Source organism: Sphingomonas sp. OTU376, assembly GCF_038440415.1.
Classification (GTDB): domain Bacteria; phylum Pseudomonadota; class Alphaproteobacteria; order Sphingomonadales; family Sphingomonadaceae; genus Sphingomonas; species Sphingomonas kyeonggiensis_A.
The window spans coordinates 1-94,485 of the sequence record NZ_JASATQ010000012.1; the positions used below are offsets into that span (position 1 = coordinate 1).

The 94,485-nt window shown below is 67.4% G+C and carries 87 protein-coding genes and 1 tRNA gene; 47 read left to right on the forward strand and 41 right to left on the reverse strand.

Features of this window, described 5'->3' with window-relative positions; genetic code table 11:
* Positions 1-122 precede the first annotated feature (122 nt).
* Entirely contained in the window at positions 123-1,424 is a 1,302-nt protein-coding gene (locus tag AAHM44_RS07375; protein ID WP_342249548.1) for a glycosyltransferase family 39 protein, read from the forward strand.
* Between the two features lie 36 nt (positions 1,425-1,460).
* On the opposite strand, the gene AAHM44_RS07380 is transcribed toward AAHM44_RS07375, so the two are convergent.
* The 7 genes from AAHM44_RS07380 to uvrC form a co-directional block, all read right to left on the reverse strand.
* Positions 1,461-2,561, reverse strand: a complete 1,101-nt coding sequence (locus tag AAHM44_RS07380) for a glycosyltransferase (RefSeq protein WP_269576502.1) — start codon at positions 2,559-2,561, stop codon at positions 1,461-1,463.
* On the reverse strand, positions 2,561-3,613 hold the full coding sequence (gene leuB / locus AAHM44_RS07385; RefSeq protein ID WP_269572732.1) for a 3-isopropylmalate dehydrogenase: 1,053 nt from the start codon (positions 3,611-3,613) through the stop codon (positions 2,561-2,563). The genes AAHM44_RS07380 and leuB overlap by 1 nt, the downstream gene beginning before the upstream one ends.
* Positions 3,614-3,660: 47 nt before the next feature.
* Positions 3,661-4,392, reverse strand: a complete 732-nt coding sequence (gene recO, locus AAHM44_RS07390) for a DNA repair protein RecO (RefSeq protein ID WP_269572733.1) — start codon at positions 4,390-4,392, stop codon at positions 3,661-3,663.
* Between the two features lie 119 nt (positions 4,393-4,511).
* On the reverse strand, positions 4,512-5,453 hold the full coding sequence (locus AAHM44_RS07395) for a GNAT family N-acetyltransferase (RefSeq protein ID WP_269576503.1): 942 nt from the start codon (positions 5,451-5,453) through the stop codon (positions 4,512-4,514).
* Between the two features lie 5 nt (positions 5,454-5,458).
* Positions 5,459-6,415 (reverse strand): polysaccharide deacetylase family protein, encoded by a 957-nt coding sequence (locus AAHM44_RS07400; protein WP_342249549.1) that lies wholly within the window; start codon positions 6,413-6,415, stop codon positions 5,459-5,461.
* A 62-nt stretch (positions 6,416-6,477) separates the two neighbouring features.
* Positions 6,478-9,267: a DUF3857 domain-containing protein gene (locus AAHM44_RS07405; RefSeq protein WP_269572735.1), complete on the reverse strand. Its 2,790-nt coding sequence runs from the start codon at positions 9,265-9,267 to the stop codon at positions 6,478-6,480.
* A 104-nt stretch (positions 9,268-9,371) separates the two neighbouring features.
* Complete coding sequence (uvrC, locus tag AAHM44_RS07410) at positions 9,372-11,294, reverse strand: excinuclease ABC subunit UvrC (protein ID WP_269572736.1); 1,923 nt, start codon at positions 11,292-11,294, stop codon at positions 9,372-9,374.
* Between the two features lie 98 nt (positions 11,295-11,392).
* Between uvrC and AAHM44_RS07415 the strand changes: the two genes are divergently transcribed.
* Positions 11,393-12,139, forward strand: a complete 747-nt coding sequence (locus AAHM44_RS07415; RefSeq protein WP_342249550.1) for a class I SAM-dependent methyltransferase — start codon at positions 11,393-11,395, stop codon at positions 12,137-12,139.
* A gap of 173 nt (positions 12,140-12,312) precedes the next feature.
* On the opposite strand, the gene AAHM44_RS07420 is transcribed toward AAHM44_RS07415, so the two are convergent.
* Positions 12,313-12,504 carry a hypothetical protein gene (locus AAHM44_RS07420; protein ID WP_269572738.1) on the reverse strand — a complete coding sequence of 64 codons (192 nt, stop codon included), beginning with the start codon at positions 12,502-12,504 and terminating at the stop codon, positions 12,313-12,315.
* Positions 12,505-12,575: 71 nt separating this feature from the next.
* Here AAHM44_RS07420 and AAHM44_RS07425 point away from each other — a divergent pair, with 71 nt between their 5' ends.
* Entirely contained in the window at positions 12,576-13,031 is a 456-nt protein-coding gene (locus AAHM44_RS07425) for a surface-adhesin E family protein (protein ID WP_342249551.1), read from the forward strand.
* 27 nt (positions 13,032-13,058) lie between these two features.
* On the opposite strand, the gene AAHM44_RS07430 is transcribed toward AAHM44_RS07425, so the two are convergent.
* The 6 genes from AAHM44_RS07430 to AAHM44_RS07455 form a co-directional block, all read right to left on the reverse strand.
* Entirely contained in the window at positions 13,059-14,918 is a 1,860-nt protein-coding gene (locus tag AAHM44_RS07430; protein WP_342249552.1) for a CHASE3 domain-containing protein, read from the reverse strand.
* Between the two features lie 55 nt (positions 14,919-14,973).
* Entirely contained in the window at positions 14,974-15,525 is a 552-nt protein-coding gene (locus AAHM44_RS07435) for a F0F1 ATP synthase subunit B family protein (RefSeq protein WP_184169043.1), read from the reverse strand.
* Complete coding sequence (locus tag AAHM44_RS07440; RefSeq protein ID WP_269572742.1) at positions 15,518-16,012, reverse strand: F0F1 ATP synthase subunit B family protein; 495 nt, start codon at positions 16,010-16,012, stop codon at positions 15,518-15,520. The genes AAHM44_RS07435 and AAHM44_RS07440 overlap by 8 nt, the downstream gene beginning before the upstream one ends.
* 18 nt (positions 16,013-16,030) lie before the next feature.
* Positions 16,031-16,246, reverse strand: coding sequence for a F0F1 ATP synthase subunit C (locus AAHM44_RS07445; protein WP_086130767.1), 216 nt, complete (start codon positions 16,244-16,246; stop codon positions 16,031-16,033).
* 63 nt (positions 16,247-16,309) lie between these two features.
* Positions 16,310-17,083 (reverse strand): F0F1 ATP synthase subunit A, encoded by a 774-nt coding sequence (locus AAHM44_RS07450; protein WP_342249553.1) that lies wholly within the window; start codon positions 17,081-17,083, stop codon positions 16,310-16,312.
* A complete protein-coding gene (locus tag AAHM44_RS07455; RefSeq protein WP_446745967.1) occupies positions 17,080-17,382 on the reverse strand; it encodes an AtpZ/AtpI family protein in 303 nt (100 codons plus the stop codon). Before AAHM44_RS07455 ends, AAHM44_RS07450 begins: the two co-directional genes overlap by 4 nt.
* 174 nt (positions 17,383-17,556) lie before the next feature.
* Here AAHM44_RS07455 and radC point away from each other — a divergent pair, with 174 nt between their 5' ends.
* Both radC and AAHM44_RS07465 read left to right on the forward strand, forming a co-directional pair.
* Positions 17,557-18,237: a RadC family protein gene (gene radC / locus AAHM44_RS07460; protein ID WP_269572743.1), complete on the forward strand. Its 681-nt coding sequence runs from the start codon at positions 17,557-17,559 to the stop codon at positions 18,235-18,237.
* Positions 18,238-18,549: 312 nt separating this feature from the next.
* A complete protein-coding gene (locus tag AAHM44_RS07465) occupies positions 18,550-18,822 on the forward strand; it encodes a hypothetical protein (protein ID WP_342249554.1) in 273 nt (90 codons plus the stop codon).
* 102 nt (positions 18,823-18,924) lie between these two features.
* On the opposite strand, the gene AAHM44_RS07470 is transcribed toward AAHM44_RS07465, so the two are convergent.
* Positions 18,925-19,473 carry a hypothetical protein gene (locus AAHM44_RS07470; protein ID WP_269572744.1) on the reverse strand — a complete coding sequence of 183 codons (549 nt, stop codon included), beginning with the start codon at positions 19,471-19,473 and terminating at the stop codon, positions 18,925-18,927.
* A gap of 244 nt (positions 19,474-19,717) precedes the next feature.
* Here AAHM44_RS07470 and purB point away from each other — a divergent pair, with 244 nt between their 5' ends.
* The 3 genes from purB to AAHM44_RS07485 all read left to right on the forward strand — a co-directional run bounded on the left by purB (position 19,718) and on the right by AAHM44_RS07485 (position 24,863).
* Entirely contained in the window at positions 19,718-21,028 is a 1,311-nt protein-coding gene (gene purB, locus AAHM44_RS07475; RefSeq protein ID WP_184169049.1) for an adenylosuccinate lyase, read from the forward strand.
* A 240-nt stretch (positions 21,029-21,268) separates the two neighbouring features.
* Positions 21,269-23,821 carry an HWE histidine kinase domain-containing protein gene (locus AAHM44_RS07480; RefSeq protein ID WP_342249555.1) on the forward strand — a complete coding sequence of 851 codons (2,553 nt, stop codon included), beginning with the start codon at positions 21,269-21,271 and terminating at the stop codon, positions 23,819-23,821.
* 235 nt (positions 23,822-24,056) lie between these two features.
* Positions 24,057-24,863 (forward strand): hypothetical protein, encoded by an 807-nt coding sequence (locus AAHM44_RS07485; protein ID WP_342249556.1) that lies wholly within the window; start codon positions 24,057-24,059, stop codon positions 24,861-24,863.
* Positions 24,864-24,905: 42 nt separating this feature from the next.
* Here the strand turns inward: AAHM44_RS07485 and AAHM44_RS07490 are convergent, their stop codons facing one another.
* Positions 24,906-25,229 carry a winged helix-turn-helix transcriptional regulator gene (locus AAHM44_RS07490; RefSeq protein WP_269572747.1) on the reverse strand — a complete coding sequence of 108 codons (324 nt, stop codon included), beginning with the start codon at positions 25,227-25,229 and terminating at the stop codon, positions 24,906-24,908.
* Positions 25,230-25,387: 158 nt separating this feature from the next.
* Here AAHM44_RS07490 and AAHM44_RS07495 point away from each other — a divergent pair, with 158 nt between their 5' ends.
* Positions 25,388-25,963: an NADPH-dependent FMN reductase gene (locus AAHM44_RS07495; RefSeq protein WP_342249557.1), complete on the forward strand. Its 576-nt coding sequence runs from the start codon at positions 25,388-25,390 to the stop codon at positions 25,961-25,963.
* Positions 25,964-26,036: 73 nt separating this feature from the next.
* On the opposite strand, the gene AAHM44_RS07500 is transcribed toward AAHM44_RS07495, so the two are convergent.
* On the reverse strand, positions 26,037-26,429 hold the full coding sequence (locus AAHM44_RS07500; protein ID WP_269572749.1) for a glycine zipper 2TM domain-containing protein: 393 nt from the start codon (positions 26,427-26,429) through the stop codon (positions 26,037-26,039).
* 267 nt (positions 26,430-26,696) lie between these two features.
* Here AAHM44_RS07500 and AAHM44_RS07505 point away from each other — a divergent pair, with 267 nt between their 5' ends.
* On the forward strand, positions 26,697-27,560 hold the full coding sequence (locus AAHM44_RS07505) for a hypothetical protein (protein WP_269572750.1): 864 nt from the start codon (positions 26,697-26,699) through the stop codon (positions 27,558-27,560).
* Positions 27,561-27,628: 68 nt separating this feature from the next.
* Here the strand turns inward: AAHM44_RS07505 and dnaJ are convergent, their stop codons facing one another.
* Both dnaJ and dnaK read right to left on the reverse strand, forming a co-directional pair.
* Complete coding sequence (dnaJ, locus tag AAHM44_RS07510) at positions 27,629-28,750, reverse strand: molecular chaperone DnaJ (RefSeq protein WP_269572751.1); 1,122 nt, start codon at positions 28,748-28,750, stop codon at positions 27,629-27,631.
* Positions 28,751-28,822: 72 nt separating this feature from the next.
* Positions 28,823-30,733 carry a molecular chaperone DnaK gene (gene dnaK, locus AAHM44_RS07515; protein ID WP_269572752.1) on the reverse strand — a complete coding sequence of 637 codons (1,911 nt, stop codon included), beginning with the start codon at positions 30,731-30,733 and terminating at the stop codon, positions 28,823-28,825.
* Between the two features lie 161 nt (positions 30,734-30,894).
* Between dnaK and AAHM44_RS07520 the strand changes: the two genes are divergently transcribed.
* The 5 genes from AAHM44_RS07520 (at position 30,895) to AAHM44_RS07540 (ending at position 35,245) form a co-directional block, all read left to right on the forward strand.
* Positions 30,895-31,335 carry a copper chaperone PCu(A)C gene (locus tag AAHM44_RS07520; RefSeq protein WP_342249558.1) on the forward strand — a complete coding sequence of 147 codons (441 nt, stop codon included), beginning with the start codon at positions 30,895-30,897 and terminating at the stop codon, positions 31,333-31,335.
* Between the two features lie 273 nt (positions 31,336-31,608).
* Complete coding sequence (locus AAHM44_RS07525) at positions 31,609-33,336, forward strand: TadE/TadG family type IV pilus assembly protein (protein WP_342249559.1); 1,728 nt, start codon at positions 31,609-31,611, stop codon at positions 33,334-33,336.
* Positions 33,333-33,932: a TadE/TadG family type IV pilus assembly protein gene (locus tag AAHM44_RS07530; RefSeq protein WP_269572755.1), complete on the forward strand. Its 600-nt coding sequence runs from the start codon at positions 33,333-33,335 to the stop codon at positions 33,930-33,932. Before AAHM44_RS07525 ends, AAHM44_RS07530 begins: the two co-directional genes overlap by 4 nt.
* Entirely contained in the window at positions 33,929-34,648 is a 720-nt protein-coding gene (locus AAHM44_RS07535) for a TadE/TadG family type IV pilus assembly protein (RefSeq protein WP_269572756.1), read from the forward strand. Before AAHM44_RS07530 ends, AAHM44_RS07535 begins: the two co-directional genes overlap by 4 nt.
* A 60-nt stretch (positions 34,649-34,708) precedes the next feature.
* Complete coding sequence (locus tag AAHM44_RS07540) at positions 34,709-35,245, forward strand: PH domain-containing protein (RefSeq protein WP_342249560.1); 537 nt, start codon at positions 34,709-34,711, stop codon at positions 35,243-35,245.
* 144 nt (positions 35,246-35,389) lie between these two features.
* Here AAHM44_RS07540 and AAHM44_RS07545 read toward each other — a convergent pair whose 3' ends face one another.
* Both AAHM44_RS07545 and AAHM44_RS07550 read right to left on the reverse strand, forming a co-directional pair.
* Positions 35,390-36,067, reverse strand: a complete 678-nt coding sequence (locus AAHM44_RS07545; protein ID WP_269572758.1) for a CDP-alcohol phosphatidyltransferase family protein — start codon at positions 36,065-36,067, stop codon at positions 35,390-35,392.
* A gap of 81 nt (positions 36,068-36,148) precedes the next feature.
* Positions 36,149-37,723, reverse strand: a complete 1,575-nt coding sequence (locus tag AAHM44_RS07550) for an ABC-F family ATP-binding cassette domain-containing protein (protein ID WP_342249561.1) — start codon at positions 37,721-37,723, stop codon at positions 36,149-36,151.
* A 158-nt stretch (positions 37,724-37,881) separates the two neighbouring features.
* Between AAHM44_RS07550 and AAHM44_RS07555 the strand changes: the two genes are divergently transcribed.
* Positions 37,882-38,520 carry a hypothetical protein gene (locus AAHM44_RS07555; protein ID WP_342249562.1) on the forward strand — a complete coding sequence of 213 codons (639 nt, stop codon included), beginning with the start codon at positions 37,882-37,884 and terminating at the stop codon, positions 38,518-38,520.
* Between the two features lie 31 nt (positions 38,521-38,551).
* Complete coding sequence (locus AAHM44_RS07560; RefSeq protein ID WP_269572761.1) at positions 38,552-39,004, forward strand: vgr related protein; 453 nt, start codon at positions 38,552-38,554, stop codon at positions 39,002-39,004.
* On the opposite strand, the gene AAHM44_RS07565 is transcribed toward AAHM44_RS07560, so the two are convergent.
* On the reverse strand, positions 39,001-40,686 hold the full coding sequence (locus AAHM44_RS07565; protein ID WP_342249563.1) for a hypothetical protein: 1,686 nt from the start codon (positions 40,684-40,686) through the stop codon (positions 39,001-39,003). The genes AAHM44_RS07560 and AAHM44_RS07565 overlap by 4 nt on opposite strands.
* A 203-nt stretch (positions 40,687-40,889) precedes the next feature.
* On the opposite strand from AAHM44_RS07565, the gene uvrA reads away from it, so the two are divergent.
* Positions 40,890-43,844: an excinuclease ABC subunit UvrA gene (gene uvrA / locus AAHM44_RS07570; RefSeq protein WP_342249564.1), complete on the forward strand. Its 2,955-nt coding sequence runs from the start codon at positions 40,890-40,892 to the stop codon at positions 43,842-43,844.
* Between the two features lie 43 nt (positions 43,845-43,887).
* Here uvrA and AAHM44_RS07575 read toward each other — a convergent pair whose 3' ends face one another.
* Together AAHM44_RS07575 and AAHM44_RS07580 are read right to left on the reverse strand one after the other, a co-directional pair.
* Positions 43,888-44,259: a hypothetical protein gene (locus tag AAHM44_RS07575; protein WP_342249565.1), complete on the reverse strand. Its 372-nt coding sequence runs from the start codon at positions 44,257-44,259 to the stop codon at positions 43,888-43,890.
* 246 nt (positions 44,260-44,505) lie between these two features.
* Positions 44,506-45,687: a DUF262 domain-containing protein gene (locus AAHM44_RS07580; protein ID WP_342249566.1), complete on the reverse strand. Its 1,182-nt coding sequence runs from the start codon at positions 45,685-45,687 to the stop codon at positions 44,506-44,508.
* A 204-nt stretch (positions 45,688-45,891) separates the two neighbouring features.
* Here AAHM44_RS07580 and relB point away from each other — a divergent pair, with 204 nt between their 5' ends.
* The 11 genes from relB (at position 45,892) to AAHM44_RS07635 (ending at position 51,125) form a co-directional block, all read left to right on the forward strand.
* On the forward strand, positions 45,892-46,068 hold the full coding sequence (gene relB / locus AAHM44_RS07585) for a type II toxin-antitoxin system RelB family antitoxin (RefSeq protein ID WP_342249567.1): 177 nt from the start codon (positions 45,892-45,894) through the stop codon (positions 46,066-46,068).
* Positions 46,068-46,340 (forward strand): type II toxin-antitoxin system RelE/ParE family toxin, encoded by a 273-nt coding sequence (locus AAHM44_RS07590; RefSeq protein ID WP_269572768.1) that lies wholly within the window; start codon positions 46,068-46,070, stop codon positions 46,338-46,340. Before relB ends, AAHM44_RS07590 begins: the two co-directional genes overlap by 1 nt.
* A gap of 206 nt (positions 46,341-46,546) precedes the next feature.
* Positions 46,547-47,653: a hypothetical protein gene (locus AAHM44_RS07595; RefSeq protein ID WP_342249568.1), complete on the forward strand. Its 1,107-nt coding sequence runs from the start codon at positions 46,547-46,549 to the stop codon at positions 47,651-47,653.
* Positions 47,638-48,084 carry a hypothetical protein gene (locus AAHM44_RS07600; protein WP_342249569.1) on the forward strand — a complete coding sequence of 149 codons (447 nt, stop codon included), beginning with the start codon at positions 47,638-47,640 and terminating at the stop codon, positions 48,082-48,084. Before AAHM44_RS07595 ends, AAHM44_RS07600 begins: the two co-directional genes overlap by 16 nt.
* Before the next feature lie 180 nt (positions 48,085-48,264).
* On the forward strand, positions 48,265-48,477 hold the full coding sequence (locus AAHM44_RS07605; RefSeq protein ID WP_184169071.1) for a cold-shock protein: 213 nt from the start codon (positions 48,265-48,267) through the stop codon (positions 48,475-48,477).
* A 98-nt stretch (positions 48,478-48,575) separates the two neighbouring features.
* The gene (locus AAHM44_RS07610) at positions 48,576-48,785 is read left to right on the forward strand and encodes a hypothetical protein (protein WP_184169072.1); all 210 of its coding nucleotides are present in this window, start codon (positions 48,576-48,578) and stop codon (positions 48,783-48,785) included.
* On the forward strand, positions 48,782-48,937 hold the full coding sequence (locus AAHM44_RS07615; RefSeq protein WP_269572771.1) for a hypothetical protein: 156 nt from the start codon (positions 48,782-48,784) through the stop codon (positions 48,935-48,937). Before AAHM44_RS07610 ends, AAHM44_RS07615 begins: the two co-directional genes overlap by 4 nt.
* Positions 48,938-49,119: 182 nt before the next feature.
* The gene (locus AAHM44_RS07620; protein WP_342249570.1) at positions 49,120-49,653 is read left to right on the forward strand and encodes a DUF3617 domain-containing protein; all 534 of its coding nucleotides are present in this window, start codon (positions 49,120-49,122) and stop codon (positions 49,651-49,653) included.
* A 92-nt stretch (positions 49,654-49,745) separates the two neighbouring features.
* A complete protein-coding gene (locus AAHM44_RS07625) occupies positions 49,746-50,150 on the forward strand; it encodes a hypothetical protein (RefSeq protein ID WP_342249571.1) in 405 nt (134 codons plus the stop codon).
* A 67-nt stretch (positions 50,151-50,217) separates the two neighbouring features.
* The gene (locus AAHM44_RS07630) at positions 50,218-50,622 is read left to right on the forward strand and encodes a glycine zipper 2TM domain-containing protein (protein WP_184169076.1); all 405 of its coding nucleotides are present in this window, start codon (positions 50,218-50,220) and stop codon (positions 50,620-50,622) included.
* A 77-nt stretch (positions 50,623-50,699) separates the two neighbouring features.
* Positions 50,700-51,125 (forward strand): OsmC family protein, encoded by a 426-nt coding sequence (locus tag AAHM44_RS07635; protein WP_184169077.1) that lies wholly within the window; start codon positions 50,700-50,702, stop codon positions 51,123-51,125.
* 1,190 nt (positions 51,126-52,315) lie between these two features.
* Here AAHM44_RS07635 and AAHM44_RS07640 read toward each other — a convergent pair.
* Positions 52,316-52,753, reverse strand: a complete 438-nt coding sequence (locus AAHM44_RS07640) for a cupin domain-containing protein (RefSeq protein ID WP_342249572.1) — start codon at positions 52,751-52,753, stop codon at positions 52,316-52,318.
* A gap of 106 nt (positions 52,754-52,859) precedes the next feature.
* Between AAHM44_RS07640 and AAHM44_RS07645 the strand changes: the two genes are divergently transcribed.
* From AAHM44_RS07645 to AAHM44_RS07665, 5 genes are all read left to right on the forward strand, one after another.
* Positions 52,860-53,219 carry a glycine zipper 2TM domain-containing protein gene (locus AAHM44_RS07645; protein ID WP_269572775.1) on the forward strand — a complete coding sequence of 120 codons (360 nt, stop codon included), beginning with the start codon at positions 52,860-52,862 and terminating at the stop codon, positions 53,217-53,219.
* 102 nt (positions 53,220-53,321) lie between these two features.
* Positions 53,322-54,497: a glycosyltransferase gene (locus tag AAHM44_RS07650; RefSeq protein WP_269572776.1), complete on the forward strand. Its 1,176-nt coding sequence runs from the start codon at positions 53,322-53,324 to the stop codon at positions 54,495-54,497.
* A gap of 62 nt (positions 54,498-54,559) precedes the next feature.
* Positions 54,560-54,718 carry a hypothetical protein gene (locus AAHM44_RS07655; protein ID WP_184169081.1) on the forward strand — a complete coding sequence of 53 codons (159 nt, stop codon included), beginning with the start codon at positions 54,560-54,562 and terminating at the stop codon, positions 54,716-54,718.
* Between the two features lie 77 nt (positions 54,719-54,795).
* Positions 54,796-55,494: a hypothetical protein gene (locus tag AAHM44_RS07660; RefSeq protein ID WP_342249573.1), complete on the forward strand. Its 699-nt coding sequence runs from the start codon at positions 54,796-54,798 to the stop codon at positions 55,492-55,494.
* A 41-nt stretch (positions 55,495-55,535) separates the two neighbouring features.
* Entirely contained in the window at positions 55,536-56,162 is a 627-nt protein-coding gene (locus AAHM44_RS07665) for a TMEM175 family protein (RefSeq protein ID WP_342249574.1), read from the forward strand.
* A 3-nt stretch (positions 56,163-56,165) separates the two neighbouring features.
* Here the strand turns inward: AAHM44_RS07665 and AAHM44_RS07670 are convergent, their stop codons facing one another.
* From AAHM44_RS07670 to yajC, 5 genes are all read right to left on the reverse strand, one after another.
* Positions 56,166-57,284: a DUF3089 domain-containing protein gene (locus AAHM44_RS07670; RefSeq protein ID WP_342249575.1), complete on the reverse strand. Its 1,119-nt coding sequence runs from the start codon at positions 57,282-57,284 to the stop codon at positions 56,166-56,168.
* 62 nt (positions 57,285-57,346) lie between these two features.
* Positions 57,347-57,718: an Mth938-like domain-containing protein gene (locus AAHM44_RS07675; protein ID WP_342249576.1), complete on the reverse strand. Its 372-nt coding sequence runs from the start codon at positions 57,716-57,718 to the stop codon at positions 57,347-57,349.
* A gap of 4 nt (positions 57,719-57,722) precedes the next feature.
* A complete protein-coding gene (secF, locus tag AAHM44_RS07680) occupies positions 57,723-58,673 on the reverse strand; it encodes a protein translocase subunit SecF (RefSeq protein WP_269572781.1) in 951 nt (316 codons plus the stop codon).
* Between the two features lie 14 nt (positions 58,674-58,687).
* The gene (gene secD / locus AAHM44_RS07685) at positions 58,688-60,280 is read right to left on the reverse strand and encodes a protein translocase subunit SecD (protein WP_184169086.1); all 1,593 of its coding nucleotides are present in this window, start codon (positions 60,278-60,280) and stop codon (positions 58,688-58,690) included.
* Entirely contained in the window at positions 60,280-60,621 is a 342-nt protein-coding gene (yajC, locus tag AAHM44_RS07690; RefSeq protein WP_184169087.1) for a preprotein translocase subunit YajC, read from the reverse strand. The genes secD and yajC overlap by 1 nt, the downstream gene beginning before the upstream one ends.
* A 144-nt stretch (positions 60,622-60,765) precedes the next feature.
* Here yajC and AAHM44_RS07695 point away from each other — a divergent pair.
* Positions 60,766-60,842: transfer RNA gene (locus tag AAHM44_RS07695), tRNA-Pro, on the forward strand.
* A 26-nt stretch (positions 60,843-60,868) separates the two neighbouring features.
* Here the strand turns inward: AAHM44_RS07695 and AAHM44_RS07700 are convergent.
* The 5 genes from AAHM44_RS07700 to AAHM44_RS07720 all read right to left on the reverse strand — a co-directional run bounded on the left by AAHM44_RS07700 (position 60,869) and on the right by AAHM44_RS07720 (position 67,893).
* Positions 60,869-62,209, reverse strand: coding sequence for a hypothetical protein (locus AAHM44_RS07700; protein ID WP_269572782.1), 1,341 nt, complete (start codon positions 62,207-62,209; stop codon positions 60,869-60,871).
* Between the two features lie 12 nt (positions 62,210-62,221).
* Positions 62,222-64,405 carry a polysaccharide biosynthesis tyrosine autokinase gene (locus tag AAHM44_RS07705; RefSeq protein ID WP_269572783.1) on the reverse strand — a complete coding sequence of 728 codons (2,184 nt, stop codon included), beginning with the start codon at positions 64,403-64,405 and terminating at the stop codon, positions 62,222-62,224.
* A gap of 1 nt (position 64,406) precedes the next feature.
* A complete protein-coding gene (gene galU / locus AAHM44_RS07710; RefSeq protein WP_269572784.1) occupies positions 64,407-65,264 on the reverse strand; it encodes a UTP--glucose-1-phosphate uridylyltransferase GalU in 858 nt (285 codons plus the stop codon).
* A gap of 344 nt (positions 65,265-65,608) precedes the next feature.
* Complete coding sequence (locus tag AAHM44_RS07715) at positions 65,609-66,544, reverse strand: hypothetical protein (RefSeq protein ID WP_342249577.1); 936 nt, start codon at positions 66,542-66,544, stop codon at positions 65,609-65,611.
* 68 nt (positions 66,545-66,612) lie between these two features.
* Positions 66,613-67,893, reverse strand: coding sequence for an aldehyde dehydrogenase family protein (locus AAHM44_RS07720; RefSeq protein ID WP_342249578.1), 1,281 nt, complete (start codon positions 67,891-67,893; stop codon positions 66,613-66,615).
* 312 nt (positions 67,894-68,205) lie between these two features.
* Between AAHM44_RS07720 and AAHM44_RS07725 the strand changes: the two genes are divergently transcribed.
* From AAHM44_RS07725 to AAHM44_RS07740, 4 genes are all read left to right on the forward strand, one after another.
* Positions 68,206-69,558: a UDP-glucose dehydrogenase family protein gene (locus AAHM44_RS07725; RefSeq protein ID WP_342249579.1), complete on the forward strand. Its 1,353-nt coding sequence runs from the start codon at positions 68,206-68,208 to the stop codon at positions 69,556-69,558.
* Entirely contained in the window at positions 69,555-70,568 is a 1,014-nt protein-coding gene (locus tag AAHM44_RS07730) for an NAD-dependent epimerase/dehydratase family protein (RefSeq protein WP_342249580.1), read from the forward strand. The genes AAHM44_RS07725 and AAHM44_RS07730 overlap by 4 nt, the downstream gene beginning before the upstream one ends.
* Positions 70,569-70,605: 37 nt before the next feature.
* Entirely contained in the window at positions 70,606-71,787 is a 1,182-nt protein-coding gene (locus tag AAHM44_RS07735) for a glycosyltransferase family 4 protein (RefSeq protein WP_342249581.1), read from the forward strand.
* A gap of 520 nt (positions 71,788-72,307) precedes the next feature.
* Positions 72,308-74,494, forward strand: coding sequence for a calcium-binding protein (locus AAHM44_RS07740; protein WP_342249582.1), 2,187 nt, complete (start codon positions 72,308-72,310; stop codon positions 74,492-74,494).
* A 110-nt stretch (positions 74,495-74,604) separates the two neighbouring features.
* Here AAHM44_RS07740 and AAHM44_RS07745 read toward each other — a convergent pair whose 3' ends face one another.
* A complete protein-coding gene (locus tag AAHM44_RS07745) occupies positions 74,605-75,774 on the reverse strand; it encodes an acyltransferase family protein (protein ID WP_342249583.1) in 1,170 nt (389 codons plus the stop codon).
* Positions 75,775-75,972: 198 nt separating this feature from the next.
* Here AAHM44_RS07745 and AAHM44_RS07750 point away from each other — a divergent pair, with 198 nt between their 5' ends.
* From AAHM44_RS07750 to AAHM44_RS07760, 3 genes are read left to right on the forward strand one after another with little or no spacing between them, the layout of a single operon-like run.
* On the forward strand, positions 75,973-77,166 hold the full coding sequence (locus AAHM44_RS07750) for a glycosyltransferase (protein WP_342249584.1): 1,194 nt from the start codon (positions 75,973-75,975) through the stop codon (positions 77,164-77,166).
* On the forward strand, positions 77,163-77,726 hold the full coding sequence (locus tag AAHM44_RS07755) for a polysaccharide biosynthesis/export family protein (protein ID WP_269572793.1): 564 nt from the start codon (positions 77,163-77,165) through the stop codon (positions 77,724-77,726). The genes AAHM44_RS07750 and AAHM44_RS07755 overlap by 4 nt, the downstream gene beginning before the upstream one ends.
* On the forward strand, positions 77,726-78,475 hold the full coding sequence (locus AAHM44_RS07760) for a serine acetyltransferase (RefSeq protein ID WP_342249585.1): 750 nt from the start codon (positions 77,726-77,728) through the stop codon (positions 78,473-78,475). Before AAHM44_RS07755 ends, AAHM44_RS07760 begins: the two co-directional genes overlap by 1 nt.
* Here AAHM44_RS07760 and AAHM44_RS07765 read toward each other — a convergent pair.
* Genes AAHM44_RS07765 through AAHM44_RS07785 form a run of 5 tightly spaced genes read right to left on the reverse strand, consistent with a single transcriptional unit; the run spans position 78,451 to position 87,292 of the window.
* Positions 78,451-83,247 (reverse strand): hypothetical protein, encoded by a 4,797-nt coding sequence (locus AAHM44_RS07765; protein ID WP_342249586.1) that lies wholly within the window; start codon positions 83,245-83,247, stop codon positions 78,451-78,453. The genes AAHM44_RS07760 and AAHM44_RS07765 overlap by 25 nt on opposite strands.
* Before the next feature lie 13 nt (positions 83,248-83,260).
* Positions 83,261-84,559 carry an outer membrane beta-barrel protein gene (locus tag AAHM44_RS07770; protein WP_342249587.1) on the reverse strand — a complete coding sequence of 433 codons (1,299 nt, stop codon included), beginning with the start codon at positions 84,557-84,559 and terminating at the stop codon, positions 83,261-83,263.
* Positions 84,556-85,473 (reverse strand): endonuclease/exonuclease/phosphatase family protein, encoded by a 918-nt coding sequence (locus AAHM44_RS07775; protein WP_342249588.1) that lies wholly within the window; start codon positions 85,471-85,473, stop codon positions 84,556-84,558. The genes AAHM44_RS07770 and AAHM44_RS07775 overlap by 4 nt, the downstream gene beginning before the upstream one ends.
* Positions 85,470-86,423, reverse strand: a complete 954-nt coding sequence (locus AAHM44_RS07780) for a glycosyltransferase family 2 protein (protein ID WP_269572798.1) — start codon at positions 86,421-86,423, stop codon at positions 85,470-85,472. Before AAHM44_RS07780 ends, AAHM44_RS07775 begins: the two co-directional genes overlap by 4 nt.
* The gene (locus AAHM44_RS07785; RefSeq protein WP_342249589.1) at positions 86,423-87,292 is read right to left on the reverse strand and encodes a glycosyltransferase; all 870 of its coding nucleotides are present in this window, start codon (positions 87,290-87,292) and stop codon (positions 86,423-86,425) included. Before AAHM44_RS07785 ends, AAHM44_RS07780 begins: the two co-directional genes overlap by 1 nt.
* Positions 87,293-87,516: 224 nt before the next feature.
* On the opposite strand from AAHM44_RS07785, the gene AAHM44_RS07790 reads away from it, so the two are divergent.
* From AAHM44_RS07790 to AAHM44_RS07810, 5 genes are read left to right on the forward strand one after another with little or no spacing between them, the layout of a single operon-like run.
* Positions 87,517-88,278 carry a glycosyltransferase family 25 protein gene (locus AAHM44_RS07790; RefSeq protein WP_269572800.1) on the forward strand — a complete coding sequence of 254 codons (762 nt, stop codon included), beginning with the start codon at positions 87,517-87,519 and terminating at the stop codon, positions 88,276-88,278.
* The gene (locus tag AAHM44_RS07795) at positions 88,268-89,749 is read left to right on the forward strand and encodes a lipopolysaccharide biosynthesis protein (protein WP_342249590.1); all 1,482 of its coding nucleotides are present in this window, start codon (positions 88,268-88,270) and stop codon (positions 89,747-89,749) included. Before AAHM44_RS07790 ends, AAHM44_RS07795 begins: the two co-directional genes overlap by 11 nt.
* Positions 89,746-90,747 carry a polysaccharide pyruvyl transferase family protein gene (locus tag AAHM44_RS07800; protein WP_269572802.1) on the forward strand — a complete coding sequence of 334 codons (1,002 nt, stop codon included), beginning with the start codon at positions 89,746-89,748 and terminating at the stop codon, positions 90,745-90,747. The genes AAHM44_RS07795 and AAHM44_RS07800 overlap by 4 nt, the downstream gene beginning before the upstream one ends.
* A 25-nt stretch (positions 90,748-90,772) precedes the next feature.
* Complete coding sequence (locus AAHM44_RS07805) at positions 90,773-92,926, forward strand: type I secretion system permease/ATPase (protein ID WP_342249591.1); 2,154 nt, start codon at positions 90,773-90,775, stop codon at positions 92,924-92,926.
* Positions 92,923-94,317 (forward strand): HlyD family type I secretion periplasmic adaptor subunit, encoded by a 1,395-nt coding sequence (locus AAHM44_RS07810; protein ID WP_269572803.1) that lies wholly within the window; start codon positions 92,923-92,925, stop codon positions 94,315-94,317. Before AAHM44_RS07805 ends, AAHM44_RS07810 begins: the two co-directional genes overlap by 4 nt.
* Positions 94,318-94,485: the final 168 nt, after the last annotated feature.

A 94,485-nucleotide genomic window follows, 5' to 3' on the forward strand; every position in this document is an offset into this window, starting at 1 on the left:
CCCCCGGGGCCCGGGCCCTGCCGCCACACAACCCCGGCCCCCGGGCTTGCCCCGGGGAGCGATCAAATACGGGTGCGAAGTTCAGCATGACGGCCACGAAACGGTCGGCTATCCAACGCGCCATGCTCGATCGCCTCAAGGCCCTTGGCACCCGCCCCTGGCTCGTCGCCCCGCTGCTCGCCATCGTCGCCCAGGCGCTGTTCCTGGTCCATCTCGACCAGCCCAGCGTCATCATGTTCGACGAGGTGCATTATCTGCCCGCGGCGCAGGCGCTGCTCGACCTGTCGGGCCCGCGCAATGTCGAGCATCCGATGCTCGGCAAGGAGCTGATCGCGGCCGGGATGGCGCTGCTCGGCGACAATCCGTTCGGCTGGCGCATCGCCTCGACCCTGTTCGGCACAGCGACCGTGCTCGGCGTGTTCGCCTTCCTGTGGCTGCTCGTCGGCAACATGCGCGCGGCGGTGGTCGGCGCGGTGCTGACGATGCTCAACCAGACCGTCTACGTCCAGGCGCGCACCGGCATGCTCGACATCTTCCTGGGCGCCTTCCTGGTCTGGGCGATCGTGATGCTGCTCTGGGCGATGCAGGGCACAGGCAAGGCGGTGTGGTGGCGCTGGATCGCGGGCAGCGCGCTGCTCGGCTGCGTCACCGCGGTCAAATGGGCCGGCGTGCCCTATATCGTGCTTGCCGCCCTCTCCTTCCTCGTCATCCGTGCCCGCGACGCCCGGCTGGCGAGGAAGCCGATCCTCTCGGCGCTTTCGGGCAAGGACCAGCGCCACTGGGCCGGCCTGCCCGCCATCCCGGCGATCCTGGCGATGGGCGTGGTGAGCGTGGTCACCTATTTCCTCACCTTCACCCCGGCCTTCTTCTACACCACCGATCCGCTGACTTCGCTCGGCGCGCTGTTCAGCCAGCAGATCCACATGTGGCAGATGCAGACCCAGATCCTGCCGCACCACACCTATCAGTCGAGCTGGTGGAGCTGGCCGCTGATGCTGCGGCCGATCTGGTATTTCTATGAGTGGGATCGCGGTGCACAGCGCGGCGTGCTGCTGATCGGCAACCCGCTGATCCTGTGGGGCGGGCTGGTCGCGGTCGCCGCCTGCTACTGGGCTTGGTTCAGGGACAGGGCGATCAAGCCGCTGTCGGTCGCGCTGCTATGGACCGGGAGCCTGGCGATCTATGTGGTGATCCCCAAGTCGATCGGCTTCTTCTATTACTACCACCCGAGCAGCATCTTCCTGTGCATGGCGATCCCGATCGCCTTCCAGCATTTCGATCGCGGCCGGAACCGCGGCTGGGAGGAATGGTTCGCCGCGCTGTCGCTGCTGGTGTTCGGCTATTTCTACCCGATTCTCTCGGGCGCGCCGCTGGCCGACAGCCAGGGGTTCACCCACTGGATGTGGCTGGGCAGCTGGCGGTAGGCTGACACTCCCCTCCCTTTCAGGGGGGGAATGAGGTCAGTACCGCCCCCAGACGAAGCGCGACGACAGCGCGAAGTTCCACACCGCCGCCACCGCGATCCCGGCAAGCGCCGCGAAGCGCCAGTCGCCATGCTGGACGTTGTGCAGGAACGCCGCGACGCCGACATTGGCCGCCGCGCCCACGCCGCACACCACACAGAAGCTCGCCCAGCCCGCCAGCAGCGGCCCCGGCCCCTTCAGCCTTTGCTCACGATAGGTGAGCGCGTTGTTGAGGAAGAAGTTGAAGGTCATCGCGATCACGGTCGCCAGGATCGTCGCGCCGACGAACGGCCAGGCCATCCCGCGGAAGAACAGCGCCAGCACCAGGAAATGCACCCCGGCGCCCAGCGCGCCGATGCCGGAGAACATCACGAAGCGCACCGGCACGACGCGCCCGAACATCCGGTCGTACAGCGCGATCAGATATTCCATCGCCACGACGTAATCGAGCTTGGACTCGCCCAATGCCCGGGTGCGGAACACGTACGGCAGCTCCAGGAACTTCAGCGGCCGGTGCGACGCCGTCATGATGTCGAGCAGAATCTTGAAGCCGATCGCCGAGAGCGTCGGCACCAGGTCGCGGACGATGCCGGTGCGGATCATGAAGAAGCCGCTCATCGGGTCCGACAGATCGGCCTTGAGCACTTTGCGCGAGAGCCTGGTCGCGAGCGCCGACTTCGCCACGCGCTCCTCGTCCCATTCGCCGGTGCCGCCGCCATCGACAAAGCGCGAGCCGATCACCACGTCGAGCGCGTCATCGCCTTCCAGTGCGTCGAGCATCTTGGGCAGCAGCGTCTCGTCGTGCTGCAGGTCGCCGTCGATCACCGCCACGAAGGGTGCCGCGGTGGCGCACATCCCCTCGATGCACGCGCTCGACAGCCCGCGCCGGCCGATCCGCTGGATCACCCTTACCCGGGGATCGCGACGACCCAGTTCGCGGGCGGCATCCGCCGTCCCGTCCGGGCTGTTGTCGTCGACGAAGATCGCTTCCCAGTTCCGTCCCGCAAGCGCCGCATCGAGCTTCTCGATCAGCAACGGCACGTTCGCGCGCTCGTTGAAGGTCGGGATGACGACCGCAAGCTCGAGCTGCGCAGGGATCACACGAGCTCCTTGAGCACCGCGTCACCCATCTCGCTGGTCGACATCGACCCGCCCAGATCGGCCGTGCGCGCGCCCTTGGCAAGCGCCTCGCCGACCGCGCGCTCGACCTTGAGCGCCGCTTCCTCATTGCCGAGCGAATGGCGCAGCAGCATCGCCGCCGAGAGGATCGCGCCGCAGGGATTGGCCTTGCCCTGTCCGGCGATGTCGGGTGCCGAGCCGTGGATCGGCTCGTACATGCCATTGTCTCCGCTCCACGCGCGCAGCGAGGCCGAGGGCAGCATGCCGATCGAGCCGGCGCACATGCTCGCCTGGTCGGAAAGGATGTCGCCGAACAGATTGCCGGTGACGATCACGTCGAACGCCGCAGGCGCGCGGACCAGCTGCATGGCGGCATTGTCGACATACATGTGGGTCAGCTGCACGTCGGGATATTCGGTCGACAGCTCGTTGACCACGTCGCGCCACAGCTGCGACGTCTCGAGCACGTTCGCCTTGTCGACCGAGCAGAGCTTCTTCTTGCGGCGCTTGGCCATTTCGAAGCCGACGCGGGCGATCGCCTCCACCTCGATCTCATTGTAGCTCATGATGTCGAAGCCCTGACGCAGGCCCTCGGGCGTCTGCCGGCGGCCCTTCTCGCCGAAATAGACGTCGCCGACCAGTTCGCGGACGATGACCAGGTCGAGGCCCGCCACCACTTCGGGCTTTAGCGGCGAGGCGTCGGCCAGCGCCGGGAACAGCGTCGCGGGGCGGATATTGGCGAACAGGCCCAGCTCGCGGCGGATGCCGAGCAGCGCCGCTTCGGGGCGCAGGCGGCGCTCCAGCGCCTCGAAGCGCGGATCGCCGATCGCGCCGAACAGCACGGCATCGGCCTTCTTGGCGAGGGCGAGGGTTTCCTCGGGGAGCGGCCGTCCGGTGAGCAGATAGGCCGCGCCGCCGACCGGCGCCTCCTCGAAATCGAGGCCCAGGGCCAAGGCTTCCAGAACCCGGCGCGCCTCGCGCGTAACTTCCGGACCGATCCCGTCACCGGGAAGAACAGCAATCAGCGGCAATGCAAGCTCCCACGTCTACGGCGCCCGCTTTGCCGCTGTTGTGGCGCTTAGGCAACAGCGCGCTTCAACCGGTCGACCAGCCTTGCGCGGGCGGCAAGCAGCTCGGCACCCTTTCCGATCAGCACATCGCGCTCGAGGAAATGGCCGGTGAGCTTCAATCCGTCGAGGATATCGTCCCATGCCGCCTCGCCGCCCTCGACCAGGAAGCGCGGCAGGCGGAGCAGCCGGTTCTCATAGCCCTCCGCGCCCAGCCGACTGACCGCGATGCCGCTCTTGGGGCTTACATAGGCGAGGTCGTCGTTGCGGCCGGTGGCGGCGCAATGCTCAAGGTCGAGACCGAAGCCGAGCTCGGCGAGCAGCAGCAGCTCGTAGCGGACCAACGCCACTGCCCAGCCGCGCGCCGCCGGCGCCACCTCGATCGCCGCCAGCACGCCGTCGAGCGCGGAATAGAGCCGCGGATAGGGCAGCCCCTCGGGCAGGGCGAAGGCACTGAGGGCGGTCGCCCATTGGAAGGCGGCGGCCGGCAAGGCCTCGGAGAACATCGCGGCACGGCTATGGAGCAGCTCCACCGTCAGCCCGGGCAGCGCGTCCTCGGTCCGCGAGCGCCATTCGCCATGGACGAGGTTGGCCGGCTGCAGCACCGGCCGCAGCGTCCGGCCATGCCCGCCGCGGACATAGCCCGGCTGCACGCCGTCGGCTTCGGTGAACGCCCGCACAATCGCCCCATGCTCGCCATGCGCGCGAACGGAGAGGATGATGGCTTCGGCGCGGAGATGCATTGCAACGGGATTAGCCCGCCTAACTCCAACCGTCACCCCGGCCTCGAGCCGGGGTCCCGCTGTCGTGCCCTCGGAAAGAAGAAGCGGGATCCCGGCTCAAGGCCGGCATGACCGAGCAATCACCCCCGCCGCACCTTCTTCGCCGCTTTCTCCAGCCCGGCGCGCTTCACCAGCGCCTTCACGCCCGCGACCCCGCGGTTGAACCCGCCCAGCGCGGCCATCGTCACCCGGTTGGCGAGCGAGGGGCGCAGCAGGAACAGGTCGACACAGTCCACGCCGCCGGTGGCGAACTGGCGCTTGTGCTGGCCTTCGCCCTCGGTGAAGTCGAAGCGCGCGAACGCGCCTTCCTCGAACAGGTCGCGCATCGCCTCGAGCTGGAGCACCGCGCCCGGCGACAGGTCGTTGAACGCCGGATCATGCCCGACATAGGCATAGATCACCACGCCGCCCTCGATCACCGGGCAATAGAGATAGGCCGCCGGCTCGCCCGCGATGTAGAGCAGCCAGGCGCGGACCTGCCCCGCCGCGCCCTGCGCCAGCATCGTCGCGATGAACTCGGCGCTGTCGGGCAGGCCCGAGCCGAGCAGACGCTCCTGGTAGGTCCTCAGCGAGATCCGCCGGGCGACGTCATGGAATGCTTCCAGCTCATGCGCCTCGCGGAAGGCACGCACATCCAGCTCGCCGCCGCTCTCGGCCGCGATCTTCTTGGCCTTGCGCTTGATGCCCTGGCGCGCGTTGGACGACAGCCCGTTCCACCACGCATCGAAGCCGATGCCGAACTCGGTGAAGTAGCGCGTGTAGCGCTGGCGGATGAAGGGCAGCATGTCGCCCGACGCCTTGACCAGCCCCGGCACCAGATGCTCGGGCAGCGAGGTAACGACATAGCCATGCGCCTCGCGCGGCAGCTGGGGCAGCACCGGCAACCGGTCCGCCCGGGCCTCGTCGAGCGTCAGCGGCAGGCGCACCAGCGCGCGCTGGATCGTCGCCAGCGTGCGGGCGCCGATCTCGAACTTGAGGCTGGTCGGCTTTGCCTGCGGCATTTCGGCGGTGACTTCGCTCATCGCGTTCACGCGGCACGCTCCTCGACCAGGTTCGACCAGAGCTGCTCGGCCTGGCGCCAGCGCGTGCGGAGCAGGCTCGGCCCGAGGGGTGCGTCGTCCTGGCCCAGCGCCATGCGCGGACGGTCTGCGAAATGTTCGGTCACCAACACCCCCCGGCGGCTGGCCAACATGCGGCACAGCGCCTGAAAGCGCCGTACATGGACAGCGTTAGGCCGCGTCCCGGCGCGATTTGCAAGCTCGAACCCATGGCTGACGATCGTGACTGCCGAATGGCTGCGCACCACGGCATGGTCGAGCGCCGCGCGCATCTCGCCCGCCGAGAGCGCGCAGATCTGGAAATGGCGCAAATGCCCGGCGCGATCCTCGATCAGGGTCACTGGAACCTCGACGATCCCGCGATGCTCGATCGGCGCGATCTGGCACGGACCCAGGTTGATCGCGCTCGGCCAGGGATGCTCGGAGCCGTTATGGCTGCTGTCATAGACGAAGCCGAGCTGCGCCAGCGCGCCCAGCGTGTCGTCGCTCGCCGAATAGCTGCCCGAGCGGAACGCCACCGGCTCCTGCGCGCCCGCCGCGACCAGCATGTCGGACGCGCCTTCGATCAGCTTCACCTGCTCTTCGAAGCTGTAGTCGATCAGCTCGAACGCGCCATAGGTCGCGCCGCCGTCTCCGGCATGCGCCCCGGTCCAGTTGGGATGGAGGTGCAGCTGTACTTCCTGCCCGGCCTCCAGGATCGCGCCGACCACGCGCTTGATCGGGTCGAGGCCATAGACCAGCGCCGGCATAGGATCGACGAAGAAGCAGGCCTTGAGCCCGTGCTTGGCCAGCTGCTCCAGCTGCCAGCCGACCCCCACATTGGCGGGCTCCAGCGAACGCTGGACGATCGTATCGACATCGAGACCGGCGACGTGGTGCCGCCACATGATCTCGGTGTCGATCGTGATGAAGACCCGGGTAGCCATTCCGCCCCTTTAACGCAGGGGCGTGAAGATTTAGCCAACGCCCCACCGCATCCCGGGCCGCATCAGGGCTTGATTCCGTACTTCGCATAATCCTCGTCGATGCGCGGAGAGATCATCCGCGCGGCGGCGAGATCGTCGGCCGCACCGGGCGCGCCGGTCTTCGTCCTGATCACCCCGCGCATGTAGAGGCTCGCCGCCATGCCCGGCGCCTGGTCGAGCGCCGCGTCGAAATCGGCAATCGCATCGTCCATCCGTCCGAGCCGGAAATAGACCAGCCCGCGGCTGTCGAGGATGGCCGCCGAAGAGTCGGCCAGCTCGATCGCCTTGGTGCAGTCCTTGAGCGCGGTGTCGAGCGCGACGTTGAGCGTACCCTTGATCCAGCAGCGCTGGTTGAGCAGCGAAGGATTGCCCGGGGTCGCCTTGATCGCCGCGTCGATCGCCGCAACGGCCTCGGTCGGCTTGCCGGCATCGCCGAGCAGGCTCGACTGCAGCATCAACAGGTCGTTCCTGTCCTTGCCCGCGGTCTTCATCCGCTCGGCGACCAGTGCCAGCGCCTCGTCGGCACCGCCATGATCGGCGCGAAGCCGGGCATAGCCGTCGAGCGCCGCCGCCGAGCCCGGCTCGAGCGCGCGGGCCTTCTTCATGTCCTCCAGCGCCTTGACGTCGTCACCCAGCGCCATCCGCAGCCGGGCGCGCCACAGATAATTGTCGGCGCTCGGGGCCAGCGCGATCACCTTGTCGACATCGACCAGCGCCGCCTTGCGGTCATAGATGCTCTCGAGGAAGGTCGCACGGGCCGAATAGCCTTCCACTTCGTTGGGCTTGTCGGCGATGCGCTTGGCATAGACCGCCAGTACCGGATCGAGCAGCTTGCCTGCCCGCGCCGGCGCGATCGCCTTCCAATAGGGCGGCGTATCCTCGGGCGCGTCGAGCTTGAGCAACCGCAGCTTGGCCGCATCCACCTGCGCGCGCACTGTCGGGATGTCGCCGGACGCGATCTCGCGCACGCCGGTGGTGGCACGATCCTCCACCGTCACCCATTCGCCGGCAAGCTGGACGTTGCGGCTCAGCGCCGCCCCGGCCAGGCTGGCGGGCAGCGTCTGGTCGCCTTCGAGTACGAAGCCGGCGCCGCTTCCGGGCAGGCGGATGCGGGTGCGAACGCGCGTGCTGCCGGGGTCGCCGCTGCTCACCGGGATCGCGGCCCATTCGGGCTTGCTGCGATCGGGGGCGAACTCGACGCTGCTCACCGCGGTATCGAGGCCCAGCCGATAACGGCCATCCTCCTTCGTCCAGCCCGGCGAGGAAATGCCCGACGCGGTGAGGATCGTCGCGCCGCTCGCCTCGTCATAGCGCACATTGCGTTCGCTGACCTGAGCGTTGGCGACATATTGGCCGACCGTGGCATCCGCCATCTCGGCGGCCTTCTCCTTGCCCATCTGCGCGGAGAAGCGGAGCATCATCGCGCTCTGCCCGCGCAACTCGGCGCGCAGCGTGAAGGGCGCGGGCAGGTTTACGCCGGCGCGCCCGTCCAGCTCGACATCGACCGAGGCATCGGGCCGGGCATTGGCGCGCAGCGGCATCTTCTCCAGCCCGGCGCCCGCCACCCGCAGCGGCAGCGCGTTGCGGAACGGCGGCACGTCATCGAGGTCGGCCTGGCGGCTGCCCAGCGCCGTGCCGTCAAGCCACAGCACCTGCCCGCCGATCGTCGCGCGAACGATCACATGGTCGAAGGCGGACGGCGCCGGCATCCGGTTGGGCACATTGTCGCCCAGCGTCGCATTGACCAGCGCGGGCTCGGCCTCGATCCCCAGCGCGCGCAGCAGCGCGGTCAGCAGCAGCGTCTTCGCCTTGCAGTCGCCATAGCGCAGCGTCCAGGTCTGGGCCGGCGTCTGCGGCACATAATTGCCGCCGTCCATGCCGCGATAGAGGTAGCGCACCTGCTCCTGCACCAGCTGCAGCGCCATCGCCGCACGGGTGCGCGGATCGCTCGAAGCGGCCGCGATCTTCGCCACTTCGGCGGCGATCGGGCCGTCGGGCGCGATCGTGCCATCGGTCTTGTAGAGCGGCGCCATCGTCCGCGACACTTCCTCCCAGCCGGCAAAGGTCGTCGCCTCGAACAGCGGCAACGGGCGGAAGCGCAGCGGCGCGTCGCCCGGTACTTCCTCCGGTTCCGGGAACGGCATCAGCACGCCGATCTCGCGAAAGCCGTCATGGCTGATCGGCACGAAGGTGTCGGGCAGATATTGCGACTTGAAGTTCACCTTCATCGCCTCGGGCCAGATCACCCGGAGATGACCATATTTCACCGGCGCGGGCGCGGCGATCAGCGGTGCCATGGTCTGCAGCCGGCCACCCAGCGCGGGGTCTCGACGCACCGTCGAGATCACGACGCGCAGCACATCGCCCACGCGCAGCCCCTCCACCGCCATGGTCGCAGTGAGCAGCCCGTTCATCTGCGCGCGTTCGAGCATCTGCTCGCGGCGCAGCACGGTGAATTTCTGCCCGGCCTTGAGCACATCGATCGTCTCGCCGCCGCGCAGGATCTCCACGCTGTGGACGATCAGGTCGCCGCTGGTCGGCTCCCAGGGGAATTGCAGCGTGCCCGCCTGGGTGAGGACCTCCGGCGACGCGATGTGGAGCATCATGTCGGCATAGGCCCAGACTTCGTCGCCCTGCAGCTTCTGCTGCTGGTCGATGCGCAGGATCATGGGATCGTCGGCGGTCACCGCCTTGATGTCGATCGCCGGGGCCGGCTGCACCCAGGCGGGCGCCGGCTGGTACAGCGGCTGGTCGCTGGCATGGGCAGTGCCCGCCAGCAGGGCGAGCGCGAACGACGACAGAATGGTACGCAAGATGATCCCCCCGAATTTGATGGGAAATCTAGCGCGCCGCCTTGCCGCCACAAGCGAGGATGGGCGGATTATCTGTGCAGAAATGGTGCTTTAGTGTTTCCAGCTCAGCGCGCGTGGAAATAATCATAGACCTGCTGCGCCACGCCGGCGCTGACCCCCGGCGCCTTTTGCAGGTCCTCCAGGCTCGCCGAGCGCACCGCGCGGGCCGTGCCGAAATGCATCAACAGCGCCTTCTTGCGCGCCGGGCCGATGCCCGGAACCTCGTCGAGCGGACTCGCCCCGATCGCCTTGGCGCGCTTCTCGCGGTGCGCGCCGATCGCGAAGCGGTGCACCTCATCGCGCAGCCGCTGGAGATAGAACAGCAAGGGCGAATTGACCGGCAGCATCAGCTCGCGCCCGTCCATCAGGTGGAACACCTCACGGCCCTCGCGCCCGTGATGCGGTCCCTTGGCGACACCGACCAGGCAGACATCCTCGATGCCCAACTCCTCGAGCACCGCCCTGGCGGCATTCAACTGCCCCCGCCCGCCGTCGAGCAGCACCAGGTCCGGCCAGGTGCCGCCCTGTCGGTCCGGATCCTCCTCCACCGCGCGGGCGAAGCGCCGGCTGAGCACTTCGCGCATCATCCCGTAATCGTCGCCGGCCACGGTCTCGGGCCGCTTGATGTTGAACTTGCGATACTGGTTCTTCTGGAAGCCCTCGGGGCCCGCCACCACCATCGCGCCCAGCGCATTGGTGCCCTGGATGTGCGAGTTGTCGTAGACCTCGATCCGCTCGGGCGGCTCGGGCAGCTCGAAGAGGTCTGCCACTTCGGCGAGCAGCTTGGCCTGGGTCGTCCCCTCGGCCAGCCGCCGGTCGAGCGCTTCCACGGCATTGCGCTTTGCCTGGTCGAGCAGGCGGCGGCGCGGCCCGCGCTGCGGCACGCCCAGCGCCACCTTGTGCCCGGCACGTTCCCGCAGGGCTTCGGCGAGCAGCGCCGCTTCCTCCAGGTCGCGATCGACGAAGATCGTCTTCGGTGGCGGCACTTCCTCGTAGAATTGCATCAGGAACGCGGCGAGCACCTCGTCCTCTGAAACCTCGTTGGTGTGCGCCGGGAAGAAGCTGCGATGCCCCCAATTCTGGCCGCCGCGGATGAAGAAGGCCTGGATTCCCATCACGCCGCTCTTGCTGGCGAGCGCGAAGATATCCGCATCGCCCACCCCCTCGGCATTGATCGCCTGGCTGCCCTGAATGAAGGTCAGCGCCTTCAGCCGGTCGCGCAGGATCGCCGCCAGCTCGAAATCGAGCGCTTCCGCCGCGTCCTGCATCTGCGCGCCGAGCTTGGCCTGCACCTTGGTCGACTTGCCCATCAGGAAGTCGCGCGCGTCATCGACCAGCTCCTCATAGGCAGCCGGTTCGATGCGATCGACGCAGGGCGCCGAGCAGCGGCGGATCTGGTAGAGCAGGCACGGCCGGTCGCGCGTGTTGAAGAAGCTGTCGGTGCAGCTCCTGAGCAGGAACAGCTTCTGCAGCGCGTTGAGCGTCTTGCGCACCTGTCCGGCACCCGCGAACGGGCCGAAATAATCGCCCTTCACCTTGCGCGCGCCGCGGTGGAGCTGGATGCGCGGGAAATCGTGGTCGCGCCGCAGCAGGATGAACGGGAACGACTTATCGTCGCGCAGCAGTACGTTGTAGGGCGGGCGGAAGCGCTTGATCAGCTGCGCTTCGAGCAGCAGCGCTTCGGCCTCGTTGTTGGTGGTGACGATCGTCATCGACCGCGTCTGCGCCACCATCCGCTGCAGCCGCTTCGACAGGCGCATGACCTGGGTATAGTTGGTCACCCGGTTCTTGAGCGCCCGCGCCTTGCCGACATAGAGCACATCGCCGCGCGCATCCTGCATCCGATAGACGCCCGGCCGCGCCGGCAGCGTCTTCAGCACGTTGCGGATCGCGGCGACGCCGGCCTCGAGGTCGGGCGCATCGACGCCGCGCACGGCGAAGGTGGCGGTCTCTTCGTTGAATCGGTTGGGCGAATTGGGATCGGACATCGTCGCACGGGATTTAGGGTCCGCCTTCGTCGCAGGCAACTTGAACGGCCACATCAATGTGTCATGCTCGCCTCAAACACATGGAGGAGAGTCGTCCAATGAAACTCGCCCTGTCCGCCGCGCTGCTCGCGCTGGCCGGCCCGATCGCCGCGCACGCCCAGACCGTCCCCGTCCCCATCGCCAAGGGGCTCGCCGATGCCGGCCGCCCGCAGGCCGACAAGGATCGAGACGCCACCCGCCACCCCGGCGAGATCCTTGCCTTCGCCGAAATTGCACCGGGCGAGAAGGTCGCCGACTTCATCATGGGCGGCGGCTACTGGACGCGCATCCTCGCGCCGACGGTGGGCGCCAAGGGCAAGGTCTATGCCTACCAGCCCGCCGAGTTCATCAAGTTCCGCGCGGCCTATGCCGATGAGCAGAAGGCGGCCGTGGAAGGCCGCGCCAATGTCGTGCCGTCGAGCGACAGCCTGCAGAGCTTCGCCTTTCCCGAACCGCTCGACGCGATCGTGACGGTGCAGAACTGGCACGACATGCACCTCAAGGCATGGCCCGCGGGTTCGGCCAAGGCGATCGCGAAGAAGCTCTATGATTCGCTCAAGCCCGGCGGCGTGCTGCTGGTGGTCGACCATGTCGCCAACGCCGATCCGGACTTCGCCGCGCCGCAGACGCTGCACCGCATCGATCCCACCGCCGCCCGCGCCGAGATCGAGAGCGTCGGCTTCAAGTTCGAAGGCGAACTGCCGCTGCTGCGCAACGCCACCGACCCGCATACGGCGAACGTCTTCACCCCGGAGATCCGCGGCAAGACCGACCAGTTCATCTACAAGTTCCGCAAGCCGAAGTGACACGGCGGGCCCCGCGCCCCGTCCCGTTATGTCGGCGGTTTGCTTCGGCAAACCCATCGTCACCCTGAACTTGTTTCAGGGTCCAACTTTCCACTGGCGATATCGTTGGTGGAGGGTTGGATGCTGAAACAAGTTCAGCATGACGGAACGGACGGCCGGCTAATGCCCTGCGCCTACCGCCCCGCCGCATTCTCCAGCGCGTTCGCCCGCGCCTCGATGCGTTTCATCGTTGCCTCGGTCCGCGCGCCGATGTCGTTCGCGCGGCGATGCTCCTGCGCCATGCCGTGCCAGATGACCCCGATCATGAAGACGAGCAGCAGGGCCGTGAGCGCGGTGGCGAGCTGGAGCCAGCGTTGAATGGTCATGCCCCTACCCTAGCGTCCCCGGCCCGGCCCGGCCAGCACGCCTCTTTGCACCGGAATGGAGTCATGGCAGCATGGCGCCACGCAAACTGGGGGAAATCGTCATGCGCATCCTGCTCGCAGCCGCCGCACTTCTGCCGCTCGCTTCGCCCGCTGGTGCCCAGCAATGGTATCATGTCGGCGGCAACGACAACACGCAGAGCTATGTCGATCTGGCCAGCCTGCGCCCGCTTGCCGACAAGATCATCGGCGATGTCGAGAGCGTCTATATCCAGCCGATCGGAGAAGGCATCATCGCCGCCAGGATCCGCACCGAGTTCAATTGCCAGGCCAAGACCTTCCGCACGCTCGAATACAGCTTCTATGCGCCGGGGGGCAAATTCCTCCGCACCGAGCCGTCGGAAACGCTGAACGAGATCAAGACGCCGAAGCCGAATAGCATCAACGAGTCGATCATGGACTTCGCCTGCCTGCGCAAGGGCGGCACCGCAGTGGCCAACCCGTTCACCCACGCGCCGACCCAGTTCTAGGCGCGGGCGGGCACGGGCCCGCCCCGCTCAATCCTCGCGGTCGAGCACCTGTCGCACCTTGGCGGCAAGCTGGCCGATGCTGAACGGCTTGGCGAGGAAGTCGACGTCATGGTCGAGCATCCCGTTATGCACGATCGCGTTGCGGGTATAGCCAGTGGTGTAGAGTACCGGCACCTGCGGCAGCCGCTCGCGCACCCGCCCGGCCAGCGTCGCGCCGGTCATGTCGGGCATCACGATATCGGTGAACAGCAGGTCGATGCTCGGATGATCGTCGAGCATCGCCAGCGCCTGGGTCGGACCCGAGGCGTGGATGACGACATAGCCCAGGTCGCGCAGCGCATCAACCGACATGATCCGCACCTGCTCCTCGTCCTCGACGACCAGGATGATTTCGCCCTTGCCCTGCGGCAGCTCGGCCTCGGGTGCCGGCACCGCGCGGCGGTCTTCCTCGCCGAAATGGCGCGGCAGATAGAGCTTGAGGATCGTGCCATGGCCGATCTCGGAATAGATCTTCACATGGCCGCCGGACTGCTTGACGAAGCCATAGACCTGGCTGAGCCCCAGCCCGGTGCCCTTGCCCACTTCCTTGGTCGAGAAGAACGGATCGAAGGCGCGTTCGATCACCTCCTCGGGCATGCCGCTGCCGCTGTCGGTGACCGAGACCATCACATATTGCCCCGGCACCACCTCGTTGTGGCTGGAGGCATAGGCGTCGTCGAGATGGGTGTTCGCCGTCTCGATCGTCAGGCGGCCGCCCTCGGGCATCGCGTCGCGCGCGTTGACGCAGAGATTGACCAGCGCGTTCTCGAGCTGCCCCGCATCGATGAAGGCCGGCCACAACCCGCCCGCCAGCACCGTCTCGAAGCGGATCGTCTCGCCGATCGTGCGGCGCAGCAGCTCGGACATGCCGGCGACCAGCCGGTTCACGTCGAGCGCGGCCGGGGCCAGCGGCTGGCGACGGGCGAAGGCAAGCAGGCGCGAGGTGAGCTGCGCGGCGCGCTCGGCGCCCTGCAGCGCACTGTCGATCGACTGGGCAGCCTTGGCGGGATCCTTGAGGATCCGCCGCTTGGCCATGTCGAGCGATCCGATCACGATCGCCAGCATGTTGTTGAAGTCGTGCGCGATGCCGCCGGTCAGCTGGCCGATCGACTCCATCTTGCCGAGCTGGCGGAGCTGCGCTTCGGCGGCCTCGCGCTGCTCGGTCTCCGCGAGCAGCTGGCCGTGCGCGGCCTCCGCCGCATCACGGGCCAGCACGGCGGCGTGGGTGCGCCGCATCGCCGTGCGCGTGACGAAGAAGGCCACCACCGCCACGCCGATCGCGGTCAATGCCAGCCACAGCAGCAGCAGGTTGGTCTGCAGCACGGCGTGCCGGTTGCGCTCGGCGAGCAAGGCCGCCTCATGCGCGCGCATCTCGAGGATGAGCGCGCGGATCTGCCGCATCTGGTTGAGCCCGACACCGGTCTTCACCCCGGCGGTGACGCCCGCGGTATCCCCGCGCCGGATCATCTCGATGAACTGGGAAAGCCGGGCAAGCCGTTCGGTGGCGAGCGTGTCGAGCCTGGCCGCACGCTTGGATTCGACCGGACTGTCGGCCACCAGCCGGTGCAGCTCGTCCAGTTCGCTGCGCAGGCCCTGCTGGCCAAGCGTGAACGGCTCGAGATAGGCTTCGTTGCCGGTGATCAGATAGCCGCGCTGGCCGGTCTCGGCCTGCTGCACGACCGAGAGCACGCTGCTCAGCTGCTCTTCCACCTCGAGGGTGTGCGCCACCCAGCGCTGCGACTGTCGTTGCCCCTGTACCAGGAACACCGCGCCGATCAGCGCGGCGGCAAGCAGCGCGAAGGAAATCAGGAGGGCGACAAGCCCGGGATCCCGTTGTGCGCGCGGCAACGCGCTGCCGACAGCGGGAGGAAGGGCCGAACTGGAATCGCGCCCTTCCGGCACCTCAGTTCAGTCGGCCGAGCCCGGCGATGGTCTTGTCGACCAGTGCCTTGTCCGCTTCGGCGCCGTGCTTCTCCGCGATGATCGCGCCGGCAGCCGCGGCGGCGGCATCGGCGGCCTTGGCACGGACTTCGGCGATCGCGGCGCGCTCGGCGGCGGCGATCTTGTCCTCGGCCATCTTGGCGCGGCGCTTGGTCAGTTCCTTGGCGTCCGCCTCGGCCTTCTTGAGCAGCGCGGCGGCTTCCGCCTCGGCATGGGCGACGATCGCGGCGGCATCCGCTTCGCTCGAGGCGTTGCGCGCCTTGGCCGCGGCCAGCTCGGCCTCCGCTTCGGTGCGCAGCGCGGTCGCCTGGTCGAGCTGCTGGCGGATCGAATCGATCTTGGCGTCGAGCATCTTGCCGATCATCGCCGGCACGCGCTTCCACAGAATGATGCCGACCACCACGAGCATCGCGATGGCGACGAAGCCCGGCGCGGTGATGCCGAACGCCGACGGCTCATGATGAAGTTCCACGGTGCCGGTCTCCGCCTTCATGCCATGAGGTTGTTCAGCCATTGGCCAGCGCCGCCTTCACTTGCTTGGTAACCGACGCACGGTCGGCCTTCACGCCCGAGAGCTTGGCGACGATGTCCTGGACGGCGTCCACCGTCTCGGCCTCGATCTCGCCCAGCGCCTGGGTCTTGGTCGCTTCGATGCGCACGGTAGCCTCGGCGATCTTCGCCTCGGACGCGGCATCGCCCTTCTTCACCTCGGCCTCGGACTTGGCGGTCGCCTTGTCCTTGGCCTTGGTCACCGTCGCGAGGGCAGTGGTCCGGGCCGATTCCAGCCCGGACTCATATGCCACGTCGGACGCGTGGGCAGCATCTCGGGCAGCCTCAGCCGCGGCGAGGTCCCCGGCGATGCGGGCGTTGCGGTCTTCGACCGTACGCTCGATCTTCGGAACCATCGCCTTGCCGATCCCGAAATAGATGAGCGCAAACACGATCGCGAGCCAGAAGAGCTGCGACGCGTAGATCTCAGGGATTTGGGATAGCTGCGGCATCTTGGCTGTCCTTGAACCTTAGCCCTTGACGACGAACAGGATCAGGATCGCGACGACGAACGCGATCAGACCCAGAAGCTCGGCACCGGCGAAGCCGATGAACAGGCGGCCCTGCTGGCCGTCAGCTGCGCCCGGATTGCGCAGCGCGCCCTCGAGGAACGAACCGAACACGTTGCCCACGCCGAGCGCGGCCAGGCCGATGCCGATCGCCGCGAGGCCGGCACCGATGTACATTGCACCAACGTCAGTCATTTCTAGCTCCCTACGTAATCCAATAAACCAAACGAACAGCGCGACTTAGTGCAGGTGCACCGCGTCGTGGAGATAAAGCGAGGTCAGCAGCGCGAACACATAGGCCTGGATCGCGCAGACCAGCAGTTCGAGCGCGCTCACGCCGATGATCATCAGCATCGATGCGAACCACACGCCATAGCCGATGCCGCCCGCGTTGAGGCCCTGCACGGCGAAGCTGCCGAACACCTCGAGCAGGATGTGCCCGGCGGTCATCGCGACGAACAGTCGCAGGCCCAGCGAGAACGGACGCACCATGAACGAGATGAACTCGACCGGGATGATGACCGGCATCAGCCACAGCGGCGCGCCGTGCGGCACGAACAGGCCGAAGAACTTGAAGCCATGCTTCCAGAGGCCGACCGCGAGGACGATGCCGAACGAGAAGAAGGCCAGCACCGCGGTCACGGTGATGTGACTGGTCACCGCGAAGGTGTGCAGCCCCGGCACCACCGCCAGCGGCAGGATGCCCACCAGGTTGGCGAACAGGATGAAGAAGAACAGCGAGAAGATGTACGGGGCGAACTTCTTGCCGCCCTTGCCGATGCTGGTGTTCACCATCGAATCGATGAAGCCCACCGCGCCTTCGGCCATCAGCTGCCACTTGCCCGGGATCAGCGAGCGCTTCATGCCGCCCAGCATGAACACGAACAGCAGGCCTGCCACGACGAACATGAACAGGGCCGAGTTGGTGAACGAGAGATCGTAGCCAAGCAGGTCGAACTTGATCAGCTTGCCGACCTCGAACTGCTCCATCGGATTGATTGCGCCGGCGCTCACTCAACGCGCTCCTTCGAGATCTTGTAGATGTTGCGGAAAGCCGCCGCGATCGACAGCACGAGCAGGGTCAGCAGCAGCCACGGGCTGGTACCCAGCCAATGGTCGAGCGCATAGCCCAGGATACCACCGCCGAGCGGCATGCCGATCAGGTCCATCAGCACGCGCGAGCCCTGCTTGTAGCCCTTGGCATCGGCAGGCGCCTTGACGACCTCGCCGGTGCGCGCAGCCTCGGCCGCCTTGGCATCGGCGATGCGGCGGTCCAGGTCGCTCGGAGCACGGTCTTGGGTCAAGGCGGTCAAGGCGTTCCAGATATGAAAAAAGCCGCCGAGAGAGCGGCGACATTGAGCATCGCCGACTGTTTCAGCCGCGTTGCTCGGGCGCTTTAGGAATGCTGGCCGGGCGAGTCAACTCTAACGCCAAATCGGCGAAATCCTCGCCTTGAATAACTGTGGATTTGCAGGAACAAATCGCGGATGCCCGAGGCCCCGGACAATAGCGGTCACCGCGCGCGCCTGCGCCGCCGCCTGTTCGAGGGCGGGCCGGACGCGTTGCTCGATCACGAGCTGATCGAATATCTGCTCGCGCTGGCGATTCCCCGGCAGGATACCAAGCCGCTCGCCAAGGCGCTGCTCCACGAATTCGGCGGCATCGCGGGGTTGTTCACCGCCGATGCCGAGGCGCTGGCGCGGGTAAAGGGCATGGGCGAGACCAGCGTCGCCGCCTTGAAGGCTACCCAGGCCGCCGCGCTCCGCCTGCTGCGCGCCGAAGTCGCCGAGCGGCCGATGCTGTCCAACTGGCAGGCGCTGCTCGACTATCTCCGCGCCGACATGGCGCACCACAGCACCGAGCGTTTCCGGGTGCTCCACCTCAATTCGAAGAACATGCTGATCCGCGACGAGCTGATGAGCGAAGGCACGATCGACGAGGCCGCGGTCTATATTCGCGAAGTGATCCGCCGCGCGATCGACCTGGGCTCGGCCGCGCTGATCCTGGTCCATAACCACCCCTCGGGCGACCCCTCCCCCAGCCGCGCCGACATCGAGATAACCCGCCAGATCGCCACTGCCGCCAAGGGATTGGGAATATCGGTGCACGACCACATCATCATCGGCCGCGACGGGCATGCGTCGCTGCGGGGACAGGGACTGATCTGACGACACGACACGACACGACGCGGCAGCAATTGCCCTCCGGTCGGACCAGTGCCACGAACGCGGCATGCGTGATGAAGCAACCTCGGTTTCCGATGCCCCCGCGATCATCGAGTTCGCAGCCTGGCACACCCCCGTCGAGAACGAACCCCTGGCCCTTGGCCGACTGAATTTCGACCCAGGATCGCCGCTGGTTACCTATCCGGACGAAGGTGCCTTGCACTCCCGCCGACACAATCCGCATCGAACCACGAATTCGAAGCGACCTTCATCTCGATTGAAAGCGAAAGGGTGGTCCGGGTCACGTCCAATGAGGTGATCGCATTCCGCGTCCTCGATGAGAATGGACTTCTCGACCTGTGGCACGCTTCCGCCTCGACACCCCGGCCCGGCCAGACAACCTTCCGCGCCACCGGTCACCCTTGGTCACAGGAAAGCTTTCTGGCGTTTCTCGGCGCAGGAGATTGTCCGCGATTCAGTTATTTCATCGCGACCAGCGACCTGTGCCTCGAACTGGTTTGCTCTGCCGATCCCGCCGTGGAGATCGTCGGGCCTGCCCTTGTCGCGCCGCCCGGCCGATCCGCCTGACCAGCGGCCCACATCATTCCGCCCAAACCAAACGGCCGCCGGAGGCAAGTCCGACGGCCGTTCGGGAGTAAGCGCCATGCGTATGGCGGCGCGACGAAACTCTTAGCCGGGCTGCTTCGGCGTCAGGAACACCGTCAGCTCCTGCTTGTTCACCGACGCGTTCTTGTCGGTGTCCGCGCTGGTGAAGGCCTGGCTCGACCAGCTGGTCGCCTCGGCCGTACCCGGCTGGAAGCTCGGCTCCGAAGCCTTGCGCAGCGAGCCCATCCATTCGGCGAACTCGGCCTGGTTCAGCTTGCCATCGGCATCCTTGTCATAGCTGCCGAAGTCGCGGCCCACCGCCTGGGCGACCTGCTCCTGCGTTGCAGCCGGAGTCGCCTCGGGCTTCGTGGTTTCCGCCACGCCGGTGGCGGGCTGGGCCGGAGCCGCCGCGCCGTTATCCTGGGCGACGCTCTGGGCGGGCTGCGCCGGCTGGGTCGACGGATCGGCCGGAGCCGGATTCGCCTGCGCGGTAGCTGCCTGTTCCGGAGTGCCCGGCGCCTTGTCGTCGGTTACAGGCGGAGTTGCCTGTTCCGGAGCGGGGGCAGTCTGCTGCGGCTGGCTATTATCCTGCGCGGGCGTTTCCTGCGCAAAGGCCGGAACAGCAAACAGCATAGAAGTAGCAAGAAGCATTGGCTTCAACATTTGCAATTCTCCTGTGTTGTTTCGGACGATTATTATAACCATCCATCTTTAGATCTATTGATCCATTCACGGTAACAACAATCTATCTAGGGATGTTGTTCCGGATTTCAGCCGTTGCAGCCTCAGCCTACCCCTGCTAGGTGCCGCCTCGTCGCATTTGATTTGCCCTGTGGCGCGCCTGCAACGGCCGCGCCGGCCCGAGAAAGGAAAATCCATGGTCCCCCGCTATTCGCGCCCCGAGATGACCGCGATCTGGTCCCCCGAAGCGCGCTTCCGCATCTGGTTCGAGATCGAGGCGCACGCGACCGAGGCGCTGGCCGAACTCGGCGTGGTGCCGAAGAGCGCCGCCAAGGCGCTGTGGGACTGGTGGGCGACCAACCCGGCGATCGACGTCGCCGCGATCGACGCGATCGAGGCCGTGACCAAGCATGACGTGATCGCCTTCCTCACCTGGGTGGCCGAGCAGGTCGGCGACGAAGCGCGCTTCATGCACCAGGGCATGACCAGCTCGGACGTGCTCGACACCTGCCTCGCGGTCCAGCTGGCGCGTGCGTCGGACATCCTGCTCGCCGATCTCGACCAGCTGCTCGAAGTGCTCAAGCGCCGCGCCTATGAGCACAAGCTCACCCCGACGATCGGCCGCAGCCACGGCATCCATGCCGAGCCGGTCACCTTCGGCCTCAAGCTCGCCGAGGCCTATGCCGAGTTCAAGCGCAACAAGGAGCGCCTGCTCGCCGCCCGCGCGGACATCGCCACCTGCGCGATCTCGGGCGCGGTCGGCACCTTCGCCAATATCGATCCGCGCGTGGAGCAGCATGTCGCCGACAAGCTCGGCCTGTCGGTCGAGCCGGTCTCGACCCAGGTGATTCCGCGCGATCGCCACGCGATGTTCTTCGCCACGCTCGGCGTGATCGCCTCGTCGATCGAGCGCCTCGCCGTCGAGGTCCGCCACCTCCAGCGTACCGAAGTGCTCGAGGCCGAGGAATATTTCTCGCCCGGCCAGAAGGGCTCGTCGGCGATGCCGCACAAGCGCAACCCGGTGCTCACCGAGAACCTGACCGGCCTCGCCCGCATGGTGCGCAGCGCGACTGTCCCGGCGATGGAGAATGTGGCGCTGTGGCACGAGCGCGACATCTCGCACTCCTCGGTCGAGCGCTATATCGGCCCGGACGCGACGATCACGCTCGACTTCGCCCTCGCCCGCCTCACCGGCGTGATGGACAAGCTGCTCGTCTATCCCGAGCGCATGCTGAAGAACCTCAACAAGATGGGCGGCCTCGTCCATTCGCAGCGCGTGCTGCTCGCGCTCACCCAGGCCGGCGTCAGCCGCGAGGACAGCTATCGCCTCGTCCAGCGCAACGCGATGAAGGTGTGGGAATCGGACGGCCAGCTCTCGCTGCTCGAACTGCTCAAGGCCGATCCCGAAGTCACCGCGGCGCTTTCGGTGCAGGAGCTCGAGGACAAGTTCGACCTCGGCTATCACTACAAGAATGTCGACGTGATCTTCGATCGCGTCTTCGCCTGATCCGGCAATTTGCGTCATCCTGGCCCATTGCCGGGATGACGCGCCTCCCCCGGCATCTGCCCGCCGGATTTCCCCGCGCCCATCTTGATGCAGATCAGCGCGCCGGGCAGTGGCAGCAACTACGGATGGGCATAGACCGTCTCCTGCGCAGCCCGGCAGCGCCGGAGACCGCAATCGCCGCGGCACCTGCGACCTTTGCGGCCTTCGAGCGTTCAGCGGTCAACTGGAGAAGGGCAGAGATTGGCGACGGACAGTAATTTCGAGGTCGATCTCACCAATTGCGATCGTGAACCCATTCATGAGCTGGGCGCCGTCCAGCCCTTCGGATTCCTGCTCGCGCTCTCGGTCGACTGGCTGATCCGCCGCGTCTCCGCCAACGCCGAGCAATATCTCGGCACGCCTGCCGACGACCTGCTCGGCACGTCCGCGGTGCCCTTGCTTGGCGAGCATGCCGTCCACACGCTGCGCAATCGCCTTGCCATGCTCCGCGGCAATGACGCGGTGGAACGCGTCTTCGGACTGAAGATCGCCAGCGGCCGCAGCTTCGATTTCGCGCTCCACATGATCGGCGACACGATCGTCCTCGAAGGCGAGGAAAGCCGCGACGAGGCCACTACCGATGTCGGCTCGGCGATCCGCGCGATGATGGCCCGGCTCGACGAGACCAGCGATTCGGCGAGCTTCTACCGCGAGGGCGCCCGCCAGGTCCGCGCGCTTACCGGCTTCGACCGCGTCATGGTCTATCGCTTCGATCGCGACGGCTCGGGCGTGGTGGTTGCCGAAGCCGCGCGCGCCGGCATCGGCAGCTTCCTCGACCTGCGCTATCCCGCCAGCGACATCCCGCAACAGGCGCGCAAGCTCTATGTCCGCACGCCCTTCCGCATCATCGCGGACGTCAATGCCGAGCCGGTTCCCGTCCTGCCCCGGCTCGACGAGACCGGGGCGCCGATCGACCTGTCGCTCTCGGTGCTGCGCTCGGCCTCGCCGATCCATATCGAATATCTCAAGAACATGGGCGTCGGCGCCTCGCTGTCGATCTCGATCATCGTCGAGGGCCAGCTCTGGGGCCTGTTCGCCTGCCACCATTATTCGGCCCGCTGCCCCAGCTTCGAGCGCCGCTCGATCGCCGAGCTGTTCGGCCAGATGTTCGCGCTCAAGCTCGAAAGCCGCGAGCGCAAGGAGCTGGCCGCGTACGAGATGGCCGCACGCTTCTCCAGCGACCGGCTGCTCGCCGCGGTCGCGGGCGATTCGACGCTGCTCGACAATCCCGAATGGCTGGGCACGACGATGCGCGAGACGGTGCCGTGCGACGGCGTCGCGATCTGGCTCGACGGCAAGGTCGCCTATTCGGGCATGACCCCGCCGGCCGAGGCGTTCAGCGCGATCACCCGCCGGCTCAACGCGATGGCCGCTGGCAAGATCTTCTCGACCGATCGCCTGGCCGACACGCTGCCGACCGCCTCGGACTATGACGATGTCGCCGCCGGCATGCTGGCGATCCCGATCTCGCGCCGCCCGCGCGACTATGTCCTGCTGTTCCGCCAGGAGAAGATCCGCACGGTCAAATGGGCCGGCGATCCGCACAAGCCCGCCCAGCTCGGCCCCAACGGCCCGCGCCTCACCCCGCGCAAGAGCTTCGAACTCTGGTCGCAGGAAGTCCGCGGCCGCTCCGAGCCTTTCAGCAACGCCGAGCTGCGCGTGGCGGAGATGCTGCGCGCCTCGCTGATCGAAGTCGTGCTGCGCCTCAGCGACGATGCCCAGGAGGAGCGCCGTCGCTTTTCCGAGCGGCAGGAGCTGCTGATCGCCGAGCTCAACCACCGGGTCCGCAACATCCTGAGCCTGATCCGCGGGCTGGTTCGCCAGTCGCTCGATCCGGAATCGGACAAGCGCGAAACCATCCACCTGCTCGAAGGCCGGATCGAGAGCCTCGCCCGCGCGCACGACCAGATCACCCAGGACAATTGGTCGGCGGCCCCGCTCTCCCGCCTGATCGAGACCGAAGCCGCCGCCTATCTCGGCGGCAAGGCCGGCCGCGTGTCGATCGAGGGACCGGCGGTGATGCTGCACCCCCAGGCCTTCTCCACGCTTGCCCTCGTCTTCCACGAGCTGATGACCAATTCGGCCAAATATGGCGCGCTTTCCGACAACGGCACCGTCAACGTCGTCTGGCAGCTCGATCGCGAGGGCGATCTGGAGATCGAGTGGTTCGAGCGCGGCGGCCCGGCCGTCCAGCCGCCGAAGCGCCAGGGCTTCGGCACCACGATCATCACCCGCTCCATCCCCTATGACCTGGGCGGCCGGGCGGACGTCTGCTATCCACTCACCGGCCTCGAGGCCAGTTTCTGCGTCCCCGCGCGCCACATCGAGATCGACGGAAACCGCGTGCTCGGCCCCGCGCCCACGCCGCAACCGACTGCCGGCGAGGAGGTCGCCAAGCTGCTCTCCGGCGTGGTGCTGCTGGTCGAGGACAGCCTGATCATCGCGATGGACGCGGAGGATATCCTCACCCGGCTCGGCGCCCGCCGCGTCGTCACCGCCGGCACGCTCGCCCAGGCCCGCGACGAGATCGGCCGCGAGGCGTTCCAGGCCGCGGTGCTCGACGTCAATCTCGGTGCCGAGACCAGCCTGCCCCTCGCCGACGACCTTGCCGCCGCCGGCGTGCCCTTCCTGTTCGCCACCGGCTATGGCGAACAATTGAAGCTCCCGCCCGAGCATGCCGAGGCGCTGGTGACGCAAAAGCCCTACACCCTCGCCAGCATCTCCCGCGCGCTCACCAGCCTGCTTTCAATGTAGGATTTCAACCGATACGACTCGCTGCGTTCGCCAGATCGCAGGGTTGGATCGTATCGATATTCGCATGCGGGTTCCGCAAACCCGCCGTCACCCTGAACTTGTTTCAGGGTCCAATGTGCCTCAGGCGGTATCGCTGGGGGGGAGAGTTGGATGCTGAAACAAGTTCAGCATGACGAACGCGTCTGGATGCGTCCGGCCCTTCTTTCGCGCGAAGACTGAGAAGAAGGATCAGGGCATGCCAATCGGCGCATCGGTGGGGAAGAACGGCGTCAACGACCTGGCCGACGTCCTCGTCGTCCAGCACCTGCTCAACGACTGGCTGGGCTTCACCGGCCAGAAGCTGCTGCCGACCACCGGCGAATGCGGCACGCTCACCATCGCGGCGATCGCCGGCTATCAGGGCAAGGCCCTCGCCATGCCGGCGCCCGACGGGCTGATCTCCCCCGGCGGCAAGACCTGGCTCGCGCTCGCCGCCGGCCAGGGCACCCGCCCGCCGCTCTCGGGCGCGGACTGGTGGAATGCCAACCAGGCCAGATATCCGAACAGCGCCGCGGTCGCCGACCTCGTCCAGCCCTTCCGCGACAACGTCGCCGCCTTCCTCAAGGCGCTGAAGGACGCCGGCGCCACCGTCACCATCTCCTCCACCCGCCGCAACGCGACGCGCGCGCACCTGATGCACTATAGCTGGCGCGTGGCGAACGGTTCGGTCGCGCCGAACAAGGTCCCCGCCTTGCCCGGCCTCGCCATCCGATGGGACCATGGCGACCTGGTCAGGTCGAAAGCCGCCGCGCAGCAGATGGTCAAGCTGTTCCAGATCGCCTTCGAGCCCTCGCTCACCTCACGCCATATCGAGGGCCGCGCGATCGACATGACGATCGGCTGGACCGGCACGCTCAAGATCAGGGACAAGGCCGGCAAGACCCGCGAGATCGGCACGCCCCGTGCAGGCGATACCAATACCGATCTCCACAAGCTCGGCGCCGGCTACGGCCTCATCAAGCTGCTCAGCGACCCGCCGCACTGGAGCGACGACGGACGGTAGCCTTCCCGGATCCTTCCCCTATTTGCTGGGGGAGGGGAGGATTTATTCCCCCTCGCCCGCCGCGTCGAACCGCCGCCGCGCCGCTTCCAGCTCGGGCAAATTCGCGGTCACCCATTGCCCCAGCGCGATCACCGGCACCTGCAGCGAGCGCCCGAGCGGAGTCAGCGTATATTCCACGCGCGGCGGGATCGTCGGGAACACTTCGCGCGTCACCAGCCCGTCGCGTTCCAGCCCGCGCAGGGTGAGCGTCAGCATCCGCTGCGATACCCCGTCGATCCCGCGCTGCAGCTCGCTGAACCTCTTGGTCCCGTCGCTCAGCATCATGATCGTCAGGATGCTCCATTTGTCGCCGATCTTGGCGAGCATCGCGCGGACCGGGATGCAGCTCTCATGCCCGCCGCCCGCATGTGCGCCGCTTACATGGATGTGCCTGGGTTCCAGAAATGTGCCTCCTTGTGGCGATGCGACCACCGCATCATTTGATCCTAGGTTACGATTCGTAACCGGAAAGGGTCTCAATTTCCATGCTCAATCTCGCACTCATCATCGGCAGCACCCGCCCCCAGCGCTTCGCGGACGTTCCCGCCCAGTGGATCGCCGCCGGCGCCGCCGAGCGTAGCGACTTCCACCTCGATATCCTCGACCTGCGCGACCAGAGGCTGCCGCTGTTCGAGGAGCCGGTCGCCCCGGCCTGGACGCAGGGCGTCTATTCCAATCCGCTGGCCGAGGAATGGCGCCAGAAGATCGGGAAATATGACGGGTTCATCATCACCGCCGCCGAATACAACCACGGCCCGACCGCGGTCCTCAAGAACGCGCTCGATTCGGCGACCTTCGAATGGCGCCGCAAGCCGGTGGCGTTCGTCGGCTATGGCGGCGTCGGCGGCGCCCGCGCGATCGAGCAGCTGCGCGGCGTCGCGGTCGAGCTGCACATGGCGCCGATCAAGGCCGAGGTGAATATCGGGATGGAGCCGTTCCTCGGCATCCTCCAGCAGGGCAAGACGCTCGACGACTATCCCCATCTCGCCGCCGCGCGCACCACGGTGTTCGACGAGATCGCCTGGTGGGGCAATGCGCTCAAGGCCGCCCGCGCCGCCTGAGCCCTGCCCACAAAGAGACGGGGCCCGGCGTTTCCACCGGGCCCCTGCCTCCTGCTTGAAGTCCGTCGGGACTTTAGCGGCAGCGACGGCCGCCGCTGTTGTCCTTGTCGATCGCCTGGCCGAGCAGGGCACCGCCCAGCGCGCCGAGCAGGGTACCCGGGGCACGATCGCCGTAGCGGTCGATGCTGCGGCCGACCAGGGCACCGGCGACACCGCCGATCAGCAGGCCGGTGGTACCATCCGAACGGCGGCAATAGTTGCGGCCGTCGCGGCCACGCCAGCTCGGGCCGTTGTAATAGCCGCGGTCGTTATAGCCCCGGTCATAGCCGCGATTGTCGTAGCTGCGCTCGTAGCGGCCGTGATCGCGATAGCCGTCATAGCCACCATAACGCTGCGCGGCAGCCGGGGTGGACAGGGCGGGAAGGGCAACGGCCATGGCCGTAAGGCCCAGAAGCGTCTTGCGCATAATCTCAACTCCTCTTCTGGCCGGTGCCTGAGCACCGGGGATGAGATGGTTCTATGCGAGTCGCGCTGAGGCGATGCTGAACTGGGTTTGCAGCTTACGTTAACGTAACGAGATATGCCCTCACGCCCCGGCAGCATCTTCCCGCGCATTGGTACGATCCGTGTCGTGGCGGCGCTCGCCCTGCCGGCATCCGCCTTGGTCGCGCGCCGCTTGCCGCGGCGGGCTTTCGCTGCCTCGACTGCGCGGTCCTGCTGGGGAGAACGCTCGATGATCGCCAAGTTCGTGCCCGGCATCGCCGGCCTGGTGCTGGCACTGGCCGCGCCGCCCGCCGATGCCCAGGACGATGCCGCCCGCACCGGCCGCTGGGCCGACGGCACGGAATTCCGCTTCCATCGCTATGTCAATTTCTGGCGCCAATCCCCGCCGGGCACCATGCTGGGCGAGACCGATGACGAACGCGCACCGGGCCAGGTGCTGCCGGCCCTGTTGAGCACGGACGGCCGTCCCATCTCCGCCGCCGAGCGCGCGCTGTTCGAGCGCAAGGCACGCGTCGCGCTGGATGCGCTGCTGGCCCAGCCGTCGCTCCGCGATCCGCACGGCTATGCGGTCAGGCCGCGCATCTCGATCGGACGCGACCGGTTCGGCAGGCTCTCCGCCACGCTCAGCATCTTCGCGCCGCGGATCCGGCTGGCCGATCCGCGCACCACCAACGTCGCCGGGCGCTACTTCACCCCGGACGAGGCACCCGAGCTGCGGGTGCGGATCAACCATGGCCAGCAATGGCTCAACGAAATCCCGGTGCGCCGCGGCCGCTACAATGGCGCCCTCACCGGCGAGGCGAAGGGGGAGCCCTTCTTCCATGTCGCCACCAATGGCCGCGATCCGCTCGTCTCGACCTGCTGCGATTACAAGGGCCAGCCCCAGGCCGACTGGAACCCGAATTTCTACGATCCCGCCCGCCCGGGCAGCGAGATCCAGTATGTGTCCGGCATGGTGATCTACGACAACCACCGCCGGGGTGCGCTGTGGGACGGCACCTCCCCGCCCGACGGACCGGTACCGCGCCTGCTCGCCGCGCTGTTCATGACCGACTGGACCGACATCACCCGCCGGATGAACGCCGCGCGATAGGCGCCCAGGAAAAAGCCCCCTCCGCGCGGGGCGAAGGGGGCTGATCTTCCAGCGACTGGAACCGGGCCTCAGCCCAGCGCCGCCTTGAGCTTGGCGAAGAAGCCGGTCGCCTGCGGGCATTCGTCGCCGGTCTCGGTCGAGCGGAATTCCTCGAGCAGTTCGCGCTGCCTGGCAGTCAGCTTGCTCGGCATCTCGACGACGAGCTCGACGACCAGGTCGCCGCGCCCGCGCCCCTGCAGCACCGGCATGCCGGCACCGCGCTGACGCACCTCGCGGCCGCTCTGCGTGCCCGCGGCGATCTTCACGACATGCTTCTCGCCGTCCAGGCCGGGGATGACGATCTCGCCGCCCAGCGCCGCGGTGGTGAAGCTGATCGGCGCATGCGCGAACAGGTTGGTACCCTCGCGGTCGAACAGCCCATGCTTCTTCACATGCAGGAAGATGTAGAGGTCGCCTGCCGGCGCGCCGCGCGCCCCTGCCTCGCCTTCGCCCTGCAGGCGGATCCGCGTGCCTTCGTCCACGCCGGGGGGCACATTGATCTTGAGCGTCTTGGTCTTGTCCGCCCGCCCCTCTCCGCGGCAGTCGCGGCACGGCTCGTCGATGATCTCGCCGGCGCCGTGGCAATGCTGGCAGGCGCGCTCGACCATGAAGAAGCCCTGCTGCGCGCGCACCTTGCCGTGCCCGCCGCAATATTTGCACTGAGTCGCCTTGGTGCCCGGCTTCGCGCCGGTGCCGTCGCAGGTCTCGCAATGGCCGGAGACATCGACGGTGATCTCGGTGGTCGTCCCGTGGAACGCGTCCTCGAGCGTGATCTCCATGTCGTAGCGCAGGTCGGCGCCGCGGCGCTGCTGGCGCGGGCCGCCGCGTCCGCCGCCCATGAACTCGCCGAACACGCTTTCGAAGATGTCGCTGAACGCGCCGAAATCCTGCGGCCCGCCGCCGCCACCGCCGCCCATGCCGTTCTTGAAGGCGGCATGGCCGAAGCGATCATAGGCCGCGCGCTTCTGGGGATCCTTCAGGCAGTCATAGGCTTCGTTGATCGCCTTGAACTTGCCTTCGCTGTCCTTGCAGCCGGCGTTCTTGTCCGGATGATACTTGATCGCGAGCTTGCGATAGGCGGACTTGAGCGTGGCCTCGTCCGCGGTGCGCTCGACTTCGAGCAGCTCGTAGAAATCGACTTCGGTGGTCATTTAAAGCACTGGCCCCCGCCTTCACCCGGCACTCCCGACGCACTGTCGGGAATGCCGGGGAAAGACATGTAGTTACGCCTTGTTGTCGTCCACCTCGGAGAACTCCGCATCGACGACTTCCTCGCCGCCTGCTTCGTTCCCGGCAGCGGCACCGGCCTGGGGCGAAGCCTCGGCCTGCTGCTGCTTCTCGTAGATCGCCTGGCCGAGCTTCATCGCCACCTGGGCGAGGTTCTGGCTCTTGGCCTGCATGTCGTCGGCGTCACCGCCTTCGATCGCTGCCTTGGTCTCGGCCAGCGCGGCCTCGATCTCGGCCTTCAGCCCGCCATCGACCTTGTCGCCATTCTCGGCGAGCTGGCGCTCCGTCGTGTGGACCAGGCTCTCGGCGTTGTTCTTCGCCTCGGCCGCGGCACGGCGCTTCTTGTCCTCTTCGGCGAAGCTCTCGGCGTCGCGGACCATCTGCTCGATGTCGCTGTCCGAAAGACCGCCCGAGGCCTGGATGCGGATCTGCTGCTCCTTGCCGGTCCCCTTGTCCTTGGCCGACACATTGACCAGGCCGTTGGCGTCGATGTCGAAGGTCACTTCGATCTGCGGCACGCCGCGCGGCGCCGGCGGGATGCCGACCAGGTCGAACTGGCCGAGCAGCTTGTTGTCCGCCGCCATTTCGCGCTCGCCCTGGAAGACGCGGATCGTCACGGCCTGCTGACCATCGTCAGCGGTCGAATAGACTTGGCTCTTCTTGGTCGGGATCGTCGTGTTGCGGTCGATCATGCGGGTGAACACGCCACCCAGCGTCTCGATGCCCAGCGACAGCGGCGTCACGTCGAGCAGCAGCACGTCCTTGACGTCGCCCTGGAGGACGCCGGCCTGGATCGCCGCGCCGATGGCGACGACTTCGTCCGGGTTCACGCCGGTGTGCGGCTCCTTGCCGAAGAACTCCTTCACGATCTGGCGGACCTTCGGCATGCGGGTCATGCCGCCGACCAGCACCACTTCGTCGATCGCCGCGCTCTTCACGCCGGCATCGGCCAGCGCCTTGCGGCACGGCTCGAGCGTGCGCTGGATCAGGTCCTCGACGAGGCGCTCCAGCTCGGCGCGGTTGATCGTCTTCACCAGGTGCTTCGGCCCGTTGGCGTCGGCGGTGATGAAGGGCAGGTTCACTTCGGTGGTCTGCGCGCTCGAAAGCTCGATCTTCGCCTTCTCGGCCGCTTCCTTCAGACGCTGGAGAGCCAGCTTGTCCTTGGTCAGGTCGATGCCCTCGGCCTTCTTGAAGTCGTCGGCCAGGAACTGCACCAGCTTGGCGTCGAAGTCCTCGCCGCCCAGGAAGGTGTCGCCGTTGGTCGCCTTCACTTCGAACACGCCGTCGCCGATCTCGAGCACCGAGATGTCGAACGTGCCGCCACCAAGGTCATAGACCGCGATCGTCTTGCCGTCGTTCTTCTCGAGGCCATAGGCGAGCGCGGCCGCCGTCGGCTCGTTGATGATGCGCAGCACTTCCAGGCCCGCGATCTTGCCGGCGTCCTTGGTCGCCTGGCGCTGCGCGTCGTTGAAATATGCCGGAACCGTGATCACCGCCTGGGTGACGTTCTCGCCGAGATAGGCCTCGGCGGTTTCCTTCATCTTCTGCAGGATGAAAGCGCTGATCTGCGACGGGCTGTAGTCCTCGCCGCCGGCCTGCACCCAGGCGTCTCCGTTGGAGCCGCGCACGATGGTGTAGGGCACCAGCTCGGTGTCCTTCTTGGTCACCGGGTCGTCGAAGCGGCGGCCGATCAGGCGCTTCACCGCGAAAACCGTGTTGTCCGGATTGGTCACTGCCTGGCGCTTGGCCGGCTGACCGATCAGGCGCTCGCCATCCTTGGCGAAGGCGACGATCGAAGGCGTGGTACGCGCGCCTTCCACATTCTCGATTACCTTGGGCTTGCCGCCCTCCATCACTGCGACGCAGCTGTTGGTCGTCCCCAGGTCAATACCGATAACTTTAGCCATGGTCCCTCGTTGGCCCCCAGTAAAATTCAAACACTTGGCCCCCAACGCCCCTGCTAGGAGGCAGCGCGGAGAACCGATCACGTTGCCGGATATAGGTGCGCGCACGCTTGCCGCAAGAAGCAGGGCTTTCTAAGGGCTTTCCCGAAATGGGAGTATGGCGGATGCGGCGGTTTTCAGCGATCGTTACGATGGTGGCACTTTCCGCCTGCGCGCCCAAGGGTGAGCTTTCCGCGAGCAATGGCTGGGTTCGCCTGCCCGCCGTCGCCGGCCAGCCGGGTGCCGCCTATTTCACCGTGCGGGGCGGCGCCGCCGCCGACACTCTCCTCGCCGTCTCCTCGCGCGCCGCTTTGAAGGCCGAGCTGCACGAGAGCATGAAGGGCGACCACGGCATGATGGCCATGGAACCGCTCAAGGACGTCGCCGTCCCCGCCGGCGGGAAGCTGGAATTCGCCCCCGGCGGCCGTCACGTCATGCTCTTCTCGATCGGCCCAGCGGTGAAGCCGGGCCAGAAGGTGCCGCTCCAGCTGTCCTTCGCCAGCGGCAAGACGCTGCAGATCGACGCCCAGGTGATCGGCGCAGGCGATCCCGCGCCGGGAAGCTGAACCCCATACACGTGCGGCGCACACCCTGGCTCGGCAGTTCCCGGCCCTCGCCGGGGAACTGGATGCGTTGAATGTCGGTACAGCCATCCGGCCCGATTTATGAACGGCAGGACAGGTTAAGCTACTGTAGTTGCACGGATGCGTGTTTCTCCGTAACCCTCCGTAAACCACTTCTCCCCCATTATGGTGGCAAGGCCCAGAAGACTGGGTGACCCGCGTCGGGTTGCGGGTCGGAGTGGTCGCGTGATGGAAGATCGGCAGGCATCGCGGTTCATGACGCGCCTCGCGCGCGACCGTCGCGGCAACACGCTGGCGATGATGGCGGCGATGCTGATCCCGCTGGCCGGCTTCTGCGGCGTCGCGATCGACACCGCCCGCCTCTATGTCGTCAAGACCCGCCTCCAGCAGGCCTGCGACGCCGGCGTGCTCGCCGGGCGCAAGTTCATGACCGACACCTCGCTCAGCAACACCAATCTCGATTCGACCGCGTCGGCCCAGGCGCAGACTTTCTTCGCCAACAATTTCCGCACCGGCTGGTTCAAGACCGCCACCGCCACCTTCACGCCAACCAAGACCTCGAACGCCCAGGTCGCGGGCACCGCCCAGTCGACCGTGCCGATGACGATCATGTCGATCTTCGGCATGACCAGCCAGACCATCACCGTCACCTGCGAGGCGAGCTACGACATCGCCGATACCGACGTGATCTTCGTGCTCGACACCACCGGCTCGATGGCCTGCCTGCCGCAGGACGACGACACCACCTGCAACGCCTATGTCGGCGCGGCGGGCACGACCAGCTACAGCCGCCCGGCCGACGGCGCCGCCAGCGGCAATGACAGCGTCGCCGGCTATCCGGGCAGCACCGCCTATTACGTCCCCGAGAAGAGCGGCTCGCGCATCGCGGCGCTGCGCTCGGCGGTGCTCAGCTTCTACGACACCATGGCCTCGGCGGCGGACCCGTCCACCCATATCCGCTACGGCTTCGTCACCTACACTTCGACGGTGAACGCCGGCAAGGCGATCACCGCGCTGTCACCCGCCTATATGGTCGGCGGCACCGGCAGCGCGAACACCCAGTGGAACTATGAATCGCGCTACCAGACCGGCACCTATTACGGCACGCCGACCTGGCGCTATCAGCAGCTCGATTTCGACGTGCGCAGCTTCGTTTCCGGCACGACCGTCACCGATCCCAGCAAGACCACCGGCGCCACCAGTCGCTGGACCGGATGCATCGAGGAACGCAACACCACCGCCGGCACGATGAGCTTCAATCAGGCGTCACTGCCGCCGGATCTCGATCCCGACCTGGCGCCCAATTCGAACATCGACACTCAGTGGAAGCCGATGTGGCCGGAGCTGTTCTACGCCCGCAACAACTACAGCAGCACCGGCAGTTCGACTTCGACCGGTGACAATTCGAGCAACCCGAATATCGGCAGCACCCCCTATTACCAGGCGGGCTATGTCTCGTGCGGCAAGCCGGTCGCGCGGCTCGACACCATGTCGCGCACCGATGTGTCGAACTACGTCAACGCCACCGATTTCCGCCCGATCGGCGGCACCTATCACGATACCGGCATGATCTGGGGCACGCGCCTGCTCTCGCCGACCGGCCTGTTCAAGGCGGACACCGCCGCCTGGCCCGGCCGCCAGGCGCCCAACCGGGTGATCGTGTTCCTCACCGATGGCGACATGTCGCCGAACACCGGCGTCTACGGCATGTACGGCAATGAATATTATGATCGCCGGGTCAGCGGCGGCGATTTCACCAATCTCAAGGCCTATCACAACGCCCGCTTCCTGGCGGAATGCAGTGCGGCCAAGGCGCGCAACATCCAGGTGTGGACCGTCACGATCGATTCCTCGGCGACCACCGAGATGAAGTCCTGCGCCACCACCACCAGCCAGGCGCTCGCCACCACCTCGGGCACCGGCCTGTCCACTGCCTTCGCTGCCATCGCCAAGCAGGTGGCGATGCTCCGCGTGTCGCAGTGACGCGTATCCGCCGGCTCCTGCCCCGGCTCGCCCGCGATGTCCGCGGCGTGACGGTGGTCGAGTTCGCCTTCGTGCTGCCGGTCATGCTCGTGCTGATGATGGGCATGTGCGAGCTCGGCTATCAGGCCTATGTCCAGTCGGTGGTCACCGGCGCGGTGCAGAAGGCCGGGCGCGACAGCGGCATCCAGGGCGCCACCGCCGCCACGATCGATGCGCGCGTGCTCTCGCAGATCAAGTCGGCGGCCCCCAGCGCGGCCTATGCCACCGGCTATCCGACCCGGAAAAGCTATACCAACTTCAGCGCGATCGCGCCCGAGCCGTTCGTCGATACCAACGGCAACGGCACGCGCGAGACCGGCGAGTGCTACACCGATGTCAACGGCAACGGCCAATGGGACGCCGATGCCGGCCGCACCGGCCAGGGCGGCGCCAACGACGTGACCGTATTCACCGCCCAGATCACCTATAACCGGCTGTTCCCGGTGGTGAAGCTGCTCGGCTGGTCGGGCAGCGCGACGCTCAGCGCCACCACCACGCTGATGAACCAGCCCTACGCCACCCAGAACATCCCCTCGCCCGCGACGATCTGCACATGAAACTCCGCCTCCCCCTTCCCGCGCTGCTCCGCCGGCTCGCGCCCGCCACCCGGGGCGTGGCGATGCTCGAATTCGCGCTGGCGCTGCCGGTGGTGCTCGTGCTCGGCTGCTACGGCGTCGAGACCGCGAACCTCGCCATCGCCAATCTGCGCGTCAGCCAGCTCGCCTCGAACCTCGCCGACAATGGCTCGCGCATGGGGCTGATGAGCAGCACCAGCTCGGTCGTCCAGCTGCGCGAGCTCGATCTCAACAACGCGCTCCAGGCCGCGCGCCTGCAGGGCGACTCGCTCGACATCGGCAACAATGGCCGGGTGATCCTGTCGAGCCTCGAATATATCCAGCAGAGCTACGACACCGCCCCGGTGATGCGCATCCACTGGCAGCGCTGCTTCGGCAAGAAGAGCGGCACCAACTATGATTCGAGCTACGGCACGACCAGCGCCGCGGCGGGCACCGATGCGACCAAGGCCAATGCCGGCACCACCGTCACCGGCATGGGCGATCCCGGCGCCGTCGTCACCGCGCCCAGCGGCTCGGGGCTGATCTTCGTCGAAGTGAACTATGATTATCAGCGGCTGTTCGGCTCCACCTTCATGGGCCCGGCCCGCCTCCACTACGTCGCCTCGTTCATCGTGCGCGACCGCCGCGACTTCGCCCAGCTCTACAACCCTGCGCCCGCCGCCACCCGCTCGACCTGCGACAAATATACGACGTGAGTTGCCGCGGCGGCGATCCGCGCTATCCTCCCTGCCCAACCCGCAGGGAGGCCCGTCTACATGCCGCAAGTCCTGGATCGTTTCCGCTCCTCCACGCTCGGCTGGCTGATCGGCACCGTCGCCGGCTGGGGCACCTGCTTCCTGTTCCTGCTCGGGCTGGCCGGCACTTTCTACTTCCTGGCGCAGGGCACCCTGGTCGGCGCCGCATGGGTCGCGCCGCTGCTGCTCGCCGTCGCGATCGTCGTGCTGATCCTCAAATGGTTCGAGAATCTGGGCATCGCCTATGAGGTCACCGAGGACCGGCTGATCCTGCACAAGGGCATCGTCCAGAAGTCGATCGACGAGATCGAGCTCTACCGGGTCAAGGACGTCCGCATCGACTTCTCGATCATCAACCAGCTGGCCGACATCGGCACGATCACCATCGCCTCGTCCGACGAGACCACGCGCGACGCGCCGCTGGTGATCCGCGACGTGGCCCAGGCCCGCGCCCGCCGCGAGAAGCTTCGCGAGCTGGTCAACACCGCGCGGCGCAACCGCGGCGTCCGCGAGATCGACATGGTGCACGAGGATCTCGGCGAACCGCCCTTGAGCTGACACGTATCGGCCTGCCATCCTCTTCATGCCGAACTTGTTTCAGCATCCAACTCTCCACGAGCCATATCGCCGGTGGGACGTTGGACCCTGAAACAAGTTCAGGGTGACAGGTTGTGGGATGGCCTCGCCACCCTCACGCAGCCCTCACCGCTTCTCCAGCACCGCCAGCCGCCGCCCGATGATCGCGGTCTGCACCACGAACAGCGTGATCAGGATCGCCGCGATCGCGCCAACGAAGGTGTCGAACGCCGGCACCGGGCCGATATGGTCGCGGCCGGGCCCGACGATCAGCATCGCCACGGTCATCGCGATCAGCATCAGCCGCAGCTCGGTCGGCCCGGCGGCGACATAGGACAGCCGCAGCTCGCCGGTCACCCGCGCCGACAGGAAGGCGTGCACCGACATCAGCAGGTACCCCGCCAGCGCGATCATCGCGATGTCCATCGTCACGAAGGGCGACAGGCCGATGCCCGCCACGATCATCAGATTGGCCAGCCCGTCGCAGCTATGGTCGATGAAATAGCCATAGGAGGGCCGCTCGATCTTGCGGAACCGCGCCAGGCTGCCGTCCATCGAGTCCCCGAACCACTGCACCGCATAGCCGGCCAGCGACAGCAGCAGCCACAGCGAGGAGAGGTTGCTCGCGACATAGCCCAGGAACACCAGGAACGCGCCGACCATGCCCAGGGCGGTCAGCCGGTCGGGGGTGACCGAGGGCGGCATCTTCGAGCAGAGCCAGATCAGCAACCGGCGCTCGTGCCGTGCCAGCCAGTTTTCCTGAATCCGCGTCAGCGCGGCGCCGTTACCCGAGGGAGTCGTCATGGGGCGCTATGGGGCATGCCCTGCCCTCCGGCAATCGAATAGTCGTAACAGAAGCGTCACATGTCCCGAATGGAGAGCGGTTCACCGCGCCACCGCGATCTCCCGCTCGACGCCGATCGCTTCCAGGAACGCGCGGTCATGGCTCACCACCAGCAGCGCCCCGTCATAGCCCGCCAGCGCCGCCTCCAATATCTCCACCGATTCCATGTCGAGATGGTTGGTCGGCTCGTCGAGCAGCAGCAATTGCGGCACCACCTCGCCGCCCAGCACACAGGCCAGCCCCGCGCGCAGCCGCTCGCCGCCGCTGAGTTCCCCGGCCGGCTTCAGCGCATCCCGGTTGCGGAACGCGAAGCGCGCGCAGGCCGCATGGGCCTCGCGCTCGGTGGCGTCGGGATGCAGCCGCCGGAAATTGTCGAGCACGCTCGCGCCATCCTCCAGCAGCGCGACATGCTGGTCGAGCATCGCCACCCGCCCCTCGGCGCGCACCACCGTGCCGCCCGTCGGCGCCAGCACGCCAGCCGCGATCCGGAGCAGGCTGGTCTTGCCCGCGCCATTGGGCCCGGTCACCGCCACCCGCTCGGGCCCGATGATCTCGAAGCGCCACGGCCCGAACCGCCGCGCGCCGCGCGCCAGCACGACATCCTCGAACGCCAGCAACCGCCGGTTCGCCGGCAGCCCGGTCGCCGGCAGCGCGATCACCAGCGGCGTCACCACCTCGACCCCGGCCCGCGCCGCCGCCAGCCTTTCCCCGGCCTCGCCGACGAGCCGCTCGCCCACCCCGGCGCCGCGCCCGGCCGAATTCTCCGCCCGCTCCTTCTGCCGCCCCAGCAGGATCTTCGGCGCCGATCCGCTGGCGGCATAGGCCCGGCCCGCGCGATCCCGCCGCGCCTGCCGCTCGCGCGCCTGCTGCGCCCCCGCCTCGGCCCCGCGCAGCGCGTCGCCCGCGCGCTCCAGCTCCGCCGCCGCCCGGCCGCGCTCGGCCTCCCGTGCTTCGGCAAAGCCCGACCAGCCGCCGCCGAACACCCGCGCGCCCAGCGGCGTCAACTCGACGATCCGGTCCATCGCCTCGAGCAGCGCGCGGTCGTGGCTCGCCACCAGCACCCCGCCGCGCCAGCCCTCGACCAGCGCCATCACCGCCGCCCGCCCCTCGGCATCGAGATTGTTGGTCGGCTCGTCGAGCAGCAGAAGGTCGGGCGCATCGAGCCGCAGCCGCGCGATCCCCACCCGCGTCCGCTCGCCGCCGGACAGCGTCGCCACCCGCCGGTCGAGCGCCATCGCGCCCAGCCCCGCGCCGGCCAGCGCCGCCTCGACACGCTCTTCCAGCGTCCAGTCCGCCTCGGCAAGGTCCGCCTCGCTGCCCTCGCCCGCCAGCACCCGGCCCAGCCGTGCCAGCCCGCCGCGCACGCCCAGCACTTCGTCGATCCGCCAGTCGCCCGGCCAGGACTGGCGCAGTACCCCGACGCTGCCGGCACGCACCACGCTGCCGCCCGCGGGCGCGATCTCGCCCGCGACGATGCGCAGCAAGGTCGACTTGCCGCTGCCGTTGCGCCCGACCAGCCCGGTGCGTTCCCGCCCCAGCGCCAGCGTCAGATTGTCGAAGAGCCGGCTGCCCTCAGGCGTTGCGGCGGAAAGCGAATCCAGGGTTACGAAGGACATGGGGCACCTGCAGACAGGACGAGACGATCGGGCGAACGATGGTCATTTCCTGGCGCATGATGGGTACTCCGTTGGACTGCGAGTGCGCTATCTGGCGCGCGGGGCGATCGATGACAAGCCCGGACCCGCACGCTAGCCTGCCCCCCAGGAGGGGCCAGGTGACGACATTGCAAGACGAGGTGCGCCGCCGGAAGCGTAACACCCGGCTGAACCTGATCGCCTTTTCGCTCCTGTGCTTCTTCGGCCTCGGCGCGATCCTGCTCCGGGGCACCGCCACCAGCGATACCCTTGCCTCCGATCCGCAGGCCAGCATCCTCGGCCCCGCCGCGCTCGGACTGCTGTGCTGGCTGCTCAGCTTGCTCGTGCTGCTCGGTATCAGGCCGCTGAGCTGGAAGACCCTGGTGGCAGCCTTCTTCCTCTCGCTGTTGACCGGCCTGGGGGCGACGGCCTGCACGATTCTCGTCCTCGAACGGCTCCAGGAACGCGCCGAGTTCGGCCACGGTCCGCTGCGCCAGAAACAGGCCGATCTCGCGATCGCGGAGGCGGTGTACTTCCGCGGCAAGTCCGGCCGCTACGAGATCACGCTCCGCGACTATTCCAGGAGCTTCACCGTCGACGAAGCCGACTATGCCGCCGCCTTTGGCGAAGCGGAGCACGTCCGCCCGCGCGGCCGTTGCGCCCGCGTCACCCTGCAGAAATCCGCCCATACCCTGCGGATCATCGGCCTTGAGCGCGGCGCCCTCCCGCGCGGCACCCTGGTCCGCTGCCGGCCCGACACGCCTGCGCCAAGCTGGTGACAAGCCGCCGGCCACCCGCCATCTAGAGCGGATGGCCCGATCCCGCCCCCTCACCCAAGGCGAAGCCGAGCTCGCCCGCAGCGTGTTCGGCGACGCGCTCGATCCCGCCCGGGCGGCGGTAGCGAACCGCAAATGGGCGTTCTTCCAGCCGCGGCACACCACCATGGCGCCGCTCGGCACGATCCATTTCAACCCGGCCTCGGGGCTCTACCGCGAGGATTTCGCGCATGCCCCGCTCGGGCTGCAGGGGCTGTTCATCCACGAACTCGCCCATGTCTGGCAGCACCAGTCTGGCCTGTTCCTGCCGCTCCAGCGCCATCCCTTCTGCCGCTATGACTATATCCTCGAGCCCGGCCGCCCCTTCGGGCGCTACGGCATCGAGCAGCAGGCCGAGATCGTCCGCCACGCCTTCCTGCTGCGGCGCGGCGCCGATCTCCCCGGCATCGCGCCGCTCAGCCTCTACGAAGCGCTGCTGCCCTTCTAGTCGACGCTCAGGTTCTTGTCGGGCAGCTTGGCCGGCCGCGGCGGCGCGGACCGGGGCGGCGGCGGCGAGGCGGTGCGCGGAGGCGGCGGGGTATAGCTCGGGCGCGGCGCCGGAGCGGCCTGGGGCGGCGGGCTGTAGCTCGGGCGCGGCGCCGCGCTCGGCGTGGCCGGACGCTGCCATCCTTCCGGGCGCGAGGGCCGCGACCAGCTTGGCCGGCTCGGCGCATTGTCCGCTGCCGGAGGCGCCGCCGGCGCGGGAGCAGGCGTCGCACTCGGTGCCGAAGGCCGCTGCCAGCCACCTTCGGGGCGATCGGGCCGGCTCCAGCCCCCTTCGGGCCGGGCAGGCCGGTTCCAGTTCGGCCGGGACGGCGCGGCATCCCCGGTCGAGGGCGTCGCCGGTGCCGGTGCCGGCGTCACCACCGGCGGGTTCGGCCGCTGCCAGCCGCCTTCGGGCCGCGAGGGTCGGTTCCAGCCCGGCCGGGACGGCGTGGCGTCGCCGGTAGAGGGCGCGCCCGGTGCCGGCATGGGCGTCACCACCGGCGGATTGGGCCGCTGCCAGCCGCCCTCGGGGCGCGACGGCCGCGACCAGGTCGGATTGCCCGCGCCCGGCTGCGAAGGCCGCCGCCAGCCCGTGCCGCTGCCATCGGGCAGCGGGCGCGGCGGGCGCGTGGCATCGGGTGCCGGCGGCGTATCCGGCGCGACATCGCTCGGCGCCGGCAGGCTGGGCCGGCCGCGCCGCCAGCCCGGCGTGCCGTCGGGCCGGAAATTGTCGGGGCGCGTCACCGGCGGGCGGGTGCCGCCACCCGGTGCGTCGGGCGTGGTGCCGGGGCGCCCGCCCCAGCCCGGCCGGCCCGGCCGCCCGCCGCCCGGCGGACGCGACCAGCCCGATCCCGGCTGGTTCGGTCTTCCCGCACCCGGCCGGCCCGGTCCGTCCGGCCGGTGGAAGCGGCCCGGCGGCGGGCCCTGGAAGCCGCCGTCGCGCCAGTGGCGGAAGCGCAGCGCCTGGTCGCGCCGGCGGCGCTGCTCGGCGTCGAAGCGCCGGCGCCACGCCGCCGCGTCGCTGCGCGCATGGTAGCGCGCCCAGCCGGGATAGCGGCTGCGGCCGATGTCCCAGCTCTGGATGAAGCTGAAGATCAGCGGGCTGGTATCGATCCAGACATCGGCATCGACCGGGCGATAGTCGCGCCCCGACATCGCGTCGCGCAGCCGCAGCGCGCGGTCGTACAGGTCGCCCGCGGCATCGTCATAATCGCCGAACTCGCCGCGCGGCGTCGCCTCGCCATCGGCGTCATAGACCATCGCCAGCCGCCCGCTCTCATAGGCGAAGCTCATCCCCGGCTCGACCGCCAGGAACGGCCCGCGCGCGCCCGGCGCGAAATAATAGCTGCGGATGCCGCCCTCGCCCGCATCCTCGACGATGATCGTATAGCCGTCGGTCGTCTGCCAGGCCCAGGGCTCGGCGCCTTCGAAGGGAAAGGCGAAGTCGGGCGGCGAGTCGCCGATCGCGTCCCACAGCGCATCGGCGCGGTCGATCCACTGATAGTCCTCGGCGGACTGGGGTCCGGACTGAGGGCCGGCCTGTGCCGCCGCCTTCGCAACCGGCACCGCGGCCATCGCCAGGCCGGGCATGGCCAACGCCACGCCCGCCAGCATACCCAGCCGGAACATCCTCTCGAACCGCATCGCCCATCCCTCCTGCATGTCCGCGCAAATTTCCACCCCGGGCGCTGAACGGCGGGTGAAATGTACGTGCAGCTTTGCGAAAGGAAGCGGAGAACGCGCGATGCACCCCGCCATCCCAAGCAACACCGGCAACTGGCGCTTTGTGCCGGGCGTTCCTATCTCCCCACTAGAAACCCCAACAGAACAAAGCTAGAACCCTCGGCATGGCACTTACCACCATTTCCGTCCGCGGCGCGCGCGAGCACAATCTCAAGGGCGTGGACGTCGATATCCCGCGCGACACGCTCACGGTGATCACCGGCCTGTCCGGCTCGGGCAAGTCGAGCCTCGCCTTCGACACCATCTATGCCGAGGGCCAGCGCCGCTATGTCGAGTCGCTCTCGGCCTATGCCCGCCAGTTCCTCGAGCTGATGCAGAAGCCGAACGTCGAGCATATCGAGGGCCTCAGCCCTGCCATCTCGATCGAGCAGAAGACGACCTCGCGCAATCCGCGCTCGACGGTCGCCACGGTCACCGAGATCTACGATTACATGCGCCTGCTCTGGGCGCGCGTCGGCGTGCCCTATTCCCCGGTCACCGGCCTGCCGATCAGCGCGCAGACCGTGTCGCAGATGGTCGACCGCGTCCTCGCTTTGCCCGAGGGCACCCGCCTGCTCCTCCTCGCCCCGGTCGTGCGCGGCCGCAAGGGCGAGTATCGCAAGGAGCTCGCCGAGTGGCAGCGCGCCGGCTTCCAGCGCGTCCGCATCGACGGCGAGACCTATCTGATCGAGGAAGCCCCCGCCCTCGACAAGAAGTACAAGCACGACATCGAAGTGGTGGTCGACCGTCTGGTGGTGCGGGACGACATCGCCACCCGCCTTGCCGAGTCCTTCGAGACCGCGCTCAAGCTCGCCGAGGGCCTGGCGTACGTGGATCTGGTCGACGCGACCGTCGCCGAGGCCACCGGCGCCCGCGTGGCGGAGGCCCGGGCCGAGTTCAACGTCACCGGCGGCGCGATGAAGGGCACCGGCATCCCGGACAACCGCATCGTCTTCTCCGAGAAATTCGCCTGCCCGGTCTCCGGCTTCACCATCCCCGAGATCGAGCCCCGCCTCTTCTCGTTCAACGCCCCCCAGGGCGCCTGCCCCACCTGTGACGGCCTGGGCGAGAAGCTGGTGTTCGACGAGGATCTCGTCGTCCCCAATCACGACCTGTCGATCAAGAAGGGCGCGGTCGTGCCCTGGGCCAAGTCCAACCCGCCCAGCCCCTATTACATGCAGGTGCTCGGCAGCCTCGCCCGCGAGTTCGGCTTCAGCCTCGACACGCCGTGGCGCGAGCTGCCCGGCGAGGTCCAGCTGATCATCCTCCACGGCACCGGCGGCAAGCCGGTCACCCTCACCTTCATCGACGGCAAGAAGAGCTACGACGTCCGCAAGCCGTTCGAGGGCGTGATCGGCAATCTCAACCGCCGCATGCTGCAGACCGAGAGCGCGTTCATGCGCGAGGAGCTCAGCAAGTACCAGGCCGCGCACCCCTGCGAGGTCTGCCACGGCGCCCGCCTCAAGCCCGAGGCGCTGGCGGTCAAGATCGCCGGCGAGGACATCAGTCACGCCACCCGCCTCTCGGTGGTCGACGCGCTCGCCTGGTTCGAGAAGCTCCCCGCCACGCTCACCGACCAGCAGCGCGAGATCGCCCGCGCGATCCTCAAGGAGATCGACGAGCGGCTCGGCTTCCTCAACAATGTCGGGCTCGACTATCTCAACCTGAACCGCACCTCGGGCACGCTGTCCGGCGGCGAGAGCCAGCGCATCCGCCTCGCCAGCCAGATCGGCAGCGGCCTGTCCGGCGTGCTCTACGTCCTCGACGAGCCGAGCATCGGCCTCCACCAGCGCGACAACGACATGCTGCTCGCCACCCTCCGCCGCCTGCGCGACCTCGGCAACACCGTGATCGTCGTCGAGCATGACGAGGATGCGATCCGCAGCGCCGACTATATCCTCGACATGGGCCCGGGCGCCGGCGTCCATGGCGGCGAGATCGTCGCGCGCGGCACGCTCGACGAGATCCTCAACACCAAGGGCAGCGTCACCGCCGATTATCTCAACGGCACCCGCGAGATCGAGGTCCCGAAGAAGCGCCGCAAGGGCACCGGCAAGAAGCTCACCGTCGAGAACGCCACCGCCAACAATCTGCGCGGCGTCACCGCGAGCATCCCGCTCGGCACCTTCACCTGCATCACCGGCGTCTCGGGCTCGGGCAAGTCGAGCTTCACGATCGACACGCTCTATGCCGCCGCCGCGCGCCAGCTCAACGGCGCCCGCCTGCTCGCCGGCAAGCATGACAAGATCACCGGCCTCCAGCACTTGGACAAGGTGATCGACATCGACCAGTCGCCGATCGGCCGCACCCCGCGCTCGAACCCGGCGACGTACACCGGCGCCTTCACCAGCATCCGCGACTGGTTCGCCGGCCTGCCCGAGGCGCAGGCGCGCGGCTACAAGCCCGGCCGCTTCAGCTTCAACGTCAAGGGCGGCCGCTGCGAGGCGTGCCAGGGCGACGGCGTGCTCAAGATCGAGATGCACTTCCTGCCCGACGTCTATGTCACCTGCGACGTCTGCCACGGCGCGCGCTACAATCGCGAAACCCTCGAAGTGAAGTTCAAGGGCAAGAGCATCGCCGATGTGCTCGACATGACGGTCGAGGACGCAGTCGAGTTCTTCAAGGCGGTCCCGCCGATCCGCGACAAGATGGCGATGCTCGCCGAAGTCGGCCTGGGTTACGTCAAGGTCGGCCAGCAGGCGACCACCCTGTCCGGCGGCGAGGCGCAGCGCGTCAAGCTCGCCAAGGAACTCGCCCGCCGCGCCACCGGCAACACGCTCTACATCCTCGACGAACCCACGACGGGCCTGCACTTCGAGGACGTCCGCAAGCTATTGGAAGTGCTCCACGCGCTGGTCGAGCAGGGCAACACAGTGGTGGTGATCGAGCACAATCTCGACGTCATCAAGACCGCCGACTTCATCCTCGACCTCGGCCCCGAAGGCGGCGTCAAGGGCGGCGAGATCGTCGCCCAAGGCACGCCGGAAGAGGTGGTGAAGGAACCGCGGAGCTTTACGGGGAAGTATCTGGCGCCGTTGCTGGGGAAGCGCGCGGTTGGGGAGAGCGTGGCGGCGGAGTAGTTTTGCTATCCCAAAGGCCGACTACCGATAACACCCATATAATCTACAGAGTCGCTGTAGCGAGATGCGCCTCAAAATTCTCCAAAGATGAAATGATCCTTTCAGAAAGGATCTTATCCTCCTTTGGGTCTGGCAAAGTCATTATAGCGTGCAATCCTCTATGGGCTACATCTCCACGCCTAGCTCCAAAAGTATTTAAATCTATAAATAATTGCTCTTCGACTGCAGTCTCATCCAAACCCAAAGGCACAAACATGGAAAGCACATTGTATGTTTTAACACCTTTATTCGCCTGAACTCGTTTTTTAAGCTCATGAATACAAGCTAACTGAGATTTCTTTACGAACGACCTATTATCAAATTCACTTATTTGAGTGGGCATTCCACCCATTTGATCCGATCTGTACAGGGTCATCAGCGCAGCACCTCCCCTACATGCTACACCTGATCTAATCCGCGCGTCGATTTCATCGAGCGCAGCTAGCGCCAAGTTTTCGAAATGAGTCTCGAGTTCCGAATGGAACAACACCCTAAACGCCGCAGCACTTCTATACTGAGCATCAGTATAAGATCCGATCTTTGAAAAGTTTCTTGGTAGAAATTGCATTCGCAATTCCCAATACCTCTTTTCAAGCCTTCTAAGAATTTGAGATCGCATAATCTAAATTGGGGAAGATATAGGAGTGCCTAGAACTTCACTCAACTTAGAAGCCCACAAACTAAATCTGTAGTGCACAGACTCAACACTCTTGGTGGTTCCGCTCACAGATGTAGCAAATCTCCAATCACCAGAAAGTAATTTGTACGCATCCACGACTTCGTTAACGCGATTAATCGCAAGACTTGCTATTGCATCATCAGAAAAATAATAAGCCATTACATCAAAAACAGCTCTATTGATGCGTGTTTCGTAATGGAATCCATTCCACTTTTTAAAAGCATCCTTACCGAAAATTTGCTTCGTTATCATGATCGCACGCTCCATGCTCTTGAGCAAATCGCGTACCGACGATTCCAAATTTTCCCAATCCTCGTTAAGAGATTTTGTCGTACTATCAAGTATAGCTTTAAGATTTCCGTTATAATACTTCAGAAAAATCTTAAATGCTATAAACCGGAGAGTTATTTCATTATCTCTCATACGAAAATCTGGATGCCTCAAACCAAGCATATCTTGAAGCACTTTACTTTCAATAACATACTGATTTAGGGCGGTGGTAAATGGCCCAGGATGAAGAGCTTGACGGAGCTCTTGGGGAGAAAGCTGCACGCTACCACTGTTGATACGAAGAAATACTTCGTATAGAAACTCTTCCGAAGGCCAAGATTTAATTACTACAGTCCGGATAGTCGCGTTCTCAAAATCTGGCGCGGAAGACACGAATAAATTATTCGATATGTCTCCATAAGACTGATCATTTAGATCCGATCTCATTTTGAGCCCCTTAAGTTTAAAGGGCACAAACTCTTGATCTCCTACATCGGCCGCAAATTGCCGGAGCGAGAGAAGCCGCTGCTTTCCATCAATAACAATATACGAACCGCGCCTTTCACGGCGCTCGGCTAGAATAATCTGCGGAGTAGGTATGCCGAGTATAAGACTTTCAATATACTGACTCTTCCTTGGAATATTCCAAGCATCCCTTCTTTGAAAATCAGGATCTAAGAATATATTCCCCTTTCGAAGCTGACTAATAACGGTTTCAGTCGTCCAATCAGTGGACGATATTGCAGCGTCGAATCGAGTAAGGCTGCGGCTGCCCAATACATCTTCTTCGTCTTCCTGTTGATCAAGAGGAGCGAGCTCACTCTCGAATTCAGGTTCTGGCGCGCTATCGGTCATAAAATAAGGCTGTACGAGGACGCACCTAAGGTCAAGCTTACGCTAGAAATAGTCGTTAGGTCTGCCGGGTTGCCAGACTCACTTGGCAATCGACCCACGCCTTCCGCAACTCCGCCGCATTGCTATGCGCCGACCTCCTCCATTCCGGACAAGGTTCCGCTTGCCCGCCTTCCCCCCCCCTCCGCGAACCGCTATATTCCCCGCATGACAAAGCTCTCGCCCATCGTCTCGGAATTCGCCTCCACGGAGGAGGAAGAAGCCTATGATGCGTGGTTCCGCGCCAAGGTCGAAGCCCGGCTGGCAGACAAGGCGCCCGGCATCCCGCATGAAGAAGTCATGGCAAGGATGCAGGCCATCCTCGATCGTCACGCGCAAGACTGATGCTCCCGCACCTCTGGCACCCTGAGGCGCTGGAGGATCTTGAGACCGTCATCGATTTCATCGAAGCACGTAACCCGTCAGCCGCGCGGCGGATCGGCGATGCCATCCGCAGCACCGCGGACCAGTTGCCCGCGCATTCCCATGCCTATCGGCCCGGCCGTGTTCCCGGCACCCGCGAGGCGGTTGTCCATCCCAACTACATCCTGATCTATCGCGTCGCCGAGATCATCGAGGTGATGGCCGTCTTCCACGCCCGCCAGCTTTATCCCTAGCACCCCCTTCGCTTCCCCGGCGAAGGCCGGGGCCCAGGGTTTCTCTGCCGTCCCGCTTTGTTACCCTGGGCCCCGGCTTTCGCCGGGGAACAACAGTGCCAGCGCAACACGCCAACAGAAAAGAACAAACCATAAACAAACCGCTGTCCTACAGCCCCCGTTCCAGCATATCTGAACGGTCCTCAACCAAGGAGAGGACCGCCACCATGACCAAGCATCAGGAATTCCTGCCGCCCTATGGCGACCCGGACGTGATCGCCCTGCCCGTCGACGAGTACACCAAGTCTCCCTCGCAGCGGATTTCCGGCTGGTCGGGCGCCAGCCAGGCGACCTTCCTGCGCGCGATCGCCGAGGGGGCCACGGTCGGCCAGGCGTGCCGGCTGGTCGGGCTCAGCCAGCAATCGGCCTATGCCTTCCGCCTCTCCACGCGCGGCGCGCAGTTCCGGCTCGGCTGGGAGGCGGCCGCGCTCCACGCGCGCAGCGTGCTGGCCGATGCGCTGATGGAGCGCGCGCTCCACGGCAATATCGAGACGATCACCCGCCCCGATGGCAGCGAGGTCGAGCGCCACCGCTTCGACAACCGGCTCGGCATGGCGATGCTCAACCGGCTCGATCGCCTGGCCGACAAGGCGGCGCGGGAAACCACCCATGCCGCCGCCCGCCTCGTCGCACAGGAGCTCGATGCCTATCTCGATCTGCTCGGCCAGGATATGGGCCCGGCCCGCGCCGGCCTGTTCCTCGCACACCGGATCGAGCCCGCCGGCGAGGACGACCTCGCGCCCCTCCGCACCCTCGCCCGCGCCGATCACTGGCTGCGCACCCACACCGACCTCGCCGAACCGCTCGCCGATCTCGATCCCGCCGCCCGCGACCAATGGTCCGCCGCCGATTGGGCCCGCGCCGAAGCCGCCGGTCTGGTCGCGCTCGCCCCCGCGCCCGCACGCATGGAGACTCAAGCGATTCAAGATTTCCCCGAGGCCCCCGACACGCCCGAGGACGAACCCCGCGTCTGGTGGGACGGCGGCGACGAGAAGTGGCGCACCGATTTCCCCCCGCCCGCCGATTTCCACGGCGAGGAGGACGGCAGCTATGGCGACGACGATTACTCCCGCGAGCTGACCGTCGAGGAAGAGGAACTGGTCGAGGCACCGCGCCTGGCCGAGATCGCGGCGCAGCGCGTGGCGGAGAGCGCCGCGCGCGACCGCTGGTTCGCGGTGCTCGCCCCGGCGCCCGCGCAACCCTCTGGCGCCGCCGCCGTCACCGGCTACACTGGCGCCGGGGAAGAGGGGACAGGCGCATGCCCGAGCAGCTGACACCGGAGGATCTCGAGCGCATCGCGCGGATCGAGGCAGAGACCGCGGCGCGGGCGGCGCGCGAGAATGAGGGGATCGCCGGCGCCAAGGTCATGTACGCGGTGATCTGCTTCGTCTTCTGCTTCCCTTTCCTGATCTATCCGCTGCTGGCGATCTGGCTCGGCCATCTGCCGGCACGCTTCACCGCCTGGATCTGGCCGGCGATGCCGTTCGTGATGGTGGCGCTCGTCCTGGCCGCGGGCATCTGGCTGCGCGGCCGGCTCACGCTGCCCAATGGCTGGGAGTTCGAGGGACGACGGCTGCGCATCCTGCTGGTGGCGACGGTGCTGGCGCCCTTGGTGCTCAGCCTTGCCTGGGCGCTGCTCAAGGGGCCGTTCTGGGCGCTGGTACAGTCCAATCCCTTCCTCGCGGAAATGCTCGACGGCTATTGAGCATGGCACGGGGAAGAAAAAGCCGCCCCTTGTATTGCGGCGCCAGCACCCCATCTAACATCTGCTACAGTCGCACATCGACGGTTTTCGGCGCTTTGCGGCCCCTCTTCCTTCCTTCTGCCCCTTGCAGCGCGAGGTCCGCTCGCACTGGGCGCGGCCGATAACACAAGGAAGAATCGCATGAGCCACACCGGAACCGTCAAGTTCTTCGACGCAGTCAAGGGCTTCGGCTTCATTACGCCGGACGGCGGGAACCAGGACCATTTCGTCCATATCTCCGCCGTCGAGCGTTCGGGGCTGGGCACGCTCAGCCAGAACCAGCGCGTGAACTATGAGCTGGAGAACGACAAGCGCGGCCGGGCATCGGCAGCGAACCTGTCGCCGGCTGAATAACGGACACCGAACAGGCGGCCTCGGCCGTCCGGCGGCGTCCCCAAAGTCCCCCTTTAGGGGGCGCCGCCACCCCACGTCCTCTCTTGGAGAACGCACAAGTGGCAAACCAACCCGATTACCGGGCTCAGGCGGCGAAATGCCGCGCCGAGGCCGAGGCAGCGACGCTCGACAATGTCCGCGAACAGCGGCTGCGGGCAGAGGCGGCCTGGCTCGATATGGCGCTCCGCCAGGAACAGGTCGCCCGCTCGCGCATTGCACGAGAGGCGGCAAGTCCGGCCGTCCAGACAATAACACAGGAAACTACATGAACTTTTTCAATCGCGTACACGAAACTCAGATTACCCGCGGTGCGAGCAAGCCTTTCGAGGCCTTTGTCCCGCTCCACCGCCGTCTCTTCCCCCTCGATGCCAGGCGTCAGCGCGCCATTGCCCGCGCCGCTGTGCTCGAGGTGCTCGGCTAACCAGGCCGGCATTTTCCGGGGCCTTCGACCGGCCCCGCCCAGCATTCGCTTCGTCCCCGGCGCATCCGCCCGTCCGGTCTCAGACCGCGACCAGCCGAGCGCAGCGGTGGTTCGCTCCCGTCCCCATGGCGCCTATGTTCCGGCCCGGGGCGGGGCAAATCCTAAGCAACAAGGGGATGTCCATGAAGCGTATCGCTGTTCTGCTGCCGGTGATCCTGGCAGCCTGCAATTCCGGTCCCAGCGTCACCGCAACCAATGCCTCGGTCGAGGAAGTCTCGAACAAGGTGGCGGCGGCGCAAGGGTCCGGCAATTTCATCCGGCCGGGCCAGTGGACCAGCAAGGCCACCGTCAATCTCGAGATGCCGGGCATGGACAAGATGCCGCCCGAGACCGTGCAGAAGATGAAGGAAGCGGCGAGCAAGGGGGTCGAGGCGACCACCTGCGTCACCGAAGCCGATGTGAAATCGCCCAAGGCGGCGATGTTCGGCGGCGACCAGAGCTGCCGCTATGACCACTACACCATGGCCGGCGGCACCATCGACGCCAAGCTGACCTGCGAGGCGCAGGGCCAGAAGCGGGTGATGACGGTCAAGGGCATCTATTCGGCCGACAGCTACCACATCGAATCCACGGCGGAGGCCGGCCCGATGGGCAAGATGTCGTCGACCATCGACGCCAGGCGCACCGGCGAGTGCACGGGCAAGGAGAAGAGCTGAGCGGAGATCTTGGTTTGGGTCGGCGGGGCCTCGGAACAGTCGCCCCGCCCGCCCGTTCTGGCCGAAACACTCTGAGGTAACGAGGAATTTCAATGGCCACCACCCGCAAGCCGAGCAGCAATCCGACGCCAGCCAAACGCACCCCGGCGAAGCGCGGCACCACCACCGCCGCCAAGAAACCCGCGGCCCGCAAGGCCAAGGCCCCGGCGGCGAAGGCGCCGGCACCGGCGCCCCGCTCGGCCCACACCGCCGGCGTCGCCGCCATCGGCGCGCTCGCCGTCACGGTGCTGGGAGCAGCCGCCTTCGGGGCATGGCGCATCTTCCGCCGTCCGAGCGAGGGCATCGTTCCGACGGACCTGCTCGGCGACACGCATCCCGACGGGTCGGAGCGGGCCATCGACGCCTTCCGCCCCGATCCCACCGCCCCGGTGCCGGCCTCGGAGCGCGAGCAGTTCCGCCCTGCCCTGGCTACCGCCGGGATGGACGTAAACTCATGATGCAGGCGAAACTTTTCTGCCTTCCCGTGCATTCCGCAAGCGAGCGGGTTCATGGAGGAGAGACAAGATGCGCACCCTGATCCTCGGCCTCGCCGCGGCGACGGCGCTGGCCGGCTGCACCGAATATGGCGCCGGCCCCGGCAGCGGTTATTCTGGCTATCGGGACTATGACTATAACCGCCCGGACCCCGCCTATAACGGCTATTATGCCGACCGCTATTACCGCGAGGGCCGCAACTATCGCGAGCAGCGACTGAGCCGGAATGACCGGGTCTATCGGGGCCAGGACGGCCGCTATTATTGCCGCCGCTCGGACGGCACCACCGGCCTGGTGGTCGGCGCAGCAGCCGGCGGCGTGCTCGGCGCGATCATTGCCCCCGGTGGCTCGGAAGTGCTCGGCGCACTGATCGGCGCGGCGGCCGGCGGCGCGGTCGGCACCTCGGTCGACAAGGGCGAGGTCCGCTGCCGCTGATTACTCGAAAGGGTAGCCTTCAAGCCGGGCCCCCGACGCCCTAGATTGGGGGTCCGGCCAAGAGGGAGACCGAGAAGATGACGACCCGTACCGCGACTGCCCGCTACGAAGGCTTTGGCAAGGAAGGCAAGGGCCACATCACCACCCAGTCCGGGGTGCTGACCGACCAGTTCTACGGCTTCAACACGCGTTTCGGCGATGAACCTGGCACCAATCCGGAAGAACTCGTCGCCGCTGCACATGCCGGCTGCTTCACCATGGCGCTCAGCTTCGCTTTGGCCCGGGCCGGGTTCAGCGAAGGCTCGCTGGAGACCAGCGCCGCCGTGAAGCTCGAGCAGGATGGCGACGGCTTCACCATCACCCGCTCGGACCTGACGCTCAAGGCCAGCGTCCCGGGCCTGGCCCAGGAACAGTTCGAGGCCCTGGCCGCCGGCGCCCATGCCAATTGCCCGGTCTCCAAGCTGCTCAAGGCTGAGAGCAAGCTCGACGCTACCCTGGTCTGATCGGGCTGCTTGCAATGTAGGATTTCGGCTGCTCCACCATGGCGGTGGAGCAGTCGGTCCGATCTCATTCCCTGATCTTTTGCGCGACGCGGACGGAAGGTCCGTGCGCAATACCTGTCCGCGATCTATCCGTGCCCCGGCGCTTTTACTTGTTCCCCGGCGAAGGCCGGGGCCCAGTTTCAGCGCAGCTGGTTGGGGCGGTCAAACCTATCCGGCGACATGGCAACTGGGCCCCGGCCTTCGCCGGGGAACAAGGATGCAATTGGACTAGGTCGGTCTCCATCTGCCCAAACGCCTCTCTCCTCATTCGGAAACCACCGACCCCAAACGCAAAAGGGGCCCGGCATTGCTGCCAGGCCCCGTGTCGCCGGACTGCTGCCGTGGACCCGGACGGATCTTCGGCATGGTTTCGGCGGCTCCTCGGCCCGCGCCGGCAAGGGCAAGCGAGCTTCGGTCCGGTCGTCGAGGCTGGCCGTTCTCCACGCGTCCCGAGGGAAGCGCTGCGGTTACCAGCCTCGGCGGCCCGCTTCGTCTCTCCGGCCGGGACCGGAAATCGGAAGCAATGTTCGGATGCTGTTGCTCCGCTCGATCCGCTCCGTCCTTCCACCCTGCTTGCGCAGGACTTCCGGCTGGCCAAATCTCCCGGCGGTCCGTTCCTTCGTTCCCGGATCCGGCCGCTTGCGCGCCCATCCCCGCGAACCAGGGTTCCGCACCCTTTCCGTATCGTCCGTCCGCATCGGGCCATGCTTGCGCATCGCCTTCCGCTTCCGCTCCGGAGCCCATTTGCATGGACCCGTCACTCGCATTTCCACCAGCACTTGCGTGCCGCTTTCCGTGCTCGCCTCCAGCCACACTTGCGTGCCGCTCTCGGCTTCCACGACGCACCCTGCTTGCGCAGCATAGGTCGCTTCCCGGTCGATCCGGGCTCCGGCGTCCCTCAGGATCTTGGCAGCGCCTGTGCGGCACTTCGATCCTGCGACATTCCGAGGCTTCGCATCCCCAAGCCGTTCCCGAATGCGGTTTCCCGAAGGCACCTGCACCGTTTCCGGCCCGTGTAAGCTTCTGATCTTGCTTTGGTTTCCCGCCGCCGGACTGTTCCGCTTACAGTTATGATGGTGTCATCGAACCCGAGTCGCGCAAAGTGGAAAACAGGCCTGCAGACTTGTGCAAACTGTGGATAACGTGGACAACTAGGTAATATTATTACGCGGAGACCAGTTGGGAGGCGCCAATTCGAACCCGGCGAAATCGAAGCCTGGCACGACGATGCAGCTCACCAGCGCCCATCCATGTGGCGCTTCGGTCGCCTGCCAGCGACTCGCCGGGACCAGGCACTGGGGCGCATAGCCTTGGGTGGGGTCGCCGCCAAGCCGGGTCGTCACCGGATTCTCATCGGCGGCGTCGGCGATGTGGAGATCGAGCGGGCTACCGGCGTGCCACAGCCACCATTCCTCGGCATCGACCCGGTGCCAGTGCGAGCGCCGCCCCTGCTCGAGCAGGAAATGGATGGAGGTTCCCTTGGACCGCCCATCGCTCCCCGGCGCGGCCCGCCAGGTCTCGCGGTACCAGCCACCCTCGGGATGCGGCATTAAACCGAGCTTTTCGATGATCGCCTTGGCGGGATCCATTGCCTTCCTTTCCGATGAACGGCACGTAGTTTTGCGTTCATGAAACCTGATCTGGATCAGGAACGTTACGTTGCCGGTTTATCCATAAGTGCAGCAGGAGTGAGACATGCGTAAACTGATTCTGGCGCTCGGCGCCCTTGCCGTGGCGGTGCCCACGGCCAGTGTCCTTCCCATCGCGGCCAATGCCGCACCGGCCGCCAAGGCCGGCATCGGCAGCGACTTCGCCCCGCAGCAGCGCTACCGCAAGCGCTACGCCTATCGCGAGTGGCAGGGCCGTGACGGCCGCCGCTATTGCCGCAAGCCCAATGGCACCACCGGCCTGGTGGTCGGCGGCGTGGCGGGCGCGCTGGTCGGCCGCACCATCGACACCCGCGGTGACCGGACCGTCGGCACGCTGCTCGGCGCCGCTGCCGGCGCAGTGGCTGGCCGCGAGATCGAGCGGAGCGGCGATCGCAAGTGCCGCTAAGCACCGTCTAGGAATGCGGAACGACCCGCCTGGCGAACGCGCCGGGCGGGTCGTTTTCGATGGGGACCGGCCTGTTAACCCCTGTCTGCTAGAGCGGGGGCCATGCTCCGCGTACTTGTCCTCTCCACGCTCTTCCCCGATGCGTCGCGTCCCAATTTCGGCATTTTCGTCGAGCGGCAGACGCTGTCGCTGGCCGAGCGGAGCGATGTCGAAGTCCGCGTCGTCGCGCCGCGGGGCCTGCCGCCCGGCCCGCTGGCCTGGCTCGGCCGCTATTCCCGCCTCGCTGCCCAGCCGGCCCGGGAGCAGTGGAAGGGGCTGACGGTCGACCGTCCCCGCTTTCTAAACCTGCCCGGCACCGGCGGCCGCTTCCACGCCCGTGCCATGGCAGCCGCGCTGACGCCGCTGTTGCGGGAGATTCGCAAGGACTTCCCCTTCGACGTGATCTCGGCCGAATTCTTCTTCCCCGACGGCCCTGCGGCCATCCTGCTCGGCCGCCGCTTCCATGTGCCCGTGTCGATCAAGGCGCGCGGATCGGACATGCATGACTGGGGCCGACGCCCCGGCATCGGCAAGCAGGTCATCGCCGCCGGCCAGGCAGCGGACGGCGTGCTCGCGGTCAGCGAAGCGATGCGCGACGACATGATCGCCATGGGGGTGCCGGGAGAGAAGATCGAGACGATCACCACCGGCGTGGACCTGACCCGCTTCACCCCTCGCGACCGCACCGAAGCCAAGGCGGCACTGGGCGTCTCCGGTCCCCTCGTCCTCTCGGTCGGCGCGCTGATCCCGATCAAGGGGCATGACATCGTCATCGACGCCATCGCCACCCTGCCCGGCGTCACCCTGTGGATCGCCGGCGAAGGCGGCGACCGCAAGCGGCTGGAGGCGCACGTCGACCGGCTGGGTCTGGGCGACCGGGTGAAGCTGCTCGGCTCCGTCCCGCCGGACCGCGTCGCCGCCGCGCTCGCCGCCGCCGACGCGATGGCCCTTGCCTCGGAGCGCGAGGGCCTGGCCAATGCCTGGCTCGAGGCGCTGGCGAGCGGCACGCCCGTCGTCATCCCCGATGTGGGGGGCGCCCGCCAGGTCGTGACCAGCCCGGTCGCCGGCCGGATCGTCGCACGCACCCCCGCCGCCTTCGCCAGCGCGCTTGGCGCGTTGATCGCCGCCCCGCCGCATGCCGCGGACACCCGCGCCATCGCTGCGCCCTTCACCTGGGCCGCTAACAGCGCCCGCCTCCACGCCTTTCTCCGTCGCCTCGCAGACCAGCGCGTCGCCTAGCGAGGGAACCGCCTTGCCGTGCCCACCGTTCGTGCCCGGGGCATGACGGAGAGAGAAAGACGATGAACCCCTTTCGTACCCTGCCCGAGCCTGCCGCCGATGCGCCGCCGCTCGTCTATTATATCCTGCCGCCCGAGCAGGATGCCGAGGCCCCGATCGGCCCCGGCGACCTGGAGATCGAATTCGAGTTCGAAGCCGATTCGGACGCCGATGACGAATGAGCCATTTCCGCGTTGACTAGCCCGCGCCGCTCCCTGACATTCATGACAGTCAAGTTACCAGCGGCGGAGACCGAGTGATGGCGGGCAAGAAGGACAAGAAGGCCGGCGAGACCAAGCCGGAGAAGAAGGGCTTTCTCCCCAAGAGCATCGCCGGGATGAAATTGCCCAAGGAGCTGCGCAAGCAGCTCGATGCGCTCGCGAAGCACCCTGTGGTGAACGACCTGCTCGCCGCGGGCCTCGTGGCGCTCGCCGCCAAGCTCAAGCCGAGCGAGAAGGCGGAGCCGGCAGCGGAAGCCGCCCCGGCGCCCGCGCCTGAACCGGTCGCAGCGCCCGCACCGGCAGCAACTGCTGCCAAGCCAGTGGCGAAACGGGTGCGCAAGCCGGCGGGCACCGCCGCGAAGCCCGCTGCCAAGGCTCCCGCGAAGACCGAGGCCAAGCCTGCCGAAAAGGCACCCGCCAAGGCCCCGGCAAAGCCGGCCACCGCCAAGCCGGCAGCGGCGAAGGCCCCGGCCAAGTCCGCAACGCCCAAGCCCGCAGCCAAGGCTGCGACGGCCAAGGCACCCGCTGCCAAGCCCGAAGCGAAGCCGACGGCGACCAAGACTGCGGCCAAGCCCAGGACGGCGGCCGCCAAGCCGGCCCCCGCACCCGCTGCGACCGCGGAAGCGGAGAAGCCCGCGCCCAAGCCGCGCAAGCCCGCCGCCGCCAAGGCACCGGCCGCCACCCCGCGCGCCACGACGCGCCGCACCAAGTCGACATCGCCCAAGACGACGCGCTGATCGGCTGCTAGGGCACGCGCCGAATCAAACAGGGGGTAATGATGGAAGACAAGCCGCACGCCGCGGGGCCGGCGCACGGGCTGGAGCGCATGGCGTTCTTTTCAGACGCCGTGTTCGCGATCGCGATCACGCTGCTGGTGATCGAGATCCATGTGCCGCATGTCGAGGCACCCTATACCGATGCTGCGTTCCTGCATGCGCTTGGCGAGGTACGGGCAAACTTCCTCGGCTTCTTCATCTCCTTCTTCGCGATCGGCCTGTTCTGGATCGGGCATCACCGCGCCTTTGCCTGCGCCCGTCACTGGACGCCGAAACTGTTCCTGCCCAACCTGTTGCTGCTCTGCTCGATCGCGGCAATGCCCTTCTTCACCGCCTTCTCCTCGGAATATTATGGCCACCGGGTGCCGGCCGCCTTTTATTGCGGCTGGATGGTGGTGATCTCGATCTTCAACATCCTGGTCCAGCGCATCCTCACCGCCCCGCCGGTACTCGACGCGCAGCTGCCAGCCGAGCAGCCACGGATGATCCGCCAGCGCGGGCTCGCCGCGCTGCTCGGATCGCTGACCGCCTTCGTCACCAGCCTGTTCGTGCCGCCGCTCGGCCAGGTCGCGCTGATCACCATCCCGCTCTGGCGGCTGCTGATCACCCGGCTAGCGCTGGCACGCTGAAGTTCAGCGCTGCTTCGCCCAGGCGCGATATTGCCGGGCGCTGAGATCGACCAGATCGCCCTGCATCAGGTTCATGTCGATCAGATGCAGGCCCCAGTCCTTGAGGATGGTGGTGCCCAGCTTCACGTCACCCTGGATCGTATCGGTGCGCGGATCATTGGGATCGGCATTCACCGTCACCGCCAGATAGTTGAACCCGTCCCTGCTGACGCATTCGACGGATAGCAGGCCGGGTACGCTGACGAACGGCGTCGTCACCGGCGCGCCGTCTTTGCTCCACGCCTCGGCCGGGCCCTGCACCATCATGTTGCCGCCGGCATTGAGATAGGCATGCGCCATCGCCTTGCCCCCGCCGAGCGCTGCCGGGTTAGTGCAGCCCGCCTCGACGCCCGGACGGTCGCCCTTGCCGAAGCGCGTATTGGGTGGCGGCGGTGAATCAGCGCGGAAGCTGGCATAGGTGACCACGCAGCCCGCCTGGTCCGCGCTGCGGCACAGCGGGACGGTCGGGAATACGCCGCCAACCGTCTTGCCGATCGGCACCGGTACCGAGCTGCCGATCAGCATCGCCGAGACCAGCTGCTTCTGCGCCGGCTTGCCGTCGATCGCGGTGGCAACCAGCCGGGTGAGGATCAGCGAGCCCTGGCTATGTCCGATCAGCACGACGCCGCGGCCCTTGTTGTCATGGGCCATATAATCGTCCCAGGCCGCTTTCACGTCGTTGAACGCGAGCTCCCGGTCGATGGCGGGCTGCCCGCCGCCGATCAGGTTGCGCAGCGCCGTGAGCGTCACCTGGCGATAGACCGGGGCGAACACCCGGCAATTGGCGCCGAACCGGGCCGCCTGGAACTGCGCGACCCGCTTCTCCTCGGGCCCCGGCATCAGGTCGCTGTTCGGCGTCGCATCCACCGAGATGGTCGGGTAGACGTAGAAACAGTCGAACTTCGGGGCCTTTGCCGCCTTGAAAGGCTCGAGCGTGCGCTTGCCGTCGGCCGCGACTACGGTGGTGGAGAGATCGGCGGTGCACGCATCCTGGCGCCCGGGGCGGCAGAGCCAGTTGGCCTCGTTGCGATAGTCGGGCGTATCCGTCCCGGCAGCCATCGCCAGCGCAAGCGCGAGAATCATGCGTGCATCCCTCCCCTGTTTGGAAGGAGCATAGCCGTGCATTCCCCCGCAGGGGAATGGGCTCAATCCAGCGGGTAGAGCGCCCCGGCGATCCAGCGCAGTTCGGCGCGCAGAACGCCCCAGGCGCGGGCGGCGGCGCGGCTGTCCATTGCTTCCACGCCGATGCCCTTGGCCGCCAGCGCCTCGGTCAGCGCACGTGGCGCGCGAACCAGCGACTTGCCCGTGCCCAGCACCAGGAATTCCGGCTTGGGGTCCAGCCCGAGCACCGGTGCCAGATCGGCCTCGGTAAGCTCGGCGATCGGCGGCGGCGTCCAGCCATCGGCGCGCTCGGGGGTAATCAGCAGCCCCTCGTACACGCCTTCATCGACGCGGAACCCGCGCCCGGAGAAGCCGGAGATGACCGGCCCCTCCGCGCTGGCGCGCTTCACTTCCATCCGCTTAGCCGACGCGCTCTGCGCCGCTCGCGGCGTTCGGCTTCTCCTCGCGCGGCCCGGGCTTGAGGCCCAGCGTGATCAGCAGCGACGAGGAAACATAGATCGACGAATAGGTGCCGACGACGATGCCCAGCATCATCGCCGCGGTGAAGCCGCGCAGCACCTCACCGCCGAAGATCAGCAGCGACGCGAGCGCAAGCATGATCGTCAACGAGGTCATCACGGTACGCGGCAGCGTCTCGTTCACCGAAAGGTCGATGAGCTCGCTCATCCCCATCTTGCGGTACTTGCGCATGTTCTCGCGGATACGGTCGTCGATCACCATCTTGTCGTTGATCGAGTAGCCGATGATGGTCAGCACCGCCGCGACGATGTTCAGGTCGAACACCAGCTGGGTCAGCGCGAAGAAGCCCAGCGTCATCAGCACGTCGTGGATGATCGCCACCGCGGTCGAGATACCGAACTGCCACTCGTATCGGAACCACGAGAAGATCGCGATGCCGATGATCGCCAGCAGCACGGCCAGGATACCGTTCTGCACCAGCTCGCCCGACACCTTGCCCGACACGGTGGAATAGTTGGTGAACTCGGCGCCGAACTTGCTCTTCAGCGCAGCCTTCACCGCTTCCACCATGGTGTTGGTCGCCGCCGGATCGCTCGATTCCGGTACCGGCAGGCGCACGGTCACCGTGGTCTTGTCGCCCAGCTGCTGGAGCGCGGCCTCACCGAAGCCGAGATGGTTCACCGTCGAGCGCACCTGATCGAGGTGCGGCTCGCTGGGGAACTTCTCCTCGATCGACACGCCGCCGACAAAGTCGACACCCATGTTGAGGCCGTGGATCCCAACCAGCGCAACCGCCGCGACCGTCAGGAACGCGGTGATCGCAAAGGCGATGTGGCGGACGCGAACGAACCCGATGTTCGTGTTGTCCGGGATGATCTTGAGGAGCCGCATGGCGCGTCGCTTCCTTAAATGTTGATTTCGGTCGGCCGATTACGGCGCAACCAGATCGTGACGAGCATGCGAGTGAACACGACGGCGGTGAACACCGAAGTCGCAATGCCGATCAGCAGCACGACCGCGAAGCCACGCACCGGGCCGGAGCCCAGGATCATCATGATGACACCGGCGATGGCGTGCGTCACGTTGGCTTCGAAGATCGTGCGGCTGGCTTCCTTGTAGCCCAGTTCGATCGACTGGGTCACCGTCCGCCCGCGCCGGCGCTCTTCGCGGATACGTTCGTTGATTAGCACGTTGGCGTCCACCGCCGTGCCGATCGTCAGCACGAAGCCGGCGATGCCGGGCAGCGTCAGCGTGGCGTTGAGCAGGCCCATCACGGCCAGGATGACCAGCACGTTGATGACCACCGCCAGCGTCGCATAGATGCCGAAGCGGCCATAAGTGAGGATCATGAAGGCGATCACGGCGATGACCGCGATGATCGAGGCGGTGATGCCGGCACGGATGGAGTCGGCACCGAGCTCGGGGCTCACTGTCGATTCCTGCACGACCTTGAGCTTCACCGGCAGCTTGCCCGAACGCAGCGCGATCGCGAGCTGGTTGGCGCTCTCCACGGTGAAGCCGCCGTTGATGACGGCGCTGCCGCCGAGGATCGGCTCGTTGATGTTCGGAGCCGAGATCACGACGCCGTCGATGATGATCGCGAACGGCTTGCCGCTATTCTCCTGCGTCACCTTGGCGAAGCGCTTCGAGCCTGCGCCGTTGAGCTGCAGCGTGACGCCCGGGGCGCCGGTCTGCTGGTCATAGGTCTGCTTGGCATCGACGAGCATGTCGCCGCTGATCATCACCTGCCGCTGCACGGCGACCTTGGCGCCGTTCTGATAGGGCAGGATCACGTCGCCGGCGGGTGCTTCGCCGCGCTGCACGGCGTTCTGGTCGGCGTTGACGTCGACCAGGCGGAACTCGAGCACCGCGGTCTGGCCGATCAGCGCCTTGAGCGCGGTCGGGTCCTGCAGGCCGGGGACCTGCACGACGATACGGTTGCTGCCTTCGCGCACCACGGTCGGCTCGACCGTGCCCAGCGCGTTGATGCGGTTCTCGATCACTTCGCGGGCATCGCCCATCGCGGTGTCGATCGCTTCCTTGATCCCCGCGTCGGTCGGCGTCAGCACGAACTGCGACGAGTTGACCACAGCGACGTCCCACTGGCGCTGGCCGGTGGTGCCGACGCCGGTGCCGGTGATCGCGAGCAGCTTCTCGCGTGCCGCGTCCACCTTGGACGGGTCGCGCACCATAAAGCTGACCTTGCCGCCCTGGACCGAGATGTCGCCGATGTCGACCTTGGGGTCCTTGCGCATTTCGGCACGGACCTGATCCTGCATCTGCGTCAGCTTGGCCTGGCGCACGTCATCGGTGTTCGCCTCAAACAGCAGGAAGCTGCCGCCGGCCAGGTCGAGGCCGAGGTTGATCGCGGGCTTGGGCACCCAGCTCGGCCAATGGTCGCGCGCGCTCTTCGGGAAGAAGCTCGGCACCGACAGCGCGATCATGATCGCGATGCCGGTGAGGATCGTGATGATCTTCCAGCGGGGAAAGTCGAGCATCAGTCGTTCGCGGGCTTGGCGCCACCGGCGGGCATCACGCTGGTGAGCGTGGCCTTGATCGCGCGGACCTTCACGTTCGGGGCGAGTTCGATCTCGACCTCGGTCTCGTCGACCTTAGTGACCTTGCCGACAAGACCGCCACCGGTGACGACCTGGTCGCCCTTCTTCACGGCGTTCACGGCGTTCTGAAGATCCTTCATCCGCTTCTGCTGCGGGCGAATCATCAGGAAGTAAAAGGCGACGAAGATGAGGACGAGCGGCGCGAGTCCGAGGATTCCGCCCATCGGGTTGGCTTGTCCTGCCGCGCCTGCGGCCTGTGCATGTGCTGGCGTGATGAGCATGGGATCCTGATTATAGCTATCGTGGGCGGTGGAATCCGCCTCCGTTCAAGCGCGGCGCGCTAACATGCGGCACAGGTCGGCGCAACTATTGTCGCCAATGGCTTGCATCCCGCGCCGGACCGGCCTAGAGGCCCCAACCTCGGTCGGGGCGTAGCGCAGCCTGGTAGCGCATCACACTGGGGGTGTGGGGGTCGCAGGTTCGAATCCTGTCGCCCCGACCATTACAACAAAATCGCCGGATACGCCCTCAGGGCCAGGCTAGGCGCAGCGGCGCCGGCCGCGGCATCGCCGCCGTCCGCGCCGCGTAGATCGTGTAGCCGCACAGCACCCCGTACAGCGCCAAACCCTCCACCTGCCAGAACGGCATCGTCGCCATGTTGAGCAGGAAGAAGGCGAAATGCGCCGCGATCAGCTTGAAGCGCTCGCCGCGCGCCGAGATTGCCGCCGCGAACATCGTCACCCATAGCCCGAGCATTGCCGCCACGCCGAACCAGCCCAGGTCGTAGAGCGTGCCGACCAGCGTGTTGTGCGGATAGACCTTGAACAGCCCCACCCAGCTTTCCGGCCCGAAGCCGATCAGATGCTGGAGCGGCGTGCCGTCCGCCCAGGCATAGATATAGCTGCTCCAGATCAGCGGGCGGGCCGACATCACCTGGCGCTCGAGATAGTCGAAGTCGCGCGGCGGCTTGATGAGGGCGGTGGGGTCCGAAAGGAACGCCCCCAGATCAGCGAACTTGGCGCTGTAGAGCAGCACCGCCACCGACACGAGCAGGAAGCCCGCCACCGCCGCGGTCACCGCCATCGGCGCGCGCTGGTCGCGGCGCACGCTCAGCGTCAGCCCGCTCAGGAAGGTCGCCAGCGCAAGCGGGGCCAGCGCAAGGATCGTGGTGCGGTAGCCCGCGAGCACGATGCCGATCAGGATAGCCAGCAGGAAGCCGAATCGCACCGCCCTGGGCGCCGATTTGGCGAAGGCGCCGACCAGGAAACCGGTCATCAGCGCGACCGAGAAGGCGGCCTCATGATTGTAGCCGCCGATCCAGACCAGCCCATCGCCATCCTCGGACCCCTTGGGCAGATGCAGCACCACCGACAGCGCCTGGAATACGAGCAGCGGCAGGAAGGATATCATCGCCCAGCTCAGGAACCGCGCCTCGGGATCGATGCGCAACGCCTGGAACACCGCGATCGCGATCACGATCAGATAGGCATATTTGACACCGGCATTGATCCCGCCCGCCGGATCGCCGTTCAGCACGGCGCTCAGCAGGGCCAGCACCACCAGCAGATAGACCGGCAGCAGCCATTTGAGCGCGAGATTGGCCGGCCGCACCACGAACAGCAGCCCGAACGCGGTCACCCCGATCGAGAGCAGCGCATTGCCCGAAAGCCCCGCCGCCAGCGGCTTGAACATGTAGAGGTGATAGGCACCGGCGATGTAGCGCAGCCATAGCGCCACCACGACGAACGCGCCGGCCATGCTGCCGGCCCGCCGCGCGCCGATGACCAGGGGCACCAGCAGCAGCGCCGTGACCGGCAACAGGATACCGAGCCCGAAGGCAGGGCCGTAGGGGAGGGATTCGGTGTTCACGGGGCCGGGCGATCAATCCGCGTAATAGTGGCGGTAGGTCTTCAGGAAGGTGCCGCCATCCTCGTACCCGGCCCGCTCCTGCTCGCGTACATCGACCAGGGTCAGCACCGCGCCCAGCATCTCGGCATGGACGTCGTAGAGCCGGCGCAGCGCCACCGACGCCGCCTTGGACGGCGTCCTGCGCCAACGCACCAGGAACACGACGCCGTCCGCCATGCTGGCGATCACCCGCGCCTCGTCGACCGGCAGCACCGGCGGCGTGTCGAGGATCACCAGGTCGTAGCGCTCGCGTACCTGCTCGAGCAGCTCGGCCAGCCGCGGGCTCTCGGCCAGGCTGATGCCCTTCGAATCGAGCCGCTGCGGCAACAGGCAGGCATTGGACAGGCTGTCCTTGACGATCGCCTGCTCCAGCGTCGCCTGCCCGGCCAGCACTTCGTCCAGGCCCAGCTTCACATTGTCGGTGAATTGCCGGCTGGAGGCACGGCGCCGTGCATCGGCATCGATCAGCAGCACCTTGCCGCCCGCCGCCGCCACCGCCCGGGCCAGGCCCATCGCGGTGGTCGTCTTGCCCTCGCCCGGCACCGAGGAAGTGATCGCGACCACCCGGATCGGCTTGGTCGCCTCGGCGAACTGGATCGAGGTGCGCAACGTCCGGAACGCCTCGGCAAAGGTCGATTGCGGTCGCTTGAGCAGCAGCTCCGCCGGCGGCGCGGGCGGCCCGGTCTTGCGATAGCCCGGCAGCGTGTTCGCATCCGGGATGCTCGCCAGCGTCGGCAAGGCGAGCATCTTCTCGATCGCATCGCCGCTTTCCATGCCACGCTCCAGCAGCTGGAGCAGCACGACGAGCAGCACGCCAACGCCCAGTCCGCCAACCACGGCCATCGCCGCATAGATCAGCTTGTTGGGCGAGCTCGGCGCACCCGGCACCCGGGCACGGCTGACGATATAGGAATCGCTGCGCTCCAGGCCCGATTGCGCCACCGTCTGGCGATAGCGGTCGAGGAACGCCTGGTAGAGCGTCCGCGCGGATTCGGCGTTGCGCTCCAGCTCGTTGAGCCGGACCGAGGCTTCATTGTCGCTCGCCAGCTTGCCCTGCGACTGCGCCACCGAACCCGCGAGCGATGCCGCACGCTGGTTAGCGATATTCGCCTGGATCGAGACATTGGCGACGATGCGCTGCACCTCGGCCGCGATCGCCTGGTCGGCGACGCGAAGCTGGCTCTGCGCACGGACCAGCTCGGGATGACGCGGTCCGTAGCGTTTCTCCAGCGCCGCCACTTCGCGCGCTACCTCGGCGCGCTGCGAGCGCAGCTGGCTCACTACGGGGGAATCGAGCGAATCGCCCAACTCCTCGCCACTCCGCCCGCGCTGCAGCTGCGACTTCGCCGCCGAGAGCCGGGCCTGGGCCGCGGCATTCTCCGCCTTGGCCTGGGCCAGCTGGGTCGACAGGCCGGAAAGCTCCTGCTGCGTCACCGTCGAGGAATTGGAGACCGCGAACAGCGCGTGCGCCGCACGATAATCGGCCACTGCGCGCTCGGCATTCTGCACCTGCACGCGGAGCTGCTGCATCCGCTGCTCAAGGAACTTGCGCGCGCGCTGCGTCGCATCGGCCTTGGAGCCGGTCTGGCCCGAAATATAGTCGTCGACCACCGCATTGGCGATCTGCGCCGCCTGCACCGGTGTGCTGCCCTCGAAGGTCACGCTGATCGCATAGGACAGGCCATCCCGCTTCACCGTCAGCCCGCCGAGCAGCGTGCCGATCGCGCGCTGCCGCCCGATCAGGTCGGGCTGGGCCGGCGCCGGCTGGCCGGCCTCTACGGCCTTGTTGAACGCTGGATCGCGATCGAGATGCAGACGATCAACCACTCGCCCGAGCAGTTCGGGCGAGCGCAGCGCCTGCACCTCGGTATCGACCGCCGCCGAATCGGGATCGGTGGTGGGCACCACCGAATCGACGTTGATCACGCGCTCGGCAGTGCGCTCCAGCGCAACCTGTGCGGTCGCCTGATAACGCGGCTCCGCGACCAGATACGCCGCGGCAGCCACCACGAGCGCAGTGAGCATCGCAGTGCACAGCACCAGCCAGCGCCGCCGCAGGACGGCGCCGACATGCCGCAGGTCGATCAGTGCGCCGCGATCGACCTGCGGATCGGCATCAGGGCGCGGCGGCGGCAGGCGCCTCGTGATCGCGTCCATGTCACGCCGTGGCCATGAAGGCGCGGACCGCCGGAGCAAGGTCCGGCCGGGAGAGCGCCATTGCCAGCGTCGCGGTCACGAAACCGCTCTTGTCGCCGCAATCATAGCGCTTGCCCTGGAAGGTCACGCCATGGAACGGCTGCTGGCCGATCATCCGCGCCAGCGCATCGGTGAGCTGGATCTCGCCGCCCGCGCCTTCTTCCTGGCTAGCCAGCAGGTCCATGACCTCAGGCTGCAGGATGTAGCGGCCGATCACCGCCAGCGTGGAGGGTGCGACTTCGGGCGCCGGCTTCTCGACCAGCCCCTTCACTTCGGTGATCGCGCCGGACCGCGCGCCCGGCGTGACGATCCCGTATTTCCGGGTGTCCTCGGCCGCGACTTCCTCGGTGCAGATCAGGTTGCCGCCAAGCTCGGCATAGGCGTCGATCATCTGCTTCAGGCAGCCCGGCTCGCCCATCATCAGGTCGTCGGGCAGCAGCACCGCGAAGGGCTCGTCGCCGACGATCCGCCGCGCGCACCACACCGCATGGCCAAGACCAAGCGGCTCCTGCTGGCGCACGATGGTGATGTCGCCCGGCGAAGTCCGGGTGCCATCAAGAATATCGAGCGACTTGCCACGCCGCGTCATCGTCTCTTCGAGTTCGAACGCATGATCGAAATGGTCGTCGATCAGGCTCTTCCCGCGACTCGTCACGAAAATGAACTGTTCAATTCCTGCCTCGCGCGCCTCATCGACGGCATATTGGATCAGCGGCCGGTCAACGACCGGGAGCATTTCCTTGGGCATCGACTTGGTGGCGGGCAGGAACCGGGTTCCGAGGCCACCAATCGGGAAAACTGCTTTGCGTACTCTTCGCATCTTCCACCCTTTCATGGTTGCTGGGTCCCCCCGGAAAGACCAGCATCAACCATCAGGGCGAGACGACCTCGCAGATACTCAACACGCCAGTCGGATCTGCGAACTCGATCACCTCGCCTGACTTCATGATGCTGGGCCATTACGCTGCGTTGCAGCAAGAGCCCGGCGTCCAAGCGTGGCCAAAGCGCGCCCGGACCCCGTTTTAGAATGCGCCTCTCGGCGCATTGCGGTGCCAGCCCGCTCCCCCACCCGGCCACCCAACGGCAGTATTCTATGGGTGGCCGGGTGGGGGAGCGGGCTGGCACCGCCTGGAAATGCGCTCTTTCGCGCATTTCCAAACAGACTCAGAGCTTCGGCGGAGCACCCGCAAAGGAGATCCCGCCAGGCACCGATCCCTTGCCGCGCGGGCGGACCAGCGGCGTGCCGGGCGGCACCTGGATGTCGTGCGAGCCGATGATGATGTGCGCGGGGCCGTCATGCACGTCGAAGATCGGCCATGCCTTGTCGCTCTGCACCGCCAGATGCTCGATGCGGATCACGAGCGGCTCGCGCACGCCCTGCGCCGCCATGATCGCGAAATGATTGGTGTCCCCGATCCCGCCGATCTTCTGCGGATTCACGCTGGTCAGCCGCGTCGCCCGGATGCTCGACCACAGCCGGAAATTGCGCGCGTTGCGGCCGCTGGTGCAGTCGTCGAGCAGGGTCTCGCTCGATTTCAGGTCGAACCCGCCATCGCTGTTATCCCAGGCCGCGCACTGCTTGAACACGAACCGCGCATTGCCGCGCTCGGTCGAGAAGCCGTCGCCGTTCCAATATTTGTTGTCGCCGCGCTTCCAGCGAAAGCCCCGCATCGTGCAGCGCTCGAGCCGGAAGTCATGCGCGGTGTCCTGGAAGCCAATGCCCACTGGCAGATCATGCGCGCCTGTGGTGAGCGTGCCGCTGGCGGTCACGTCCTCGATCACCCCGTCATGGCTGGCATAGCGGATACGGGCGAAGCTGCGACGCAGATCGGCCGCCCTGGCTCCGCGCACGCGCAGCCCCACGCAATCGGCACCCGCCGCGCGCGGGACGGAGCTATTCTCGATCACCCGGTAGCCGCCCGCCACTTCGATGTCGGCGATCTGTACGCCGCGCACCGAGTCGCGGATCACGAACAGCCCGTTGCCGACATCGCGGGCATGCACGCCGCGATAGGTCGCGCCGGAGCGCACGACATAGACCGGCTCGCCCTCGGCAGCGATCCGGACCGAAGGAGCGAAGCGAAGCGGCCTGTCGGTCATGCCCCCGGGCTAGTCGCGCGATGCGCGGCCCCGCCAGCCGGTTGCGATGCAGCGTGGCCCTGACGGGCTCAGCGCAACGCAGGCTCGGCGCCGCCCAGTGCCTCGGCCTCGCGAACCGGAGAGCCGCCGGACCCAAGCCAGGACCGGCGGCAGGTCCGCCGCACCCGGCTGAACCGCCGGAACCCCGCTTCGGCCTCGCCGGCAGGCAACGGAATCTCCGGGGTGCCAGCCGAACCCCGTATTGCCGCGAGCATCTGTCCATCCGCGGCGAAGAGCGAAGACAAGGTCCCCTGCGCCACGCGCCGGCGTTCCGCCGCGTCCTGTCCCAGATAATAGAGCGCGGGTGGTGGCGGGAGGCGGTTCGTCCAGGCGATCGCGTCCTCGATCCGCGCATAGTTGCTGAGCGGCAGGATCGGCCCGGCGATCTCCTCGCGCATCACGCGCATGTCCGGTGTTGCGTGGCGGACGATGTGCAGCGGCATGCCCGCGCCACGCGGCTCCGCGCTCATCACCTCGCCGCCTCGCGCGCGCGCGTCTTCCAACAGAGCCGCCAGCCGGTCGGACGCCTCGGCCGAAAGCGGCGGCGCCTGGTCGGCTCCCGGCTGCATCGCCCCGCGCCACAGCCAGGCAGCGATCGCTTCCCCCTGCTCTGCCGGCACCAGCATATAGTCGGGTGCAAGCAACGCCCGACCGCCGTCGAACCGCTTGGCCGCAATCACCTCGCCGGCCGCCCGCGGGAATTTCGCCGACCGCCCGAGGATAACCGCCGATTTGCCCGTCCGCGCCGGAAGTGCGCCCGCCGCCTCTCCTGCCGGCTCGCCCGAGACCAACAGGTCAAGTCCGGCCTCATCCGCGTCTTCGGGCATCACCGCCAGTTCGCGCGGATCGAAATATCGGGGGGCCAGTTCGCGCAGCAGCGCATCCAGATGCGACGAAGCGGCGTCCAGCCGCAGCATCACGCGATTTCCTGCCGCCAGTGCGCCGGCGAGCAGGCAGGCGGTTCGCATCAGCGGCAGCGCGGCCGGCGCCATGATGCCGACCACGCCGACCGGCTGATATTCCAGCCTGTCACCGCCTGGCCACAGCCGGCCAAGCAACCCGCGCCCGGCCTCGGGCCGTATCCAGTTGGCCGCCTGTTGCCGGGCCTCGCCCAGGACACGCAGCCCCAGCACCACCTCGTCGCGCATCGCCGACTCGGCATCCTGGGCCGCCTGGTCGTGCATGAGTGATTCGGCCAGTCCCCGGGCATTCTGCTCGAGCATCAGCGCGGCGCGGCGCAGCCGGTCGCGGCGAACGGCCGGCGAAACCGGCAACTCGGCGAAAAACGCCGCCCGTTGCGCTTCGAGCATCCTCAATCTTCCCACGGCTTGTCGCAGATGATCCTACTCTGCCGCCAATGCGTGGCAAGATCAGGCCGAAGCGTTTGCGACCGGCGGAGCCGAATTGCCTTGCCCTCGTTCTAGTGCAGGCGCGAGCCATTCGTTGCGAATTCGCAATATTTGTGCGGCGCAGCGTAATTTAGCCCCAAAATGACGCCCGGTTCATTTCGCCGCCGATTTCCCTCAGCTCAAAGCTGGCAAGTTGACGACACGAGCGCGCAAGAAGAGTGTTCGCACACGCAAAAGAAAACTTGCGTCTCCGCGTACAGGGAGCAGTGCGTAATGCGTATCGTGATGATCGGGTCCGGCTATGTCGGGCTGGTTTCGGGCGCGTGCTTTGCCGATTTCGGCCATCACGTGACCTGCGTCGACAAGGACGCGAACAAGATCGCCCGCCTCAAGGCCGGCGGCATCCCCATCTATGAGCCGGGGCTGGACGAGCTGGTCGCGCGCAATGTCGCGGCGGGCAATTTGTCCTTCACCACCGAGCTTTCCGAAGCGGTCGGCGCCGCCGATGTCGTGTTCATCGCGGTCGGCACCCCCAGCCGGCGCGGCGACGGCCATGCCGACCTCTCCTATGTCCACGGCGCCGCCCGCGAGATCGCCGGCGCGCTTAACGGCTTCACCGTGATCGTCACCAAGTCGACCGTGCCTGTCGGCACCGGCGACGAAGTCGAGCGGATCATCCGCGAGTGCAATCCGGTCGCCGAGTTCGCCGTCGCCTCGAACCCCGAGTTCCTGCGCGAAGGCGCCGCGATCGAGGACTTCAAGCGCCCCGACCGCGTGGTGATCGGCATCGAGGACGAGCGCGCCCGCGCGCCGCTCGAGGAAGTCTATCGCCCGCTCTCGCTCAACCGGGCGCCGATCCTGTTCACCCGGCGCCGCACCAGCGAGCTGACCAAATACGCCGCCAACGCGTTCCTCGCGATGAAGATCACCTACATCAACGAGATCGCCGAGCTGTGCGAGCGCGTCGGCGCCGATGTCCAGGAAGTCGCGCGCGGCATCGGGCTCGACAACCGGATCGGCTCCAAGTTCCTCAATGCCGGCCCCGGCTATGGCGGTTCCTGCTTCCCCAAGGACACGCTGGCGCTGATGAAGACGTCGCAGGATTACGAGACGCCGCTGCGGCTGATCGAGGCGACGATCGCGGTCAATGACCAGCGCAAGCGCGCCATGGGCCGCAAGGTGCTGAACGCGATTGCGGGCCCGGTGCGCGGCCGCACGGTCGCGGTGCTCGGCCTCACCTTCAAGCCCAATACCGACGACATGCGCGACGCCCCGTCGATCGCGATCATCCAGGCGCTGCAGGATGCCGGCGCGAAGGTCCGCGCCTATGATCCCGAGGGCATGGCCGCGTCCGAAGCGGTGCTGAACAATGTCGACTATGCAGGCTCCGCCTATGAAGCGGCGGAAGGTGCGGCGGCGACGGTGATCGTCACCGAATGGGATGCGTTCCGCGCCCTCGACCTCAAGCGCCTCGCCGGGATCATGGCCGATCCGCTGCTGGTCGATCTCAGGAACATCTACCCGCCCGCCCGGGCGGAGGAAGCGGGCCTGCGCTATGTCAGCGTCGGCCGGCCGGGCAAGTTGGAGGAGGATGCCGAGACCTCGAACGAGAGGCAGGCAGCGTGACGGTCGGCGGCCCCGTCCTCGTGACGGGCGCCGCTGGCTTCATCGGCCATGCGGTGTCCGAGCGGCTGCTGGCGCGCGGCGAGCGCGTGATCGGCCTCGACAATTTCACCGACTATTACGACGTCGCGCTCAAGGAAGCGCGGGTCGCCCGGCTGGTCGACAATTTCGACTTCCGGCTGGTCCGCGGCGACATCGCCAGCCCCGAGCTGCTTGCCGAGCTGGTGGCGGGCAATGGCGTCCGGCGCATCGTCCATCTCGCCGCCCAGGCAGGGGTGCGCTACAGCATCGAGAACCCCTTCGCCTATGAGCACAGCAACCTGAAGGGCCACCTCGCGGTGCTCGAGGCGGCGCGGCAGGCGGGCAATGTCGAGCATCTCGTCTATGCCTCGTCGAGCTCGGTCTATGGCGAGCGCCCGCTTGGCGGCAGCGGCTTCCGCGAGGATGAGCCCTGCACCGCGCCGGTCTCGCTCTATGCGGCAACGAAGCGAAGCTGCGAGCTGATGAGCCAGAGCTATGCCACGCTCTACGGCCTCAGGATGAGCGGCCTGCGCTTCTTCACGGTCTATGGCCCCTGGGGCCGGCCCGACATGGCCTATTTCGGCTTCGCCCAGAAGATCCTGCTCGGCCAGCCGATCGAGGTCTATGGCGAGGGCAGAATGGCGCGCGACTTCACCTATATCGACGACATCGTCGACGGAGTGGTCGGCGTGCTCGACAAGCCCCCGGCGGATGGCGAGCATCGCCTCCTCAACATCGGTGACTGCAATCCGGTCGGCCTGATGGACATGATCGCGACGCTCGAGCGCGCGCTCGGCCGCCAGGCGGTCAAGCTGATGCGCCCGATGCAGCCCGGCGACGTGACCGCGACCTATGCCGACATCTCGGCGATCCGCGATCTCACCGGATACAGCCCCAAGGTCGCGCTCGAACAGGGCATCGAGCGGTTCGTCGACTGGTATCTGAGCGAAATAGAACAGGGTGGAAGAGGACCGATGGCAGCGGTGGCCTGAGCCGGGAAAACCGGCCGGGCATGTATGGAGTAAGAACATGCTGCAACGGACAAGCGCGCCTGCGGGCGACGCCCCCATGATCTGCGTGACCGGGTTGCGCGGCTTCCCGCACGTGATGGGCGGGATCGAGAGCCATTGCGAGGAGCTGCTGCCGCGGATCAAGGCGCTGTGGCCCGATCACCGCTCGGTGGTGCTCGGCCGGGCGCCCTATCTGCCCGCCGCACATAACGAGCATCGCGGAGTCGAGATCATCGGCATCCCCTGCCCGCGCTCCCAGCATCTCGAAGCGATCGTCTCGACCTTCCTCGCGGTGCTCTCCGCCCGCAAGCGCGGCGCGGACCTGGTCCATATCCACGCGATCGGCCCCGGCCTGCTCGCGCCCTTTGCCCGCCTGCTCGGCCTCAAGGTAATCGTGACGCATCACGGCACCGATTATCACCGCGCCAAATGGGGTAAGGTCGCGCGCACCGCGCTGCGCGCGGGCGAATGGCTCGCGCTCAACTTCGCCGACCGGGTGATCGCCGTCTCGCCGTCGCTGGCGACCCAGCTCAAGCGCCAGTTCCCGGCGCGCGCGCAGCGGATCAGCTATATTCCCAACGGCACTTCGGACTTGCCCGGCGATGCCGATCCCGATCTCGTGCTGGAGCGGATCGGGGTGGAACGCGGCGGCTACCTGCTCGCCGTCGCCCGGCTGGTCCCCGAAAAGGGGCTGCACGACCTGATCGACGCCTTGCACGCCTCCAGGTCCACCACCAGGCTGGTCATCGCCGGTGCCGCGGATCATGAAAGCGACTATGCCCGCGAACTCATGGCCCGCGCCGGCGACCGGGTGATCTTCGCCGGGGTCCAGTCGCGCGCGACGCTCAAATGCCTCTATGAGAATTGCGCCTTGTTCGTGATGCCCAGCCATCATGAAGGGCTGCCGATCGCCGCGCTCGAAGCCGCAAGCTGCGGCGCGCCCATGCTGCTCAGCGACATCCCCGCCAATCTCGACATCGGCCTGGAACCGCGAAACTATTTCCCGGTCGGCGATGTCGCCGCGCTCACCGAGTTGCTCGATACCGACCGCGCCGCCTTCCGGATCGACAGCGACACCGTACGCGCCCGCTTCAGCTGGGATCGCGCGGCCGAGGACACGCTGGCAGTCTATCGCAGCGCGCTTGCCCCGGGGCGGGCAAAGTCGCGGGCATCCGGCCTGCCGGGGACGGTGGAAGGCTGAACCTATACTCCCCTCCCTGGGAGGGAGGGGCCGGGGGTGGGTGGAGGCTTGGCGATACGGGGAGCCTTGCGCACACTTCACCGTATCGCGCGCAAGAACCCACCCCTAACCCCTCCCTTTCAGGGAGGGGAACGGGATCATCCGAGCCGAGCCATCACCTCCGCCCGATCCGCCGCATCGATCTTCCCCGAAATCTCAATCCCAGCAGCGCCCGCCACGGCATGCGCGATCGCCGGCCGCCAGGCATACCCGCGCCACGCCCAGCTCCGTACCCGCCAGCGCCCATCTCCGTCGGCATCGATCGCCAGTGGCGGCCTTCCGGCGACCTCACTCGCCGGCTCCCGTGCAGTGCATGCACTTCCCGCTGCAAGTCCCGCAATCGAAACGATAAGTCCGCGACGGTCCATCGCAACAACCTCTCCGGTAATCAGCATAATCCGCGCTTAACCATGCTGCGACGCAACACGGAAGCGATCTTGATCGATGTTAGCCGGGCCAAGAACAGCAAGGGATCGCTGCCATGCCTAGCCTGTACATCTCGCCAGCCGGATCCGGAGACAAAAGCGGCCGGGACATCAACAACGCAGCGTCGATCGGTTCGCTCAACACGCTGATCGGAAAAGCCGGCCCCGGCGGCGAAGTGCTGCTCGTCGCCGACCAGGGCGACTACAACGTCACCGGCATCCTCGGCATCACGCGCGGCGGCACCGACGGCAATCCGGTGACCGTGCGCGGGATCGATTCCGCCGGCAACCCGATGCAGGCCCAGTTCGCCGGATCGCGCCCCGAAAACTGGCAGGCGGGCGATGTCGCCGGCAACGAGTTGTTCAAGCTCGGCACCGGCGCGAACAACCTGGTGTTCCGCGACCTCCAGATCGACAATGTCGGCACCGCCTTCCGCGTCACTGCGGACCTCAGCAACCTGCGGATCGAGGGCGTCGATGCCAACAATGTCCGCCGCTTCTTCGAGGATTATTCCAGTGCCGCCTCGGGCACCGCGACGATCACCGGCCTGACGCTGCGCGACATCGATGTGCTGGGCTTCTCCAAGACCGCGATCCGCCTCCAGTACGACACCAGCAACGTCCTGATCGACAATGTCCGCGCTGACATGGCCGGGCAACTCGGGGATGACCTGCCCGCCGGTGTCCATCTCGACGGCACCGTCCACAACGTCACGCTCAACCAGGTCGTGATGGAGAATGTCCAGAGCACCGCCGGCGCCTATTACAATGGCGACGGCTTCGCCACCGAGCGCGGCGCCTATGACATCCGCTTCATCGATACCGAAGCGCGCGGCAACAGCGATGGCGGCTATGACCTCAAGTCGAACGGCACCGTGCTGGTCCGCGCGCTCAGCGAGGAGAATGGCCGCAACTATCGGCTATGGGGCGAGGCGACGCTGATCGACCCGGTCGGGCTCAACCCGGTGCTGCGCGGCGGCATCTCCGAGCAGAACCAGCTCTGGCTCGATACCGCCGCCAATGTCACCGTAATCGGCGGCCGCTTCGACGATGCCGGCTCGCGCACTAAGGTGATCTCGTCGAGCGGCAAGCTGATGCTCCGCGGTACCGAGATCACCCATTCGGAGCTGGCGACCCTCGCGACCCAGGCCAGCCTCCCGGGCCTCGGCGGCGCCAACACGATCCGCGAGACGCTGACCGTGGACCAGGGCAGCGCCTCCCCGGGTGCGACTTCCTATATCGCGCTGCTCCCGCTCCCTGCGACCGCCACCGCCGATGCGATGACGGGCGGCACGGGCGACGACATCTTCCTGGTCGACAACACGGGCGACCGGATCACCGAGGCGGCGGGCGCCGGCCTCGATCGCGTCGAGACCACGCTCGCCGGCTACACGCTCGGCGCCAATATCGAGGACCTGATCCGCCGCGGCGCTGCCGACTTCACCGGCAGCGGCAATGCCCTCGCCAATTCGATGATCGGCGGCGCGGGCAGCGACACGCTTTCCGGCCTCGACGGCAATGACATGATCGCCGGCAACACCGGTGCCGATACGCTCACCGGCGGCAATGGCGAAGACCTGCTCCAGGGCCAGGCCGGCGCCGACAGCCTGCTCGGCGGCTGGCAATCGGATACGCTGATCGGCGGCACCGGCGCGGACCGGCTGGTCGGCGACCAGGAATGGCTGAGCAGCCAGGGCGCCAACGACCAGCTCGACGGCGGCGACGATGCCGATCTGCTGATCGGCGACGCGACCAACCTCTATGCCAGCGGCAAGGGCGGCAACGACCGGCTGGTCGGCGGCGCCGGCGACGATATCCTGATCGGCGACGGCGACGTGATGAAGGACGACGCCCGGGGCGGCGCCGACACGCTCGAGGGCGGCGACGGCAATGACTGGCTCTATGGCGATGGCCGCGACATGAGCGGCAACGTTACCGGCGGCGCCGACAAGCTCTATGGCGGCCCCGGCCCCGATCACCTGATCGGCGGCGGCGGCAACGACCTGCTCGTCGGCGGTGCCGGCGCCGACTGGTTCGTCTTCGCCCCCGGCTCGGGCAGCGACGAGATCAGCGACTTCGCGTCGAGCGAGGGCGACCATATCGATCTCAGCGCCTTCGACATTGCCTATGAGCAGCTGAGCTTCGCCACCGGCGCCGACGGCATCCGCGTCGGCATCGGCACCGACACCATCTTCGTCCGCGGTGCCCAGAGCCTGAGCCCCAGCGACTTCGTGTTCGGGTAGTGCTCCGGCATCCGTCACCCCGGCCTTGGCCGGGGTCCCGTTACATCAGGACTTGCCGGGCGGAAGCGCCCCCCGGGTCGAGCCCTGGGGTGACAAGGAACGCAAGGTCATCAGGGCGCCGCCAGTTCCTCCGGCACGGTCTGCCGGGCCCGGCCGGCGCTGCCCGTCACGCGCCGGATCACGGCCTTGCCCAGCTTCTGCCCGGGCAGCTCGACCAGCTTGTAGGTGACGAACGCCAGCGCATAGGTCAGCGGCACCACCACCGCCCCGGTCAGCACGAAGCGCCCGAGCGCGCCCAGCCCGGTGCCGAAGCGCCCGATCACCGCCGCCGCCACCGGCTGCAGGATCAGCAGGTGGATCAGATAGGTGCCGTAGCTGAGCTCGCCCAGCCAGTGGAACGGCTTGCTGCCGAGCAGCTTCGCCACCCCGTCGATCGGGCCCAGCCGCCGCAGATGCACCAGCGCGAAGAAGCCGAGCACCACGCCCTCGCGCACCACGAAGTGCAGCACGTCCTGATCGCCGCCGATCGGGATCGCCGCCAGCAGCACCGCCGCGGCCAGGTGCAGCCAGATCCGCTTGCCCGGTCCCGGGTCGGCGGCGATCAGCATGCCGCACAGGAACAGGTGCAGCTTGAGTGGCAGGAAGCTCGGCATCGGCCAGTCGAGCCCGATCGCCCCCGCCGCCAGTGCCAGCGCCACGCCGATGCCTGCAGCGATCAGCGCCGCCGGCACCCAGCCCGCCCGCCGGGCCAGCAGCACCAGGAAGGGGAAGGCCGCGTAGAATTGCATCTCGAGCCCCAGGCTCCAGTCGGGCAGCGGGGTACGGAAGGCATAGTCGGGCAGCAGGCCGAACACGAAGCTCAGATGCGCCGTGACATTGGCCAGGCTTGCGTCGGTATAGCGCTCGGCCGGCTGGAGACCCTGGCCGAGGAAGCTGTCGATCGCCACCCGGCTCTCATAGATGGCCGGGCCCGCGATCAGCGCCGCCGCCAGCGTCACATAGAAGAGCGGCGCCAGCCGGAAGAAGCGCCGCGCCCAGAAGCTCGCCCAGGTGCCGGGCGTGTTCCAGTCCTCGCTGCCGGCGCGTAGCTGATACTGGAACACCATCAGGAAGCCCGAGAGCAGGATGAACAGGTCCACGCCCAGATCGGGCTTGCTCAGCAGCGGCAGCCGGAAGCCGGTGAGGATCATCATGTGCCCGATCAGCACCCAGAGCGCTGCCAGCCCGCGCAACCCGTCAAGGCATTCGACCCGGCGGATACCGCCTTGTTCCAGGCCCATCGCGCACCTTTCGTGTCGTTCGTCGATGTCCGCTGATGACCCGCATGACGGGCCAAGACCACCTCGCGGCGGCCCCTAATCGGCCAGTTGCCCCGCCCGGGCGGCAGGGCGGTGCGCAGCGTGGTGCAATGCAGCAAATCGCCGTGGTACGCCTTGTTGCAAGGGGGCCGTATTTCGCGCGAAAGCGAGCGAGGGACGATGCCGAACAACAAGCGAATAGTATTCGCGATCAATTCACTCGCCGGCGGTGGTGCCGAGCGCGTGCTCACGACTTTGCTCGGTGGCTCCGCACCGTGGCGCAACCGTTACGATATTCACCTGGCACTGCTTGACGATGAGGAGCGTGCCTATAGCGTGCCCGATTGGGTGCAGGTGCATCAGCTCGATGCCCGGCATAAATTGCTGCCCAGCCTCACCCAGCTGCGCGGGCTGCTCGGCCGGCTCCAGCCCGATGCGACGCTCAGCTTCCTCACCCGCGCCAATGTCGCCAATGCCTGGGCGATGGCCGGGCGCGGCAGGCCCTGGCTGATCAGCGAGCGGGTCAACACCAGTGCCCATCTCGGCAGCAACGCCTCGGCCCATGCCGCCCGGGCGATGGTCCGCTTCGCCTATCCCCGCGCCGCCCATGTCATCGCGGTATCGGAAGGGGTGGTCGATGATCTCGCCGACAATTTCGGCGTCCGCCGCGCCCGCATGTCGGCGATCGCCAACCCGGTCGATCATGACGCGATCGCCCGGCTCGCCGCCGAGGAACCGGCCTTCGTCCCCGGCGGTCCCTATATCGTCGCCGCCGGCCGGCTGGTGCCCAACAAGAATTTCGCCCTGTTGCTGCGCGCCTATGCCCGGGCCGACCTGCCAGAGCGGCTGCTGATCCTCGGCGAGGGGCCGGAGCGCACCGCGCTCGCCACGCTCGCCGCCTCGCTCGGCATCGCCGACCGGGTCGACATGCCGGGCTTCATCGCCAATCCCTATGCGCTGCTCGCCCGCGCCCGCGCCTATGCGATGCCCTCCAATGCCGAGGGTTTCCCCAATGGCCTGGTCGAGGCGATGGCCTGCGGCGTGCCGGTGGTCGCCACCAACTGCGCCTCGGGCCCGTCCGAGATTCTGGCGAACAGCCCCCGGCATGCGATCAATGCCGGGATCGATGTCGAGGCCGGGGCATTGGTTCCCACCGATGACGTCAATGCCTTTGCCGCGGCCCTGCGCCGGGTGCTGTCCGAGCCGCGCCGCACTGCCTGTGGCGCTGCCGCCCGCGCACGCTCGCTCGATTACGGCGTCGAACGGGCCGCGACAAACTACTGGGACCGGATCGAGGCCGCGCTCGCCGCGCCGCCCGCCCCGGCGCCCAGCCTCAACGACAATGTACGTCTGCGTCAGGGAGTAACCTCATGAAGTGGCACATGCAGATCGCGCTGGCGGGGGCGCTTGCGATGCTTGCCGGCTGCGCCGGCCAGACCCCGCTTGCCGGCACCGGTGCGCCGCCGCCGGCCTCCGCCGCCTTCACCCTGTCGCCCGGCGACAAGGTGAAAGTCGCCACCTATGGCGAAGTCGCGCTCAGCGGCGATTTCGAAGTGACGCCGGCAGGCACCATCGCCTTCCCGCTGATCGGCGAGGTCAAGGCGGCCGGCCTTGAGCCGGACCAGCTCTCCAAGGCGATCGAGACCCAGCTTCGCGAAGGCTATCTGCTCCAGCCCAAGGTCTCGGTGCAGGTCGCCAGCTTCCGCCCGGTCTATATCCTGGGCGAAGTCAACAAGCCGGGTGAGTATCCCTATACCCAGGGCCTCACCATCCGTGGCGCCGTCGCCAAGGCGGACGGCTTCACCTACCGGGCAAACGAGAAGCGCGTCTTCCTCAAGCGATCGGGCGAGCCCGGCGAGCGCGCCTATCCGCTCACCGCAGATTTCGCCGTGCTGCCCGGTGACACGATCCGATTCGGGGAGCGCTATTTCTGATGGACATGGCCACCGCAAGCTTCGCGCCCGATCCGGCGCCAGAGCTGACTCACGCTGACCCCTTGCCCGAAACCGGCAAGCCGCATCTGCGCGGCTGCCCGGTCAGCTTCGCCAAGCTGAAGGCGCTGCTCGCCGCCGACCTGTACCGCTATGCGGGCCGGGTCAGCACGGGCGCCTTCCTCAAGCATTATGCCTTCACCCCGGGCTATAAATACACGGTGCTGATGCGCACCGCCGGCTGGCTCAAGCTCAAGCCGGCCAAGGCGTTCGGCTTCTATCCGCTCGCCAAATGGCTGCTGCTGCGCGCCCGCTACAAATACGGCTTTGCCATCCCCGAATATATGGAGATCGGCCCGGGCCTGTTCCTCAACCGGTTCGGCGGCTTCTACTTCCATGGCGACACGGTGCTGGGCAGCAACGTCAACATCACCCACGGCGTGGTGCTTGGTTATATGAACCGCGGCGCCAAGCGCGGCGCGCCGGTGATCGGCGACCGCACCTTCCTGGGCTCGGGCGCCAAGGTGATCGGCGGCATCCAGGTCGGCGCGGAGGCTGCGATCGGCGCCAATGCGGTGGTGACCAAGGACGTGCCCGATCGCGGCGTGGTTGGCGGCATCCCCGCCAAGCTGCTATCGGACCAGGGCTCTGACGGTTACATCAACCGCCTGGCCCCGCCCGAACTGCTCGCGGCCTGCGAAGGCGCGCTGCATGGCTGGATCCAGGATCAGCCGAAGATGAAGTCGTTCTGATCCAGTGACGTGACGCCGCGCACCAGGATGGTGTCGGTGCCGCCGAGCTGGATCGTCACCCCGGCGCTGCTCGTGGCGAAGCGCAGCGCCTCATAGGCGATGTCGAAGGCGCTGAGGTCGATCCGGTCCGCCTCGGCGCCGCCGCGGGTGAAGTCGGTGATCTCGTCCTGGCCCGAACCGCGCGCGAAGACGAAGCGGTCGCTTCCGCCACCGCCGGTCAGCTTGTCGTTCCCGCCCTTGGCGCCGGCCGCCATGTTCATGGCGTCGCCGTGGAGCACGTCGTTGCCAAGCCCGCCGATCAGCGTATCCGCGCCGCCGACCCCGGTCGCGGTCATGCTCGTCCCGTCGCCGACCAGCACGTCATCGCCGTCGCCACCGTCGAGCGTGTCCTTCGCCGCCAGCGAGGACACCCATTCGCTGTCGCCGACCAGCATATCGTTGCCCGACCCACCGTAGAGACGGTCGGTCTGCTGGCCGCCATACAGCGTGTCTGCCCCGTCCTCGCCGTAGAGCAGGTCCTCATTCTTGCCGCCGTCCAGCCGGTCGGCGCCGAGCCCGCCCCAGAGCGTATCATTGCCGTCATCGCCCGACAGCGTGTCGGCACCATCGCCGCCGGTCAGCACATTGGCCCCGGTGCTGCCGAGCAGCGTGTCGTCAAAAGCCGAGCCTTGCGCGTTCTCGATGCTGGTCAGCTTGTCGCCGGTGGCATCGCCGCCGCTCGCGGTCTGGGTGCGCAGATTGACCAGCACCCCGCCAAGCGACCCGGCATATTCCACCGTGTCCGATCCCGCGCCGCCGTCGAGCAGATCGCCGCCCGAGCCGCCGCGCAGCACGTCCGCGCCATCTCCACCCGAGAGCCGGTCCTCGCCTCCGCCGCCGACCAGGAAATTGTCGAGCACATTGCCGGTCAGCGTCGCGCCGACCGTGCCGGTATAGACCAGTTCCTCGAGATTGGCGCCGAGAGTGTAGTTGCTTGCAGCGGTGCGGACCCGGTCGCGCCCTTCGCCCGCCGCCTCGATCACCTGATCGCCGGCCTCATAGACGATATAGAGATCATTGCCGGTGCCGCCGCGCAGCACGTCGTTGCCGGCGCCGCCGTCGAGCTGGTCGTCGCCCGCGCCACCGATCAGCACATCGTCGCCACCTCGGCCATAAAGCATGTCGCCGACCAGCGCATCGTCGCTGCCGGTGATGCTGTCGGCATAGTTGGAGCCGATTACGGTCTCGATGCTGACCAGCCGGTCACCCTCGGCCTCGCCGCCATGATTGATATTGGTGGCCAGGTTCACGATGATCGCGGTCGACTTGGTATAGTCAACCTGGTCGCGCCCGGCGCCGCCATCGAGCAGGTCCGCACCCGCGCCGCCGACCAGCTTGTCGTCACCGTCGAGCCCGTAGAGCGCATCGTCGAGCGCCTTGCCGTAGATGCTGTTGCCCAGCGCGTTGCCGGTGCCGGTGAAACCGCCGCTTCCGGTATAGCTCAGGTCCTCGACGCCATCGGCCAGCGCCAGCGCGGACAGGCTGGTCCGCACGATGTCGGTGCCGCCCTCCTCCGCCTCGATGATCTGGTCACCGGCATTGTCGACCACATAGCTGTCGTCGCCCGCGCCGCCGATCATCACGTCCGCGCCTGCGCCGCCGTCGATCGTGTCGTTGCCGGCGCCACCCTCGAGCCGGTTGGCATTGGCGTCGCCGGTCAGCGTATCGGCAAGGCCGCTGCCGACCACTGCCTCGATCCCCGATATGCTGTCACCCTGCGCATCGCCGCCCGACACGGCACCCGTCGCCAGGTTAACCTTCACCGCCGCGGCGCTGCCCGAATAGACCAGGGTATCGAACCCGCCGGCGCCATCGATCCGGTCGCCGCCTGCACCGCCGACCAGGATCTGGTCGCCGCCATCGCCGATCAGCGTGTCGGCGAAACTGGTGCCGATAAAGCGCTCGACCCCGTCGAAGCGATCGCCCTCGGCATCGCCGCCGGTGCTGATGCCGGTCTGCAGGTTGATCGAGATCGCGCTCGCATTGGCGCTGAAGTCGACCGTGTCCACGCCATCGCCGCCGATCAGCGTATCCGCGCCGGCGCCGCCCTGGAGCAGATCGTCACCGCCCCGCCCTTCGAGACGATCCGCACCCGCACCGCCATAGAGCGCCTCGGCGGCACTCGTCCCCGCCAGCACATCGTCGAAGCCCGAGCCGATCACCGACTCGATGCTCACCAGCCGATCGCCATCCGCCTGCACCGCCAGCGCGAGATCGACCTGCACCGCCGTACCCGACGCCGCATAATCCGCGGTGTCGAACCCGTCGCGCCCATCGAGCAGGTCCGCGCCCGCGCCGCCGGCCAGGCGATTGGCGCCGGCGTCGCCGTAGAGCATATCGGCGAAGGCCGTGCCGATCAGGTCCTCGATCGCCACCAGGGTCACGCCGCCCGAAGCCGTACCCGCGGCAAGGTCCGCCGTTACGCCGCTCGCGCTGCTCGCAAAGTCCGCCGCGTCGGTTCCGCCCCCGCCGTCGAGCCGGTCCGCACCGCCATTGCCGGCCAGCCGGTCATTGCCCGCACCGCCCGACAGCGCATTGGCCGCACCATCTCCGGCCAGCACGTCGCCAAAGCCCGAGCCGGCCAGATTCTCGATCCCCGACAGCACATCGCCCTGCGCGTCACCCCCGCTGCCGGTGCCGCCCAGCGGCACGGTCACCGCCGCGCCGCTGGTCGAATAATCGGCGGTATCGATGCCCCCGCCGCCGGTCAGCCGATCCGCACCCGCACCGCCGACCAGCACATTGTCGAACGCATCGCCGCTCAGCACATCGTCGAACCCCGAGCCGACCAGCCGCTCGATCCCCGACAGCACATCCCCCTGCGCGTCCCCGCCGCTGCCGGTGCCCGCGACCAGATCGACCGTCACCGCCGCGCCGCTGCCCGAATAGTCCGCGCTGTCGAACCCAGCGCCGCCGATCAGCGTGTCCGCGCCTGCCCCGCCAACCAGCAGATCGTCACCGCCGCGCCCGTCGATCCGGTCATTGCCCGCGCCGCCGCCGAACCAGTCGGCGCCGTCGGTACCCGATAGCGTGTCGGCAAAGGCGGAGCCTTCCACCGCCTCGATCCCGATCAGCCGGTCGCCCGCCGCCTCGCCGCCGCTCGCCGCGCCATTGGCGAGGTCGACCGTCACGCCCGCGGCGCTGCTGCCATAATCCACCCGGTCGATCCCGGCGCCGCCATCGAGCAGGTCCGCGCCCGCGCCGCCATCGAGCAGATCGTCGCCCGCGCCGCCCGAAAGCCTGTCGTCGCCATTGCCGCCGAACAGCCGGTTCGCCCCCGCATCGCCGGCAAGCACATCGGCAAGGGCCGATCCCTCGACATCCTCGAACCCGTCGAACAGGTCACCGGCGGCATCGCCTCCACTGGCCGTCAGCCGCGCCAGGTCGATCTGCACGCCAGCGGCGCTGCCCGCATAGCTGAGCAGGTCGCGCCCCGCGCCGCCGACCAATATGTCCGCGCCCGCCCCGCCGCTCAGCACATCGTCGCCGGCATTGCCGAGAAGCATGTCGTCGCCCGCGCCGCCGAGCAGCGCGTCCGCGCTCGCCGTGCCGCCGATCCTGTCGTCACCCGTGGTGCCCGCGGCCACCACCGCCTGCTGCCCGTTCAAGGTCAGCACCGATCCGGTGCCCTTCTTCGAGACCACCGTGCCCGCCCCGGTCGCGAGCGCATAGTCATTCACCGTCAGCGCGCCGTTCTTCTCGGCCAGGTTGAACAGGGTCGGCGAGCCGGGATCGGAGAAGAACGCCCCGTCGATCGTCGCGCTGGCGCCCTCGGCCAGCCAGATATGCTCGCGATTGCCGCCAGGGGTGGAAGCGCCCGCATCGAGGCTGACGATGTTGCTCAGCACCGCCCCGTCGCCCCACAGCCGGATGTTCCGGCCATTGCCCGAGACGATCGCGCCATCGACCACGACATTGTCGCTCTTCAGGTCGAGCCCGCCATCGCTGTTGCCAGTGGCGATCACGTCGCGCAGCGTGATGTTGTAGGTGCCGCGCTCGGTCGCGAAGCCGTCGCCGTTGCGATAGTCGTTCACCGTGTCGAGCGCGTTGCGCATCGCGACATGGTCGATCACCACGTCATGCGCGGTGCCGTCGATATGCACGCCGATCGCGAAATTGTCGCCGTCCTGGAACTGGCTGTCGCCGCGCACATCCTCGATCAGCACGTTGCTGCTGTTGTACTGGACGCGGATCGCGCCCTTGGAAAACCCGTCCACCGCCACGTCGCGGATCGTCAGCCCGGTGATGCTGGCGCCGGCATTCGCGCCCGAGGCGATATTGTCGAAGAAGCGCATCACGTTGCGCGCCTCGACATGCTCGATCACCAGGTTGCTGAGGTCGCCGCCCACCCGGAAGCCGGTGCCGACATTCTCGAAGGCGATGTCGCTGAACCGCAGGTTGTTCGCCCCGCCCAGCAGCCGGAACACTTCCTCGCCGTCCGCACCCGCCGGGTCGAAGGGATCGGCCCGCGTCCCGACGATCGTCGCCGCCATCGCATTGCCGGCACTGTCGACGCCTCGGATCGTCACCGGCGCGCTCGCCGAGCCGCCCGCCACGATCGCCAATGCTTCGCTCGGCGCCGTATAGGCGCCTTGGTCGGCCAGCATCAGCACCTGCCCGCCCGGTCCGGCCGCGGCGATCAGCTTCGGCAGGTCCTTCAGCGTCGCGGCGTTGGCAGCACTCGAGCCGTCGCCCGAACCGCTTCCGGTCGGCGAGATATACAGCGTCGGCATGGCAGGGGTCTCCTCATAGGCCCGAGAAGGTCACCCCCATTGAAATCCGGTTGTCGGTAAACCGGCGCCCCGCCGTTACACCCCAGCTTGCCTGGGTCCGCCGCTGCAGGTCGAGCCGCAGCGCCATCCGCTTGCTGACCAGGTACGAACCGCTGGCCCGCCAGGTCCAGCGATCGTCGCTCCGGTCGATATTGTTGAAGTCGCGCTTTTCCAGTTCGCCGCCCACGCCAAGGATGAGATTGCGCAGCAGCTCGTAATCCGCGCGCAGCGTCATGTTGGTCGCGAGATAGCCGGTCGCGCCGTTGACGCCGGTCTCGCGGATGCCGCGGTCGATCGTGCCGGTGATCGTCACCAGCGGCGTCAGGAAATAGGCAAGCTCGCCGCGCACCAGGAAGCCGGAGATGTCCTGGAACTGCGCCGGCTTGTAGTCCTGGCGGATATAGCCGAGCCGCAGCGCGCCGCGCGCCTTGCGCCCCAGCTCGAAGCTCGCACCGCCGGCCAGCTCGAAGCCCGAGGAATCGCGCGCCGGCACCGGCCCGGTCCGCTCGCGATAGTCGCGCTGGTTGACCGATCCGGCCACGAACAGCGCGATGCTCGGGCTCAGCGCATATTCGCCGATCGCCGTGCCGGTATAGGTCGTGTGATCGCGGAAATCCTGGTCGATCGCCGCGCCCGAAGGCGTGACGCTGTCGGCATAATTGCGGTTCTCGACATCGAACACGCCGCGCACCCGCAACCGGTTGAAGACATGGGTGTAGGTCGCCGTCCCCTCGCTCAGCGTGAAGCGGATCGGCCGCGTCGCCTGGGTCGGGGAATCGGGCGAGACGCGCTCCTGGCTGTAGCGCCCGTTGCGCAGCGCCAGGTTGAACGTGTCCGACTTGCTGATCGTGTAGAGCGCGCTCGCGTTCACCGCATATTGCGTAGCATTCTCACTCGCCCGCTTCGCATAGCGCAGCAGGTCGAGCTCGCCGTCCAGGCTCAGCTTGAGCGTCTGCGAGGGCCGCACCAGCGAGACTTTCGGCCGGATACGCAGATAGGCATCGCCGGTCCGATCATCGGGCTGGGCATAGAGATTGTCGTCATAGCCGGCACCGATCGCCACGCGCGGCATCAGCTCGAGCGTGCCGACATGGATCGGCTCGGGTGTGTAATCCGGCCGCCGCCGCTCGAGCACGCCGACATTGCGGTCGCGCCCGAAAGGATTCTCGCTCGCCACCGAGCCGAGCCCGTCGGTCGCGTCCGATTGCTGGGCGAGCGCCGGCGTCGCCAGCGCACAGCCGCCGAGCAGCAGGGTCCAGGCCGCGCGCTTCACCGGCGCCCCAGCGTGACGAGCACCGGCCGGTGGTCCGATCCGGTCGCCGGCAGCCTCTCGGCCGAAACCAGCCCCCAGTCGGGCCCGGCATAGAGCTGGTCGATCGGCAGCATGGGAAGGGCGCGCGGCCAGCTCGGCAGCGCGCGGGTCATGCGGGTGAGCGGCGCGAAGCCTTGGTCTTGCGCATGCATCGCAGCGGCCCAGGGGGTGAGGTTCATGTCGCCTGCAACGATGAGCCCCTCGCGATCGATCCGTGCCAGCGCCTGCGCCATGTCGCGTATCCGCACCGCCTGGTCGCGCATGGTCGGATGCGGATAGTGGAGCGTCATCACGGTGAAGGGGCGCTGGTCGGGCCCGATGATCCGCGCCCAGGTCAGGGGCGGCCCGAATTTCCGCCCGGCTTCGTCCCGCAGCAGATAGCCGCTGTCGTCGATCGGCCAGCGCGAGAGGATCGCCATGCCGCAGCCCTTTGGACAATCGGTGCCATAAGGCAGTTTCTGGCGCAGTGCTGCCAGCATCGGCCGGAAATTGCCGTCCAGTTCCTGCAGCATCACCACATCGGGCCGGGCGTCGAGGATCGTCTGCGCGGTCTCGGCGGGATCGCTGTTCTTCACCCAGACATTGTGGCTGAGCACCCGCACCTGCTGCATGCCAGATCGCGCGCGCGGCACGTCGCGGGTCAACTCGGGCACCACGCGCAATGCTACCGGCGCCAGCCCGAGCAGTGCCGCCGCGACCGCCCACAGTCCCAGCCGCCGGCCCAGCGCGAGTCCGGTCAGGATCATCAGCCCGAACAGGGGCATGAAGGAAGCGACAGCGTCGAGCGTCGGCACGAAGGCGCCTGCGTAGGACACCCACGCCGCGAGGCTGCCCCCCGCGATCAGCAGGGCGCCCAGGATGCGGACCAGCCTCACGCGCGGGCAAGCAGCCGGTTACGCAGGGCATGGCCGGATTGCCGGAGCGGTGCCGGGATCAGCTTGGCGGCGAGCAGCAGCGCGGCGGTGCCGGCGCCTTCGGGCAGATAGACATCGCCCACCCGGATCGCGGTGCGCCCCGGATGCTTCATCGCATAGCGGGCGTAATGCGCGATCTCCTGGTTCACCAGCCGGCGCAGCAATGCCGCCTCGCGCGGCCCCGCTCCATCGATCAGTCCGCGCGCGGTATCGACGAGACAGGGCAGCCCCAGCGTCGTGGTCGACTTGCTCACCTTGTTCTCGGAGTCGCGGTGGAATACCGCGCTCACCCGCGGATCGTAGCGCAGGCTACCCCGCGCCAGCACGCGCAGCCACAAATCCTTGTCGCCGCCGCGCACCGCCTTGCCCTCGGGAAACAACCCTGCGGCGAACAATGCGTCACGCCGGATCGCGATCGCCCCGGTCCACATCGGGCATTCGCGCACGGTCAGCCACGCATCGAGGAACCCCGCCAGGTCGAGCGTCACTGCCTGCGCGAGCGACGGCGCGATCCGCTGCTGCTGGCTGCGATCGGCAAAGACATGGTCGAACCGCGTCGCCACCGCCGACACCGTCGGATCGGCCGCAATCCCCTCGGCAAGCTGGGCGAGATGTTCGGGCGCCCAGAGATCATCGGCGTCTAGGAAGGCGATCCAGTCGCCCTCTGCCGCGCGGATGCCAAGGTTGCGCCCGGCATAGCCGCCCGGCCCCGGGATCGGCAGGTCGAGCAGCCGGATGCGCGGATCGTCGATCGCGGCGACCAGCCCCCGCCCGCCATCGGTCGAGCGGTTGTCGATCACCACGATCTCCTGGGGCGGCAGGCGCTGCGCCAGCACGCTGTCGATCGCGGCGCGGACATGGCCGGCCTTGTTGAAGAGCGGCATCACCACGGAGAAATTCGGGGACGTCATCAGTCGCGTGCTGCCTTTCGCCCCCCGGCGAGATGGAAGAATTCGCCCACCGCCACCCCGGCGAGCTCGATCGTCAGAAGCATCACCGCCAGCCGGCGGCTGAGCGACAGTTCGCGCGAGACCGCCGCGCGCCGCAGCCGGCGGACCGTATCCACCGCGGTCACGCCCAGCACATGCGCCAGCCTGGGGCGCTTCGCCGTGCGATCCCAGCGCCCGCCGCTCAGCCGCTGCCGCTTGCGCACCAGCTCGGCCCGGTTCGCGCGCACCGGATGGCGCACCACCATCTCGGGTACATAGACCAGCGGGTAGCCCGCCGCGCGGATGCGCAGCGCCATCTGCCGGTCGCCGCCGGACTTGAGCGCGGCATCGAACCCGCCCAGCTGCTTCAATACCGCCGTCTCGCTCGCCCAGTTGGCGGTAGCGCAATTGCCGCGTGCCGCATGTGCCTGGGGGAAGCTGAACAGCCGCTCATAGTCGCCGAACACCTCGCGCTCCTGCGCGATCTCGTCGAGCAGCTCGATCTTGCCAGCGAGCACGCCGAAGCCCGGATGGGCCGCCGCCGCGCGCAGCACCTGTTCGAGCCAGTCGGGCGCCGGCGTGCAATCGGCATCGGTAAAGGCGGTGATCGGCGCATCCACGCGCCCGATCCCCAAATTGCGCGCGACATAGGAGCCGGGCCGCGTCTCCGCGATTACCTCCACGCCCGCGAAGCCGCGCGCTATATCGGCGGTCGAATCGCTCGATCCATTGTCGACGACGATGATCTGATACGCGTCACGCGGGATGGTCTGCCTGGATAACGCCTCCAGGCAGCGGCCGATCACCGCTTCTCCGTTCCACACGGGTATGACGACAGCTACTTGAAACATAGATACGCCTGTTCAGTGCAGTCAGGCTTCAGACAGCCCGGCGCAGCGCCCGGGTCAACCGCATGTCGCACCTGCGAAGACGAGCTGCCCCTTTGTCCGGATGACCGGAGCCAAACCCGCCTTCGCGCCTCAAGATTTGCCCGCTACCAAGGATCGCGCCGGACGATTCAATGTTGTTGCACTGCATCATGCAGGTGGGAACATGAGCAGGAGGCGTGTGCTTAATGGGTGAGTCCCTGCCCGAACTGGGGGATGCCGCCGAAGTTCTGGTGGTGTCGCTCGAAACCGCTGAAACGCGTCGTGCGGCATTTGCCGCGCGGGCGACGAACACGTCGCTCGTCTGGCGCTTTTTCGATGCATGCACCGGCCCCGCGCCGGGCATGACCCTCGACGAACCCGCAATCCGCGCCAACAAGGGGCGCGCGATGAGCAAGGGCGAGATCGGCTGCTATGCCAGCCATTTCTCGATCTGGCTCGACATGGTGGTGCGCGGCGTGCCCCAGGCGATCGTGCTGGAAGACGATACCGTCGTCGACTGGGACTATCTGGAGCCGCTCGCCCGCACCGATCTGCGCGCGCAGGGCATCGACTATCTGCGCCTCTATGCAAAGCGCCCCACCTGGCAGCGCGTGGTGCGGCGCGATTTCCTCCAGCATTCGCGCACCATCGTCGAGCTTGTCGGCCCCGCCTATGGCACCCAGGGCTATGCGATCACGCTCGAGGGCGCGCGCCGCCTGGTCGAGCATTGCCGCATCGTCCGCCGCCCGGTCGATGACGAGATGGATCGCAGCTGGGCGCACGGTCTGCCCAACCTCGCGCTCTTTCCCGCGCCGATCCTCGAGGCGGCGGTGGTGTCGGACATCGGCGCCGCGCGCTTCGGCCCCAAGACCGATCCGCTCTATCATTCGCTGCGGCAGAAGATCTGGCGCCATGCCGAGCGCACCCGCATGCGCATGCTGAAAGCGAGGCGCCTGCTTGAACGCTGAGCTTCCCAACCGCTTCGACGACGGGCTGCGCGCCCGCAGCCGCAGCTCGATCGGCTGGACGATCACGCGCTTCCTGTCGGACCAGCTCTTCTCCTTCATCGTCTTCGTCATCCTCGCCCGCCTGCTCACGCGCGCGGACATCGGCGCGTTCGCGGTGATGGCGGTGACGGCCGAGGCGTTCCGGATCATCGCCACCGCCGGGCTCGTCCAGACGATCGCGCGACGCGCCGAGATCACGCCGCATTTCCTCGACACGATCTACCGCTCGCAGCAGGGCTTCTCCTTCCTCTCGGCCGCGCTGATCGTCGCGCTCGCCCAGCCGATCGCCGACCTGATGGGCGCACCGAACATCGCGCTGCCGCTCGCGGTGATGAGCCTGGTCCTGCCGATCTCCTCCTTCGGCGGCACCCATCTTGCGCTGCGCCTGCGCGAGTTCGGCCACAAGACCACGGCCCTGCGCTCGGTGGTCGGCGGGCTGATCGGCGGCACCTGCGCGGTGGTCGCCGCGTTCGCCGGGCTCGGCCTGTGGAGCCTGGTCATCCAGCGCCTCGTCACCGAGATCGCCGGCGCGATCCTCTCGCGCATGTCCTATGACTGGAAGCCAGGCTGGAAGTTCGACACCGCGATCCTGCGCGACAACCTCATGCTCAATGCCAGCCTGATCTACGTCCAGCTCATCTTCCTCGCGACCGTGCGCGTCCAGGAAATGGCGATCGGCGCGGGCATCGGCCTCGCCGCGGTCGGCGTCTATCGCACCGCCTGGCGCACGGTCGAGCTGATCGGCCGCGGCGCGATCCAGCCCTTCACCCAGGTCGCGGTGCAGACCCTCGCCCGCGTCAAGGACGAGCCGGCCGAGCTGCGCCAGGCCTATCGCTGGATGATCGCCCAGGCCTCGGCGATCTCCTTTCCGGCGCTGGTCGGCTTCGGCGCACTCGCCCCAGTCGCCATCCCCACCGTGTTCGGCGCGAAGTGGGACGAGGCCGGGCAGCTCGCCCAGATCTTCGCCTTCATGGCGGTGCCCTTCACGCTCAACTTCTTCGCCTCGCCGTCCTTGAGCGTACTCGGCGCCTCGCGCAGCCTGATGTCGCTGTCGACCACCCAGCTGGTGCTCGGCGTGATCCTGACGCTGGCTGCCCTGCCCTATGGCCTGCTGGCGGTCGCCGTCTCCTATGTCGGGCGCGCCTATCTCACCTTGCCGATGCAGATCCTGCTGCTGCGCCGCGCCTCGGGCATCCGCCCGGTCGACACATGGCGCGCGGTCGGTGCCCCGCTGATCGCCTCGACCGCGATGGGTGTCGCGCTCGCGGTCGCGATGCGGCTGCTCGACACGCATCTCTCGGGCTGGAGCGTGCTGCTCCTGCTCACCGGGCTCGGCGCGCTTTTCTACGGCGCCCTGCTTCTCGCCATCTCGCGGCCGTGGCGCGGCCGCCTCCTGTCCCTGTCCAGACGCCTCAGAAAGGGCCGGATATGACCACCAAGACTGCCGACCAGCTCGTCGGCGAACTCGCCCAGCGTTTTGCCCAGGTGCTCGACAGCGTGCTGCCCGCGGGCCGCATCGCGCTGGTCGATTTCCCCGATCACTCCAATGTCGGCGATTCCGCCATCTGGCTCGGCGAGATGGCCTATCTCAGGAAGCGCGGCCGCCTGCCCGTCTATTATTCGGCGATCACCGATTTCGACGATGCCGCCTGCCGCGCGGCGATCGGCGGCGGCCCGATCCTGATCCACGGCGGCGGCAATATGGGCACGCTCTGGCCGAAGCACGAAGCCTTCCGCCTGCATTTGCTGCGCACGCACCGTGGCCACCCGATCATCCAGATGCCTGAATCGATCCACTATGCCGATCCCGAGGCGGCGCGCGAGATGGCCGAGGCGATCCGCGCGCACGGCAAGTTCACCCTGCTGGTCCGCGACGCCCGCTCGCTTGCCTTTGCCCGCGAGCATTTCGATTGCCCGATCCATCTCTGCCCCGATGCCGCGCTGATGCTCGGCCGCCAGCAGCGCCAGCCCGCTACCTCGCCGGTCTTCGCGCTGCTCCGCACCGATCACGAGCGCGCCGCTGGCACCGACGAGCCGCTTCCCGCCGGCGTGGTCGCCGATGACTGGCTGATCGAGGATCCCGCCCAGAAGCGCCACCTGCGCCTGTCGCTCAAGCTCAACCGGCTGCTCAACCGCGATCCGATGTCGCAGCGCGCCACCCGCCAGCGCCGCCTCGCCGAATGGCGCCTGCAGCGCGGCCTCGCGATGCTGTCCACCGGCGAGATCGTCGTCACCGATCGGCTGCACGCCCATATCCTGTCGCTGCTGCTCGATATCCCGCACGTGCTGCTCGACAACAGCTACGGCAAGGTCGCGGGCTTCGCCGACCAGTGGACCGGCGACTATTCCGGCCTGCTCCGTGCCACCAGCCGGCCCCAGGGCTTCGCCACCGCGCTCGCCTGCCGAACCCCGCAGATCGTCAACGGCTAGGAGCCCCAACGAGAGGAGGCGCACCGTGCAGCAGGACCTGAGCTTCGAGCCGTCCAGCCCCGCGCCGGACAACGCGCTGGCCGCCTTCGCCCTGATCCTCGCCATGCACCGCGTCGCCGTGGACCCGGCCGAGCTGCGCCACGATCTCGGCCACGGTGACCCCGTCACCACGCCCGACCTGCTCCGCCTGGCCAAGCGGATCGACGGCGTCCGCGCCCGCGCGACCAGAGCCGATTTCGAGCGCCTCCGCCGCCTGCCGATGCCGGTGCTGGCCAGCGGTCCGCAGGGCTGGTTCGTGATCGGCCGGGTCGGCGAGGATGCCGCCGCCGTCCAGCGCCCCGGCGAGCCGATCGCCCGCTGGGACCGTACCGCGCTCGACGCCAACTGGTCGGGCGAACTGCTGCTCGTCACCACCCGCGAGTCCGCTCAGGTCGCCGCGCCCGCCTTCGACATGACCTGGTTCATCCCCCAGATCGTCAGATACCGGCGGCTGATCGGCGAAGTGCTGCTGATCACCCTCGCGCTCAACCTGCTCGGCCTCGCCGCCCCGCTCTTCTTCCAGAACGTCGTCGACAAGGTCCTCGCCCACAACAGCCTCGCCACCCTCCAGGTGCTGGCGATCGGGCTGGTGCTGGTCTCGCTCTGGGAAGTCGCGTTCGGCTGGCTGCGCACCCGCCTCTATTCGGAGACCAGCCAAAAACTGGATGTCGAGCTGGGCAGCCGGTTGTTCCGCCACCTGCTCCGCCTCCCCCTAGCCTGGTTCGAGAACCGCCGGGTCGGCGACACCGTCACCCGCGTCCGCGAGCTCGAGACGGTGCGCGAGTTCATGACCAGCGCCTCGCTCACCGTGCTGGTCGATCCGCTGTTCACGATCGTCTTCCTGATCGCGATGTGGCTCTACTCGCCGATCCTGTTCGTCATCGTCGCACTGACGCTGCCCGCCTATGTGATCGTCTCGCTTATCGTCACTGGCCCGCTGCGCCGCCGCCTCGACGAGAAGTTCGCCCGCGGCGCCGCCAACAACGCGCTGCTCGTCGAGAGCGTCTCGGGCATGCAGACGCTCAAGTCCGCCGCGGTCGAGCCGCTCTGGCAGGATCGCTGGGAGCGCCAGCTCGCCGCCTACAGCGCCGCCAACCAGCGCGTCATCAACCTCGGCAATTCGGGCAGCCAGGCGGTCCAGCTGATCTCGAAGCTCAGCCTCGCCGCGATCCTGTTCTTCGGCGCGCAACAGGTGATCGCCGGCGCGCTCACCGTCGGCGGGCTGGTCGCGTTCAACATGTTCGCCCAGCGCGTCTCCGGCCCGGTGATCCGCATGGCGCAGCTCTGGCAGGACTTCCAGCAGGTCCGCCTCTCGATCCAGCGGATGGGCGACATCCTCAACGCCGGCCCGGAGCCCGGCGCCGGCTCGCGCACCGCGCTCCCGGCGCTCCACGGCCACATCCATTTCGAGAATGTCCGCTTCCGCTACGCCGCCGACGGCCCCTGGACGCTCGACGACATCAATCTCGACCTGCCCGCCGGCGCCACGCTCGGCATCGCCGGCGCCTCGGGCTCGGGCAAGTCGACGCTGACCAAATTGCTCCAGCGCCTCTATCTCCCCGCAAGCGGCCGCGTGCTGATCGACGGCGTCGATCTCGCCCAGATCGATCCCGCCTGGCTCCGCCGCCAGATCGGCGTGGTGCTGCAGGAGAATGTCCTGTTCAACCGCTCGATCCGCGACAATATCGCCCTCGCCGACCCCGCCCTGCCGATCGAGCGGGTGATGACCGCCGCGCGGCTGGCCGGCGCGCACGACTTCATCCTCTCCCTCCCGCAGGGATACGACACGATCGTAGAGGAGCGCGGCGTCAACTTCTCCGGCGGCCAGCGCCAGCGCCTCGCCATCGCTCGCGCGCTGATCGCCAACCCGCGCATCCTGATCCTCGACGAAGCCACTTCTGCGCTCGATGCCGAGAGCGAGGAGATCGTCCAGCGCAACCTCAAGGCGATCGCCGCCGGCCGTACCGTCCTCATCATCGCCCACCGCCTCTCCGCGATCCGCCAGTGCGATCGCATCCTGACGCTCGACAAGGGCCGCATCGTCGAGAGCGGCACGCATGACGAACTGCTCCGCCTCGACGGCCGCTACGCCGCGCTCCACCACCGCCAGATCGGCGTGCAGGCGGGAGCCGCCGCATGAACGCGATCACCCATCACTGGACCGCGATCCGCGACGCACTCGACAATGAGCGTGCCCGCGCCCGCACCGCGATGCGCACCGAGGAGACCGATTTCCTCCCCGCCGCGCTCGAAGTGGTCGAGCGCCCGGTCTCGCCTACCGCGCGGATCACCGCCTGGGTGCTGCTCGGCCTGCTCGTGGTCGCGCTGCTGTGGCTGTTCCTCGGTCGCGTCGATGTCGTCGCTTCCGCCCCCGGCCGCCTCGTCCCCGCCGACGACGTCAAGCTGATCCAGCCCGGAGCCGGTGGCGTGGTCCGCGCCATCCTGGTCCGCGACGGCCAGCAGGTCCGTGCCGGCCAGCCTTTGGTCGAGCTCGATCCCACTGTCTCCGATGCCGATGCCGCCCAGGCCGGCAAGGCGCTGGAAGCCGCCGAGCTCGACGCCGCCCGGCTGCGCGCGATCCTCTCCGGGCTCGACGGACAAGGCCTGCGCTTCACCCCGCCCGCCGGCACCACCGCCGAAGTCGCCGCCACCCAGGTCGCGCTCGCCCGCGCCCAGCTCGCCGAGATCCAGGCCGGCACCCAGACCCGCGCCGCCGATACGGAAGCCGCCCGCGCCGCCCGGGCCGAGGCGCAGATCCAGGCCGCCAAGCTCGGCGAGACCCTGCCCCTGCTCGACGAGCAGATCGAGGCGAACGAGAAGTTGCTCGAGAAGGGCTATGTCTCGAAGCTCAAGGTCATCGAGATGCGCCGCCAGCGCCTCGCCGCCGCGCGCGACCGCGACGCCGCGCTAGCCACCGCGCGCAAGGCACAGGCGCAGATCGCAGTGGCCGGCGGCAATTCCAGCCAGTCCGCCGCCGAGGCGCGCGCCCGGATCCTCGCCGATCTCGCCAAGGCGGAGAGCGACGCCCGGCTGCGCAAGGAGGAGCTGACCAAGGCGACGAAGCGCTCCAGCCTCCAGCGCCTGGTCAGTCCGGTCGATGGCACCGTCACCCAGCTTGCCGTCCACACGGTCGGCGGCGTGGTCGAGGCGGCCAAGCCGATCATGGTGATCGTGCCGGCCCGCGGGAAGCTGGTCGCCGAAGTGGCGATCGCCAACAAGGATGTCGGCTTCGTCACCGCCGGCCAGCCGGTCGCGCTCAAGGTCGAGGCCTTCCCCTTCACCCGCTATGGCGCGGTACCCGCCAGGCTCGAGCAGATCAGCTCGGACGCGGTGCAGGACGAGAAACAGGGCTTGATCTACACCGCCCGCATCGCGCTCGACCGCGCGACGATCCAGCGCGACGGCGCCAGCGTGAAGCTCACCCCCGGCATGGCGGTAACCGCCGACATCCGCACCGGCCGCCGCTCGCTGGCATCCTATCTGCTGAGCCCGATCGACGAGATCCGCACCACTGCGGGACGGGAGCGGTAGGGCTTACCCTAGTTCCCAACCTTCACTCGTCATCCCCGCGAAGGCGGGGATCCAGAGTCACAAGGGACGCCGCTCTGCCACCCTGGATCCCCGCCTTCGCGGGGATGACGAAGGGTTAGAACAAGGCTCTTCCCCCCAATCGTGAAAACCCCCGCCCACCGCGGGGAC

Excerpts from the sequence above, each read along its gene's own strand:
- AAHM44_RS07375 (WP_342249548.1), top strand. The coding sequence starts at position 123 with ATGCTCGATCGCCTCAAGGCCCTTGGCACCCGCCCCTGGCTCGTCGCC.
- recO (WP_269572733.1), bottom strand. The coding sequence starts at position 4,392 with ATGCATCTCCGCGCCGAAGCCATCATCCTCTCCGTTCGCGCGCATGGC.
- AAHM44_RS07395 (WP_269576503.1), bottom strand. The coding sequence starts at position 5,453 with ATGAGCGAAGTCACCGCCGAAATGCCGCAGGCAAAGCCGACCAGCCTC.
- AAHM44_RS07400 (WP_342249549.1), bottom strand. The coding sequence starts at position 6,415 with ATGGCTACCCGGGTCTTCATCACGATCGACACCGAGATCATGTGGCGG.
- uvrC (WP_269572736.1), bottom strand. The coding sequence starts at position 11,294 with ATGTCCGATCCCAATTCGCCCAACCGATTCAACGAAGAGACCGCCACC.
- AAHM44_RS07415 (WP_342249550.1), top strand. The coding sequence starts at position 11,393 with ATGAAACTCGCCCTGTCCGCCGCGCTGCTCGCGCTGGCCGGCCCGATC.
- AAHM44_RS07420 (WP_269572738.1), bottom strand. The coding sequence starts at position 12,504 with ATGACCATTCAACGCTGGCTCCAGCTCGCCACCGCGCTCACGGCCCTG.
- AAHM44_RS07425 (WP_342249551.1), top strand. The coding sequence starts at position 12,576 with ATGGCGCCACGCAAACTGGGGGAAATCGTCATGCGCATCCTGCTCGCA.
- AAHM44_RS07435 (WP_184169043.1), bottom strand. The coding sequence starts at position 15,525 with ATGGCTGAACAACCTCATGGCATGAAGGCGGAGACCGGCACCGTGGAA.
- AAHM44_RS07440 (WP_269572742.1), bottom strand. The coding sequence starts at position 16,012 with ATGCCGCAGCTATCCCAAATCCCTGAGATCTACGCGTCGCAGCTCTTC.
- AAHM44_RS07445 (WP_086130767.1), bottom strand. The coding sequence starts at position 16,246 with ATGTACATCGGTGCCGGCCTCGCGGCGATCGGCATCGGCCTGGCCGCG.
- radC (WP_269572743.1), top strand. The coding sequence starts at position 17,557 with ATGCCCGAGGCCCCGGACAATAGCGGTCACCGCGCGCGCCTGCGCCGC.
- AAHM44_RS07470 (WP_269572744.1), bottom strand. The coding sequence starts at position 19,473 with ATGCTGTTTGCTGTTCCGGCCTTTGCGCAGGAAACGCCCGCGCAGGAT.
- purB (WP_184169049.1), top strand. The coding sequence starts at position 19,718 with ATGGTCCCCCGCTATTCGCGCCCCGAGATGACCGCGATCTGGTCCCCC.
- AAHM44_RS07485 (WP_342249556.1), top strand. The coding sequence starts at position 24,057 with ATGCCAATCGGCGCATCGGTGGGGAAGAACGGCGTCAACGACCTGGCC.
- AAHM44_RS07490 (WP_269572747.1), bottom strand. The coding sequence starts at position 25,229 with ATGCTCGCCAAGATCGGCGACAAATGGAGCATCCTGACGATCATGATG.
- AAHM44_RS07495 (WP_342249557.1), top strand. The coding sequence starts at position 25,388 with ATGCTCAATCTCGCACTCATCATCGGCAGCACCCGCCCCCAGCGCTTC.
- AAHM44_RS07500 (WP_269572749.1), bottom strand. The coding sequence starts at position 26,429 with ATGCGCAAGACGCTTCTGGGCCTTACGGCCATGGCCGTTGCCCTTCCC.
- AAHM44_RS07505 (WP_269572750.1), top strand. The coding sequence starts at position 26,697 with ATGATCGCCAAGTTCGTGCCCGGCATCGCCGGCCTGGTGCTGGCACTG.
- dnaJ (WP_269572751.1), bottom strand. The coding sequence starts at position 28,750 with ATGACCACCGAAGTCGATTTCTACGAGCTGCTCGAAGTCGAGCGCACC.
- dnaK (WP_269572752.1), bottom strand. The coding sequence starts at position 30,733 with ATGGCTAAAGTTATCGGTATTGACCTGGGGACGACCAACAGCTGCGTC.
- AAHM44_RS07520 (WP_342249558.1), top strand. The coding sequence starts at position 30,895 with ATGCGGCGGTTTTCAGCGATCGTTACGATGGTGGCACTTTCCGCCTGC.
- AAHM44_RS07525 (WP_342249559.1), top strand. The coding sequence starts at position 31,609 with ATGACGCGCCTCGCGCGCGACCGTCGCGGCAACACGCTGGCGATGATG.
- AAHM44_RS07535 (WP_269572756.1), top strand. The coding sequence starts at position 33,929 with ATGAAACTCCGCCTCCCCCTTCCCGCGCTGCTCCGCCGGCTCGCGCCC.
- AAHM44_RS07540 (WP_342249560.1), top strand. The coding sequence starts at position 34,709 with ATGCCGCAAGTCCTGGATCGTTTCCGCTCCTCCACGCTCGGCTGGCTG.
- AAHM44_RS07545 (WP_269572758.1), bottom strand. The coding sequence starts at position 36,067 with ATGACGACTCCCTCGGGTAACGGCGCCGCGCTGACGCGGATTCAGGAA.
- AAHM44_RS07550 (WP_342249561.1), bottom strand. The coding sequence starts at position 37,723 with ATGTCCTTCGTAACCCTGGATTCGCTTTCCGCCGCAACGCCTGAGGGC.
- AAHM44_RS07560 (WP_269572761.1), top strand. The coding sequence starts at position 38,552 with ATGGCCCGATCCCGCCCCCTCACCCAAGGCGAAGCCGAGCTCGCCCGC.
- AAHM44_RS07565 (WP_342249563.1), bottom strand. The coding sequence starts at position 40,686 with ATGCGGTTCGAGAGGATGTTCCGGCTGGGTATGCTGGCGGGCGTGGCG.
- uvrA (WP_342249564.1), top strand. The coding sequence starts at position 40,890 with ATGGCACTTACCACCATTTCCGTCCGCGGCGCGCGCGAGCACAATCTC.
- AAHM44_RS07575 (WP_342249565.1), bottom strand. The coding sequence starts at position 44,259 with ATGACCCTGTACAGATCGGATCAAATGGGTGGAATGCCCACTCAAATA.
- AAHM44_RS07580 (WP_342249566.1), bottom strand. The coding sequence starts at position 45,687 with ATGACCGATAGCGCGCCAGAACCTGAATTCGAGAGTGAGCTCGCTCCT.
- relB (WP_342249567.1), top strand. The coding sequence starts at position 45,892 with ATGACAAAGCTCTCGCCCATCGTCTCGGAATTCGCCTCCACGGAGGAG.
- AAHM44_RS07590 (WP_269572768.1), top strand. The coding sequence starts at position 46,068 with ATGCTCCCGCACCTCTGGCACCCTGAGGCGCTGGAGGATCTTGAGACC.
- AAHM44_RS07595 (WP_342249568.1), top strand. The coding sequence starts at position 46,547 with ATGACCAAGCATCAGGAATTCCTGCCGCCCTATGGCGACCCGGACGTG.
- AAHM44_RS07600 (WP_342249569.1), top strand. The coding sequence starts at position 47,638 with ATGCCCGAGCAGCTGACACCGGAGGATCTCGAGCGCATCGCGCGGATC.
- AAHM44_RS07605 (WP_184169071.1), top strand. The coding sequence starts at position 48,265 with ATGAGCCACACCGGAACCGTCAAGTTCTTCGACGCAGTCAAGGGCTTC.
- AAHM44_RS07615 (WP_269572771.1), top strand. The coding sequence starts at position 48,782 with ATGAACTTTTTCAATCGCGTACACGAAACTCAGATTACCCGCGGTGCG.
- AAHM44_RS07620 (WP_342249570.1), top strand. The coding sequence starts at position 49,120 with ATGAAGCGTATCGCTGTTCTGCTGCCGGTGATCCTGGCAGCCTGCAAT.
- AAHM44_RS07625 (WP_342249571.1), top strand. The coding sequence starts at position 49,746 with ATGGCCACCACCCGCAAGCCGAGCAGCAATCCGACGCCAGCCAAACGC.
- AAHM44_RS07630 (WP_184169076.1), top strand. The coding sequence starts at position 50,218 with ATGCGCACCCTGATCCTCGGCCTCGCCGCGGCGACGGCGCTGGCCGGC.
- AAHM44_RS07635 (WP_184169077.1), top strand. The coding sequence starts at position 50,700 with ATGACGACCCGTACCGCGACTGCCCGCTACGAAGGCTTTGGCAAGGAA.
- AAHM44_RS07640 (WP_342249572.1), bottom strand. The coding sequence starts at position 52,753 with ATGGATCCCGCCAAGGCGATCATCGAAAAGCTCGGTTTAATGCCGCAT.
- AAHM44_RS07645 (WP_269572775.1), top strand. The coding sequence starts at position 52,860 with ATGCGTAAACTGATTCTGGCGCTCGGCGCCCTTGCCGTGGCGGTGCCC.
- AAHM44_RS07650 (WP_269572776.1), top strand. The coding sequence starts at position 53,322 with ATGCTCCGCGTACTTGTCCTCTCCACGCTCTTCCCCGATGCGTCGCGT.
- AAHM44_RS07655 (WP_184169081.1), top strand. The coding sequence starts at position 54,560 with ATGAACCCCTTTCGTACCCTGCCCGAGCCTGCCGCCGATGCGCCGCCG.
- AAHM44_RS07660 (WP_342249573.1), top strand. The coding sequence starts at position 54,796 with ATGGCGGGCAAGAAGGACAAGAAGGCCGGCGAGACCAAGCCGGAGAAG.
- AAHM44_RS07665 (WP_342249574.1), top strand. The coding sequence starts at position 55,536 with ATGGAAGACAAGCCGCACGCCGCGGGGCCGGCGCACGGGCTGGAGCGC.
- AAHM44_RS07670 (WP_342249575.1), bottom strand. The coding sequence starts at position 57,284 with ATGATTCTCGCGCTTGCGCTGGCGATGGCTGCCGGGACGGATACGCCC.
- AAHM44_RS07675 (WP_342249576.1), bottom strand. The coding sequence starts at position 57,718 with ATGGAAGTGAAGCGCGCCAGCGCGGAGGGGCCGGTCATCTCCGGCTTC.
- secF (WP_269572781.1), bottom strand. The coding sequence starts at position 58,673 with ATGCGGCTCCTCAAGATCATCCCGGACAACACGAACATCGGGTTCGTT.
- secD (WP_184169086.1), bottom strand. The coding sequence starts at position 60,280 with ATGCTCGACTTTCCCCGCTGGAAGATCATCACGATCCTCACCGGCATC.
- yajC (WP_184169087.1), bottom strand. The coding sequence starts at position 60,621 with ATGCTCATCACGCCAGCACATGCACAGGCCGCAGGCGCGGCAGGACAA.
- AAHM44_RS07705 (WP_269572783.1), bottom strand. The coding sequence starts at position 64,405 with ATGGACGCGATCACGAGGCGCCTGCCGCCGCCGCGCCCTGATGCCGAT.
- galU (WP_269572784.1), bottom strand. The coding sequence starts at position 65,264 with ATGCGAAGAGTACGCAAAGCAGTTTTCCCGATTGGTGGCCTCGGAACC.
- AAHM44_RS07715 (WP_342249577.1), bottom strand. The coding sequence starts at position 66,544 with ATGACCGACAGGCCGCTTCGCTTCGCTCCTTCGGTCCGGATCGCTGCC.
- AAHM44_RS07720 (WP_342249578.1), bottom strand. The coding sequence starts at position 67,893 with ATGCTCGAAGCGCAACGGGCGGCGTTTTTCGCCGAGTTGCCGGTTTCG.
- AAHM44_RS07725 (WP_342249579.1), top strand. The coding sequence starts at position 68,206 with ATGCGTATCGTGATGATCGGGTCCGGCTATGTCGGGCTGGTTTCGGGC.
- AAHM44_RS07735 (WP_342249581.1), top strand. The coding sequence starts at position 70,606 with ATGCTGCAACGGACAAGCGCGCCTGCGGGCGACGCCCCCATGATCTGC.
- AAHM44_RS07740 (WP_342249582.1), top strand. The coding sequence starts at position 72,308 with ATGCCTAGCCTGTACATCTCGCCAGCCGGATCCGGAGACAAAAGCGGC.
- AAHM44_RS07745 (WP_342249583.1), bottom strand. The coding sequence starts at position 75,774 with ATGGGCCTGGAACAAGGCGGTATCCGCCGGGTCGAATGCCTTGACGGG.
- AAHM44_RS07750 (WP_342249584.1), top strand. The coding sequence starts at position 75,973 with ATGCCGAACAACAAGCGAATAGTATTCGCGATCAATTCACTCGCCGGC.
- AAHM44_RS07755 (WP_269572793.1), top strand. The coding sequence starts at position 77,163 with ATGAAGTGGCACATGCAGATCGCGCTGGCGGGGGCGCTTGCGATGCTT.
- AAHM44_RS07760 (WP_342249585.1), top strand. The coding sequence starts at position 77,726 with ATGGACATGGCCACCGCAAGCTTCGCGCCCGATCCGGCGCCAGAGCTG.
- AAHM44_RS07765 (WP_342249586.1), bottom strand. The coding sequence starts at position 83,247 with ATGCCGACGCTGTATATCTCGCCGACCGGAAGCGGTTCGGGCGACGGC.
- AAHM44_RS07780 (WP_269572798.1), bottom strand. The coding sequence starts at position 86,423 with ATGACGTCCCCGAATTTCTCCGTGGTGATGCCGCTCTTCAACAAGGCC.
- AAHM44_RS07785 (WP_342249589.1), bottom strand. The coding sequence starts at position 87,292 with ATGTTTCAAGTAGCTGTCGTCATACCCGTGTGGAACGGAGAAGCGGTG.
- AAHM44_RS07790 (WP_269572800.1), top strand. The coding sequence starts at position 87,517 with ATGGGTGAGTCCCTGCCCGAACTGGGGGATGCCGCCGAAGTTCTGGTG.
- AAHM44_RS07800 (WP_269572802.1), top strand. The coding sequence starts at position 89,746 with ATGACCACCAAGACTGCCGACCAGCTCGTCGGCGAACTCGCCCAGCGT.
- AAHM44_RS07810 (WP_269572803.1), top strand. The coding sequence starts at position 92,923 with ATGAACGCGATCACCCATCACTGGACCGCGATCCGCGACGCACTCGAC.